This is a genomic window from Halorussus salinisoli (genome assembly GCA_005239435.1).
Lineage (GTDB): Archaea > Halobacteriota > Halobacteria > Halobacteriales > Haladaptataceae > Halorussus > Halorussus salinisoli.
Genome location: ML241305.1, coordinates 728214 through 839712 on the forward strand (window position 1 = coordinate 728214; position 111499 = coordinate 839712).

General features: G+C 64.7%; 115 protein-coding genes, 5 tRNA genes and 1 pseudogene (2 of these 121 only partly in view). 60 read left to right on the forward strand and 61 right to left on the reverse strand.

Annotation, left to right across the window (positions count from 1 at the left end):
* Together E2484_RS03685 and E2484_RS03690 are read left to right on the forward strand one after the other, a co-directional pair.
* Positions 1-230, forward strand: partial view of a ribosome biogenesis/translation initiation ATPase RLI gene (locus E2484_RS03685; RefSeq protein WP_137283862.1) — the 3' end only. Its footprint begins 1585 nt before the window's first position; only the last 230 of its 1815 coding nucleotides appear in the window; its start codon lies off the left edge, out of view; its stop codon occupies positions 228-230.
* Positions 231-340: 110 nt separating this feature from the next.
* Positions 341-1636 (forward strand): hypothetical protein, encoded by a 1296-nt coding sequence (locus E2484_RS03690; RefSeq protein ID WP_137283863.1) that lies wholly within the window; start codon positions 341-343, stop codon positions 1634-1636.
* Between the two features lie 117 nt (positions 1637-1753).
* Here E2484_RS03690 and E2484_RS03695 read toward each other — a convergent pair whose 3' ends face one another.
* Positions 1754-2275 carry an archaemetzincin family Zn-dependent metalloprotease gene (locus E2484_RS03695; RefSeq protein ID WP_137283864.1) on the reverse strand — a complete coding sequence of 174 codons (522 nt, stop codon included), beginning with the start codon at positions 2273-2275 and terminating at the stop codon, positions 1754-1756.
* A 39-nt stretch (positions 2276-2314) separates the two neighbouring features.
* Here E2484_RS03695 and E2484_RS03700 point away from each other — a divergent pair, with 39 nt between their 5' ends.
* The 10 genes from E2484_RS03700 to E2484_RS03735 all read left to right on the forward strand — a co-directional run bounded on the left by E2484_RS03700 (position 2315) and on the right by E2484_RS03735 (position 9360).
* Positions 2315-2704, forward strand: coding sequence for a UPF0146 family protein (locus tag E2484_RS03700; protein WP_137283865.1), 390 nt, complete (start codon positions 2315-2317; stop codon positions 2702-2704).
* 57 nt (positions 2705-2761) lie between these two features.
* Positions 2762-3550 (forward strand): formate/nitrite transporter family protein, encoded by a 789-nt coding sequence (locus E2484_RS03705; RefSeq protein WP_137283866.1) that lies wholly within the window; start codon positions 2762-2764, stop codon positions 3548-3550.
* A 74-nt stretch (positions 3551-3624) separates the two neighbouring features.
* Entirely contained in the window at positions 3625-3798 is a 174-nt protein-coding gene (locus E2484_RS03710; RefSeq protein WP_137283867.1) for an AN1-type zinc finger domain-containing protein, read from the forward strand.
* A gap of 452 nt (positions 3799-4250) precedes the next feature.
* A complete protein-coding gene (locus tag E2484_RS03715) occupies positions 4251-4580 on the forward strand; it encodes a winged helix-turn-helix transcriptional regulator (protein WP_137283868.1) in 330 nt (109 codons plus the stop codon).
* A 52-nt stretch (positions 4581-4632) separates the two neighbouring features.
* Positions 4633-5523, forward strand: coding sequence for a TIGR01548 family HAD-type hydrolase (locus tag E2484_RS03720; protein WP_137283869.1), 891 nt, complete (start codon positions 4633-4635; stop codon positions 5521-5523).
* 96 nt (positions 5524-5619) lie between these two features.
* Entirely contained in the window at positions 5620-6288 is a 669-nt protein-coding gene (gene npdG, locus E2484_RS03725) for an NADPH-dependent F420 reductase (protein ID WP_137283870.1), read from the forward strand.
* Positions 6289-6473: 185 nt separating this feature from the next.
* A complete protein-coding gene (locus tag E2484_RS25370; RefSeq protein ID WP_303646679.1) occupies positions 6474-6650 on the forward strand; it encodes an HVO_0416 family zinc finger protein in 177 nt (58 codons plus the stop codon).
* Between the two features lie 136 nt (positions 6651-6786).
* Positions 6787-6915, forward strand: a complete 129-nt coding sequence (locus E2484_RS03730) for a transporter (RefSeq protein ID WP_137283871.1) — start codon at positions 6787-6789, stop codon at positions 6913-6915.
* Between the two features lie 335 nt (positions 6916-7250).
* Positions 7251-7412 (forward strand): DUF7563 family protein, encoded by a 162-nt coding sequence (locus E2484_RS26255; protein WP_438267632.1) that lies wholly within the window; start codon positions 7251-7253, stop codon positions 7410-7412.
* 121 nt (positions 7413-7533) lie between these two features.
* Positions 7534-9360 (forward strand): UvrD-helicase domain-containing protein, encoded by a 1827-nt coding sequence (locus E2484_RS03735; RefSeq protein ID WP_137283872.1) that lies wholly within the window; start codon positions 7534-7536, stop codon positions 9358-9360.
* Between the two features lie 305 nt (positions 9361-9665).
* Here E2484_RS03735 and E2484_RS03740 read toward each other — a convergent pair whose 3' ends face one another.
* A complete protein-coding gene (locus E2484_RS03740; protein ID WP_137283873.1) occupies positions 9666-9911 on the reverse strand; it encodes a DUF7533 family protein in 246 nt (81 codons plus the stop codon).
* 249 nt (positions 9912-10160) lie between these two features.
* Here E2484_RS03740 and E2484_RS03745 point away from each other — a divergent pair, with 249 nt between their 5' ends.
* Complete coding sequence (locus E2484_RS03745) at positions 10161-10796, forward strand: riboflavin synthase (protein WP_137283874.1); 636 nt, start codon at positions 10161-10163, stop codon at positions 10794-10796.
* A 41-nt stretch (positions 10797-10837) separates the two neighbouring features.
* Here the strand turns inward: E2484_RS03745 and E2484_RS03750 are convergent, their stop codons facing one another.
* Positions 10838-11974, reverse strand: coding sequence for a PrsW family intramembrane metalloprotease (locus E2484_RS03750; RefSeq protein ID WP_137283875.1), 1137 nt, complete (start codon positions 11972-11974; stop codon positions 10838-10840).
* A gap of 132 nt (positions 11975-12106) precedes the next feature.
* On the opposite strand from E2484_RS03750, the gene E2484_RS03755 reads away from it, so the two are divergent.
* The 3 genes from E2484_RS03755 to E2484_RS03765 all read left to right on the forward strand — a co-directional run bounded on the left by E2484_RS03755 (position 12107) and on the right by E2484_RS03765 (position 14219).
* The gene (locus E2484_RS03755) at positions 12107-12295 is read left to right on the forward strand and encodes a hypothetical protein (protein WP_137283876.1); all 189 of its coding nucleotides are present in this window, start codon (positions 12107-12109) and stop codon (positions 12293-12295) included.
* Between the two features lie 107 nt (positions 12296-12402).
* On the forward strand, positions 12403-12777 hold the full coding sequence (locus tag E2484_RS03760; RefSeq protein WP_137283877.1) for a DUF7532 family protein: 375 nt from the start codon (positions 12403-12405) through the stop codon (positions 12775-12777).
* Complete coding sequence (locus E2484_RS03765; protein ID WP_137283878.1) at positions 12774-14219, forward strand: ribonuclease FAU-1 family protein; 1446 nt, start codon at positions 12774-12776, stop codon at positions 14217-14219. The genes E2484_RS03760 and E2484_RS03765 overlap by 4 nt, the downstream gene beginning before the upstream one ends.
* Before the next feature lie 70 nt (positions 14220-14289).
* On the opposite strand, the gene E2484_RS03770 is transcribed toward E2484_RS03765, so the two are convergent.
* Complete coding sequence (locus E2484_RS03770; RefSeq protein WP_137283879.1) at positions 14290-14646, reverse strand: cell division protein SepF; 357 nt, start codon at positions 14644-14646, stop codon at positions 14290-14292.
* Between the two features lie 150 nt (positions 14647-14796).
* Here E2484_RS03770 and E2484_RS03775 point away from each other — a divergent pair, with 150 nt between their 5' ends.
* The 4 genes from E2484_RS03775 (at position 14797) to E2484_RS03790 (ending at position 19914) form a co-directional block, all read left to right on the forward strand.
* Positions 14797-16515 (forward strand): S8 family serine peptidase, encoded by a 1719-nt coding sequence (locus E2484_RS03775; protein WP_137283880.1) that lies wholly within the window; start codon positions 14797-14799, stop codon positions 16513-16515.
* A 193-nt stretch (positions 16516-16708) separates the two neighbouring features.
* A complete protein-coding gene (locus E2484_RS03780) occupies positions 16709-18349 on the forward strand; it encodes a S8 family peptidase (protein ID WP_137283881.1) in 1641 nt (546 codons plus the stop codon).
* Positions 18350-18515: 166 nt separating this feature from the next.
* Positions 18516-19307: a DUF1028 domain-containing protein gene (locus E2484_RS03785; RefSeq protein WP_137283882.1), complete on the forward strand. Its 792-nt coding sequence runs from the start codon at positions 18516-18518 to the stop codon at positions 19305-19307.
* 4 nt (positions 19308-19311) lie between these two features.
* Complete coding sequence (locus E2484_RS03790) at positions 19312-19914, forward strand: hypothetical protein (protein WP_137283883.1); 603 nt, start codon at positions 19312-19314, stop codon at positions 19912-19914.
* Here E2484_RS03790 and E2484_RS03795 read toward each other — a convergent pair.
* A complete protein-coding gene (locus E2484_RS03795; protein ID WP_137283884.1) occupies positions 19904-20383 on the reverse strand; it encodes an RNA-binding protein in 480 nt (159 codons plus the stop codon). The genes E2484_RS03790 and E2484_RS03795 overlap by 11 nt on opposite strands.
* Before the next feature lie 100 nt (positions 20384-20483).
* On the opposite strand from E2484_RS03795, the gene E2484_RS03800 reads away from it, so the two are divergent.
* Both E2484_RS03800 and ygfZ read left to right on the forward strand, forming a co-directional pair.
* Positions 20484-20780 carry a DUF6432 family protein gene (locus E2484_RS03800; protein WP_137283885.1) on the forward strand — a complete coding sequence of 99 codons (297 nt, stop codon included), beginning with the start codon at positions 20484-20486 and terminating at the stop codon, positions 20778-20780.
* 245 nt (positions 20781-21025) lie between these two features.
* Positions 21026-22159, forward strand: a complete 1134-nt coding sequence (gene ygfZ / locus E2484_RS03805; protein ID WP_137283886.1) for a CAF17-like 4Fe-4S cluster assembly/insertion protein YgfZ — start codon at positions 21026-21028, stop codon at positions 22157-22159.
* Positions 22160-22177: 18 nt separating this feature from the next.
* On the opposite strand, the gene E2484_RS03810 is transcribed toward ygfZ, so the two are convergent.
* Positions 22178-22750, reverse strand: coding sequence for an LURP-one-related/scramblase family protein (locus E2484_RS03810; RefSeq protein ID WP_137283887.1), 573 nt, complete (start codon positions 22748-22750; stop codon positions 22178-22180).
* A gap of 475 nt (positions 22751-23225) precedes the next feature.
* Entirely contained in the window at positions 23226-24200 is a 975-nt protein-coding gene (locus E2484_RS03815) for an AI-2E family transporter (protein ID WP_137283888.1), read from the reverse strand.
* A 194-nt stretch (positions 24201-24394) separates the two neighbouring features.
* Here E2484_RS03815 and uvrA point away from each other — a divergent pair, with 194 nt between their 5' ends.
* The 3 genes from uvrA to E2484_RS03830 all read left to right on the forward strand — a co-directional run bounded on the left by uvrA (position 24395) and on the right by E2484_RS03830 (position 29287).
* Positions 24395-27346, forward strand: coding sequence for an excinuclease ABC subunit UvrA (uvrA, locus tag E2484_RS03820; RefSeq protein ID WP_137283889.1), 2952 nt, complete (start codon positions 24395-24397; stop codon positions 27344-27346).
* Positions 27347-27555: 209 nt separating this feature from the next.
* The gene (locus E2484_RS03825) at positions 27556-28110 is read left to right on the forward strand and encodes a DUF7344 domain-containing protein (protein WP_137283890.1); all 555 of its coding nucleotides are present in this window, start codon (positions 27556-27558) and stop codon (positions 28108-28110) included.
* Between the two features lie 85 nt (positions 28111-28195).
* Positions 28196-29287 (forward strand): geranylgeranyl reductase family protein, encoded by a 1092-nt coding sequence (locus E2484_RS03830; protein WP_137283891.1) that lies wholly within the window; start codon positions 28196-28198, stop codon positions 29285-29287.
* 8 nt (positions 29288-29295) lie between these two features.
* Here E2484_RS03830 and E2484_RS03835 read toward each other — a convergent pair whose 3' ends face one another.
* Positions 29296-30036 carry an SDR family NAD(P)-dependent oxidoreductase gene (locus E2484_RS03835; RefSeq protein ID WP_137283892.1) on the reverse strand — a complete coding sequence of 247 codons (741 nt, stop codon included), beginning with the start codon at positions 30034-30036 and terminating at the stop codon, positions 29296-29298.
* A 392-nt stretch (positions 30037-30428) separates the two neighbouring features.
* On the opposite strand from E2484_RS03835, the gene E2484_RS03840 reads away from it, so the two are divergent.
* Positions 30429-30878: a universal stress protein gene (locus E2484_RS03840; RefSeq protein ID WP_137283893.1), complete on the forward strand. Its 450-nt coding sequence runs from the start codon at positions 30429-30431 to the stop codon at positions 30876-30878.
* A 234-nt stretch (positions 30879-31112) separates the two neighbouring features.
* Here E2484_RS03840 and E2484_RS03845 read toward each other — a convergent pair whose 3' ends face one another.
* Positions 31113-31559, reverse strand: coding sequence for a hypothetical protein (locus E2484_RS03845; RefSeq protein ID WP_137283894.1), 447 nt, complete (start codon positions 31557-31559; stop codon positions 31113-31115).
* Between the two features lie 160 nt (positions 31560-31719).
* Between E2484_RS03845 and E2484_RS03850 the strand changes: the two genes are divergently transcribed.
* Genes E2484_RS03850 through E2484_RS03860 form a run of 3 tightly spaced genes read left to right on the forward strand, consistent with a single transcriptional unit; the run spans position 31720 to position 34598 of the window.
* Positions 31720-32697 carry an ROK family protein gene (locus E2484_RS03850; RefSeq protein WP_137283895.1) on the forward strand — a complete coding sequence of 326 codons (978 nt, stop codon included), beginning with the start codon at positions 31720-31722 and terminating at the stop codon, positions 32695-32697.
* 48 nt (positions 32698-32745) lie between these two features.
* Complete coding sequence (locus E2484_RS03855) at positions 32746-34194, forward strand: LVIVD repeat-containing protein (RefSeq protein WP_137283896.1); 1449 nt, start codon at positions 32746-32748, stop codon at positions 34192-34194.
* A gap of 41 nt (positions 34195-34235) precedes the next feature.
* On the forward strand, positions 34236-34598 hold the full coding sequence (locus E2484_RS03860; protein ID WP_137283897.1) for a NifU family protein: 363 nt from the start codon (positions 34236-34238) through the stop codon (positions 34596-34598).
* Positions 34599-34731: 133 nt separating this feature from the next.
* Here E2484_RS03860 and E2484_RS03865 read toward each other — a convergent pair whose 3' ends face one another.
* Together E2484_RS03865 and E2484_RS03870 are read right to left on the reverse strand one after the other, a co-directional pair.
* Positions 34732-35127, reverse strand: coding sequence for a DUF5611 family protein (locus tag E2484_RS03865; RefSeq protein ID WP_137283898.1), 396 nt, complete (start codon positions 35125-35127; stop codon positions 34732-34734).
* Between the two features lie 90 nt (positions 35128-35217).
* Positions 35218-36195, reverse strand: coding sequence for a DUF7093 family protein (locus tag E2484_RS03870; RefSeq protein WP_137283899.1), 978 nt, complete (start codon positions 36193-36195; stop codon positions 35218-35220).
* A 355-nt stretch (positions 36196-36550) separates the two neighbouring features.
* On the opposite strand from E2484_RS03870, the gene E2484_RS03875 reads away from it, so the two are divergent.
* From E2484_RS03875 to E2484_RS03910, 8 genes are all read left to right on the forward strand, one after another.
* Positions 36551-37576: a Cdc6/Cdc18 family protein gene (locus tag E2484_RS03875; protein ID WP_137283900.1), complete on the forward strand. Its 1026-nt coding sequence runs from the start codon at positions 36551-36553 to the stop codon at positions 37574-37576.
* Between the two features lie 84 nt (positions 37577-37660).
* Positions 37661-38242 (forward strand): hypothetical protein, encoded by a 582-nt coding sequence (locus tag E2484_RS03880; RefSeq protein ID WP_137283901.1) that lies wholly within the window; start codon positions 37661-37663, stop codon positions 38240-38242.
* Between the two features lie 261 nt (positions 38243-38503).
* Positions 38504-39205: a P-loop NTPase family protein gene (locus tag E2484_RS03885; protein ID WP_137283902.1), complete on the forward strand. Its 702-nt coding sequence runs from the start codon at positions 38504-38506 to the stop codon at positions 39203-39205.
* Positions 39192-39482 carry a hypothetical protein gene (locus tag E2484_RS03890; RefSeq protein ID WP_137283903.1) on the forward strand — a complete coding sequence of 97 codons (291 nt, stop codon included), beginning with the start codon at positions 39192-39194 and terminating at the stop codon, positions 39480-39482. The genes E2484_RS03885 and E2484_RS03890 overlap by 14 nt, the downstream gene beginning before the upstream one ends.
* Before the next feature lie 6 nt (positions 39483-39488).
* Positions 39489-41594, forward strand: a complete 2106-nt coding sequence (locus E2484_RS03895) for a type B DNA-directed DNA polymerase (protein WP_137283904.1) — start codon at positions 39489-39491, stop codon at positions 41592-41594.
* Between the two features lie 661 nt (positions 41595-42255).
* Positions 42256-43263: a tyrosine-type recombinase/integrase gene (locus tag E2484_RS03900; protein ID WP_137283905.1), complete on the forward strand. Its 1008-nt coding sequence runs from the start codon at positions 42256-42258 to the stop codon at positions 43261-43263.
* Positions 43264-43506: 243 nt separating this feature from the next.
* Positions 43507-43848, forward strand: coding sequence for a DUF7344 domain-containing protein (locus E2484_RS03905; protein ID WP_137283906.1), 342 nt, complete (start codon positions 43507-43509; stop codon positions 43846-43848).
* A 225-nt stretch (positions 43849-44073) separates the two neighbouring features.
* Positions 44074-44397, forward strand: coding sequence for a hypothetical protein (locus E2484_RS03910; RefSeq protein WP_137283907.1), 324 nt, complete (start codon positions 44074-44076; stop codon positions 44395-44397).
* A 1535-nt stretch (positions 44398-45932) separates the two neighbouring features.
* On the opposite strand, the gene E2484_RS03915 is transcribed toward E2484_RS03910, so the two are convergent.
* From E2484_RS03915 to E2484_RS03940, 6 genes are all read right to left on the reverse strand, one after another.
* Positions 45933-46004 (reverse strand) — tRNA-Ala (locus E2484_RS03915).
* A 180-nt stretch (positions 46005-46184) separates the two neighbouring features.
* Positions 46185-46796, reverse strand: coding sequence for a rhomboid family intramembrane serine protease (locus E2484_RS03920; RefSeq protein WP_137283908.1), 612 nt, complete (start codon positions 46794-46796; stop codon positions 46185-46187).
* Between the two features lie 191 nt (positions 46797-46987).
* Complete coding sequence (rpsJ, locus tag E2484_RS03925; protein WP_115864703.1) at positions 46988-47296, reverse strand: 30S ribosomal protein S10; 309 nt, start codon at positions 47294-47296, stop codon at positions 46988-46990.
* Positions 47297-47299: 3 nt separating this feature from the next.
* Positions 47300-48568: a translation elongation factor EF-1 subunit alpha gene (gene tuf, locus E2484_RS03930; RefSeq protein WP_137283909.1), complete on the reverse strand. Its 1269-nt coding sequence runs from the start codon at positions 48566-48568 to the stop codon at positions 47300-47302.
* A gap of 206 nt (positions 48569-48774) precedes the next feature.
* On the reverse strand, positions 48775-49719 hold the full coding sequence (locus tag E2484_RS03935; RefSeq protein ID WP_137283910.1) for a homoserine dehydrogenase: 945 nt from the start codon (positions 49717-49719) through the stop codon (positions 48775-48777).
* Complete coding sequence (locus E2484_RS03940; protein WP_137283911.1) at positions 49716-50258, reverse strand: amino acid-binding protein; 543 nt, start codon at positions 50256-50258, stop codon at positions 49716-49718. The genes E2484_RS03935 and E2484_RS03940 overlap by 4 nt, the downstream gene beginning before the upstream one ends.
* 185 nt (positions 50259-50443) lie before the next feature.
* Here E2484_RS03940 and E2484_RS24735 point away from each other — a divergent pair, with 185 nt between their 5' ends.
* Entirely contained in the window at positions 50444-50590 is a 147-nt protein-coding gene (locus tag E2484_RS24735) for a hypothetical protein (RefSeq protein WP_170977231.1), read from the forward strand.
* Positions 50591-50646: 56 nt separating this feature from the next.
* Here the strand turns inward: E2484_RS24735 and E2484_RS24740 are convergent, their stop codons facing one another.
* The gene (locus E2484_RS24740) at positions 50647-50784 is read right to left on the reverse strand and encodes a hypothetical protein (RefSeq protein ID WP_170977232.1); all 138 of its coding nucleotides are present in this window, start codon (positions 50782-50784) and stop codon (positions 50647-50649) included.
* 135 nt (positions 50785-50919) lie between these two features.
* Complete coding sequence (locus E2484_RS03945; protein ID WP_137283912.1) at positions 50920-53106, reverse strand: elongation factor EF-2; 2187 nt, start codon at positions 53104-53106, stop codon at positions 50920-50922.
* A 226-nt stretch (positions 53107-53332) separates the two neighbouring features.
* Here E2484_RS03945 and E2484_RS03950 point away from each other — a divergent pair, with 226 nt between their 5' ends.
* Positions 53333-54103: a DUF5781 family protein gene (locus tag E2484_RS03950; RefSeq protein WP_137283913.1), complete on the forward strand. Its 771-nt coding sequence runs from the start codon at positions 53333-53335 to the stop codon at positions 54101-54103.
* A gap of 3 nt (positions 54104-54106) precedes the next feature.
* Here E2484_RS03950 and E2484_RS03955 read toward each other — a convergent pair whose 3' ends face one another.
* Genes E2484_RS03955 through E2484_RS03965 form a run of 3 tightly spaced genes read right to left on the reverse strand, consistent with a single transcriptional unit; the run spans position 54107 to position 56925 of the window.
* Positions 54107-54898, reverse strand: coding sequence for a phosphatase PAP2 family protein (locus E2484_RS03955; RefSeq protein WP_137283914.1), 792 nt, complete (start codon positions 54896-54898; stop codon positions 54107-54109).
* Positions 54899-54902: 4 nt separating this feature from the next.
* On the reverse strand, positions 54903-56693 hold the full coding sequence (locus E2484_RS03960; protein ID WP_137283915.1) for an ABC transporter substrate-binding protein: 1791 nt from the start codon (positions 56691-56693) through the stop codon (positions 54903-54905).
* 28 nt (positions 56694-56721) lie between these two features.
* On the reverse strand, positions 56722-56925 hold the full coding sequence (locus E2484_RS03965) for a hypothetical protein (protein WP_321111738.1): 204 nt from the start codon (positions 56923-56925) through the stop codon (positions 56722-56724).
* 372 nt (positions 56926-57297) lie between these two features.
* Between E2484_RS03965 and E2484_RS03970 the strand changes: the two genes are divergently transcribed.
* Positions 57298-57627: a cupin domain-containing protein gene (locus E2484_RS03970; RefSeq protein WP_137283917.1), complete on the forward strand. Its 330-nt coding sequence runs from the start codon at positions 57298-57300 to the stop codon at positions 57625-57627.
* A gap of 96 nt (positions 57628-57723) precedes the next feature.
* Here E2484_RS03970 and E2484_RS03975 read toward each other — a convergent pair whose 3' ends face one another.
* From E2484_RS03975 to E2484_RS04025, 11 genes are all read right to left on the reverse strand, one after another.
* Positions 57724-59076 (reverse strand): PQQ-dependent sugar dehydrogenase, encoded by a 1353-nt coding sequence (locus E2484_RS03975; protein ID WP_137283918.1) that lies wholly within the window; start codon positions 59074-59076, stop codon positions 57724-57726.
* Between the two features lie 124 nt (positions 59077-59200).
* Positions 59201-59818 carry a 30S ribosomal protein S7 gene (locus tag E2484_RS03980; protein WP_137283919.1) on the reverse strand — a complete coding sequence of 206 codons (618 nt, stop codon included), beginning with the start codon at positions 59816-59818 and terminating at the stop codon, positions 59201-59203.
* A 2-nt stretch (positions 59819-59820) separates the two neighbouring features.
* The gene (locus E2484_RS03985) at positions 59821-60249 is read right to left on the reverse strand and encodes a 30S ribosomal protein S12 (RefSeq protein ID WP_137283920.1); all 429 of its coding nucleotides are present in this window, start codon (positions 60247-60249) and stop codon (positions 59821-59823) included.
* A gap of 186 nt (positions 60250-60435) precedes the next feature.
* Complete coding sequence (locus tag E2484_RS03990) at positions 60436-62142, reverse strand: pyrroloquinoline quinone-dependent dehydrogenase (RefSeq protein WP_137283921.1); 1707 nt, start codon at positions 62140-62142, stop codon at positions 60436-60438.
* Positions 62139-63068 carry a hypothetical protein gene (locus E2484_RS03995; protein WP_321111741.1) on the reverse strand — a complete coding sequence of 310 codons (930 nt, stop codon included), beginning with the start codon at positions 63066-63068 and terminating at the stop codon, positions 62139-62141. The genes E2484_RS03990 and E2484_RS03995 overlap by 4 nt, the downstream gene beginning before the upstream one ends.
* A gap of 335 nt (positions 63069-63403) precedes the next feature.
* Entirely contained in the window at positions 63404-63838 is a 435-nt protein-coding gene (locus E2484_RS04000; RefSeq protein ID WP_137283923.1) for a NusA-like transcription termination signal-binding factor, read from the reverse strand.
* A 3-nt stretch (positions 63839-63841) separates the two neighbouring features.
* Positions 63842-65032, reverse strand: coding sequence for a DNA-directed RNA polymerase subunit A'' (rpoA2, locus tag E2484_RS04005; protein ID WP_137283924.1), 1191 nt, complete (start codon positions 65030-65032; stop codon positions 63842-63844).
* Positions 65033-65080: 48 nt separating this feature from the next.
* Entirely contained in the window at positions 65081-67996 is a 2916-nt protein-coding gene (locus E2484_RS04010; protein WP_137283925.1) for a DNA-directed RNA polymerase subunit A', read from the reverse strand.
* A 3-nt stretch (positions 67997-67999) separates the two neighbouring features.
* Positions 68000-69826 carry a DNA-directed RNA polymerase subunit B gene (gene rpoB, locus E2484_RS04015; protein WP_137283926.1) on the reverse strand — a complete coding sequence of 609 codons (1827 nt, stop codon included), beginning with the start codon at positions 69824-69826 and terminating at the stop codon, positions 68000-68002.
* 1 nt (position 69827) lies between these two features.
* Entirely contained in the window at positions 69828-71393 is a 1566-nt protein-coding gene (locus E2484_RS04020) for a DNA-directed RNA polymerase subunit B'' (RefSeq protein ID WP_137283927.1), read from the reverse strand.
* 2 nt (positions 71394-71395) lie between these two features.
* A complete protein-coding gene (locus E2484_RS04025; protein ID WP_137283928.1) occupies positions 71396-71623 on the reverse strand; it encodes a DNA-directed RNA polymerase subunit H in 228 nt (75 codons plus the stop codon).
* A 298-nt stretch (positions 71624-71921) separates the two neighbouring features.
* On the opposite strand from E2484_RS04025, the gene E2484_RS04030 reads away from it, so the two are divergent.
* The 4 genes and pseudogenes from E2484_RS04030 (at position 71922) to E2484_RS24750 (ending at position 73107) form a co-directional block, all read left to right on the forward strand.
* Positions 71922-71994 (forward strand) — tRNA-Asp (locus E2484_RS04030).
* A 195-nt stretch (positions 71995-72189) separates the two neighbouring features.
* Positions 72190-72513 (forward strand): annotated as a pseudogene (locus E2484_RS25925) (group I intron-associated PD-(D/E)XK endonuclease); the annotation flags it as partial.
* Positions 72514-72620: 107 nt separating this feature from the next.
* Positions 72621-72693 (forward strand) — tRNA-Asp (locus tag E2484_RS04035).
* A 240-nt stretch (positions 72694-72933) separates the two neighbouring features.
* A complete protein-coding gene (locus tag E2484_RS24750; RefSeq protein ID WP_170977233.1) occupies positions 72934-73107 on the forward strand; it encodes a hypothetical protein in 174 nt (57 codons plus the stop codon).
* 11 nt (positions 73108-73118) lie between these two features.
* On the opposite strand, the gene E2484_RS04040 is transcribed toward E2484_RS24750, so the two are convergent.
* From E2484_RS04040 to E2484_RS04050, 3 genes are read right to left on the reverse strand one after another with little or no spacing between them, the layout of a single operon-like run.
* The gene (locus E2484_RS04040; RefSeq protein WP_137283929.1) at positions 73119-73469 is read right to left on the reverse strand and encodes a fluoride efflux transporter FluC; all 351 of its coding nucleotides are present in this window, start codon (positions 73467-73469) and stop codon (positions 73119-73121) included.
* Complete coding sequence (locus tag E2484_RS04045; protein ID WP_137283930.1) at positions 73466-73897, reverse strand: fluoride efflux transporter FluC; 432 nt, start codon at positions 73895-73897, stop codon at positions 73466-73468. Before E2484_RS04045 ends, E2484_RS04040 begins: the two co-directional genes overlap by 4 nt.
* Positions 73898-73953: 56 nt before the next feature.
* Positions 73954-75012 carry an ATP-binding protein gene (locus E2484_RS04050; RefSeq protein ID WP_137283931.1) on the reverse strand — a complete coding sequence of 353 codons (1059 nt, stop codon included), beginning with the start codon at positions 75010-75012 and terminating at the stop codon, positions 73954-73956.
* A gap of 428 nt (positions 75013-75440) precedes the next feature.
* Between E2484_RS04050 and E2484_RS04055 the strand changes: the two genes are divergently transcribed.
* On the forward strand, positions 75441-75902 hold the full coding sequence (locus E2484_RS04055; protein WP_137283932.1) for a DUF7382 domain-containing protein: 462 nt from the start codon (positions 75441-75443) through the stop codon (positions 75900-75902).
* A gap of 37 nt (positions 75903-75939) precedes the next feature.
* Here E2484_RS04055 and E2484_RS04060 read toward each other — a convergent pair whose 3' ends face one another.
* The 6 genes from E2484_RS04060 to E2484_RS04085 form a co-directional block, all read right to left on the reverse strand.
* The gene (locus E2484_RS04060; RefSeq protein WP_137283933.1) at positions 75940-76704 is read right to left on the reverse strand and encodes a protein-L-isoaspartate O-methyltransferase family protein; all 765 of its coding nucleotides are present in this window, start codon (positions 76702-76704) and stop codon (positions 75940-75942) included.
* Positions 76705-76730: 26 nt separating this feature from the next.
* Positions 76731-77687 (reverse strand): class I SAM-dependent methyltransferase, encoded by a 957-nt coding sequence (locus E2484_RS04065; protein ID WP_137283934.1) that lies wholly within the window; start codon positions 77685-77687, stop codon positions 76731-76733.
* A 25-nt stretch (positions 77688-77712) separates the two neighbouring features.
* On the reverse strand, positions 77713-78393 hold the full coding sequence (locus tag E2484_RS04070; protein WP_137283935.1) for a protein-L-isoaspartate(D-aspartate) O-methyltransferase: 681 nt from the start codon (positions 78391-78393) through the stop codon (positions 77713-77715).
* Between the two features lie 20 nt (positions 78394-78413).
* Entirely contained in the window at positions 78414-79067 is a 654-nt protein-coding gene (locus tag E2484_RS04075; RefSeq protein WP_137283936.1) for an HVO_0476 family zinc finger protein, read from the reverse strand.
* 304 nt (positions 79068-79371) lie between these two features.
* Positions 79372-79710 (reverse strand): CHY zinc finger protein, encoded by a 339-nt coding sequence (locus E2484_RS04080; RefSeq protein ID WP_137283937.1) that lies wholly within the window; start codon positions 79708-79710, stop codon positions 79372-79374.
* A 64-nt stretch (positions 79711-79774) separates the two neighbouring features.
* Positions 79775-80713 (reverse strand): aminopeptidase, encoded by a 939-nt coding sequence (locus E2484_RS04085; protein WP_137283938.1) that lies wholly within the window; start codon positions 80711-80713, stop codon positions 79775-79777.
* A gap of 154 nt (positions 80714-80867) precedes the next feature.
* Between E2484_RS04085 and E2484_RS04090 the strand changes: the two genes are divergently transcribed.
* Positions 80868-81881, forward strand: a complete 1014-nt coding sequence (locus E2484_RS04090) for a type II glyceraldehyde-3-phosphate dehydrogenase (protein ID WP_137283939.1) — start codon at positions 80868-80870, stop codon at positions 81879-81881.
* A 223-nt stretch (positions 81882-82104) separates the two neighbouring features.
* Entirely contained in the window at positions 82105-82506 is a 402-nt protein-coding gene (locus E2484_RS04095; RefSeq protein ID WP_137283940.1) for an Hsp20/alpha crystallin family protein, read from the forward strand.
* A gap of 135 nt (positions 82507-82641) precedes the next feature.
* Here E2484_RS04095 and E2484_RS04100 read toward each other — a convergent pair whose 3' ends face one another.
* From E2484_RS04100 to E2484_RS04115, 4 genes are all read right to left on the reverse strand, one after another.
* Positions 82642-83520 carry an ATP-grasp domain-containing protein gene (locus tag E2484_RS04100; protein WP_137283941.1) on the reverse strand — a complete coding sequence of 293 codons (879 nt, stop codon included), beginning with the start codon at positions 83518-83520 and terminating at the stop codon, positions 82642-82644.
* Between the two features lie 192 nt (positions 83521-83712).
* On the reverse strand, positions 83713-84243 hold the full coding sequence (locus tag E2484_RS04105; RefSeq protein WP_137283942.1) for a 50S ribosomal protein L16: 531 nt from the start codon (positions 84241-84243) through the stop codon (positions 83713-83715).
* Between the two features lie 120 nt (positions 84244-84363).
* On the reverse strand, positions 84364-84954 hold the full coding sequence (locus E2484_RS04110; RefSeq protein ID WP_137283943.1) for a metal-dependent hydrolase: 591 nt from the start codon (positions 84952-84954) through the stop codon (positions 84364-84366).
* Positions 84955-84978: 24 nt separating this feature from the next.
* Entirely contained in the window at positions 84979-85863 is an 885-nt protein-coding gene (locus E2484_RS04115) for a hypothetical protein (RefSeq protein ID WP_137283944.1), read from the reverse strand.
* A gap of 88 nt (positions 85864-85951) precedes the next feature.
* Between E2484_RS04115 and E2484_RS04120 the strand changes: the two genes are divergently transcribed.
* Positions 85952-86800, forward strand: coding sequence for an aldo/keto reductase (locus tag E2484_RS04120; RefSeq protein WP_137283945.1), 849 nt, complete (start codon positions 85952-85954; stop codon positions 86798-86800).
* 7 nt (positions 86801-86807) lie between these two features.
* On the opposite strand, the gene E2484_RS04125 is transcribed toward E2484_RS04120, so the two are convergent.
* From E2484_RS04125 to E2484_RS04135, 3 genes are all read right to left on the reverse strand, one after another.
* Entirely contained in the window at positions 86808-87476 is a 669-nt protein-coding gene (locus E2484_RS04125) for a TIGR00266 family protein (RefSeq protein ID WP_137283946.1), read from the reverse strand.
* 111 nt (positions 87477-87587) lie between these two features.
* Positions 87588-87782 (reverse strand): cold-shock protein, encoded by a 195-nt coding sequence (locus tag E2484_RS04130; RefSeq protein WP_137283947.1) that lies wholly within the window; start codon positions 87780-87782, stop codon positions 87588-87590.
* A gap of 101 nt (positions 87783-87883) precedes the next feature.
* Positions 87884-88579: a carbonic anhydrase gene (locus tag E2484_RS04135; RefSeq protein WP_137283948.1), complete on the reverse strand. Its 696-nt coding sequence runs from the start codon at positions 88577-88579 to the stop codon at positions 87884-87886.
* Positions 88580-88773: 194 nt separating this feature from the next.
* Between E2484_RS04135 and E2484_RS24755 the strand changes: the two genes are divergently transcribed.
* A complete protein-coding gene (locus tag E2484_RS24755; protein WP_170977234.1) occupies positions 88774-88944 on the forward strand; it encodes a hypothetical protein in 171 nt (56 codons plus the stop codon).
* Between the two features lie 39 nt (positions 88945-88983).
* Here E2484_RS24755 and E2484_RS04140 read toward each other — a convergent pair whose 3' ends face one another.
* Positions 88984-89652 (reverse strand): hypothetical protein, encoded by a 669-nt coding sequence (locus tag E2484_RS04140; RefSeq protein ID WP_137283949.1) that lies wholly within the window; start codon positions 89650-89652, stop codon positions 88984-88986.
* A gap of 77 nt (positions 89653-89729) precedes the next feature.
* A complete protein-coding gene (fer, locus tag E2484_RS04145) occupies positions 89730-90383 on the reverse strand; it encodes a ferredoxin Fer (protein WP_137283950.1) in 654 nt (217 codons plus the stop codon).
* A 225-nt stretch (positions 90384-90608) separates the two neighbouring features.
* Here fer and E2484_RS04150 point away from each other — a divergent pair, with 225 nt between their 5' ends.
* The gene (locus tag E2484_RS04150; protein ID WP_137283951.1) at positions 90609-90932 is read left to right on the forward strand and encodes a DUF2892 domain-containing protein; all 324 of its coding nucleotides are present in this window, start codon (positions 90609-90611) and stop codon (positions 90930-90932) included.
* Positions 90933-91367: 435 nt separating this feature from the next.
* Positions 91368-91862 carry a hypothetical protein gene (locus E2484_RS04155; RefSeq protein WP_137283952.1) on the forward strand — a complete coding sequence of 165 codons (495 nt, stop codon included), beginning with the start codon at positions 91368-91370 and terminating at the stop codon, positions 91860-91862.
* A gap of 127 nt (positions 91863-91989) precedes the next feature.
* On the opposite strand, the gene E2484_RS04160 is transcribed toward E2484_RS04155, so the two are convergent.
* The 4 genes from E2484_RS04160 to E2484_RS04175 all read right to left on the reverse strand — a co-directional run bounded on the left by E2484_RS04160 (position 91990) and on the right by E2484_RS04175 (position 93784).
* Positions 91990-92063 (reverse strand) — tRNA-Phe (locus tag E2484_RS04160).
* Between the two features lie 211 nt (positions 92064-92274).
* The gene (locus E2484_RS04165) at positions 92275-92829 is read right to left on the reverse strand and encodes a hypothetical protein (protein ID WP_137283953.1); all 555 of its coding nucleotides are present in this window, start codon (positions 92827-92829) and stop codon (positions 92275-92277) included.
* A 347-nt stretch (positions 92830-93176) separates the two neighbouring features.
* Entirely contained in the window at positions 93177-93359 is a 183-nt protein-coding gene (locus E2484_RS04170) for a hypothetical protein (protein ID WP_137283954.1), read from the reverse strand.
* A 351-nt stretch (positions 93360-93710) separates the two neighbouring features.
* Positions 93711-93784, reverse strand: a tRNA-Val gene (locus E2484_RS04175).
* A 91-nt stretch (positions 93785-93875) separates the two neighbouring features.
* Between E2484_RS04175 and E2484_RS04180 the strand changes: the two genes are divergently transcribed.
* Positions 93876-94145 carry a DUF7538 family protein gene (locus E2484_RS04180; RefSeq protein ID WP_137283955.1) on the forward strand — a complete coding sequence of 90 codons (270 nt, stop codon included), beginning with the start codon at positions 93876-93878 and terminating at the stop codon, positions 94143-94145.
* A gap of 179 nt (positions 94146-94324) precedes the next feature.
* The gene (locus E2484_RS04185; RefSeq protein WP_137283956.1) at positions 94325-96283 is read left to right on the forward strand and encodes an ABC transporter ATP-binding protein; all 1959 of its coding nucleotides are present in this window, start codon (positions 94325-94327) and stop codon (positions 96281-96283) included.
* 28 nt (positions 96284-96311) lie between these two features.
* Here E2484_RS04185 and E2484_RS24760 read toward each other — a convergent pair whose 3' ends face one another.
* The 4 genes from E2484_RS24760 to E2484_RS04205 form a co-directional block, all read right to left on the reverse strand.
* On the reverse strand, positions 96312-97256 hold the full coding sequence (locus E2484_RS24760; protein WP_170977235.1) for a hypothetical protein: 945 nt from the start codon (positions 97254-97256) through the stop codon (positions 96312-96314).
* 146 nt (positions 97257-97402) lie between these two features.
* Positions 97403-98248 (reverse strand): trehalose-phosphatase, encoded by an 846-nt coding sequence (otsB, locus tag E2484_RS04195; protein WP_137283958.1) that lies wholly within the window; start codon positions 98246-98248, stop codon positions 97403-97405.
* A 72-nt stretch (positions 98249-98320) separates the two neighbouring features.
* On the reverse strand, positions 98321-99916 hold the full coding sequence (locus E2484_RS04200; RefSeq protein WP_137283959.1) for an alpha,alpha-trehalose-phosphate synthase (UDP-forming): 1596 nt from the start codon (positions 99914-99916) through the stop codon (positions 98321-98323).
* Between the two features lie 548 nt (positions 99917-100464).
* A complete protein-coding gene (locus tag E2484_RS04205) occupies positions 100465-100764 on the reverse strand; it encodes a DUF5789 family protein (protein ID WP_137283960.1) in 300 nt (99 codons plus the stop codon).
* 526 nt (positions 100765-101290) lie between these two features.
* Between E2484_RS04205 and E2484_RS04210 the strand changes: the two genes are divergently transcribed.
* The 7 genes from E2484_RS04210 to E2484_RS04240 all read left to right on the forward strand — a co-directional run bounded on the left by E2484_RS04210 (position 101291) and on the right by E2484_RS04240 (position 108544).
* Positions 101291-102445 (forward strand): NAD(P)/FAD-dependent oxidoreductase, encoded by a 1155-nt coding sequence (locus E2484_RS04210; protein ID WP_137283961.1) that lies wholly within the window; start codon positions 101291-101293, stop codon positions 102443-102445.
* A gap of 115 nt (positions 102446-102560) precedes the next feature.
* On the forward strand, positions 102561-103847 hold the full coding sequence (locus tag E2484_RS04215) for an ABC transporter substrate-binding protein (protein WP_137283962.1): 1287 nt from the start codon (positions 102561-102563) through the stop codon (positions 103845-103847).
* Positions 103848-103898: 51 nt separating this feature from the next.
* Positions 103899-104774 (forward strand): branched-chain amino acid ABC transporter permease, encoded by an 876-nt coding sequence (locus E2484_RS04220; RefSeq protein ID WP_137283963.1) that lies wholly within the window; start codon positions 103899-103901, stop codon positions 104772-104774.
* Positions 104775-104809: 35 nt separating this feature from the next.
* Complete coding sequence (locus E2484_RS04225) at positions 104810-105868, forward strand: branched-chain amino acid ABC transporter permease (RefSeq protein ID WP_137283964.1); 1059 nt, start codon at positions 104810-104812, stop codon at positions 105866-105868.
* A 163-nt stretch (positions 105869-106031) separates the two neighbouring features.
* Positions 106032-106796: an ABC transporter ATP-binding protein gene (locus E2484_RS04230; protein ID WP_137283965.1), complete on the forward strand. Its 765-nt coding sequence runs from the start codon at positions 106032-106034 to the stop codon at positions 106794-106796.
* A 57-nt stretch (positions 106797-106853) separates the two neighbouring features.
* Positions 106854-108026 (forward strand): tryptophan synthase subunit beta, encoded by a 1173-nt coding sequence (gene trpB / locus E2484_RS04235; protein WP_137283966.1) that lies wholly within the window; start codon positions 106854-106856, stop codon positions 108024-108026.
* Positions 108027-108193: 167 nt separating this feature from the next.
* Entirely contained in the window at positions 108194-108544 is a 351-nt protein-coding gene (locus tag E2484_RS04240) for a hypothetical protein (RefSeq protein WP_137283967.1), read from the forward strand.
* 11 nt (positions 108545-108555) lie between these two features.
* On the opposite strand, the gene E2484_RS04245 is transcribed toward E2484_RS04240, so the two are convergent.
* Positions 108556-110127, reverse strand: coding sequence for an LVIVD repeat-containing protein (locus E2484_RS04245; RefSeq protein ID WP_137283968.1), 1572 nt, complete (start codon positions 110125-110127; stop codon positions 108556-108558).
* Positions 110128-110196: 69 nt separating this feature from the next.
* Positions 110197-111499 carry the 3' portion of a S8 family serine peptidase gene (locus E2484_RS24765; RefSeq protein ID WP_170977236.1) on the reverse strand. It continues 470 nt past the right edge of the window, so only the last 1303 of its 1773 coding nucleotides appear in the window; its start codon lies beyond the right edge, outside the window — the gene reads right to left on this strand; the stop codon is at positions 110197-110199.

Genomic DNA, 111499 nt, shown 5'->3' on the forward strand with positions numbered 1-111499 from the left:
ACATGATAGACCTGCTCGCCGACCGACTGATGGTGTTCGACGGCGAACCCGCGGTCCACGGTCGGGCGAGCAAGCCCAAGGGGATGCGCGAGGGGATGAACGACTTCCTCGCCAACCTCGACATCACCTTCCGGCGCGACGAGAACGTCGGTCGCCCGCGCATCAACAAGCCCGGAAGTCAACTCGACCGCGAGCAGAAGAAGGAAGGCGAGTACTACTACGCGCCCTGACGCCGGTCGATTCGCCCGGACTCGTCCCGAGTTGCCTGCGAAGAAGTGGCAAGATTCGGTTCGGACGTAGAACCGAACGATTTTCGTCAACGGACTCATAGCCCCTTCCAGTGACACGCCTCCCCGACTGGCTCGGAACGGGCCACGAGCGCCGAACGAAACTGTTCGCGTGTCTCGCCGTCGTCAGTCTCGCAGTCGCGACCGTCGGCGTGCTGGCGGCCCCGGACCAACCGCGTCGAACCGTCGCCGACGAGTCGCCCGAGAACAACACGCTCGTCGCGCTACAGGGGTACCAGAGCGAAGGGAAAGCAGTCGAACTCGCCCCCGACGGCGAGGTCGTCTGGGAGTACGACGACCCCGACGACGTCTTCGACGTGGAAGCGCTCGGTCCCGACCGCGTGCAGGTGTCGACCGCCGACGAGATTCCCGACGCCGAGTGTCCGGACCGCTACCGCAACGACGGGTACTCGAACTGCGTTCGGAACAGCCTCCGGATTCTGAACAAATCGAACAACGAGGTGGTCTGGGAGTACGCGTGGTACGACGCGGAACTCCACGAACACGAACTCCACGACGCCGACCACTACACGGTCGACGGCGAGGACCGCTGGGTCATGGTGGACATGGGCAACGACCGCGTGTTCGCGGTGAACCGCCAGAAGGAAATCGTCTGGCAGTGGAACGCCACCGACACCTACGACCGACCCGACCGGATGGGACCGGAGAGCGACTGGACCCACATGAACGACGTGGACCGACTCCGGCCGGGCGTGTTCCAGGTCAGTCTCCGGAACTTCGACACCGTAGTCGAACTCCACGTCGAGAACGGGTCGGGACCGAGCGACCGGGCCGTGGCTGTCGAACCGGTCGTCGGCCCGAACCAGTTCGAGGGGAAGGGCGACGTCCTCTACGAACAGCACAACCCCGACCGACTCGCCGACGGCCACCTGCTGGTCGCCGACAGCGAACACGACCGCGTGGTCGAACTGAATCGGTCGGGCGAGGTCGTCTGGACGTTCGGCGGGAGCGCCACCCTGAACTGGCCCCGCGACGCCGACCGCCTCCCGAACGGCCACACGCTCGTCACCGACTCGTACAACGACCGGGTCGTCGAGGTGAACGAGGACGGCGAGATAGTCTGGGCGGTCGAGACCGGCCGACTCCCCTACGAGGCCGACCGACTCCCCGGCGAGGGGAGTAGCGACCACCCGACGGCTACCGAGGCGGGACTGGCCGACGGCGGCCGGGAGTCCGTCGTCGAGCAGTATCTCGGCTACGTCGTCGCCATCTCGAAGTACGTCCTTCCGACCGGGATGGGCGGACAGGTGCTACCGCTGGCGGTGGCGCTCGTCTCGCTCCTCGCCGCGGCGATAGAGGGCGTCAGGTGGCGCGGGATTCGGGGGTAGGAACCGACGGTTCACCGAGACGGCTCTCGGTCACGACGCCAATCGCTGTCGAATTTATACGATTGTTTAAGAAATAAAAATGTTTCTCAAGCGAACGTATACTCCCCCGAGGCCCGTCTATAGCACGTTCCGCTGACAGGTGCCACAGAGGTTCTCTTCTTTCACGTCCACTTCGCGGACGGTCGGCGAGAAGTTCATGACGCATCGCTTGTTGTCGCAGTGTTCGAGACCGAGCGTGTGGCCGATTTCGTGGACGACTTCCTTGCGGACCCGGTCGGAGAAGATCTCGCTCGCGCTCTGGTTGGAGAACCCGCCGTCGCTCGACGTTTGGAGTCGATAGGTCGAGATGACGCTCCCGTTGCCGTCGAGGTAGGCGAGACCGAAGACGTAGTTCCGGCGGCGATAGAAGAGGTCCTTGGGCGTGATAGCGATGTTCTTCTCTCCGGACCCGACGCGGCCCGCGAGTTCGATGAACTCCTCGGCGCGGTACTGGTCGCGTTTCTCGTCGTGTGCCCCGGACGGGACCGATTGAGAGTCGTGAATCGTAACGTCGCAGTCGTAGACGGAACGCAGAGCCGTCGAGGCTTGCCGCTTGACCCGCGCGGACACGTCCCCGACCGGGACGACATCAACGAGCATGAGAAACACTATGCGGGAGCGGCCCATAAACTTCCCGCCATGAGACACCGGACCCGTCGGGCAATCGTCGGCCGACTGTCTGACTTCGGACGCCTCGTAGAGGTGGGCGTCGGCAACCGGACCGACGTGGCCGCCGCGCTGGCCGACGCCGGCGCGACCGTCACCGCGACCGACGTGCATCCCCGCGAGGTCCCGGACGCGGTCGGGTTCGTGGCAGACGACGTCTTCGACCCCGACCCGGCGGTCTACCGGGACGCCGACGCCGTCTACGCGCTGAACCTCCCGCCGGAGTTGCATCGTCCGGCGCTGGAGGCGGCCCGCGACCACGACGCCGCGTTCCTGTTCACGACCCTCGGCGGCGACCAACCGGCGATTCCGGTCGAGCGCGAGACGGTTCCGGGCGAGACTATCTTCGTGGCGCGGGAGTGAACGGTCGGGCGTTCTGCCGCCAAGACGCTTAACAACGCGCCGGACGACAAATCAGGCGTGTCCGTCGCTCCAGACCCTTCCGAGATTTTCGACCGGGCGGTCGAAGAAGGCGAACGTCGCCTCGACCAGTCGATGCTCGAACTCGTCTCGACGAGTTTCATCGCCGGGTTCACCATCGTCTTCGGCATCGTCGCGCTCGGTATCGCGGAAGCCGTGGTGAGGCCGCGCTACGGCGAAGTCGCGAAGATCGCAGGTTCGCTCGCGTTCGGCGTCGGCGTCGTGTTCCTGGTCGTCGGCCGGGCCGAACTGTTCAACGAGAACTTCTTCGACCCGACCGCGAAGGCGGTCGACGCCGACGACTCGTGGATGGTCGGCTCGCTCGCCCGGCTATGGGTCGTCACCTTCGCGCTCAATCTCGTCGGCGGCGGTCTCTTCGTCGCCGTCCTGACCGTCGAGGGTGCGCTTCCCGCGGGAACGCCGGAGGTGCTGTCCCACACCGCCGAGGAAATCGTGCATCGGCGTGCGGCCCCCGAGTTCGTGAAGGGCATCGTCGGCGGTGCGCTCGTGGCGTTGCTCTCGTTCCTCCTGGCGGCCGTCAACAGCGTCGGAAGTCGAATCACCTTGTCCTACGTCGTCGGGGTCCTGCTGACGCTCGGTCCCTTCGACCACGTCATCGTCACGATACTTCACGTCCTGTTCGGCGTCCTCTTCGAGGCGAATATCGGCCTGGGCGCGCTGGCCGAGACGACGGCGGTCGTCACGGCCGGGAACCTCGTCGGTGGTCTCGGACTGGTCACGCTCACGCACGTCGCGCAGGCGAAGGGAGCGCGCGAGTCCGACGAGTGACCCGGAAGACGCGGCCTAAAAGTGGTGTGTGAACACTACCCCAACGTTATAGCAGAGAATTGCGTAGTCGTCGCATGGGCACCTGCAAGCGATGCGGCGAGAAAATGACTGGGGAGCGAAACTGTTCGTACTGCGGCAATAGCTACTGCCCGGAACACCAACTCCCCGAGAAGCACGACTGCTCGGGCGTGAAGAACTGGGACACCGAGGGCGAACGTTTCGATAGCGGGTTCGACGGTTCGGAGTGAGAGGTTCCGGGCGAGACGTTGTGCCTGGCGCGAGACGTCGAAAGCCAGTTCTCGAAGTAACCGCGTCAGGTCGCCGGGACCCCGTGGTGGTAGAATCAGTCCGACCGATTCAACGACGCCTGTGCAGCGCGAACGAGTTCGTCCTGCGAGACGAGTACGGCCTCGCAGCGAGCACACTGGTAGTACGCGTTAATGCCATCGCTTCCGACGCGTTGCAGGTCCGGGTCGGGGTGATCACAGGATTCGTCTTCGGACGCGATGACCCATACTTTCGTTCGGCTCGATTTCGATCTCGGAACCGATCCGCCGTCCATCCGTCCAGAGTGAGTTTCGTCATGTGCCATGACCTACGTCGGTGCGGAGGCCACAAATAAATATAAGTATCCTATCACTTAGGAGGTATCAGTTCCGATACCACCCTACTCATGTCGTAGCATCCCGTATCACCGGACATGGAGACGGGTCCCGAAACGCCCGAGTGGCAGCGCACCTGGCACGGCCTCTGGGACATCCTCAGTTGCAAGTGGACTTTCCACATCATTCGGCTTCTCTCGACTGGTGAACACGGGTTCAACGAGATGGAGCGAAAGCTCGCGGGCATCACCTCGACGATGCTCTCTCGTCGACTCAAGCAGCTCGAATCGGAGGGAATCGTTTCGCGGGAGGTCGAGCACACCGCACCGCCTTCGACGTCGTACCGGCTGACCGAAACTGGAGCGGACCTGAGCCGAATTCTCCGGCAGATCGAGGAGCTGAACCCGACCGAAGGCGACGAGTCGTAATCGTGAATTGGACTGCGGAAGAGCCTTGAACCGCGATTGACTACACCCTCCCATGCAAGCCGACGCGGTCGTGCTGGACATCGACGGAGTACTCGTGGACGTGGCCGACTCCTACCGACGCGCAATCGTGGAGTCGATAGCTCGCGTCTACGGCGACACCATCGAGAAGGAGGCCATCCAGTCGTTCAAGGACGCTGGCGGGTTCAACAACGACTGGGAACTCACCTACGCCGCGGCCCTGTTCGTCCTCGCACGCCGGGAGGGACTGGAGATGGACCTCGGGACCTTCACCGACCGAATCGCGGAGCGCCGGGCCGAAGGCGACGACGCGGAGTCCGCAGACGGTCTCGACGCCGCCGAAGCGGTCGTGGACGACGCCCTGCCCCCGGAGGCACGCGAGCGCGCCCGAGCGGACTGGAACCCCGAGCGACTCCGCGAGGTGTTCCAGCAACTCTACCTCGGTGCGGACCTCTACGCCGACGTCGAGGGCGCAGAACCGGAACTCGACACCCCCGGCTACATCCACGACGAACCCGTCCTGCTCGACACCGAAACGCTCGACGCGCTGGCCGACCGCCCACTCGGCGTCGTCACCGGTCGCCCGTCCGACGAGGCCGACATCGCCCAGCGCCGGGCGGGTCTCGACGTGCCCGAGGACCGTCGGTTCACGATGGACGACTGGGAGGAGGGCAAACCCCACCCGCGCGCACTCGTGACGCTCGCCGAGCGGTTCGACGCCGAGTCGGTCGTCTTCGTCGGCGACACGCTGGACGACGTGAAGACGGCCCGAAACGCCGACGACGAGAACACGGCCCGCGACTACTTCGGCGTCGGCGTCCTGACCGGTGGATTGACCGGCGAGGAAGGTCGCCGGAAGTACGAGGAGGCCGGTGCGGACGCCGTCATCGACTCCGTGAACGACCTGCCGGACCTGCTGGCGTAGGGAACTTCTCGTTCCCGTCCTCGGGTCCGAAGCAGTCAGATTTCGTACTACGGCGGAGTGGGAATCTTTAATCCGGCCCCGGTCCGACTGTGAGGTATGCGAATCGCACTGCTCGGCGGGACCGGCGACATCGGACAGGCCCTCGCGCTCCGGTGGGCGCGAGACACCGACCACGAGATTCTGATCGGCTCCCGCGACCCCGAGAAGGCCCGACAGAAGGCCGACGAGTACGAGACCGAACTCGACAGCGTCGGTGTCGAGCGCGAGGTCAAGGGGTTCGCCAACGAGATGGCCGCCGACCGGTCGGACGTGGTAGTGTTGGCGGTGCCCGCGTTCCACGTCCAAGACACCGTCGAGGCGGTCGCCGACCGCATCGAGGACGCCGACGTGCTGGTCTCTCCGGCGGTCGGGATGGACCGGGACGAGGACGGGTTCCACTACAAGCCCCCGAAAGCGGGAAGCGTCACGGAACTGGTCGCCGACGCCGCGCCCGAGGACGTCCCCGTGGTCGGAGCGTTCCACAACCTCTCGGCCGACCGGCTCGCCAATCTGGACGTGGAACTCGGCCTCGACACGCTGGTCGTCGGCGACGACGGTGACGCGGTGGAGACGGTGGCCCAGTTGGCCGAGCAGATAGAGGGACTCCGCGCCTTGAAGGCCGGCCGCGTAGCCAACGCCGCAGAGGTCGAGAGTATGACGCCCCTACTCATCAACATCGCCATGGAGAACGAGGGGATGCACGACGTGGGCGTGACGTTCGAGTAGCGAATCCGGACGCCGACGATACCGACCCTGTTCTCCCGGAATCTCCTCGGTTCACCCGTCGGTTAGGCCTATCTTACTCCCTGAGATAGGAACTCACACGCGAGAAATCGAACGTTGCGACGTGTCGGTAATCTACCTGTTACACCGATACGGTTATAAGGATGGTGTGCATTAGCATACCATGTATGGCGACCGCACCGACCGGCGACGACGACGTTTTCGACGAATTCCTGTCCGAGCGTGGCCACGAAACGGAAACCGTCGGCTGGCAGGAGGACTATAACAAGAAACAGTGCCCGGAGTGCGGCGGACTCCACGATACGTCCGCGAGCGAATGTTCGGTATGCGGTTGGCGACCGTAGTTTCGGACGCCTCCGTCTCGGTGTCGCATCGCGCGTAACTACTACGACTCGAAGGCGGCCTGAGTCCACTTTTTTCGACGGTCGAAGCACCGTACACGGTGACAATCGGTTTCCGACCCCGGACCGTACCGAGCGTATGGTCCGATTCTCGACGCTCGTCATCCTCGCCGGAATCGTGCTGCTGTTCGTTCCGATTCCGCCGGTTGCGACCATCCTCGGCATCGTGACGATTGCCATCGGCGTCGTGATGAGACTGCTCGGCTGAGACCAGTCGAGTGAATCGCCCACGCGGGGCTACACTCCGGGTATCGGCCCTGCTCTCGCGACGAGCACCGCGGTGTCGGCGGCGGTCCACGACTCCGACCGCCCCGGCCGAACCACGTGAGCAGGTGCTATCGACGAAATCGGAGGACCTCCGGCCCTCGCGTATCGCGGCAGTGTCGAGTCTCGAAGCAGTCCGGAACTTTCTATTATAAATTTACTGTTCATACTATCCCGAACCGTCACCAAGCGGTCAACGTAGTGAATTCGGACGTTCGAGACGTTCGAGTCAGTGTCGATAGAAATATAGTGTAAGATTTCCGTAGTGGAACAAGAGAAATGCCAGAGTGTCAGAATTGCGGTTCGTTCGTGACGGACGCCTACGCACGAGTGTTCACACCGCGCGAGGTAGACGATCCGCGAGTGTGTCCCGAATGCGAAGACAAGATTCGAGACGGAAGCGAAGTCCGCGAAGCGCGGTCGCCGCGAAACACTTCGTAGTGCTGTAGACCGACCGTTTTCCCTCCGAACGGGCGACTCCCGTTTAGCCCCGAGACCGGCGGACAGGGCGGTCGCTTCGATTCACATCGTTTTATGAGTACGGGGGCCATGGAGTGGTGTAATGAGTCAAGACACGGACGAACGCGTGACCCGACTCTTCGGTGGACCCGGAAGCGGGAAGACCACCGAACTACTCGACCGGGTCGAAGATCTCCTCGACAAGGACGGCGTCAGCGTCAACGATATTCTGCTGGTCTCGTACACCCGAGCGGCCGCCAACGAGGTCCGGGAGCGCCTCGCCGAGCGCCGCGACCTCAACCCCCGTTCGCTACAGGGTTCGGTCTGCACGATGCACGCGAAGGCCTACGAACTGCTCGACCTCTCGCGGAACGACGTGGTCGGCGAGTCCGACAAGAAGGAGTTCTGCGAGGAGTTCGGCATCGAGTTTGAGGACGAGTACAGCGGTGCTGGTCGCCGGACCGCGCGCTCGACCACGCTCGGCAACAAGATAATCGCCACCAGCCAGTGGCTTCAGCGAACTCGCCGGGACGTGGCCGACTGGTACGACGTGCCCTTCCAGTGGAACGACGAGGAGGTTCGGCTTCCGCCCGAGATAGACGAGAAATCCCAGGAAGGAAACAAGTACACCCCGACGTGGCCCAGCGACGACGACCGCCTGGACGTGCCCGAGGCCATCCGAGGGTGGCGCAACTACAAGGGCGAAAACGACCTCGTCGGCTTCGCGGACATGCTCCAGCGCGTCCGCCAGCGGTCGCTCCTCCCGAACGTCGACTACCTCGTCATCGACGAGTTCCAGGACATCACGAGCCTCCAGTACGACGTGTACGAGGAGTGGAAGCCCCACATGGAGCAGGTCCTCATCGCGGGCGACGACGACCAGGTCGTCTACGCGTGGCAGGGCGCGGACCCCGGTCTCCTGCTCGACGAGGGCGGCAACGACGTTATTCTCGACACCTCCCACCGGCTTCCCTCCGAAATCCTGCAGGTCGTCCAGCAGGAGGTCCAGCACATCGACAAGCGCCAGGAGAAGAACCTCTCGCCGCGCAAGGAGGGTGGGTCGGTCGAACAGGTCGATAGCCCCTCGATGCTCGAACTCGTCCGGAACGTCCGGTACACCGTCCAAGAACACGACGGTACGCTGATGATTCTGTTCCGGGCGCGGTACCAGATGTTCCGGTTCATCGACGAGTTCATCGACGAGGGCATCCCGTTCAAGTGCCTGACCGACCAGCGGATGTGGACCGACCGCCTCCAGCAGTACGTCGACGCCGTGGAGAAAGTGGACGAAGACGAACCCATCACGGCACTCCAGGCGCGTCGATTCGCCGACATGCTTCAGGACTCGGCGTTCGGCACCAACGAGCGTGACGAACTGTTCGACGCCATCGACGAGCGCAAGGAGGAGGCGGACACCGACGACCTCGCCGAAATCGAAGTCGACCCCGACTTCGTGACCGACTTCGCGCCGTTCATGCCCGGCCCGGCGTCGGCGGCCGACATGGTTCGGAAGGTCACGAGTTTCCAGAAGAACTCGATGCGGGCCTACTTCCAGGGGGACTATCAGGACACGGCGGCCGACCGCGTGCGCCTCGGCACCATCCACTCCGCGAAGGGCCGCGAGGCCGACCACGTGTTCGTCGCAACCGACCTGACCGAGAAGGTGGTCGAGCAGATGGCCGCGACGATGGACGGGGAAGTGAACGGCGAGGAGTTCACGTCCACGACCGACCCGGTACCGGTCCTGACCGACAACGAGCGCCGGGTGTTCTACGTCGGAATGTCGCGTGCGCGCGAGCGCCTCGTCATCATGGAGAACCTCGTCAGCGGCGCACCGACGCTCCCCATCGACGTGTTGCTATACAACGAGCGCAACGAGAAGGACATCGAGGACGCGCTGGCGGAAGTCTCGGAAGCGACGCCGCAGTAGCGCGGTGAGATTCGGGGGTTTCCGACCGGGTCGACTCGCGGCGGACTTCTAGGTCAGCTCTCGGGACTATCCGGAACGTACTCGTGTAAACACTCACCCGAGCAGAAGGTGTGCTGTAAGATCGGTTCGGACTCCGGTTGGTAGTGGTGAAGTTCGTAATGTTCGGTCCGTCTGTCGATTTTGTCGTCACAATGGAAACAATTCACGTCACGTAATAGCGCATCGACCCGTATAAGCCTGTAGACCGATTTCGGTCCCCGGCGCGTCACTTCTCGCCGAACCACGCCGCCGTTCGCCCCACCGGGTCACTCCTCGTCGTCGGGCGTCTTCACGACTTTTCCGATGGTCTTCTCGGCCATAACGCCCGGAACGTCGGTCGGCGTGGTCAGGTACTCCTCCAGTGCGACCATCACGACCGCCACGGCGACGAATCCGCCGCCGAGGAGAGTCTCGCCGTCGAGGAGGAACTGGACGCCGAGGAGACCGACCGGAAGCGCGAAGACGAGCGTCGCCGCGAGTTGGAGCGTGCCCATGATACCCGGTTTCTTCATCACGTAGCGATTTTCGGCGGCCAGTGAAAAACCCCGCGGGCGCGAGACGAGCTCTGACAGCTGTTTGTATATTTCTCTCGAATATATGCAAGTTCGTTTAAGCTTTCTCTACCATGTCGAGTGTCACAGAGGATTTCGCCCGTCGCTCGCACGAACCGGGGCGAGGATCGGAGACTACGCGCACGGGAAACCCCGACTCGACTCTCGGACTCCGCAATCCTTTTCACCCGACCGCTCCACAAATCTGGTATGTTTACCGGAATTGTTGAGGAAGCCGGTACGGTCCGCGACGTGACCGCGACCGACGGGGGCCGTCGCCTCCGTATCGAGGGCGCGGAAGTCACAGAGGGCCTCGAACGCGGCCAGAGCATCAGCGTCAGCGGGGTCTGCCTGACGGTCGAGGAGTTCGCCGACGACTGGTTCGAGGTCTTTCTCGCCAGCGAGACGGTCGAGAAGACCTACCTCGGCGAGGTCGAGGCGGGCGACTCGGTGAACCTCGAACGAGCGATGGCCGCCGACGGGCGCTTCGACGGCCACGTCGTGCAGGGCCACGTCGATACCACCGCTGAGGTCGCGGACGTGCGCGAGGTCGGCGAGGACTGGGAGTACGAGTTCGCCATCCCCGAAGGGTTCGGCAAGTACGTCGTGGACAAGGGGTCGGTCACGGTGGACGGCATCAGTTTGACGGTGGCCGAGCGCGGCGACGACACCTTCTCGGTCGCCATCATCCCCGAGACCCACGCCGTGACCAACCTCTCCGAGAAGGAAGTCGGCGACCCGGTTCACCTCGAAGTGGACGTGATCGCGAAGTACGCCGAACGACTGCTGGACGACGCTGGATTCGAGGTCGGCCGGAAGGAGGTTCTCGGAGCGCCGGAGCAGTGACCGGGAGGGGCCGACCGGTTCCGAGAACCGACCTCGCGTGACTACTCGGAGTTACCCTCCGAGGACCGACTCTCCGCGTGCTGATTTTCGGGAGACTCGTTTTCGGTATCCCGACGTTCGGAACGGGCTTCGGACGACTCGTAGTCATCGAGTCCGTCGGCCGACTCCTCGAAGTCGGCGCGGTCGCGCTCGACGCCTTCGTCCTCGAAGGAGACGCTCGTGCCCATGTCGGTCTGGCGGTAGGCGTGGCGGTAGCGCGAGATTTTCCGATAGAGCAGGTAGCCGAAGACGCCGTCGTAGACGATGACGAACGCGAGGAACGCCACGCCCGGCGCGACTTCGATCCCGAGAAAGTCGAGGAGAGGACCGAGATACGTGACCAGCGAGTTGTACGTCGCGTGGATGAACGCCGCGATTAGCAGACCTTTGACCACGATAGGACCGTCGTTCTCGCGGTTGAACTTCGCGAGTCCGAGATAGTAGCCCGCGAACGCCGAGTAGATGACGTGGCCCGGACCGGCCAGCAGGCGGACCGCGGCGGTCTGGCCCGCCGACGCGATCTGCTGAGAGCCGATGGTTCCCACGTCGGCGATGCTCTGGGTGATGTAGATGGCGTTCTCGATCGTCGCGAAACCGAGTCCGGCCATCGCGCCGTACACCGCGCCGTCGATGACCGCGTCGAATTGGTCGCTCCGGAAGGCGTAGAGCCGAATCGCCAGCCACTTCACGACCTCCTCGACCGGCGCGACGACCAGATAGAAGAACAGCACCATGCCGACGACCGGGACGAGCGTAATCACGCCTGCGAGCGTGTTGATGATGGCCGCGAACCCAGCGAACAGCACGCCGAGCAGGAACGTGGCGACCAGCAACGAGAGCGGTTCGGAGGTCGTCACGTCGGCGTACCAGATGTAGGCCGCCAACCCGAACGCCGGGACGACCGACATGAGGACGAACGCGCCGATAATCGGGTCGCTGATGGCCGCCAGTCCGGTCAGTGCGAACTGAGCGACCAGGATGACGAGTGCGAGCAGGAGGACGATTGCGTGTCCCAACCGGTGTAAGCCGCGGTAGACGCCGCTGGACAACCTGTCGAGCCAACTCCGAGACTCCCACGTCGCGATGTCGTAGAGGTCCGCCGAGTCGGTCGCACCTTCTTCTATCGGGTCGCGTTCCATCGCCGAACGCTACGAATCCCAGGACCAATTATCTGGCTCCCGAACCCCTTTAACACCTTAATCGTGATAATATACCGTTAAGACTAGCAGGAGAATGTTTAACAACAGGAATCGGCCACAGAGTTCGACAAGATGACGTACCGAAGTGAGAGCCGAGGAATCCTGTACACAGCACCCCCGAGCGGCGACGAGAGCGACTCGACAGAGGAGACGACCGAAGCCGAGGAACCAGCCGCAGAAGAGCGCGAGATGCCGAATCTCGAAACGACGAGCGCGACGACAGACGCCAACTGGACCGGCACCGTCCCGGCCGACGACTGAGAGACCGACCCGCGCGCGTCCGAGGTGACGGGGAGACGACTCGACAGACCCCGACTCTTCTCGCCAGAATCGCTACACCGAAGGGACCGCCGCCCGAGACGTCTGGTATGAGCTTCGACCCCCGCACGCGCCGGGCGCTCCGCGAGGCGGGCGTCTCCGAAGAGACCTTACGAGAGGCGTCGGAGGCCGCGGCGACCGACGCGGAACGCACCGCCGAACAGTTGGAGTCGTTTTTCGAGGACCGCGAGGTCGTCTACTCCGACATGGACCGGACCCACAGTACCGCCCAGTTTCCCGAACACTCCGTGGAGTACGCCGACTGTTTCACGCACAGCGACGACGTGCGCGGCTGGCTCCGGTTCGACTCGTGGGGCGTCTACGTCGAGGGCGGCCGGGTGCTGAGCGACGAAGTGGTCGAGTTGACGCTCGGCCCGACGGTCCACGAGAGAGTACGGTTCGCCACCGCTCGCGAGGAGCTATGAGTAGGGTCCGAATTCGCGGTATCTACACCACCGCACTGACCGAGCGCCTCCGCGACGAGTTCGAGGTCGTGCAGGCCTCGCCACCGATTCGGCGGCGCTTCGACGCCGACTTCCCCAGCGAGGAGTACGACGTCAGCGTCGAGACCACCGACGACCGGCAGGGCGCGGGCGTCGTCGGCGACCCCGAGGCGGTCGCACCGATCGCCGACGACCTCGCCGAGGTGGGCGTGGACACCTTCCGGTGGTCGGACCCGGCCCCGCGCGGTGCCGTCTTCGACGCCGCCGTGACCGACACCCTCGGCGGCGGCGCGGTCGTGGACCTCGGCGAGCGCGAGGGCTACCTCTCGTTCGGGAAGACCGACCGGCGCGTCCACGAGGGCGACCGCGTCCGGGTACAGGTCCACGAGGCCGCGGCCCCGTGGGTCGACCACCGGCCGGTACTCGGCACCGAGGTGCAGGCGTTCGGCGGGGTCGCCAGCCTCTCGAAGGGCATCGACAAGGTGGTCGCCTCGGGCGACGACGCGACCCGGACCGAACTCGCCCGGACGACCCAGATGCTCCCGACCGAGGTACCCGACGACTGGGGCGTCCGGTGGGAGTACGCCGCCGAGGACGCGGGCATGGACGCGTTGGACGACGCGCTCGGAGGGGCGGTCGCGCAGGCGGAGACCATCGACGCCGGACTCGCCGACGCGCCCGACTCGCCGGAGAACGCGGCCAGCGCCGACTTGCCTCGGCGACTCGTCGCGCCCGAGGCGACGACGTGGCTCTGGTTCGGCCGGGCGTCGAGATTCGGCCTGGACGCCGACCGCCGGGCCGTCACGACCACCATGCCCGGCCACCACCGGGTGAAGGCCGCCCACGCGTCGGCCAGTTCCGCGGTCGATTTCGTGGAAGACCTCTGGGCCGAGACCGAGTGTCTCGGCGACGCGGACGACGACTTCCCCACGGGCGCGGCCCTCCGACAGTTCGGGCCGAGCGAAGACGACCGACTCGAAATCCATCACGGCAAGCCCGACGGCCGGTGTTTCTCGCTCGGCCGCGGCGAGGTCACGGCGTGCGACCCCGAGGAGGGGAAGGTCACGGTCCGCCGCGAGATGTCCGGGCGAGGCACCTACGACGCCCTCGGGACCGCCCGCGAGTCGGGCGACGTGGCAGTCACGAAGTTCCGCGAGGGTCGGTGGTGGTACCCCACGGTCTACCGGAGCGACGACGGCGAGCGGAAGGGTACCTACGTCAACATCTGCACGCCGGTCGAACTGTTCCCCGACGCCGCGCGCTACGTGGACCTCCACGTGGACGTCGTGAAGTTTCCCGACGGCGAGGTCGAACGCGTGGACGACGACGAACTAGACGAGGCCGTCGAAGACGGCGACGTCGCGCCGGACCTCGCCGAAAAAGCTCGGAGCGTGGCGAGTAGCGTAGAGCGCGCTCTGAAGTGAGTAGCGCGAAGCGCGCTTCGAGGTGAGTAACGCGGAGCGACCTCGAAGAAGAAGAAGAAGTCCGCGGCCCTCAGCGAGTGAGTTTCTCCCGACTGACGTTGACGCCGGTCGGGGTGACGAGAATCTGGTCGTCGCCCTTCTGGACGATGTCGCCGTCGACCTCGCGGGCGACCTGCTGGAGTTCGTTGGTGATTCGCTCGACCGTGGTGTCTTCGGTTCGGAGGCGTGTGATGTCGGCGACCACGAGGTCGCCGTCGTAGATCGCGTCTTTGATGGCGATGACGTCCTGCTGGCCCTGTATCTCGGCGATGTGGACCTGCATCGCGGCGTCACCCGACGCCGTATCGAAGTCGTCGAGGTTGAGTTCCACGTAGTCCTCGGCGGTGTGTGCGTCCCGGTCGCCGAGAATTTTGCTCATGAAGCCCATAGGGATATGGGCCGAGCGAAACGGTATAGTTCTTACGTCAGACGAAAGCTCACCACCGGCCACGACGGATGGATAAAGTTATCTACTATATTTGTAATATTATAGTTTTCATGGAAACACTTAACACGATTGCGGGTAGTTTGCCACCAGATGTCTGATAAGGAAAATACCTTTTCGAGGCGTAACGTATTGAAGGTCGCTGGCGGGTCCATCGCCGCGATGGGGACGGCGGGGCTCGGAAGTGCGAGCGGCGAAGTCGAGGTCAACGTCGGGTTCTCGTCCGAACGCGGCCGACAGGCCGCACTCGACGAAGCGAACGAGACGGTCCGTGAGTTCGACTCCATCGACGCGATGACGATTCGTCTGCCCCAGCAGGCGGCGTCGGCGCTCCGAACGAACCCCCACGTGCGCTACGTCGAGCAGAACGGCACGGTTCAGGCTCACGCCCAGACCCTTCCGTGGGGCGTCGACCGCGTGGACGCCGACGTGGCACACAGCAACGGCGAGACCGGCCACGGCGCGGACATCGCCGTTCTCGACACCGGCATCGACGACGACCACCCCGACCTCGAAGCCAATCTGGGCGAGGGAAAAGATTTCACCGGCAAGGGAACCTGGGACGACGGAAACGGCCACGGGACCCACTGTGCCGGGATTGCTGACGCCGTGAACAACGGCGAGGGCGTCGTCGGGGTCTCCACCGAAGCCACCCTCCACGCCGGCAAGGTGCTGGGCGACGACGGTAGCGGGTCGTTCTCTGACGTCGCGGCCGGTATCGAGTGGGCCGCCGACCAGGGTTACGACGTCGCCAGCCTGAGCCTCGGTGCGAGTTCCGGGTCCAGTACGCTCCAAGACGCGGTGCAGTACGCCTACGACAACGGCGTGCTCGTCGTCTCGTCCGCGGGGAACTCCGGCCCCTGTACAGACTGCGTGGGCTATCCGGCCGCCTACAGCGATGCCATGGCCGTCTCCTCGACCGACAGCGACGACTCGCTGTCGAGTTTCTCCTCGACCGGTTCGGAGGTCGAACTCGCCGCGCCGGGCGGAAGCATCTACTCGACGTACGCCGGCGGTGGCTACGACACGCTCTCGGGCACGTCGATGTCCTGCCCGCACGTCTCGGGCGCAGGTGCCCAACTCATGGCCAACGGTGCGTCGAACACCGAGGCGCGTAGCACGCTGAAGAACACGGCCGAGGACATCGGTCTCGCCAGCAACGAGCAGGGTGCCGGTCTGCTCGACGTGGAAGCGGCGCTCGGCGGCGACGGCGGTTCCAACAGTTCGCCCTCGTGCACCCTCGTCGAACCGAGCGACGGCGACGCGGTTAGCGGAACCGTCACGGTTCGGGCCGACGCCAGCGACAGCGAGGACGACGATACCAACCTCGACGTGGGCGTGTCTATCGACGGCAGAGCGTGGCAGAGCGCCACCTACGACTCCACCAGCGGCTACTACGAGTACGACTGGGATAGCACGGCCGTCAGCGATGGAGACCACACCGTTCAGGCGCGAGCGACCGACAGCGACGGCGCGACGACGGAGTCGAGTCGGATATCCGTTACCGTGGACAACACCGCCAGCGACAACGCTCCGAGTATCGATCAGTTCGTACCGACTGACGATAGCAATCCGGCGTGGACGCGCTACGACGTGGACTGGTCCGTCAGCGACGGCGACGGCGATCTCGCCGACGTGACCTCCGAGATGCTGGACTCGTCCGGGTCGGTCGTCGCTTCCGAGAGCAACGCGGTCGGCGGTGCCAGTGCGTCCGGCACCGACTATCTGAAGACCAAGGGGAGCGCCAGCGAGATTCGGCTGACAGTGACCGACGAGGCGGGAAACTCGTCCGCGAACACGAAGTCCATCTGAGACGCCGAACGTCCGACGTACTACTTTTGCCGCGCCGCCGAGACCGGTACCCACCGTACGGTGGGACGCGTGGAGTAATCGAGTGAAGCCACACTTCAGAACGTAGCCTTCGGCTGAACTTTCGTTCATGGTACCCAACCTAGAAAAAATATTAAGGTTGTTTGGTCCGAAAATAACGACGGGGTTCGTCCTCATGACAGAACACAACGTTTCCCGTCGCCGCGTCCTCAAGGGCGTCGCAGCTGGAGCCGCGGCAACGGGCATGACCGGAGAAGCGGCAGCAGAACGACAGCGTCACATCGTCGGCCTCCGACCGGGAATCGACACCGAGGTCGCCACGCAGAGAGCGCGGTCGGTTCACCGAGAGTTGGATTTCGGCGACATCGGCACCGCCGTCGCGGGGCGATTCTCGGCGGAAGCGCTCGACCGACTACGGAGCAAGCGCGACGTACGCTACGTCGAGAAGGACAGCACCTACCACGCGCTCGCCGAAACACTGCCGTGGGGCGTCGACCGCGTGGACGCCGAGGTGGCCCACTCCAACGGCGATACCGGCAACGGTGCGGACATCGCCATCATCGACACGGGTATCGACGACGACCACCCCGACCTGGAGGCCAACGTCGGCGCCGGCAAGGCGTACGTGGCCTGCTCGGGGTCGAACTGCAATTACGATTGGTCCGACGACAACGACCACGGCACCCACTGCGCGGGCACCGCCGACGGCGTCGACAACTCCGAGGGCGTCATCGGCGTCTCGACCGAGGCGACCCTCCACGCCGTGAAGGTGCTGGACGACCAGGGTAGCGGTTCGCTCTCGGACGTGGCTGCCGGTATCGAGTACGTCGCCGACCGGGGCTGGGACGTCGGCAGCCTCAGCCTCGGCGCGAGTTCCGGCGACCAGACCCTCAAGGACGCCTGTACGTACGCCTACGACAACGGCGTCCTGCTCGTGGCCGCGGCCGGTAACGACGGCCCCTGTTCGGACTGCGTCGGCTACCCCGCCGCCTACAGCGAGTGCATCGCGGTCAGCGCGACCACGAAGGACGACAACCTGTCGGGCTTCTCGTCGACCGGCCCGGAGGTCGAACTCGCCGCACCCGGCGGGGCGAGCGACGGCAACGACAGCACGTCCATCTACTCGACGGTCATCGGCGGCTACGACTACTTCAACGGCACGTCGATGGCGACGCCCCACGTCTCCGGTGCCGGCGGCCAACTGATGGCCAACGGCTACTCGAACACGGACGCTCGGAGTCAACTCCAGTCCACGGCCGAGGACATCGGTCTGGGCGACAACGAACAGGGCTACGGACTGCTCGACACCGCGGCCGCGCTGGGCTACGACTCCAGCGACGACCTCGGCGGCGACGATGGCGGTAGTTCGGACTGCGTCGACGCCAGCAACTGGCCCGACGGAACCGGCTACGCCGGCTACGAGCACATCACGGACACCGACATGGACGGGCAGGTCGTGGTCTCGACGTCCGACAACGCCTACTACGACCTCACCTGCGACGGCAAGGTCCAAGTCAGTCAGGGCGGTTCGTTCACCGTGTCGGTCGACTTCGAGGACAACGGCTACGACGACCACTACGGCAACGTCTTCGTCGACTGGGACCAGAACCAGGACTGGTCCACCGCGACCGAGACCCGCATCTTCGAGAGCGTGAACGACGACACCGTCACCTACGAGGCCACGGTCGACGTGCCGAGCGACGCTCCGACCGGTCAGACCCTCGCTCGCCTGCGACTCAGTTGGGGCTCGTTCTACGGTCCGACGGCCACCGACGAGTACGGCGAGGTGCAGGACTTCACCATCGAAGTCCAGTAAGCCGACGACTCCCCGGACGCTCGATTTCCGTCGAGCGTTCCAGACGAGCACACTTTTTTGACGGAGGTTCGACTGCCCGAGAGCCGCGGCCGTCTCCCCCGAGCGCGACCGCGCCAGACCTTCCGCAAAACCGAGCTTTTTGACCCGGCGCGTCTTCGGTCGGCGTATGACGTTCAGCATCTGCGTCCGCGAGGAGTACGAGGACGAGAACGAAGCCTCACAGACTCGATTCGGCGTCGCGGTGACGACTCGTCTGCCCGCGGTCGGGACGCTCTGCCCGTTCGCCAGCGAGAACGGTGCAGTGGCGACCCAGAGCCTCGTCAACGTCGAACTCGGCCGGAAGGGGGTCGAGTACCTCGACGACGGACTCGCCGTCGAAGACGCCCTCCAAGCCCTGCTCAACGCCGACGAGGGAGCGGCCCAGCGCCAACTCCACGGGGTGGATTCGGAGGGGACCTTCGTCTTCTCGGGCGAGGAGTGCAAGGACTGGTACGGCCACATCGAGGGCGACAACTACACCGTCGCCGGGAACCTGCTGACCGGCGAGTCGGTAATCGAGGCGACCGCTGACGCTTACGAGGCAAGCGCGCCGTCACGCGGCGCGGAAACGTCGGGCGCGGAGACGCGAGACGACCGCGAGAACGACGCTCCACTCGCCGAGCGACTGATAGACGCACTCGCGGCGGGCCACGCCGAGGGCGGCGACAAGCGCGAGGACCTCCACGTCCAGAGCGCGGCCCTGCTGGTGGAATCGACCGAGGACCGCGAGATGGAACCCTACTACGACGACCTCCGGGTGGACGCCACCGAGACGCCCGTCGAGGACCTGCGCGAGACTTACGAACTCGCCAGGGAGGGCTTCGAGATGGCGGTCGAACGATACGAGGAAGCCTACGAGGAGGACGAGTTAGACGGAGTCGAAGACGAGTCGGAGCGGGTCGAGGACGACGCCGAGTGAGGCCATGTCTCGGGTCGGGTCGGCCGTGGGCCTTCGCCTCGCCGGTGTCGCAGGAATCGCAGGCGGTCTCGGGTGGTCGGCGCGAGCGGTGCTGACGTTCGCGGCCGACCGCGGAGCGTCGGTACTCGGCTACGGGACGCTGGACCTGCTCGTCCCCGTCGCACTCGCGCTAGCTGTCGTGGGCGTAGTGGGCCACTACGCCCGGACGCAAGTAGCGTGGAGTGGGGTAACGACCGCGGGATTCGTCGCGTTCTTCGCGGGGCTTCTGGGCACGTTCGCGGGGTCGGCCGCCTACGCTGTCGGCGGACTCCTCACGGGGTGGACGCTCTCGGTGTGGTCGTACTTCCTCGCGCTGGTCGGCGCGGTCGGGTTCGGCGCGGGACTGCTCCGGGACGAGGTTCCGCCGCGCTCGGGGGCCGTACTGCTAACGGTCGCGCTTCCGGCCGGACTGACCGTCTCGCTGGCGCTCGCGGTCGGCGGCGTCGTCCCCGACGAGGCGGTCGTGCCGGTCGGACCCGGCGTCCTGCTCGGGGCGGGAATCGCGGCGCTCGGCTGGTGGGGGTGGAACGAGACGGAGAGACCGAAGAACAGCAGATTCAGACGGTGAACTCGTACAGTTCGTCGCCGACGTGGTGGACCGACTCCACGACCTTCCCCTCGTCGCCCACCATGTCGTCGCCGGAGGTCTTCGCCCGGCCGACGGCCAACACCTTACCGTGGGACTCCTCGGCGATGACCACGAGGTCGCCCGCCGAGATGTCGTCGTCGGCCTCGGTGATGCCCGGGCGCATCACGTCCGCGCCGTCGCTGACGAACGAGACCGCGCCGGCGTCCACGGTGACGACGCGATTCTGGGGCGGGTAGTCGTTCGCGCCGCGGACCGTCACGAACGGTTCGTCCTCGTAGTAGAGGACCGCGGGGTCGCCGTCTACGAGGACGAGGTCGAACTCCGAGTCCTCTAACTCCACGAGTTCGTACGCGTCGGCGTCCAACTCGACGCCTAACTGGTCGGCGAGTCGCTGCTCGATGTCGTCCACCTCGTCGCTCCGAAGGTGGTGACGAGACTTGACTTCCATACCCGGACATGTGTCGCTTCGGGGCTTAATACTCTCGCCTTTCGCGTGACGACTCCCGGTTTCAGATAAAGGTAAAAACCCACCGGTCATACTGCCACGTATGAAGGCAAAGCGGGAGTACCGGGACCGCGGGGAGGTCGAAGTCGCGGTCCTCGACGCCCTCGTCGACCGGAGTGAGGAGGGGATGACGGTGTTCGAGCTCCGCTCGCACGTCGAGGTCGGCATCGACGAACTGGAAACCGCGCTGGCCAACCTCAAGGAAGACGACCTCATCACCGCCACCGAGCGCGACCACCGGACGCTCATCAAACCCGACGACCGCGTGATTCCGGACCCCGACGAGGAGGTCGAAGAACCCTCGTTCGTGGACAAGATCATCGATCGACTGACGCTTTGAGCGGTGTTTTCCGGAGCACATTCGGGAACGCAGTGGGAACGTTCTTCTCGGAACGAAAGGGATGGTCGGCGAGTGCCCGGTTCAGTCGAACGGTCGGCGAGAAGCTAGCTACCCCTCGAGCAACGGAAGACCGTAACCGCCCCGCACGGCACCGCATCCGCGAGAGCCTCGAACTGCCCCCTCGTCGGCCGGGGCTTCCGGATTCCCACCCTTTAATCCCGTCCCGGCCCGAATCCGACGTAGAGATGACTGTCATCGAGGACGAGCAGGCCGATCTCGGGGCGGAGTGGACGGAGGTCGGCGACCGACGAATCCCGGCCGACTACGGCCGACCCGAGCGCGCTCACGGCGCGGTTCGGCAGGTCGTCGGCGTCACCGAGATGCCGTACGGCGTGGTGGTCGTTCGCGGCGACGACCGAGTGGAGTACGTGGACAACGTGGTGTCGAACGACGTGCCGGACGAGGACGGCGAGGGGTGTTACGCCCTCTTGCTCGACCCGCAGGGCGGCGTGGAGTTGGACCTGTACGTCTACAACGCCGGGGAGCAACTCCTGCTGTTCGTGCCGCCGGGCGAGGCCGCGGCGCTCGCCGACGAGTGGCGCGAGAAGGTGTTCATCCAGGACGTGGAGATAGAGACCGCGAGCGACGACTTCGCCGTGTTCGGCGTCCACGGTCCGAAGGCGACCGAGAAGATAGCCAGCGTCCTCAACGGCGCGAGCAGTCCAGAGGGCCACCTCTCGTTCGTCCGCGGGCGGATGGCCGAGGTGGGCGTCACGGTGATTCGGACCGACGCGCTGACCGGTGAGGAGGGGTTCGAGGTGGTCTGTGCCACCGGAACGACCGTCAACGAGACCGGCGACGAGCGCGCGAACGCCGAACTCGTCTTCGACACGCTCCTGACCCAGGGGTTGAACGCCGCGCCGTTCGGCAGACGGACGTGGGAGTCGCTGACGCTCGAAGCCGGGACGCCGCTGTTCGAGACCGAGTTGCGGGGCCGGATTCCGAACGTCGTCGGTCTCCGGAACGCCGTGGACTTCGACAAGGGGTGTTTCGTCGGCCAGGAGGTGGTCTCGCGCGTGGAGAACCGCGGACGACCGAGCCAGCGACTCGTGGGGCTTCGCCCCGAAGCAGTGCCCGACTTGGGCGCGGCCGTCTTCCGCGGCGACGAGGCGGTCGGCGAGGTGACGCGCGCAGTCGAGAGTCCGACCGACGAGGAGCCTATCGCGTTCGCCGTGGTGGAGTTCGACGTGGGCGCAGGGGAAGGCGGGGCGGCGTCCGACCTGACGGTCCGGGTCGGCGGCGAGGAGGTCCCGGCGGAGACTTCGAACCTGCCGTTCGTGGAGGGGAGCGACCGGTCGGCCCGAATTCCGGAGTACTGACTTCGACGGCCTCGGAACTCAGTTCTCCTCGATAGCGTCCACGACCATCGCGGCCGCGACGACCGCTTCCTTCGGGACGCCGGTCGCGTCGTCGATGGTCACGTCGTACGTGTCCTTGAGCGAGAACCGGCCGTCGATAGTGCCGACGTGGCGACCGTCGGCGTCGGTAATCTCGTACTCGTGGGGAATCAGGCTGAAGACGGCGTGGACGTGACGCAGGAGCGAGACAACCTTGCTCTTGGAGGCGATTTCCGCGATGGGATTCCCGGTGTCGGGGTCGCGCAGGGTCCACCTGTCCGCGAGGAGAGTGAAGTTGCGGTCCAGCACGACCACGGTTTCGCCGGTCCGGTCGTCCACCAGCGCGTAGTCGCCCGCGAAGTCGAGGACGCCGCTGGCCTCGACGGTGAATACCGGGTTCCCGTCGGCGTCCACGAAGGGGAACTCCTCCTTGAGTTTGAACATCTTCTGTTTGCCCCGGAGGACGACGTTTCCATCGCCATCGAAGGCCTCGTACTTGTTTCGAATCAGCGACTGGACGACTCGGTACTCGTCGTCGGTCAGGTCGAGGGCGGCGATAGCGTCGTCTGCCATACCACGGAATTCCCGACTCCGGGTTAAATACTTTCTCGGCGACGATTGATCGAAGCGCGAGAGCGGTCGAAGACGTCCACCGCCGGACGCGCCGAGTGACCCGAACCACGGGACGCGCCGCGCCTGCGCTCGGCCGCATCTGCGGTGCGGACGCGGCCGAGCGCGACCCGCGCGGGGAGGAACGGGGCGCGGTTGCGGTACGGTGCTGTGCGGCGCGGCGCGGTTGCGGTGCTGTGCGGCGCGGTGCAGTTGCAGTGGGATGCAGTCACGATGCAGATGCAGTGGGGTGCGGTCGCGGTGATTCCGTGGTTCGAGGAGTAGCTAGCTCACCTTCGACACCTCTGTTCGCGGTGCGGTTACGATGGAGTACGTCCGCAGCGGGATGTCGTCCTCGGCACGTTCGCCACCTACAAAGAGAAACGTAAGAGAAAGAATCACACACTGGAAGGAATCGTACTCATTGCTAAAAGAAATTTCAAGCATACTCCCGGGCGACTACGGCCACGATTGTCCTCGTGAAGCCGAGGAGGATGGGACCGACGAAGATACCCGTGAATCCGAAGGTGACGAGACCGCCGAAGATGCCGACGACGAGAACGGCGGGATTCAGGTTCGCGCTCCGACCGCCGATAATCGGCCGGAGGTAGTTGTCGGTGATGTTGACCACGCCGAATCCGTAGGCGAGGAGGGCCGCTCCGCCGAGGAGGTCCCCGGTGGCGAGCAGGAACACCGCCGCGGGAATCCAGATGAACATCGACCCGACGAACGGAAGTAGACCGAGGACGACCGCGAACACCGTCCAGAAGAGGACGTTCGAGAACCCGAGGGCGAACAGGGCGAGTCCGGTGAGAACGGCCTGTACGACCGCGATGACGCCCTGCGTGATGAGGACGGCGTAGGTGAGCCGGTCGAGGTCGGAGAGGAGTTCGTCCTGCACGCCGGTCGGAAGCGGCGTCACGTCGCGGACCCACGCCACCACCTCGTCGCCGCCGACGAGCAGGTAGTAGAGGACGAATCCGAGAATCGTCACGCCCACCGCGGCGGTCGAGGCGCCGCCGACGACGCCGACCGACTCCTCGACCACTCGCCCTGCGCCCGACCGGACCGCGCCCACGAGGTCCTGTCCGAGGTCGCTGGTGAGGAACTCCTGAAGGAATCCCACGTCGATTTCGCCGGACTGTACGCCCTCGACCAACGAGAGCGCCTGCTGGAGGACGACCTGAAGCATCAGGACGAACGGCAGGATGAACAGCAGAGTGGACCCGACCATGAGGACGACCGCCGACTTCCGCGGGCCGATGCGGGGTGCGAACCGGCGCTGGAGCGGATAGAGGGTGTACGCCAGGAAGACCGCGAGCGCGACGTAGGTGAAGAAGGGCCAGACGACGAGGAGCGAGGCGTAGAGTGCGAGCGCGAGCAGGAGGAGGGCGAACGCCTTCTCGGCATCCATACCGAACAGGAACGGCGACCCGTAAAAAAAGTTCTCCGGCGGAGCGACCGGTTACCGGGCGATCGATTGCGGACCGGTCTCACAGTGGTACTGCGTCGCATTACAGTTCCGTTAAGTGGCCTGAATCCCTGTTACCTGTTGATGAACGAGACGGCACAACGCGCGAAGCAGCCATTTATTTCCACACCGAAACGATGAGTAAGGATTACATCGACGTGAAGGGAGCGGAGGAACACAACCTCAAGGACCTCGACATCTCCATCCCGCGCGAGCAGTTCAACGTAGTGACGGGACTGTCGGGGTCCGGCAAATCGTCGCTCGCGTTCGAGACGGTCTACGCCGAGGGCCAGCGCCGGTACATCGAGAGCCTGTCGGCCTACGCCCGGAACTTCCTCGGACAGATGGACAAACCACAGGTCGAGAACGTCGAGGGCCTCTCGCCCGCCATCTCCATCGACCAGAAGAACGCCGCCAACAACCCCCGTTCGACGGTCGGCACCGTCACGGAGCTCCACGACTACTTCCGTTTGCTCTACGCCCGCATCGGGACGCCCCACTGCCCGGAGTGCGGCCGCGAAGTCGGCGAGCAGAGCGCCCAGAACATGGTCAGGCGCGTCCTCGAACTCCCCGAGGGCACCCGCGCGAAGGTCGCGGCCCCGGTGGTCCGCGACCAGAAGGGGGCCTTCGAGGACCTCTTCGACGACCTCGTCTCGGAAGGGTACAGTCGCGTCGAGGTGGACGACGAGGAGTTCGACCTCACGATGGACAGACCCGACCTCGACAAGAACTACGACCACGACGTGGACGTCATCGTGGACCGGGTGAAGGTCTCGCCCGAGGCCCGAAGTCGCATCACCGACAGCGTCGAGACCGCCTTGGAGGAAGCCGACGGCGCGCTGAAGGTCATCCTCCCCGACCCGCCCGAGGAGGCCCGAGACGAGATCGGCGGCGCGACTGCGCGCTCCACCGGGGACCTCGCAGGCGAGGCCGACGACCGACTCGTCGTGGAGTTCTCCGAAGACCTCGCCTGCACCCACTGCGGCATCGACTTCCGCGAGATAGAGACCCGTAGCTTCTCGTTCAACAGTCCCCACGGCGCGTGCCCGGAGTGTGAGGGCATCGGCGAGACCAAGGAGGTGGACGAGGACCTCGTGGTCGTAGACGAGAGCAAGCCGCTCAAGCACGTCTTCGAGCCGTGGAGCTACAACCGGACGTACTACCGCCGACAGTTGGACAACGTGGCCGACCACTTCGGCGTGAGCGTGAACACTCCCTTCGAGGACCTGCCCGAGGACGTGCGGGACGCGTTCGTCTGGGGGACCGACGAGCAGGTCCACTTCGAGTGGACGACCAAGAACGGCACCCGCGAGAAGGACGAACGCTTCGAGGGCGTCATCCCGAACCTCGAACGACGCTACGTCGAGACCGATTCGGACAGCACCCGCGACCACATCGAGGAGTACATGGCGGTCACGGAGTGTCCGGTCTGCGAGGGAACCCGACTCAACGACCAGAGTCGGTCGGTGTACGTCGACGGCACTTCCATCACGGAAGTCAACGAGATGTCCATCGGAGACGCCTTGGACCACTTCGAGGGCCTCGAAGCCAAACTCGACGAGCGCGAGACCAAGATCGCCGAGGAGATCCTGAAGGAGATTCGCGCCCGCCTCGGCTTCATGGAGGAAGTCGGACTGGAGTATCTGACGCTGGACCGCGAGGCCTCGACCCTCTCGGGCGGCGAGAGCCAGCGCATCCGACTCGCCACCCAGATCGGGTCGGGTCTCGTCGGCGTCCTCTACGTGCTGGACGAACCGTCCATCGGTCTCCACCAGCGAGACAACGACCGACTGCTGAACACGCTCGAAGAACTCCGCGACTTGGGCAACACCTTGCTGGTGGTCGAACACGACGAAGCGACGATGCGCCGGGCCGACAACGTCATCGACATGGGTCCCGGCCCGGGCAAGCGCGGCGGCGAAGTCGTCGTGCAGGGCGACGTGGACGAAGTCGTGGACTGCGAGGAGTCGCTCACGGGCGACTACCTCGCGGGACGCAGAGAGATTCCCGTGCCCGACGACCGCCGCGAGAGCGACGAGTCCCTTACAGTCGTCGGCGCGCGCCAGCACAACCTGAAGGACCTCGACGTGGACATTCCCGTCAGCCAGTTCACCGCCATCACGGGCGTCTCGGGGTCGGGCAAGTCCACCCTGATGCACGACATCCTCTACAAGGGACTCGCCCGCGAGATGAACGACAACACCTCGGTCGACCCCGGCGACCACGACGGCATCGAGGGCATCGACAACGTCGAGAAGGTCCGGCTTATCGACCAGTCGCCCATCGGCCGAACCCCGCGGTCGAACCCCGCGACCTACACCGGCGTCTTCGACTACATCCGGGAGTTGTTCGCGGCGACGAAACTCGCCAAACAGCGCGGCTACGAGCGCGGCCGGTTCTCCTTCAACGTCAAGGGCGGCCGGTGCGAGGAGTGTGGCGGTCAAGGGACGGTCAAAATCGAGATGAACTTCCTCTCGGACGTGTACGTCCCCTGCGAGGAGTGCGACGGGGCGCGCTACAACGACGAGACGCTCGACGTGACCTACAAGGGCGCGACCATCGCGGACGTGTTGGACATGTCGGTCGAGGAGGCCTACGACTTCTTCGAACACGACCAGCGAATCGCCCGCAGACTCGGTCTACTGAAGGACGTAGGGTTGGACTACATGAAACTCGGCCAGCCCTCCACCACCCTCTCGGGCGGCGAGGCCCAGCGCGTCAAACTCGCCGAGGAACTCGGCAAGAAGGACACCGGCGACACGCTCTACCTCCTCGACGAACCGACCACGGGTCTCCACAAGGAAGACGAGCGAAAACTCATCGAGGTCCTCCAGCGCCTGACCGACAAGGGCAACACCGTGGCCGTCATCGAACACGAACTCGACCTCGTGAAGAACGCCGACCACGTAATCGACCTCGGGCCGGAGGGCGGCGAGAACGGCGGCGAAGTCGTCGCGGCCGGGACGCCCGAAGCAGTAGCCCGAAACGAGGACTCCCACACCGGGCGATACCTCCGGGACATGCTTCCCGAGGTGGAGTTGGACGGACCGCGGACCGACCGCCGGGCCGCGCCCGCCACGGACGACTGAAGATACGTTCGTATTCCCCGGTTTCAGGAGTCGTATTGTCACGTTAACTCGGGGAATCCTCGTGTTACTGTCGAGAGGTGACGCATTTTTGATAATGGCGGCGGGCTAAGTACTGGATAACAAAGTGTGGCCCGGGTGAAACTGGCGTACCGTGATGGGATGGGTGGCGGTGGCACCGGCGCAACAAGCGATTGAGCGACTTCGGTAGTATGAGTTCGGCTGACAACTCACCGGGACAAGAAACACTGTCCGAGGACTTGATCTTCGACGTGTTGAAGAACCGGCGGCGGCGATACACGCTGCATTACCTCAAGCAGCAGGACCGTCCGGTCGAACTGAGCGAGCTCGCCGAACAGGTCGCGGCGTGGGAGAACGACACGACCGTCGAGGGGCTATCGGCCAACGAGCGCAAGTCGGTCTACACCTCTTTGTATCAGACGCATCTCCCGAAACTCGCGGACGCAGGTATTGTGGATTACAACCAGAATCGTGGGGTAGTAGAGCTGTCGGAGAACGCCGCGCAGTTGGAGGGGTATCTCCGGCCGCAGGACGAGTTCCCGTGGATTCGGTACTACCTCGGTCTCGCCGTCGTGAGTGCGATTCTCGTCCTCGGAGACCTGCTCGGCGTCCCACCGTTCGACGCGATTCCCGACGAAATCTGGGGCATTCTCATCGTCGCCGCGTTCGCAGTGTCGGCGGCAACTCACTATCTGCGACGGCGGCAACTCGCTCAGCAAGAGGCACCCCCGAACGTCGAGGGGTAGCAGTAGGTCGAGGAGCGGACAGTGCGTCGAGAGCAGGGAGTAGAGAGCGGAGAATACTTGGCGTAAAGGGTCGTACGCCCGAGCGATGTACGACTTCGTAGTCGTCGGAGCAGGCCCGGCCGGGTCGCGGTTCTCCCGACGGGCGGCCGAGCGGGGGTACGACGTGTTGACCGCCGAACGCGGGGAAGTCGGCAAGCCGCTGGCCTGTTCGGGCCACGTCAGCACCGACATCTGGGAGTTCGCACCCGAGGGCGCACGCGAGGACCTCCTCCAGAACGAGGTGTACGGCGCGCGCTTCCACGTCGGCGGGCCGGGAAGCGACGACTACCCCTTCTACAAGCGCGAGGTCGTCTCGAACGTCATCGACCGCGTAGGTCTCGACCGGCGACTGGCCGAGGCGGCCCGCGAGGCCGGTGCGGACCTCCGGGAGAACCACAGCGTCTCGGCGGTCGAAGAGAAACGCGACCACGTGGAAGTGACCGCCAACGCGCCCGACGGCACCGAGACGTTCGAGGCACGGATGGTCGCTGGCTGTGACGGTCCGGTCTCGCGGGTCCGGAGCGAACTCGGTCTCCCCGACCCCGGCGAGAAGCTACAGGGCGTGTTGGCCTTCTCGGAGGAGGACGACCCCGGCGACTACGTGGACGTTCACCTCACTGCACCCCGGTTCTTCGCGTGGCGCATCCCGCGCGGCGACTCCGGCGTCGAGTACGGCCTGGCGGCCCCGCCCGGTTCGGACCCCTCGGCCAAGGAACTGTTCTCGGAGTTCACCGCGGAGTACGACGTGGAAACGAGTCACTTCTGCGCCGGGATGATTCCCGTGGGTCCCGCCGAGTCGGTGACGAGTCGGCGCGGGTTCCTCGTCGGTGACGCCGCGGCCCAGACCAAGCCCTTCACCGGCGGGGGAATCCTCTACGGTATGACCGCCGCCGACCACGCCGCCCGCGAAATCGACCCCGAGAGGCCGGGGACTCTGCAGGACTACGAGGAGGCGTGGCGGGAAGACTTGAGTACGGAGATTCGGCTGGGTCACTGGATTCGGAAGGCCTACTCGCTTCCGGAGGGCGTCCAGAAGGTCGGACTGTCGGCGTTTTCGGGCGAGATTGGGGTTCACATGGACAAGCCGACCTCCTTCTTCTCCAAGGAGCATCTGAAGAAGCTACTGTCGGGGTCGTAATCGAAGAATCAGACCGTTTCGGGCAACCAACCCCCATCCACCTCGACGTTCTCTCCACTGATGTACTCGCTTTCCTCGTCCAAGAAGAAGAGTACCGCCTGCGCCACGTCCTCGAAGTCGGCCGGACGGCCGCGAGGAAGGTCCTCGGGGAACTCGTCGGAGTTCTCGACCACGTAGGGCGAGACCGCGTTCGCGGTGATACCGTCGTCCTGCGTGTCCGCGGCTAGCATCCGCGTGAACATCAGCACGCCCTGCTTGGCGATGAAGTACGGCGCGTTCTTGGGGTTGATCAGTCCCTTCTCGGAACTCGCGTAGCCGACGTTCACGATTCGGCCCCACGACTGCTCGCGCATCCCCGCCAGCGCGCGCTTACAGCAGAGGTAGGTCCCGTTGACGTTGGCCTGGAGGACGGTGTTCCACTGCTCGAAGGAGATGTCCTCCCAGTGGTCGGGCGCGAACGGGCCGACGTTGTTCACCAGCACGTCCACGGTTCCGAGGTCGGCCTCGGCGGCGTCGAACATCTCGTCCACGTCGTCGGGGTCGGCCACGTCGCCCTGCACGGTCGTCGCCGCGGGTGCGCCGCGCTCGCGGGCCGCCTCGGCGACTTCCGCGGCGGCGTCCCCGCTGGTACGGTAGTGGACCGCCACCGACGCGCCCTCCTCGGCGAGTGCGAGCAGTAACTCCCGGCCGACGCCCTTCGCGCTTCCGGTCACGAGCGCGGTTCGCCCGCTCAGGTCGGGTCGTATCATGGTCGCCGATTCGGGGGCGGCGTATTTCTACGTTGAGGCTTCGGCTCCGACGAGTCGAGTTCCGGACGTTTCCAATCCGTTCGCTTCGACGCGTCGGGGAATAGTTTCGGAGTTCGCGTTCACGGTCGTTCCCGGTCCGCACGCATGAGAGACAGAAATACGCTCGTTAGAGACGTGGATAAATTCACTTTGCAATTGTTTCTATTTCTTGTTCGATTGTACAGATACTCGAAGACCGGTCGGTTTCCCGAGAGGCGAACGAGTGTCCGACCCGAGAATCGGCCCGTTCGCTACGCAGTAGAACGGAGATCGGGCGACGTACGGGTCGGAGCAGTCCCGCGAAAATCGTCGCGGCCACATACCATTAATATCGAGACGGTAAAACATCCGGTATGGCACTAGAAACCATACTGCTCGCAGTCGGCCCGGGCGACGCCGACCGCACCGAGGAGTTGGCCCGGGCGGTCATCGACGTAGCGGGACCGACAGGCGCGAACGTCGTGCTGGCCCACGTCTTCACCGACGAGGAGTTCGACGGCGTGGTGAGTCAACTCGACTACGACCCGGCGGGCGAAATCGACCCCGACGAGGTGGCGTCCCGTCACGCTACGGTCCGGCATCTCACCGGCGACTTCGACGAGGCGGGCGTCGAGTACAGCGTGCGCGGGAGAGTCGGCGAACACGGCGAGACCATCGTGGAGTTGGCGAACGAGGTCGGCGCGGACCGGGTCGTCGTCGGCGGTCGCAAGCGGTCGCCCGCGGGAAAAGCCGTCTTCGGGAGTACGGCCCAGGAAGTAATGCTCAACGCACCCTGTCCCGTCACGTTCGTCCGCGGCGACTGACTTCGCGGATTCGTTCTTTCGGTATAGAACGTCCCTTTTCGGTCGCTATAGACTGCCCGAGTCGGAGAGATCGGAGACGTTGGTGTAGAAAGCCCGCGACCGGGCGGCCCTTTCGGTCCACCCGAACGTTGGTTTGCGACACCGAGCGTCTGCCGGTAGTCTGCGTCGCGGGCGCGCTACTGGCGGTTGGTCGGCCGAGCGCCGAAGGGTCGACGGCCGCTTTCTCGCGGAGGGTCACTTCCGGGACCGGCCCTTCCACTCGCGCTCCTGTCGGCGTTCGGCGACGTGACGGCGGCCGTCGGCGACCGACTCGCGGGCGTCGGTGCCGAACCGCTCGGCCTCGGCGAGCGGGCCGTCCTGGAACGCCTCCAGCACGCCGTACGACCACGTATCGCCGACGACGCCGTGGGGGAGCAGGTCGTCGCGCAGGCAGTCGGCGAGTTCGTCGTACCCGGCCTCGCGCAGGTGGTCTTCGGCCTCGGCGAGGTGGTCCATCGCGTGGCCCGTCGCGTGGTGGAACTGGACGAGGTGGCCGTGGGCCCGGTGGAACCACTCCACCCCCAGTTCGACTTCGTGGAGCGCCTCGACGTCCGCGTCCGAGAGGTCCGTATCTGAAGGGTCCGCATCCGAAGGGTCTACCTCCGAAGGGTCGGCGTCGAGCGCGTCGTCGTCTGAGCTCATGCCCATCGTTACCACCCGACATACAATAACGCTGTCGCGCCGGGCCGTTCCGTCGGACAGTTCGGCCGGACAGTTCGGCCGAAATACGGTACCCTGTGGCATACTCGTTGCCGAGTAAATGCTTGTAGTTAAGTGCGACCGGACCGTCCTACCCGGGTGAATGGCGTACTACGCGGGCGTTGACCTCGGCGCGACGAACGTCAGGGCAGCAGTCGCCGACGACGAGGGGGACGTGGTGAGCGTCCACCGTGCGAACACACCCAACGGTCCGACCGGCATCGCGGTCACGGAGGCCGTGCTGGAGTGCCTCCGCGAGGCCTGCGATGCCGCCGACCTCGACCCGACTCAGATTCGGGCGGCGGGTATCGGCTCCATCGGACCCCTGGACCTCGCGGAGGGCGCGGTCGACAATCCGGCGAACCTTCCGGACACTATCGACCGCATCCCGCTGACGGGTCCCGTCGGGCAACTAATCGACAGCGACAGCGTCTACCTCCACAACGACACCGTGGCTGGCGTCATCGGCGAACGATTCTACAGCGACCGCAACCCCGACGACATGGTGTATCTGACCATCTCGTCGGGTATCGGCGCGGGCGTCAGCGTCGACGGACAGGTCCTCTCGGGGTGGGACGGCAACGCGGGCGAGGTCGGCCACATGGTCGTGGACCCGCGAGGCCGACGCACCTGCGGGTGCGGCCGAGAGGGTCACTGGGAGGCGTACTGTTCGGGCGAGAACATCCCCGAGTACGCCAAGTTGCTCGCCGAGGACGCCGGGAGCCTCGACACCCAACTCCCCCTCGACGACCCCGACTTCTCCGCGGTGGACGTGTTCGAGGCGGCGGGCGAAGACGAGTTCGCCGACCACGTCGTGGACCAACTCGCCCACTGGAACGCGCTCGGCGTGACCAACATCGCGCAGGCGTACGCTCCGCTGGTCGTCTACGTCGGCGGTGCAGTGGCGCTCAAGAACGAACACCTCGTCGTGGACCCGATTCGGGAGCGTCTCGACGACCTCGTGTTCAACAACGTCCCCGACGTGCAGTTGACCACGCTCGGCGACGACGTGGTGTTGAAGGGAGCCATCGCCAGCGCCCTGACCGGCGGTACCGGCGACCGAACGAGTTCGATAGTCTAACTCGCTTTCCGCCCACCTTTTATCCTCCTCCGTCCCTTGGATACAGCCATGCATCGCCGCGAGTTTCTTCGGGGGGTCACGGGGTCAGTCACACTTTCGTCGGTCGGAGTCGTCTCCTCGACCGGGACCGCGGCGGCCCATCCCGGACCGTACCGACCGCTGGGGAACGTGTCGGTCACCAACGCCAAGGAGACCGTTCCGGACCCGAGCGGGAAGTTCGCTTACGTCGCCGCGACCGGTGGTTTCGCCACGGTGGACGTACAGATTCCGAGCGACCCGCAGGTCGTCTTCGAGGAGCGCGACCTGCTGGCCGACCGCGAAACCGGGCCGCTCCGGTTGATTCAGGACGTGAAAGTCGAAGGCGACCGACTGGTGGTCGCCGGCCCCGCGAACCCGCTCCGGGGAGACGTGCTACAGGGGTTCCTGCTATACGACGTGAGCAACCCCGCGAATCCACAGCAGGTCGCGTTCTACGAGACCGAGTTCCCGATTCACAACTGCTTCATCCGGGACGGAATCGTCTACCTCACCGCCAACGGCAGTCAAACCAACTCGCTCGTGATGGTGGACGTGAGCGACGGCGACCCCGAGGAGGTCGGGCGCTGGTCGCTCGCGGACCGTAACGAGGCGTGGTCCGAGGTGGCCTCGGGACTCTGGACCGTCCACGACGTGTGGGTGCAGGACGGTCGGGCGTACCTCGCGTACTGGGACGCCGGAACCTACATCGTGGACGTGAGCGACCCGTCCGATCCGTCGTTGGTCTCCCGAATCGGGGGCCAGTCGCTCGAAACGCTTCGCTCCGTCCAGGACGAGCAGGCACGCACCGAGAGCATCCGCCTGCCGGGGAACGCCCACTACGCGATGGCCAACGACGACGGCACCCTGCTCGGCGTCAACCAGGAGGCGTGGGAAGCCAGCGGGCAGGGCAGTCCCGGCGCGGTCGAACTCTGGGACATCTCGAACGCGGAGAACCCGACGCGACTCTCGACCGTCGAGGCTCCGCCCTCGCCCGACCCCACCATCGGCGGGACGTGGACCACCTCGCACAACTTCGACATCGTAGACGGGCGACTCTACTCCTCGTGGTATCAGGGCGGCGTGAAGATTCACGACATCTCCGACCCCGCGAACCCACGGGAGTTGGCGTGGTGGCGCAATCCGGACGAAACCTCCTTCTGGACCGCCAAGCGCGCACAGGGGGACTTCTTCGTCGCCAGCAGCATGGGTCGCCAGTCGAACGGGATGGGCGCGCTCTACACCTTCCCGAACCACGAGGGGCAGCAGAAGGACCCGCCGTCGCTGACGGCCGAAGCCACCGGGAACGCGACCGAGGGCGGGCAGACCGGGACGACGAGCGAGCAGGCGGCCTTGGCCGGCGAGACCACGACCAGCGAGTCCGACTCCGACGCGGCCACCGGAAGCACGCCTGGCTTCGGCGCTCCGGCCGCGTTCGCCGCACTCCTCGGCGCAGGCGCGTGGCGAACGCTCCGGAAATAAACCCAAAGTCCTACCACCCCGGAAGACCCTACCTACTCCTAATGACCGATGACGACGACTCCCTGCAGGCCCGCGTCGAGCGGTGGCTTACCGGGCAGATGCCCATCATCAGCATGCACGGCGGTGAGAGCGCCGTCCAGAAGGCCGACCCGAACAGCGGCGAGGTCGTCGTCGAACTCGGGGGTGCCTGCTCGGGGTGTGCCATCAGCCCCCGAACGGCCCAGAACATCAAACTCGACCTCGCCAAGGACTTCGAGGAAGTCGAGGACGTGACCGTCCGAGTCGCCGACGACGGAACCGGAGACTGGGACATCGACCAACCCGAGAGCGTCATGGGAATCGACCGAAACGAGGGCGGACGAGGGGGTCGCGGCGAGGGGTCGCCGAACAGCGACCGCTTCTGAGCAGGCAATCAGTTCTGACGAGTCGGAGTACCGCTGGGGAGACGAGTCGCTCCGATAGCAGTCGCCTCGGACGCCACCGTCGCTACGCTCGTTTCGGCGTCGAAGAAGAAAGAACTGCAGGTGGGCCGCGAAGTTACGAGACGCCGTCGGGCTTTTCGGCGTCGTCCTCGACCTGCCGCTTCATCGAATCTCGGCGGGCCTTGGCGTCACGGCCCGTGGCTTCGAGCAGGAAGTCGTTTTTCTTGTCCACGGCGTCGGCGGCGGCGTCGGCGTTACCCTCGGCGATGACGTCCTCGGCGTCGCGCTCCTCGAAGTGGACCGCGAGTTTGTCCTTCTTGCCGCTGTACTCGGCCGCACCGGCGAGGATGCGGTCGAAGACGGGGTTGTCGGGGTCCTCGACCACGTAGAGTTCGTGACCGTTGTGTTCCTCCGTCCCGGTGACTTCGCCGAAGTAGTCCTCGATTTTCGCCTTCATGTCCGGGATTCGGTCCTCCAGGTGTTCGCCGCGTCGCATCTTGTACTCCTTCATGGTAATCTCCCTTTGGACAGGGTGTGGTAAACCCTTTTCGCGTCGTTCCCCTTCTTGAATCCGACGTTTCTATCGCCTTAATCCGTCTCTCTACTCCTGGGCGAGATAGCCCCGAGCGCACTCGGGACAGATGTCGCCCGCGCGGAGCGACGATCCGGAGACGCTCACGCGGTACTCGCACTCGGGGCAGACGAACTCCGCGTCCACGTCCGGGTCGTCGGCCGGACCCGAGAGCGTCGGTGCCTCCGCGCCGGCCGAGATGCCCGACGAGAGTTCGGCGTCGTTCCCGCCGTCGTCGGGGGCCTGCAGGGTGTCGCCGTCGGCGTTGACGAACTCGACCTCGTCGCTTTCGTCGTCGGTCACGTCGGGCGAGGACTCCGGGGCGAGTCCGCCGCCGAACTCCACGTCGGTACTCGCACCGTCGCCCGGTTCGGCGTCGTAGCCCTCGTCCTCGCGGCCGACCTCGGGCCAGTCGGCGGGACCGCTCTCGTCGGCGTCCGCCGGGTGCGTGGTCTCGGCCTCGGGCCACTCGCCGGGAGTGCGTCCGTCGTCGCTCGAACTCGAATCCTCGTCGTCGTCCAGAATCACGCCGTCGTCGTCCGCGGCGGACGGGGGTTCCTCGAAGTCGTCGGCGGTGTCGCTCTCGGTTGCGTCGGCCGACGCCGACGACGTGTTCGGCGACGCGCCCGAGTTCGACGACGCGCTCGGATCCGAGGACCCGTCCGAACTCGGCGAGTCGGTCAGGATTTCGGCGTCGTCTCCGTCGGCGGGCGCACCCACCCCCGCGCTCGCGTCGGCCCCCGCGCTCGCGTCGGAAGTCGTACCCCCTCCTGCGCCAGACGAGGGTGCGTCCACCGCCGGGTCTTCCTCCGCAGTTTCGAGGTCCGGTGCGGGCGATTCGAGCGCAGTGACCTCCTTGTTCTCGGTGACTATCTTCCGGTCGCCACACCGCTCGCACTCCTCGAACTCCCGAACCGTGACCACGACTTCGCTCCCCTGCTCCTCGCGTTCCCGTTCGATTTCTGCCTCCCCGTAGCTGTGGCCGAGTAGCGAACACCTGAGACTCATTGTGCTTTTCCTTACGTTCATGAATGGTAAACCCTGTGTTTCTGCGTGTGACGGGCGTCAGACGGCAACCGTTTACGATGCCGTGCCCGAAATCGACGCGACGAGTCGAGGCCGTGAACGACTCCGATGGTTGTAGGGAGTTACGGTGGTGGTAGACGAACGGTTATATTGACCGGGTTTTAGACGTGCTCGATTTGCAATAATTCGACTATTCGCGTCGAACCCCAGGCGGTCGCGTACGAACAAGGCGAGGAGAAGCTCACCTCCCTCGTCACAGGAGGTGAGTGAGACCGTTTCTGGAAATTCCGGAAACGAGCCCGCCAAGTTAAGTACTACCGACCTGATACAGCTATCTGTGATAACCGATGCTCGCGTCCTCCGGACCGGCTTCGTCCCCCGAGAAGTCGAGCATCGCGACGCCGAAGTCACCCACCTCACCGAAATCCTCGCTCCACTCATCGACGGCGACCCCGCCGACACCACCCTCCTCCTCGGTCCCTCCGGCGTCGGCAAGACGTGTCTGGCGAAGTACACTGCCGAACAGCTCCGCCAGGAGGTCCTCGACGTCGAGTACCAGTACGTCAACTGCTGGCAGAACTTCTCCGAGTTCCGTACCCTCTACCGCGTCCTCGATGGCCTCGGAAAAACCGTCGACATCCACCGCCAGTCGACACCACGTGACGAACTCTACGAACGCCTCCGCCAGTACGACGGTCCGCCGTGCGTCGTGATCCTGGACGAGGCCGACCAGCTCGAGGACGAGAGCGTCCTCTACCATCTCCACGAGATGCCGCAGTTCTCGATGCTCCTCATCGCCAACCGCGAACGCGAACTGCTCGCGGGGGCCGACGAACGCCTCACCAGCCGCCTTCGGGGGAGCGAGCGCGTTCACTTCGACCGCTACAGCGCCGACCAACTGGTCTCGATCATGGACGCTCGGGTCAAGTGGGGCCTCGAGGAGGGCGTCGTCTCCGACGACCAGCTCGCGACCATCGCCGACGCCGCCGGGGGCGATGCGCGGGTCGCGCTCAGCATCCTCCGGACAGCAGCACGACAGGCACACCAGAACTACGAGTCGGAGATTACGGACGAGGTTCTGGAATCGGCAATGCCGCGAGCCCGCGCCGAGCGTCACGAGAAGGACGTCGACACGCTCACACCGCACCAGCGGACGCTCTACCAGATCATCGAGGAACACGACGAGATCTCGCCGAACGACCTCTACGAGGAGTACAAAGAGCGGACGGACGACCCGAAGACCGACCGGACGGTCCGGAACTACCTCTCGAAGATGGACCAGTACGACGTAATCGAGGCCGCGGGGACGAGCCGAGACCGGACGTACCGCTCGGTTTCGGAGACGTTCGACCGTATCGAGTAACTACGATACTTATCCTGCTCCCGCGCTCTTCTCTCTTAGATACGGAATGCCGAACGCGTTGTTCGATTAAACACCATCATATTTATGAAGTTAGAGTTTTACTTGTATTTTGAAATGTACAGGAGAGATATGGTTAAGGCGGTTGGTGCATCGATTACGTCGCTGTCAGTACTGCCTGCGGCAGGGTCGGGTGCCCAGCAAACGGACGAGGGGGTTCGTCCAGTCGGGGGAGACGTCCCTAACGAGAACGTGCCTCGGGCAACGATCACACCGTTCATGCCGGAAGGGGATACCCGAGAAGTCGGACAGTTCATCACACTTCACGGCGGATGGAAAGTCGGTGAAGAACAGACTTTCGAAGCGATGACAGAACTGGTGAACAAGACGCGCCAAACGTTCACCTACGGGGACCAATCGTTCGTTCTGGACAGCGAGGAGGACTGGGAAAGAGACGGCTACGGTGAGAATACCTACAAGTTCTCACACACTAAACCACCGTACCCGAAAGGGGACCTGATCGAAGTGACGTGGGATGCGATCTTCACCGACTCCTACTACGATTCGTGGAGAGAGATGCAGTACGAGCCGGGTGACCGGTACATGCCATGGGTGTTCCCTCTTTCGGAGACCTTCGAGATCGTCGGAAAGAACAGAGGGAAACGATAACAGGATCTCTGTAGCGGATAGTTGGCGGTAACTGGGATAGTCGAAAATGGCGCGGTTCAGCGATTCCACGGTTCGAGTCAGAGCCGGAAGTGAACAGACCGTACCACCAGAGACGAAGCACTAGTTTCGGAACCATCTGGAAACACCGATAGGTAGCAGTCTGATCTACTGTATCGACCGGTGGTAGACGATAGGCTTCGTTCTGGAAGTTCCGGAAGGCGCGCGCCGACGCTTATCCTGATACTCCACGTAGCAGTGTACATGCGAGCAACGAGACAGAACGGTGGGGTACCGGAACCGGAGCTACCCGAATTAGAGCCGGGTGTTCGACTCCTCGACGTGGAGGGCGACGACCGGGAGACCGGACCGCTTCACTCGCTCGTCCTCGATCATCTGCTGTTGAACGACGGGGGCGCCGTCTGGGTGGACGCGGACGGCCACGCCGTGACGCGTTCCCTCGCCGCGCTCACGCCCAGTATGCGGATCCTCGACCGGATTCACGTCGCCCGTGGATTCACCGCCAACCAGCACTACGAGCTCGTCCGAGCGCTTCCCGACCAGTTCGGCGAGGACACCTCGCTGGTCGTCTGTCCGGCGTTCGACCACCTCTACCGCGACGCTGAAGCGTACGCCGACGAAGGCGAAGACCTTCTGCTCCGGGCGCTTGCGACGGTTGCGAACCTCGCAAACCGACACGACGTCCCCGTCCTCGTGACGCGTTCCACGCGGGATTCGTTCTCGGACCCGCTCGACGCGGCCGCCCGAGAGACGATCCGATGTGAGCGGACCAAATTCGGACCGCGGTTCGTCGGTGACGAGTTCGAGACGCTCGTCTACCCGACGGAAAATGGCACGGTACAGACGACGCTCACGTTCTGGAAGCGCGTGCTCCAGGCTCGCGTGTCGGTCCAGAAGACCGCAAAAACGCCGACGCCGGAGGTGACCGTCGATGGGGCGTACTAATCCGACGTTCCGCGACGTGCTCCGGTCGCTCGAAGATAGCTGGCAGGACTACCGCCGAGCACTCCGGAGGCCCGACCAAGACCGCTTCGACCGCCTCTGGGAGGACGCCCGCCGGTACGCCGACGCAGGTGGTTACCTCAACCACCAGAGTCCGATGGTCGTCGTGCTGTTCTCGATGGTGCTCGCCCACGAGAAGCGTATCGAAGACCTCGAGGCGGAACTGGAGGCAGAACGGACCGAGGACCTCGGCGACGACACGGACGACTCGGCCGAGTAGGAGACGATGCCCTACAAGATCGATTTCTTCGACGGGGAGGTCGTCGAGTGGTCGCTTATCGATAACGGCGCGACGAGCGAGCGAGTGCTGGACTACACGCCCACCTTCTACGTGGGTGTCGGTGAGGGAGACGACGAGTCGCTTCCGGATGTCCAGCGGCTGCTGGAGCAGTTTCCGACGGTGGCCCGGACGAGCTTCGAGGAGTGGCGGCCGGGCTTCCGTCACGACGCCGAACAGACGCTTCGCGTCGACTGTACGGACATCGAGGAGGTCACTCGCCTCGCACGGTGGGTCCGCGAGTGGGGCGCTCCCGGCGAGTACCGCTGTTTCAACGTCGACTTCTCGCGGGAGTTCCGATACTGCGTCGAAGAGAACTGTTCACCGACACCAGCAAGAGAGCTCACGACGCTTTCCATCGAGGGCCGTCCCCACGAGTTCGACGACCGAGAGCTACCACCGCTAACGGTCGGTAGTAAGCAGGTCGGCCGGTCGCCAGATATCGCCTTGCCGCGCATCGAGGAGATCGTTGCTCGCGAAGACCCGGACGTTCTCGTCGTCGACTCCGCTCGACTCCTCGCCGAGTTGCACGACCTCGCGAACAGACTGAACTACGACCTCCAACTAGGGCGACGGCCGGGCTTCCAGCAGCTCGCCACCGCCTCGGCGTACGCGAGCTACGGACGAGTCGGTCACTCGCCAGCCCGATACAACGTCCCCGGACGTGTACTCCTCGACCGCTCGAACACGTTCTTCTACCGGGTCACGAACATGGCTGGCTGTGTCGACCTCGTGCGACGCTCCAGAAAGCCTCTACAGGAACTCTCGTGGGCGTCGATCGGAAACGTCCTGACGGCGATCCAAATCCGCGAAGCCTTGTCGCGGAACGTTCTCGTCCCGTGGCAGGCGTGGCGACCGGAGCAGTTCAAGACGATGCGCCAGCTACACGATGCAGACCGCGGCGGGTTCACGTTCGCCCCGAACGTCGGGGTCCACGAAGACGTCCACGAACTCGACTTCTCGTCGCTGTACCCCAATATCATCTGCGAGTACAACGTCTCGCCGGAGAAGATACGATGTGAGTGCCACGCCGACCGAGAAGACGTCCCTGGACTCGGCTATTGCATCTGCGACGACCGTGGGTATCTGCCGGACGTACTCCAACCGCTCGTCGACGACCGGGACGAGATCAAGGCCGGGATTCGGGAGACCGACGACCCCGAGCGACTGGCGGATCTAGAAGGCCGGTCGGAAGCGATCAAGTGGATTCTCGTCTCGTGCTTCGGGTATCAGGGCTTCTCGAACGCGAAGTTCGGCCGCATCGAGTGCCACGAAGCCATCAACGCGTTCGCTCGCGAAATCCTCCTCGACGCCAAAGAGGTCCTGGAGAACGGCGGCTGGGAGGTCGTCCACGGAATCGTCGACAGTATCTGGGTCACCGCCCGCCCCGAGACGGAACAGACCGCGCTGGACACGCTCGCGAGGCAGATTAGCGACGACGCTGGAATTCGCCTCGAGCGCGAAGCGACGTACGATTGGGTCGCGTTCGTCCCGCAACGGAACTCGGACGCAGGCGCGTTGACGAAATACTTCGGGTCGCTGGCCGGCGAGGAGTACAAGTATCGCGGAATCGAGTGCCGCCAACGGAGCACCCCGCCGTTCGTCGCCGACGTTCAAAAGGCGCTCGTCGAAACCTTCGACGAGTATCGGTCTCCGGAAGCCGTCTGCGACCGCTTACGACGGGCCTTGGACCGATTACAGACGGGTGACGTGGCTCTCGAGGAGTTGGTGATCGAACAGCGGACCTCGAAGAGCACCGAGGAGTACGCCCACTCGACGCGAACAGTCGCAGCTCTGGAGCGTGCCGGTGACAGCGGCCGGGAACTCTCCCCTGGACAGAAGATCGACTACGTGGTCGTCGACGACTCGAAGCGGTCTCGGGCACGTGTCCAGTTGGCGAGCGAAGCCTCTCGATACGACGCTGACTTCTATTCGAAGCAGTTGCTTCGGGCGGGGGAGAGCGTGGTCTCACCGCTCGGCTGGCGACAGAAGGACATCGAGAAGTATCTCGCCGAGCGGACCGACGCGAGTCTGGCGGCCTACTCGGATTCGTAAGCCTCAGTTCGCGAATCCGTCGAAGCCGACCTGCTCGCCGATGTCCATCTCTTCGACGACCTCCGCCGAGTCGTTCGCAGGACTGTTCACCTTCTTCGAGACGGGGAACACTCCAAGTCTGTCCGCTGGATACGGGTCGAGCGAACCGTGGAGGACCTCCTCCTCGTCCGATGCCGAGCGAGAGGGATGTCTCCTCGTCGCCCTGCTCTAACGTCACGGGCATCCGGTCGTGGACGTCGGCGACGACCCGTTGGCGTCGGTCGTGATGGTCGTCACGGTCACGCTGACGACCCGTATACTCGAAGGGGGTACTCTGGTGAAACGCCTCGGTTGTTTGGATAGCGAAGTAAAGGTAGTAAGCAAGGAGCCGGCTTCCTCCTCCCTGAGCGCCCGACTGCAGCGGGGTAGAAGAAAGCCAGTCCGTGATTCGCCAGAAGACGGAGTTCCTTCCTCTAGATACTGGCGAGTAGAACGCCGCAGTATGCCGTATCTGTCGCGTGGAACGAGGAGCTCCGAAAGTCGAGGAAGAGTAGTGGACTCGCTAGGATTTGAACCCAACGGGCCTCACCGCACCGCAAACTGAAGGCCGGGCGATACCATTGCCCGGAGCCACGCGCGGTAACCGTTCCGTCTGGTTGGTGGTCACCTACGACAGCCAACCATGACGAACCTCGAACCACTACGACCGGAGAAGGCCGTTGAGATGTACCTGACCAGCCGAGAGGACGAAGTGACGAAGAAGTCTTTGCAGAACATTAAGTCCGACCTCAAGGTGTTCAAGCAGTGGTGTGACGAGCGCGACGTTACCAACATGAACGACACGACCGGACGGGCGTTAGCCGACTTCCGCACGTGGCGGAGCAAGCAAGTGAAGCCCATCACCCTCAAGCACAACCTCTGGACCGTCAAGAAGTTCATCCGCTTCTGTGAGCAGGTGGACGCCGTAGTCGAGGGGACCAGCGAGAAGGTGGTCATCCCCGAGACGACCGATGCCGACGAAGTGAACGACTCATTCATCCGAGCGAGCGACGCCGAGGACATCCTCGATTACCTTGAGCAGTTCGAGTACGCTTCGCTCCGGCACGCTGTGTTCTTCACGCTGTGGCACACAGGGATGCGGAGCAGTTCACTTCTTGCGCTCGACCTCAAGGACTTCCATCCCGAGGAGAACAAACTGTGCATCCGCCACCGACCGAACACGGGAACCGCGCTCAAGAACAAGGAGAACGGCGAGCGTAACGTGTTCATCAAGGACGAACTGGTGACGGTCATAGAGGACTTCATCAACGAGAACCGCGCCGACGTGCTGGACGAACACGGACGTCGCCCGCTGTTCGCTACGAGGAACACACACATCTCTCGCACCACTGTTCAGCGAGTCATCTATACGGCTACCCGCCCGTGTCACATCGGGAAGGAGTGCCCGCACGACCGAGAACCGGATACCTGCGAGGCCAACTCCTACAACCTCGCTTGCAAGTGTCCTTCGTCGCTCTCACCACATCCCCTTCGAAAAGGAGCCATCACCTACTCGCTTAACGAGGAGACGCCAAAGGACGTAATCAGCGACCGGATGGACGTGAGCAGAGAGGTACTGGATAAGCACTACAATAAGCAGTCAAAAGACGAGCAGATGGAGACTCGACAGAAGTACCTTGACGGCCTGTAGGCAGGTAACCGGGCCGCATCTTTCTTTTCGGATAGCGTAACTCTAACACGGTCATTGCTCAATATAGAGCGTACATTTATCGAAATGGCTTTGTGCAGAATCATGATGTGGGACGATTGACCCAGATAATCAAAACGCAGCTGAGAATGAAAATCTCGGGGTTTGATACCGATAGCAATCAGATTCCCCACGTTGGCAAATGTGAGTCACAGCCTGAGCAGTCCGACCCACGAAATACACACCATGACACACCCCACTGATTCGGCGTCACTCGACGCCATGTTCGACGAGCTGTGGAACATCCACCGCCATCGCATCTTGGTGTCGGTCGCAGGCCAGAACCCACGCACCGAAGACGAGTTCACCCCTGAGAGTCTCGTGTCAGACGAGGCAGATGATGGCGACCGCAATGGAGTGAAAACGGAGTTACACAACGTTCATCTGCCGAACTTGGCCGAGCAAGGCTATATTGAGTGGGACGCGGAGACACAGACGATATGGCGTGGGCCAAACTTTGACGAAATTGCACCACTTCTCAGACTGGTGGATGACCACCGCGATGAGTTGCCAGAAGGGTGGCTATAATGGCATCCAAGCAGATGGAGTCAGATAACTCGCATCACGGAAAACGGGTACGTCAGCACCTGCATGAGGCGTTGGACGCGACTGACTCCGCCGAGAAACACTTCCATATTCGGGAAGCCTTACAACTTCTCAGCATTGAAAAACGATAGATTTGCACCACGGATTGAGCAATGTAGAGCGTGAATTGACCGATAGACCGATTTTCGTGGCGCTGATAGTGCGGATATGGTTGACAGGCAACTCGCCTTCAGCATCCTGCAGTTAGTGGCGCTCTCACTCCCTGCGTTCGCCATCCTCCTGCAAATGGTGGTCGAATCTGAGATGCCATATACGCACTGGACAGTCCCGATAACGACCGCCGGGATGGGGCTGTTTCTCATTGGCGGTGTTATCGTTGTCGGGAAACTCATGCTTGCCACGACGACAACCACCGCGACGGTGGCATTGGGGTTCATCCTCCTTGGGATACTCAGTATGCTCCTCGGAGCCAGTCTTATCGGTTTGCAAACCGGAGCGAAACAACGCCGTGTTCGAGACGATGAGGACTGACCGGAGGAGTTCACTGAGTAGTACGCACCACGCATTGAGCATCAGCCCACTCCTCAATAGTACGAACTTCTGATGAGTTGAAGCGGCTACAGGATGTGTATATACCACCATGGGAACAAGAGGAGTATTTGGATACCCAAAGGAACGTAGATGAACACCACAAGAAGCAATTCCACCACCCGATAACTATGAGTAATTCCCTCCATGCTATCTGGTCCTTTTTGGCACTTGACGTGAACGAAACTGAAGCCCTCCAGGCTCATTCGCGGTGATTCACGTTGGTAACCAACCTGGGTACTCATTGCGGGTACCATCAGGAACGACCGCCGCAAAACCCACTATGACGTCCCAGACCTCAGGTAACTACTCTGCTTACCAACGCGGTTACAAGCGGGAAGCCGACCACCCCCAGTACCTGGCTCAGTACTGACGTTCATCGCAATGAGTAACCGTAACGGTCACCGTCAAGAACATCACCGCTTGGTTTCCCGTTACTGGGAATTCCTGTCGGTGTCGCGCTTCCCGATTTTGACCGCAGCGAGTAACCGACGTTGGTAACCGTAGACAGGAACCGTTCTTGGCAACTTACAGTTGCACTCTCCCCCCACTCTTTGGGGGTCATGTCTCTCGGCCGCACTTGTGTTCGGGCTACGTCCTAAGGCCTTCCACCGCACGTCAACGGTGTCAACGGGTTGTGTTCCCCGTCTCTACCTCTGTATGGTTTTGGCCACCACCCAAGACAGCGGTGCGAGAACCGCACCCGTGGATACGGTCCTTGTCCTCAAGCAGACATACTGCTCAGCCGGACTTTCACCGACTACACCAGTTGGGGTTTCTGCAACGATATGAGTTTCAGACGGGAGTTCCTCACCGCCCTCTCACTATAAACAATAGACAACGGTTTATATAGGGTCCCCCCGTTGCCAAGAGATGGTCACCGTGGACACCACCTATGACACCTAACCGAAAACTTATACCGTATTGAAATATACCCCCACTTAATTGATGGAGAGTCGAATAATCTTACTGCTCGCGCTTTCAGCGGTCGGAACAGTAGTTTCCCTACTTCTGATTATCCTCGATGTAGTTGATACCGTAAAGCCAGCAGCATGGGCGGGAAACATTGGTGTGGTCGTACAAGGAATCATAGTGCTTGTGTTAGTAGCCGTAGTCGCTAAACTGATTGAAGCGGCAAGTCCATAGGCTCTAACGCACGTTGTGAAATCACCAAAATTCTCGCGTGAGGTAACGTTTGAGAGAGACTACCCCAAGTGATTGATGTTCTAACCGGGAACCCCCGGGCTTCCTGACGTTATCCGCACATGGTCTTGTACCGCTATCGCCGGAACATCTAAGTCACGACATTCCGACAGTAATTGTAGCCACCAACGGACGGTGCCGGTGCCGCTACCAAAACGGGTGCAATTGCAAACGGTAAGCCTTGCCGGTTCGTTCCTGATTGGACCCGTATAGGACTTAAACAAAAGCGTGGATGCCGACGCCGTGTGGTAATTGCGGATGCGGCGTCAGCCGCATGGACTCGCTGGGATTTGAACCCAGGGCCTCTTCCTTGCGAAGGAAGCGATCTACCGCTGATCTACGAGCCCTCGAACGCAATAGTTCGTAGCGCACCCACTTATTAGAACCTTATGTTTCGGGGCGGGCGCGTCGTGTCACCGAGCGCTCACAGGCCGGGTGAGACACATAACTAATTCCTAAACAAATAAATATCTACTCATTGACTACGAATACCGTGCTATAGAACGGACGTCCAGTCCTTCGCCGAGTCACACCCGGAGTAGTCGAACCCGCCCGGCGAGCAGGCCGAGCGCGAAGCCGGTGAAGTGAGCGACCAGCGCCACGCCCGGCGACGCCGTGAGCAGGGTCGCGCCCGCGGCCAGCGCGAACAGGAGCGCGACGCGCGCACGGCCGCCGAGCGGAAGCCATCCCACCACTGCGTCGGTCACGGGGTTACCGGCCAGCAGGTAGCCCAGCAGGCCGAAGACGGCACCGCTCGCGCCGAGGACCGGTGTTCCCCGACCGACGAGTCCGGTGATAGCTACCTGCGCGACGCCAGCGAGCATCCCGACGCCAGCGAAGAAGGCGTGGAACCGCCACGTAGTCGTCACGCGCTCGACGGCGAAGCCGACCACCAGGAGGACGACTGCGTTCGAGACGAGGTGCGCGACGCCAGCGTGGGCGTAGACGCTGGCGAGCAGGGTCCACGGCCGAACCGACACCGGCGGTGCGAGGACGAACAGTCCGAACGCGAGTTGCCGCGAGACGAGACTGACGACCTGCTGGACGACGAAGACGACGAGAAACACCGCGAGCGTCTGAATCGTCGGACTCCCGGCGAGGATACCGCCCGAATCGCGCTCGTTCGACTGGTAGCTCACGACTCACTCCCTCCGGTCCGTCGAACCGCTTGCGTCGGCCGTCGCACGCACGTCAGTTCGTCCGGAGCGGTCAAAAAGACCGGGGAGCGTCGCGCGTGCGCGGCTATCCGAAAGCGAAGAAATGGAAAAACGTCCGCCGGTCGAGCGGCGGTTCGATGCTCCTCGAACTGTCAGCCACCCGGGAGGGTAGCTCAGTCCTCGAGGACGATTTCGATGCTCACGTCGTTCGGCACCTGAATCCGCATCAGCTGGCGGAGCGCGCGTTCGTCGGCGTCGATGTCGATGAGACGCTTGTGGACGCGCATCTCCCAGTGTTCCCACGTCGCGGTCCCCTCACCGTCGGGGGACTTGCGGGTGGGCACTTCCAGCGTCTTGGTCGGCAGCGGGATGGGACCCGACAGCGAGACGCCCGTCTTGTTCGCGATCTCGCGAACGTCGTCGCAGATGTCGTCGAGGTCTTCGGGACTGGTTCCGGCCAGTCGAACGCGTGCTTGCTGCATGCGTTATGGCTCGTTGACGCTGAGGACCTGACCGGCCGCGATGGTCTGGCCCATGTCGCGGATTGCGAAGCTTCCGAGTTCCGGAATCTCCGAGGCCGGCTCGATGCTGAGCGGCTTTTGCGGTCGGACGGTCACCTTCGCGGCGTCACCCGACTGGATGAAGTCCGGGTTCTCCTCGGCGACTTCGCCGGACGAGGGGTCGATCTTCGCGTCGATGGACTCGATGGTACACGCGACCTGTGCCGTGTGGGCGTGGAAGACCGGCGTGTAGCCGTCCGTGATGACGCTCGGGTGCTGCATCACGACGATCTGGGCCGTGAACGTCTCGGCGACCGACGGCGGGTCGTCGGCCGGGCCACAGACGTCGCCACGGCGGATGTCGTCCTTGCCGATGCCGCGGACGTTGAATCCGACGTTGTCACCGGGTTCGGCCTTGGGCACCTCCTCGTGGTGCATCTCGATGGTCTTGACCTCGCCGCCGACGTCGCTGGGCTGGAACGACACGTTGTCGCCCGTGTTCAGCATACCCGTCTCGATACGTCCGACGGGGACGGTACCGATACCGGAGATCGTGTAGACGTCCTGAATCGGGAGGCGCAGGTCGGCCTCCGTCGGCGGTTCCGGAGCCTGGAGGTTGTTGAGAGCCTCGAGCAGAATCTCGCCGTCGTACCAGTCGGTGTTGTCCGAACGCTCGGCGATGTTGTCGCCCTCGAAGGCGGAAATCGGGATGAACTCCGCGTCGTCGGTGTTGAACTGAACCTGGTTGAGCAGGTCCTTGACTTCGGAGACGACCTCCTTGTAGGTGGACTCCTTGTAGTCGACGACGTCCATCTTGTTGACGCCGACGATGAGTTCGTTGATACCGAGGGTACGGGCCAGGAAGACGTGCTCCTGGGTCTGCGGCGCGACACCGTCGTCGGCGGCGACGACGAGGACCGCGTTGTCGGCCTGGGACGCGCCCGTGATCATGTTCTTCACGAAGTCGCGGTGGCCCGGACAGTCGACGATAGTGAAGTAGTACTCGTCGGTGTCGAACTCCTGGTGGGCGATGTCGATGGTGACACCACGCTCTCGCTCTTCGGCGAGGTTGTCCATGACGTAGGCGAACTCGAAGCCGCCCTTGCCCTTCTCTTCGGCTTCTTCTTTGTGCTGTTCGATGACGTGCTCGGGTACGCTCCCCGTTTCGTAGAGGAGTCGCCCGACCAGCGTACTCTTTCCGTGGTCAACGTGGCCGATGATGGCCAAGTTCTGGTGCGGTTTGTCTTCGCTCATTTGTATCTCACGCGCAGACGCGCTCTGTCGGAATCTTTTGGCAGAAGCGGTTAAAACCATTTCGATACGCTATGCTGTCCACCCCACCGCCGTATAGCGGTTATTGCTAGACCATCGCACGATTCCCCGCGAGCGACGAAAAATCAATCGGAAGCGAGTGGCCGGAACGAACTCCCTCTCTGTCAGTGGCCGGAACGGACCATCGCTCAGTGGTCGAGACGGTTCACGTCCGCGAGAACGGCGGTCGCCGTCTCGGGGCCGCCCGCACCCCGGCCACTCAGGTTGAGTCGGCCCGCGTGGTCGGTCTCCAGTTGGACGATGTTGCGCGTGCCCGAGACCGCCAAGGTCCCGTGCTCGGGGACGAGTCGCGGTCCGACCCGAACTCCCGCTGACGTCGCCTCGCCGATGAGTCGAATCGTCTGGCCGTCCTCGGCGGCGATCTCGAGCGCGTTGCCCGGTAGGTCCGCGATGCCCTCGACCTCGGCGTCACTCAGGGAGTACTCCCGGTCTCCGAGGACGTTCGCCAGAATCACGCACTTGAGGGCGGCGTCGGTCCCGTTCACGTCGAACGAGGGGTCGGCCTCCGCGACGCCGAGGTCCTGGGCCTCCGCGAGGACGTGTTCGTAGCCCAGTCCCTCGGCGGCCATCCGCGTGAGGACGAAGTTCGCTGTCCCGTTGAGGACGCCGCGCGCCGCCGAGATGGTGTCGGGGCCGTAGCTCTCGATGGTCGAGAGGACCGGAATCGCGCCGCCGACGGTCGCCTCGAATCGAACTCGCCCCTCACTGTCGCGCTCCAGTTCGCGGAGGTCGGCGTACCGCTCGGCGACCGGCCCCTTGTTCGCCAGCACCACGTGGCTGTCGCGTTCGAGCGCCGCGCGCGCGTGGTCGAATCCGGGTTGGGCGTCGCCGAGCGTCGTCGGCGTCGCCTCGACTAACGCGTCGTACTCGGCGTCGAGCGCCTCAGCGGGGTCGGCCGAACCGACCCGGCCCGCCTCGTCTTTCTCCGAGAGTGCGGCCGCCACGTCGATGCCCTCGTCGTTCACCGCGGCACTGGTCGAGTCCGCGAGCGCCGTGACCCGGTGGCCGTACTCGCCCGCGAGTTCCGCGACCGACCGACCGACCGCACCTGCGCCGAGGATGGCCAGGTTCACGCCGACCCCTCCAGTTCCGTCAGGGGTTCGACCACGCGGAGGTCCTTCCGTTCGGCCACCTCGCGGACCGCGGCGACCACCTCGCCGGTCTTCCCGGTCCCGGCCGCGAGTCGGAGGCGGGCGCTGGCCACTTCGCTGGTGCCGCCGGGCGCGGAGAGGGAGACGTCGGCGACCGAGGCGTCGGCGTTCGACTCGATAGAAGAGAGCGTCTCCGAGAAGTCGGTCTCGATGACGTTCCCGACCAGCAGGACCGACACCTCCTCGCCGTAGCGTTCCGCGCCCGCCTGAATCACGTTGACGCCCGCGTCCCGGAGGGCGGCGACGAGAGCGTCGAACCGGTCGGGCGGGCATTCGAGGTCCACCTCGACCGGGATACGGCCTCGCGGAGTGAGCGACCCGCGCTCGTGGAACACCGAGAGCAGGTTGCCGCCGTTGTCGGCGATGGGTTCGAGCGCACCCAACAGTTCCCCGGGTTCGTCTACCAGTTCGAGGCGGACGGTGTAGGCCCGCAAATCGGAGGCAGTAGCGTCGTCACTCATCTTGGTCTTCTTTCACGCGGCGGCGGGTATAAGGCTTCAGGCGGTTGCAATACTGGCCGACCGAGCGAAACCGAGTTCGGAAGTGTAGCGTGTCCAAGAGTAACCGCCCCATATCGTTCAAAGGTAACAATTGACACGCTCATAGACGGCGTATAACCATATCCACCAACAGCGATGGCCGATGCATGGGAGCGGGCGACCGATACACAGAACGAGGGCGAACCGAGAGGGCCAAACACGTCTGCGTGTTCTGCGGCGAGAAGTTCGACGTGAGCGAGCGAACCGCCTGTCCGTCGTGCGACGCGACCGTCGTTCTGCGCGGCGCGCGATAGCCGACGCCGGACGGGGTTCGATACGTCGTCCGGGTTCGACGAAGGACGGTAGTCGGCTACTCGTTGGCTGGGGTCTTCGAGACTTCGGGCGAGTACTCCCGACTCGCGGACACCAGTGCCCAGACTCCTGCGAGGACGCCGACCCACAGGAGGATGACGATACCGACCCAGAGGAGGACCACCAAGGAAATCATCGTTCTCGAAATCGGTATATGGTAACGAGTGACTTGATTATACACTGCCTACGAAGTCAGCAAGTGGTGAGAGACGGGACTCAGGGTCGGTCTGCATCCGGCAAAAAAACGAACCGCGCGAGAGACGGCGAGCGATTAGAAGTAGTCGATAGCCTCGGGCAGTTCGAGCTTCATGCCCTTGCGCTCTCGAATCTCCATGATGGTCTCGCGCTGGAGGTTGTCGGCCATGACCTCGAAGCCGGCGTTCTCGGTGTTCCACGAGGCGCGGCCCTCGGTGGCGCTACGGATGTCCGACGAGAAGCCGATCATCTCGTCGACCGGCGCGATGCCCTCGACGACCATGAGGTCGCCCTCCTGGTACATGTCGTCGACGCGGCCACGGCGACCCTGAATCTCGCCGGAGGCCGCACCCATGTGGTCGTTCGGCACGTCGATGCGGACGTTCTGCATCGGTTCCAGCAGCGCGACCTTGCCCTGAACCAGGGCGTTGTGGACCGCGTTCCGGACTGCAGGGATGACCTGCGCCGGACCGCGGTGGATGGTGTCCTCGTGAAGCTTGGCGTCCTCCAGTCGGAGGAGGGTGCCCTGCACGGGTTCGCCAGCCAGCGGACCGTCGTCGAGCGCCTCTTCGAGACCCTCGATGACGAGTTCCATCGTCTCGTTCAGGTGCTGGATACCCTTCGTGTCGTCGATGAGGATGTTGGTCCCGTGGATGTGTTCGACGTTCTGGGAGAGGTCCTTGTCCATGCCCGCCTCTTGGAGCGCCTCGCGGCGCTCCTGTTCGGGCATGTCCATCGACACGTCGCCGAGCTTGATGCTCTCGACGATCTCCTCCTCGAGCGGTCGGGCGTCGAGGTAGAACCGGTTGTGGCGGTTCGGCGAGATGCCCTCGATGACCTCGGTCGGCTCTCGGATGGCCTCGCGGAAGACGACGATGGGTTCGCCGGTGTTGACCGGGATGCCCTGATTGCGTTCGATGCGCTGGGTGATGACTTCGAGGTGAAGCTCACCCTGCCCGGAGATCAGGTGTTCGCCGGTGTCCTCGTTGATCTCGATCTGAATCGTCGGGTCCTCCTTGGAGACCTGTCGAAGCGTCTCGATGAGCTTCGGCAGGTCGTCCATGTTCTTCGCCTCGACGGACTTCGTGATGACCGGCTCCGAGATGTGCTCGATGGACTCGAACGGGGTCATCTCGGTGCTGGAGACGGTCGAACCCGCGATGGCGTCCTTCAGACCGGTTACTGCTGCGATGTTACCCGCAGGAACGCGGTCTACTTCCTCGCGCTCGCCGCCCATGTAGATGCCGACGCTCTGGACTCGGTTCTTCCCGGCGGTACCGGAGACGTAGAGTTCCTGGCCCTTCTCCAGCGTTCCGGAGAAGACACGTCCGGCGGCGATTTCGCCGGCGTGCGGGTCGATACCGATGTCGGTCACCATCAGGACGACCTCGCCGTCCTCGTCGACGAGACGCATCTGGTCGGCGAGTTCGGAGTCGGCGTCACCGCGCCAGATGCGCGGGATACGACGGGGCTGGGCGTCGATGGGGTCCGGGAAGTGCTCACAGACCATGTCGAGGACGACGTCCGAGAGCGGCGTGCGCTCGTGGAGTTCCTTGCGCTTGTCGGCGCGTTCGAGTTCCATGATGTCGCCGAAGTCCATCCCGGTGCGCTGCATCGACGGCATCGAGACGCCCCACTTGTAGAGGGCCGACCCGAAGCCGACCGTTCCGTCCTCGACGGAGACGGTCCAGTCGTCGATGTCGTCCATCTCCTCGGTCATGCCGCGAATCAGCTCGTTCACGTCGTCGATGACGTTGAGCAGGCGGCGCTGCATCTCCTCGGGGCCTTCCTGAAGCTCGGAGATGAGTCGGTCGACCTTGTTGATGAACAGCGTGGGCTTGACGCCCTCGCGGAGCGCCTGCCGGAGGACGGTCTCGGTCTGGGGCATCGCGCCCTCGACGGCGTCCACGACGACGAGCGCGCCGTCGACGGCGCGCATCGCTCGGGTCACGTCGCCACCGAAGTCGACGTGGCCCGGCGTGTCGATGAGGTTGATGAGGTGCTCCTGGTCCTCGTACTCGTGAGTCATGGACACGTTCGCGGCGTCGATGGTGATGCCGCGTTCCTGCTCGTCCTCTTCGGTGTCCATCATCAGCTGCGTGGCCTCGCCCTGGTCGGCGATCATGCCCGCACCGGCCAGAAGGTTGTCCGTCAGCGTAGTCTTACCGTGGTCGACGTGTGCGGCGATGGCGATGTTCCGGATTTGCTCCGGTTTGTCCATCAGTCGCTCGCACTGTTCGACGATCTTCTTTCGTCTTCCCATTATGGGTGTTCTACCTGTAGGAAGTTGAAAAGCGTAGTGTTTCGCCACGAGAGACCGTGTGAGCGAGTGACGAAGTAAATCACGGGCGAGGCGACGTGTCGAGCGAGCGAAGCGCGTCCGAGGGCGTTTCGCTCCGGCTAAACTGGCGTACGCTCCGCCAGAGCCCTGTCAATCGCTCCCAACCAGCGCAAGAGTCTTGTCCGACGAACCCTTGCCACAGATACGCATGGAGGTTCACGTACACGGTCCCGGTCCGGCCGCGCCGTTTCTCCGCGCCCGCGACCTCTTCGAGACCGAACACGACCTCGACTCGCCCGTCCACGTCCGTATCCGGGAGAACCCCGACGAACGGACGTGGACAGCCCATCCCGACGACCACGTTCTGAACATCTCCCGGCAGGCCGCGACCAGCGCGATGGCTCGCGAACTCGCGCTCCACGAGTTCGCCCACATGGCTCGCCACGAGCAGGACCACCCCTCGCACACCCAGTCCACGGAGGAGGTCCTGTTTCTCGCGCTCTCGGGAAAGTCGGTCGAGCGCACGCGCGTCGTCCACTGCTACCAGATAGCCAACCACATGAAGGACATCTACGCCGACGACATCACGTTGCGGGTCGGCCCGACCGACAAACTCGTCTCCTTTCTCGAATCCGAACTCGCGGCCGCCGTCGCCGACCGGCCCGCCCGCGAGCGGGACGGTCCCGCACGGACCCGCGACGGCCTGCGACTCACCGGCACCGCCGACCCCGAGATGACCGCGGTCAACGCCGCGTTCGCCCTCGCGCTGGTCGAGCGTCACGACCTCGTGAACTCGGACCATCGACTGTACGACCTCGCGCACGCGGCCGGAAACGACGCGACCGAGGTCAGCCTCGCCGAGTTCAAACACCGGTTCAAGTCGCTCGGTCCGGACCCCGGCGAGAGCGAGTATCGCCGGTCGCTGGTCGAAGCGACCCGAGAGTACGCAGTCGGCGGCGGGGAGCAGGCCGCCGACTGAGCCTCACTCGGAGACGTATCGGTCGGCGACCCAGACGCTCAGGACCGCGAGGACGGCTCCCGCAGCCACGTCCGTTCCCCAGTGGATTCCCAGATACATCGTCGCGACGACGACGCTACTCGCCACCAGCGTCGAGACGTAGAACCATCCGCGATAGACGTCTCTCGTCTGGGCGGCGAGCAGTGCTACCGTAACCGACAGCGAGGTGTGGAGCGACGGGAAGACGTTGGTGTTGCTGTTGACCTCGCTCGTCAGTAACTGGTACTTCGGATACGTCGTGAACAGCAGCGACTCGACCAGTTCGGGCATGAGGTTCCGCGGCCCGTAGGCGATGAACGCGAGGTAACAGACGACGCCGAGACCGTAGTTGACGCCGTAGGCCACGATGGTCCGGCGGAGCGGCCCGTCGTCGTCGTGCGCGAAGTACGCCAGCAGCGGGAAGACGAGCAGGAAGACGTAGCCGTAGACGTAGATCATCGAGAAGTACGCGGTCAGCGCCGGTCGGGCGAGTGCGGACTGGAGGTGCGCGACGAACGGCCCTTCTATCGCGTGAATGGTGCCGGTAACGTTCCAGCCGACTATCCACGAGAACTGCGGGCCAAGGTCTCGGACCACGCTGTTGAGAACGAGGAGGGCACCGAGCGCGGCGAGATGCGGGCCGACGGCTCGGATCCGCTCGGGTGCCGCCCGCGGGAGGCGACCCAGTCGCTCGCGCCCGACGAACGCGACGGTCGCGACGCCGAGCAGACCGGAGACGACCACCACCACTTGCGCGAGGACGCGAACCGGAATCACGCCATCACCTGTTCACCAGATCGCCGTCGTCGTAGCGGTATCCCGCCTCTCGGAACGCTTCGCGGGCCTGCTCTGCGTCGAGTTCCCCGTCCTCTCCGAAGAACGGCACCACCGGGTCCCCGTCGTCCCACGCGAGGTCCGGCGACGACCACTCGGTGACGGCGAGGGGAGTCGCCGCGGGGACGGCGTACTCGTCGAACACGTCGGCGACGAGGGCCTCCTTGTCGAGGAGGCGAGCGACGTTCCGACGGAATCGGGGGTTGCCCAGCGGAGACCGCTGGACGTTGAATCCGAGGTGGTAGAACGACCGCGACGTTTCGGCGACGAGGTCGAGTCCTTCGCGCCTGACGACGGACGGGGCCAGTCGCGGCGGAATAACCGAGGACGTCACGTCCGCGCGTCCCGTTTCGAGGAAGTTGACGGCGGCGTCGGCGGACGGTGCCACCTGAACGACGAGTTCCGCGAAGTCGGCACCGAATCGGGAGTGGTCCCCGTCGGCGTCGTGGAGGAAGTGGTCCTCGAACCGGGAGCAGACGAGTCGTTCGCCGACCGTCTTCTCCTCGAACCGAAGCGGCCCGCTCCCTATCGGGTCCGGGTTGTCCCAGACCAGCGCCTTCGTGGTCCGGTCGCCGACCGCGATTCCGGCCACGTCGGTCGAGGAGGACTTGTCCTTCCACTCGCGCTTCGGAAGCACGGGGACGGTGAACGCCCGTACCGAGACGGCGGGGTCGCTGGCCACGAAGTCGAACTCGACCGTGCGGTCGTCCAACTGCCGGACGCGCTCGACCAGCGAAATCCGGCCGCGGAACCGGGGAGCAGGGATGGGCGACTCCTCACGGCCGAGCGACGTGTCGGTGAGGAACTCGTACGTGAACGCCACGTCGGACGCGGTGACTCGTCGGCCGTCGTGCCAGCGCGCGCCCTCGCGGAGGCGTACGGTCGCGGTCGGGCCGTCGTCGCCCTCGTCTCGCCACTCCCAGTCGGCCGCGAGCCACGGTTCGACGCCGTCGCCCACATCCCGTCCGAGGGAGTCGTACAGCAGTCCCGTGAACGTTCCGCGACTCCGGAACTCGCTGGCTATCGGGTTCAGGTTCGCGGTCACCCTGTCGTCGGTGACGACGGTTTCGAGGCGTTCCGGCGGGTCGCCGTCGGCGTCGAGCGCGAGATAGCCGAGCGGCCGTCCGAGTCCGAACTCCTCCCACCCCGCGTAGCCGTCGGGACGAACCGCCCACAGGTCGTCCGGAAACGCGACGACCGAGAACGGTTGCTGGCGCGCGACGATTCGCTGGAGTTCGGCCAGTTGCTCGGACCGCTCTGCCCCGCGGGTGCGGCGCTGGGCCTCCAAACTTTCGTCGACCCCGAGGTCGGTGAACCCGAAGGGGTTCTGCCACCCCGGTTCCTCGACGAACCGCGAGTGGAGCAGCGACAGCAGGAAGTCCGGGTCGTCGTACGAGGGGTGGCGGGCCACGTACAGGTCGAACTCGTTGTTGATGAGGACGTCGCGGAGGAGTTCCTGTTCGTCCATCAGCGTGACCTGCGCGTCCACGCCGACCGCCTTCAGGTGGTTCGTGACGACGCGAGCGATTTTGACGGCCCGCGGGTCTTCGTCCGCGGGAACCGTCTTCACGTCGAGCGACACCTGCTCGGAGGGCGTGCGGTTGGCGATGCTCCGTACCTGTTGGACGCACCCGGCGGACGCCACCGACGCAGTTCCGGCGATACCTGCGAGAACCGACCGTCGGCGCCAGTCGAGTCCGCGACTCTCGGCCGCGGAGCGGCTATTCCGGGGACCCATCGATTACTCACATTCTTTATAAGGGCTATTATATAGATTTGACGATACGGAGAGAAACTAGTCGGCGTCGCACCAGTTCGGGCAGCGCGAGCAGGACGCTCGGCGCGACCAGCAGGGCGAGACCGACGAGTATCAGCACCGCCGGGACGACCAGACCCGTCTCGGTGAACAGCCACAGACCGACGCCAGCGAGGACTGCGACCGACCCGACGAGTCGGAACAGCCACGTCACGACGCCTTCGAGACCCGAATCCGCCAGCAGGTTTTCGCTCGGACGGATATTTCGCCCCGGCGCGTGCTGGCGCGAGGGGTGACCGAACGACTGCCGGAGGCGCGAGTGAGGGAATCGGTTGGGGAGGCGCGTGGCCCGCGGTCGCGGTGCAGGGCCGTACGGTAGACTCCTCGGTGTCGGCAGGAGCTAGTTCCGTGTCGTTTTCCTTGCGGTCGTAGTCGCTCTGACGGTGCTGTGCAGTTGGAGTAAACTCCGTGGCCCGAGCAGAAGCTAGCCCCCGGTTTTCCACTCCCACGCTCGCCGAACGCCAATCGCAACCTCGGGGGTTCGCCGTCACCAAGACTAAACATCCGTCCCGTCGTACTGTCGCCGATGTCCTACACGAAAGTCGATTCCCGCGACGTAGAGCCGATCGCCGACGGGATGCGCTTCCTCCGGGACCCCCTCGACTGCGAGAAGTTGGGCGTGACCGTCCTCGACGCCGACCCGGGATGGACCGGGAAGGAACACGACCACGCCGACGACGGGCAGGAGGAGGTGTACGTCCTGCTCGAAGGGTCGGCCACCGTCACGGTCGAGGGCGAGGACGTGGAACTGGAGGCGGGCGAGGCCCTCCGGATTCCCGCCGACGCGACCCGCCAGATTCACAACGGCGACACCGAGAGCCGGTTCGTTCTGGTCGGCGCGTCCCACGAGGAGTGAGACCGTAGAGCGACGACTCCGAGAGGTGTAGACACATTTTCCGTTCTTTAGCAAACGAACGATGGTCTAAAAGAATCAATTTCGTTTCCGAGCCCGCTACTCCGTCGGGGTTAGCCGAACCAGCACGTCGTCGCGATGGCGCGGGAACGACTCACCTTTCGGCCTGCCGTCGCGGTTCGAGGTAATCGCGTACAGGTGGCCGTCCGGTCCCTGTTCGACGTGGCGGACCCGACCCAGCACGTCGGTCAGCGTCCAGTGGGCGGTCGCGGCGTAGGCGTCGTCGTGCCACGCCGCGTCGAAGGCCATCCCGCGCTCCCCGTCGCCGACCGGCGGGAGGTCCGCGGCGTCGTCGGCGAGCGTGACGACGTTGACTCGCTGGGCGACGAGCGACCCGAAGACGAGTCGGTTCTGCCACTCCGGAATCGCGTCTCCGGTGTAGAAGACGCCGCCGCTCGGCGCCCACGGTTCTGGCGTGTTGGCGAGCGGTCGGTGGAACTCCGACGACGCCTCGTACTCCGCCCGCTCGCGCGCCTCGGGCCATCCGTAGTTCGCGCCGGGAACGAGGCGGTTCACCTCGTCGTGGCCGTCGGGACCGTGTTCGGCGACGACGGGCGTCGCGTCCGGAAGCCAGGCGACGCACTGGGGGTTCCGGTGGCCGTAGGTGTAGATTCGCGGGTCGGGGTCGTCGCCCGGCAGGTCCGGGTTCCCCGGCGCGGGGTCGCCCACGGCGTTCACGCGGAGGACGCTCCCGGCCAGCGACGAGGTGTCCTGCGCGAGCGGTCCCTCGCCGGCGTCTCCGGTCGTGATCCAGAGGTAGTTCTCGGGACCGAACGCGATTCGTCCGCCGTTGTGGACGCTGTTCGCGGGGATGTCGTCCACGATGGTCGCGCCCGTTTCGGCCGGGTCCTCGGCGTCCACGTCGTACCGCACGACGCGATTCACCGTGCCGTCGTCGGTGTCGGCCGTGAAGTAGACGAAGAGGTAGGGGGCCTCCGGATACTTCGGGTGGACCGCGACCCCGAGCATCCCGCCCTCGCCACCCTCCACGAACCACGTCTCCCAGTAGGGGTCGTCGTCGGGACCGGGGGCCATCGCTTCGGCGTCGATGACGGCGTCGGGTTCCGCGACCGGCAGGAGTTCGCCGTCCTCGAACCGATGGATGCGGCCGGTCCGCTCGGTCACGAACAGTTCGCCCGTGGGCGCGAACGCGAGGTCCCACGGAATCTCCAGATTCTCGACCAGCACCTCGGGTTCTATCGACACCGAGAGTGGCGAGTTCGACGGTGCGTCCCACTCCGGGTCGTACCGCGACCACTCCTCGGCGGTGTGGTCGAGTTCGTATTCGAGACTCGGCCCCCGCTCCGAAAACCGTCCGCAACCCGCGAGTCCGGCGACGCCGACGGCGGCGAGGAACTGCCGCCGCGTCCGTCCAGCCGTGCTTCCGTCCATACCGAGCGATTAAATTAGGCTACCCTAAAAATGTCGATTTCCGCGCAGACGGCGCTCGGACGAGCGTTTCTCCGACGAGGGCGTAGCGACTACCGACGACGAGAGAGCGGAGAGAAGAAACCGCTTAGCGGGCCGCGGCCGCGACGCGCTCTTTCTCTTCTTTCTGGTTGATGGCGTAGGTCTGGACGTCGTAGTTGGACGCGCCGATGAGTTGGTCGGCCAGCGCCTCGGCGGCGTCGGTCGTCGTCTTGAACGCCGAACTGTGGACGCCCTCGGCGATGAACTTCAGCGCCTGGTCGACGCGGCGCTGGGGAGCAACGTCGACCGCCTTCGGGACGGAGATGCCACCGTACTTCAGGCGGACGGTCTCCTCGCGCGGGGCGGCGTTCTCGACCGCGGTCACGAGAACCTGCACCGGGTTCTCGTCGGTGCGGTCGTGAATCGCCTCGAACGCGTCGCGGGTGATCTGCATCGTCTTCTGCTTCTTCCCGGTGTTCTCCTCGGTCTGCATCAGGCGGTTGATGAGACGCTCGACGATGGAGACCTCGCTCTTCTGGAACTGCTTGGAGGCGTGGCGACCCATCGTGTGCGCGACCGGCGTGATGGTGAGGTAACGCTCGGTCGAGGGGTCGTCGTACTCGATGTTGGTGATGTCCCACTCGCCGAACAGCTTCGCGACGGCGGTTCCCTCTTCGTCCGTGCCCGCAGGCTTGTCGGGTTCGGGTTGGTCTTCTGCTGCCATTGTTATCGCACCGGCTTCTCCGCGTTACCGCGAACCAGTTCTTCGAGGCTCACGCCGTTGACTTTCTCTACCTTGTAGTTGACGCCACCGAGGTCGCCCATCGCTCGACCCTTCGCGCCACCGATGCCCGCGATGGTGACCTCGTCGTGTTCGTCGATGAACGAGATGGCACCGTCGCCGGGACAGAAGGCGGTGACCTGCTTGCCGTTCTTGATAAGCTGGACTCGGACGCACTTCCGAATCGCGGAGTTGGGCTGTTTGGCCTCGACGCCCACTTTTTCGAGAACGATGCCACGGCCCTGCGGTGCGCCTTCGAGGGGGTCGGACTTCTCCTCGAGTCCGCGCTCGCGTCGGGCGTATTTCGAGTCGGACCACCGGTGGTTCTGGCGGTCCTTCTTCAGCTTCCGCGCTGCGTACTTGCCGTTTGCCATATGCCGTGTGCTATCCGTCCGAGCTACTTAAGCCTCCCTCTTTCGAGGCGGCCGAAACGGGCGCAGATCGCTCAAGAGGGGCCGATTACGGAATCTGAGCGCGTTTCAGCGAACAGTTCTGCGCGCCGCTTAGGTTCGGTTCGGTCCGGAGATTCGCTCGTGGACGAAAAATCGGCGTCGGAACTGCTACCCCTCCAGCGAGAACACGCCGATAGTGTTCCCGTCGCGCGCAGACCGAAGACCACCGCCGCCGGCCTGCACCGCGACGTACTGCTTGCCGACCACGGGGTCGTACCAACTCATCGGCGAGGCGTTGACCGACGCGTCGAACTGGTACTGCCAGAGTCGCTCGCCGGTCTCGGAGTCGTAGGCGATGAACTCGCCCGCTCCGTTCCCGGTGAAGGTGAGGCCGGTCGTCGTGCTCATCGACCCGCCCATCGAGAGGTCCTCCCACTCGTCCTGCCAGACGACCTCCCCGCTGACCGGGTCCACGGCCGAGAATATTGCGAGTTGGCCATTCCACTCGTCTGGTGCCGGACCGGGGTCGTCCATCGCCGGGTAGACGGTGAAGCTTCCGCCGAGGTACTGGGAGGGGAGGTCCCACTCGGGGTCCTCGTCCCACTGGAACTTGCTCGGGTAGTTCATCGCCTTGACGTGGACGTTCCCCGTCTCTCGGCTGTAGGAGGTCGGATTCCACTCCGACCCGCCGTCGGCCGATGGCATGATCCAGGGCGTGTCCTCCAGATTGTCCTGCGGGAGCGACCACATGTTGAGGTGCTGGCAGAACTCGTCGCTGCGCTCGTGGAGCCTCCCGTCTTCGGCACCGAGCAGGTAGTTCCACCCGGTCTTCCCGGCGTGGCTCACGACCTTCTGGCTCTCGCCGTCCATCTCGGTCTCGAACAGAATCGGCGGCGCGGAGGCGTCCCAGTCCCACCAGCCGTGAGGACTCTCCTGGAAGTACCACTCGACGCTGCCGGAGTTCGTGTCGAGCGCGAGCACCGAGACCGTGTAGACGTTCGGTCCCGGTCGGACGATACCGTTCACGTCCGGCCCGGCGTTGCCCATGCTCGCGTACAGCGTGTCGGCGTCCGAATCGACCGTGATGGTCATCCAGTTGGGGGCCGCGCCGTGTTCCCACGAGTCGCCGATCCACTGGTCTTTCGGGGTCGTCCACCTTCGCCACTCTCGCTCGCCGGTCTCGGCGTCTATCGACTCGATGAACCCGCGGATGCCGTACTCGCCGCCTCCGCTTCCGTTGAGGATGCTCCCGTCGTAGACGACCGGCGCCCACGTCGCGGAGTAGCCCTGATCGGTGGCCGCCGAATCGTACACCCACTGCTGTTCGCCGGTGTACCTGTCGATGGCGACGACGTTGGCGTCGAGCGTCGTCATGTAGAGCGTGTCGCCCAACACGGCGACCCCGCGGTTGTTCGACCCGCAACAGAGGAGCGCCGGTTGCCCGTCGTCGTCCTCCGGCGCGTACCGATACGTCCAGACGACCTCGCCCGACCGGGCGTTGACGGCCCGAAGCACGTCCGGACCGTTCGTCTGGTACATGATGGGCGGGTCCGACGGCACGACGACCGGCGTCCCCTCCAGTTTCCCACGCTCTACGTCGGATTCGGCCTCGATGGTGTACTCCAGCGAGAGTCGGTCGACGTTCTCGGGCGTTATCACGTCGGCGGTCGTGAACCGCTGTTGACTGTACCCGCCGCCGTACATGAGCCAGCTTTCCGGGTCGTCGCCCGACTCGGCGAGCATCTCCTGGGTGACGTTGAGGCGGGGAATCTGCTGGTCGCTCTGGCGGACCGTCGTCGGCCCGTCGGCGAGATACTCGATAGCTATCCCCTCGTCGGTCCGCTTGACTTCGGCGTGTTGTCGGTCGATGCTCATGCTCGGTCACCCCCTCGCGGGGCGCGTTCGGCGTCGGTTATCCTGAACAGGTCGTCGGCCACGTCCTCCTGCCCGCGAATCGCTATCGCCGACCCGCCCGCGAGCGCGGCGGTCAGTTGGCTGTCCGCCAGTTCCTCCGGCCCGGCGAGGTCCCGCGCCGCCGAGACGAACAGGTGGATTCCGCCGAGCATCGCCTTCACGTCCCAGATGCCTCGGTCGAGCATCGCCTCGGTCAGAATCGCCTCGCGCTGCCAGAGGTGCTGGTCGAGTTCGTCTATCCAGAGCAACGCCCCGCCGAGCGCGCGCTGGTGGAGCGGTGCCACGTCGGCCGGGTCGTAGCTCTCGGGGTCGGCCGGGAGTTTCGCGGTCGAGACCCACTGAGCGAGTCGTTCGTTCTCGTTCACGACGTCCACGACCAGCGCGGTCCGCTCGCGCCCGTCGAATCCCGCCTCGGCGAGCGCCGCGGTCAGCGGTTCGGCCCGAATCAGTTCGGCGGCGGTCGCTCGAACGTGGTCGGGCGAGAACTCCGGCAGGTGTCGCTCGGCCGCCGAGAAGAAGCCGACCTCCGCGAGGTGGTCGTAGGCCTCCCACGCGGGCGCGGCCACCTCGTGATACGCGGTCCCCCGCTCGGCCGGGAAGCCAGCGGCCCGGAGTTCGGGCAGTTCCGCGATGCTCGATTCGATGCCGACGACCGCTTCCGTGAGCAGTCCGGCGTCGAGTCCGCCCGCGAGGTCGGTCCGGATGCGCTCGCCGTACGTCGCCAGTTCGTCGGCCGACTCCTCGCCGACCGCCCCGCGCAGGTCCGACAGCGAGAGTTCCGAAGCCGCGCCGACGCTCCCCGTCACGCCGAGTATCTTGAGGAAGTTGCGCCGGTCGCGTTCGTCTACGTCCGGTACGCCGTCAGTTATCGTGTCATTCGTTCCCATTCCCATCCCCACGGGAACGTCACGACTATCGGAAAATTGCTTTTCGCTCGGTAACGCGTCACACGGAGCTAAAATTTCGTCGGAGAGTCGTCAGAGCGAGCGGGAGACGACGATGTCCAGTCGCTCGTCGGCCGGATTTTCCGGGATTCAGCCAACGACACTCCCTACCGGCTTCATGACTATCGTTGACACTAACTCGCACTGTTCGATTCGACTCGGGACGGTCACGTCTCCTCGGTTCGAGTACCGTCGGAAACAGTCCCGGAGTCGCGCAGGTGGACCCGCGTGAGGAACTCCCGCGCGGCGTCGGTGAGAACGAAAACTCGGAAACCTTCTCAGGTCAACTGGATGTCGTCGATGTCGTAGTGGCGTTTGGCCAGTTTCTCCGCGGCCGCGATGTTCCGACCGCCCTCGCCGATGGCGATACCGGTGTCCTCCGAGTCCACTTCGGCGTAGGCGACCGTCTCGTCGTCCTCGCTGACGGTGACGTTGTACACCGCCGCCGGAGCGAGGGCGTTGGCGACGAACGCTTCGGGCGTGTCGGCGTCTTCGACCAGCACTACGGATTTACCCAACTGCGTCTCGACGTTCCGGACCGTCTCGCCGCCCGAACCGATGGCTTTCGCCATGTCGCCGGACTTGACGAGGAAGACCACGCGCTCCTCGTCGTCGCCGTCCTCGAAGACGACGCAGTCGCGGGCGGTCGCCCCCGTCTCGTCCTCGAAGAGGGCGATGTACTGGCGGGCCGTGTCCGAGAGCGTGACGCGCATTCGTCAGTCCGAGGCTTCGGGTTCGGTGCTCGTCGACGACCCCATCCGGAGGTCCACGTCGCCCGTCCCGAGTTTGATGGGCTTGCCGACGATGACGTTCTCGGTGACGCCGTTGAGGTCGTCCACTTCGCCGTGGATGGCGGCGTCGAGCAGGTGGTTGACCGTGACCTCGAACGCCGCACGCGCCAGCACCGACTCCTTGCTACCCGAGATACCGTGGCGACCGATGGACTCGATTTCGCCGCGGTTGGTCATGATGTCGGCGACCAGCATCAGGTGGCGGATGTTCACGTCGTCCAGGCCCTGCTCTTCGAGGGTGTTCATCGTCTCCTCGATGATGGACTCCCGGGCCGCCTCGATGCCGAGGTTCTTGTGAATCTCGTGGATGTTGTTCGAGGTGGTCCGGGTCGCGTCGACGCCCTCGATTTCGATGACGTCGCCGAACGCCGACCCCTCGGTGTAGAGGATGAACTCCTCGCGGTCTTCGAGTTGCTCCTTTCGGATGACCACGCGGGAGATGTCCTCGATGCCCTTGAACACGATGTCCCGAAGCTGTTCGACCAGCTGGAGCAGGTCGCGGTAACTCGGCTCGTCGGGGCCGAACTCGATGATCGCTCCCTGCTGGGTGGTCTGGACGCCGAGTTCGTCTTCGATGATGTTGGCGATCTCGTCGGGCGTTATCATCCGCTCTTCGAGCGTGTCCTCGTTGAGGTCGATGGACACCACCATGTCGGCGACGTTGGTGGAGATGTCGCCCAGCGCGAGAATCTTCGTCGCCTCGATCTGCCAGACGACCTCGTGGGCCTTCTCGCGGTCGGTCGCGTACTCGTCTTCCAGATGGACCGTCATCATCGGCGTGTCGGGGGTCTTCCGGGCGTCCACGAGTTCGATGAGTCGCGGGAGACCCTGCGTCACGTCGATCTCCGCCACGCCCGCGTAGTGGAACGTGTTCATCGTCATCTGGGTTCCGGGTTCACCGATACTCTGGGCGGAGACCGTCCCCACGGGGTCGAGTGGGTCGACTCGCGTGTCGAGATATCGGTTTTCGGCCGCGCGGGCGATCTGGTCGGCCTGTTCGGTGGTGACGCCGTCGCGGGCCTCCACGGTGCTGTACACCTCGTCTTTCAGCCGTCGGGGGAGGTCGGTGTCCTCGACGACGGCCTCGATGTCCTCGGATACGTCGTAATCTGTCATGTTTGGCGTGGGTGTGGGTTGGGTGTGGGTCGGGGTGGATGCGGAGCGTCAGTCGTCGCTCTGGGCCTGTCGGGCGTCGACGTGTTCCGAGAGGTTCGTCGGCGGCTTTTTCTCGCCGAGGAACTCCCGTCTGCGCTCGTCGCTGCCGAACTCCTCTTCGAGGACGCGGTCGGCGATTTGCTCGACGTCGATGTCGCTCTCCTCGTTCGAGGAGACCTTCACGGGACTCGTGCCGTCCTCGCCGAACTCGAACTGGACGATGGTGTCGGAGGTGTCCCGAACCGTGCCGTCGTACTGGGTTTCGAGTTCGGAGAGCGCGTTGATGAGACGCCGCTGGAGGTAGCCGGACTTGGAGGTACGAACTGCGGTGTCCACCAGTCCTTCGCGGCCACCCATCGCGTGGAAGAAGAACTCCCGGGGGTCGAGACCGCCCGTGTAGGAGTGTTCCACGAAGCCGTGAGCCTCGGCCGAGAGGTCGTTGGGCTTGTAGTGACTGAGAGTGCGGTCCTCGTATCCGCGGTTGATTCGCTCACCGCGGACTGCCTGCTGGCCGACCGCACCGGCCATCTGGGTCAGGTTGAGCATCGACCCACGCGCGCCGGACTCGGCCATGACCACGGCCGGGTTGTCGTCGGCGAAGTGTTCCTCGGCGATGTCACCCGCGGAGTCGCGGGCCTTGCCGAGCGTCTGCATGATCTTCATCTCCAGGGTCTCGTCCACGGTCCGGCCGGGCAGGGATTCGAGGTCGCCGTTCTCGTATGTCTCGATGAGTTCCTCCACCCGGTCGTAGGCGTTGTCGATGGCCTCGTCGATGCGGTTCTGGGCTTCCGCCGGAATCGACTCGTCGTCGATACCGATGGAGAACCCGAAGTGCATGATGGAGCGCATCGCCAGCGCGGCCACCTCGTTGATGAAGATGCGCGAGCGAGTGTTGCCGTACACCTTCGTGATGGTGTCGACGATCTGGCCGCCGAACTCGCCGACCTCGTCCTCGGCGATAGTGCCTTCCACGAGTTGGCCGTCCTCGACGATTACGTCGTCGCCGACCGTGCCGGTGAACTCGAGGTTGAGGTCGCTCGGAAGCAGTTCCGAGAAGATGTCTCGGCCGGTCCAGTAGGGTTCGCCGTCGTCGTCGGTGCCCGACGGGTCGGGCAGTTCGTCGATGCGAGTCGCCCGCAGGAGGTCGAGCGCCTGCGTCTCGTTGAAGTGCGGGTTCTCGTTGGTCAGCAGGTACATCCCGGAGATGTGGTCCTGAATCGCACCGATGATGTTCTCACCGAAGCGCGGCGACAGGATTTGTTCCTGCACGCGCATGAGGACGCGCGCTTCCGCACGGGCCTCCTCGTTCTGGAGGGCGTGCATGTTCATCTCGTCGCCGTCGAAGTCGGCGTTGTACGGCGGACAGACCACGGTGTTCAGCCGGAACGTCTTGTACGGCATCACGACCACTTCGTGGGCCATGATGGACATCCGGTGGAGCGACGGCTGGCGGTTGAAGATGACGATGTCGCCGTCGACCATGTGGCGGTTGACCTCCCATCCGGCCTCGACCTTGGTCGAGAGTTCCTCGCAGTTCTTCTCGGTCACCTTGAGGCGGCGGCCGTCGGGACGCTTGACGTAGTTCGCGCCCGGATGACCTTCGGGACCGTTAGCGACGTAGCGTCGGGCCTCCTCTTTGTTCCGTTCGGTGACGTTCATCGTCTGGGTCATCTCGCGGGCCACGCGCTCGGGGACGCCGACCTCGTTGAGCGAGAGCGTCGGGTCGGGCGAGATGACGGTCCGCGCCGAGAAGTTGACGCGCTTGCCGGACAGCGAACCGCGGAAGCGACCTTCCTTGCCCTTCAGGCGCTGGCTGAGGGTCTTGAGCGGTCGCCCCGACCGGTGTCGGGCGGGCGGCGTGCCCGAGATTTCGTTGTCCATGAAGGTGGTGACGTGGTACTGGAGCAGTTCCCAGAGGTCCTCGATGATGAGTTGCGGGGCACCCGCCTCGCGGTTCTCCATGAACCGCTGGTTGATGCGGATGATGTCCACCAGTTTGTGAGTCAGGTCGTCCTCGGAGCGCTGGCCGTTGTCCAGCGTAATCGAGGGCCGGGCCGTCACCGGCGGTACCGGCAGGACCGTGAGAATCATCCACTCCGGTCGGGAGCGGTCGGCGTTGATGCCAAGCGTGGCCACGTCCTGGTCCGGGATGTCCTCGAACCAGTCGCGGATGTCGCTGGGCATCAGTTTGTTCATGTCCTCTTCGGTGAGGTCGATGTCGAGGGCCTTCTCGATGGCCTTCCGGTCGTCCTCTCGGGGCCGGAACTCGCCCGACATGATGTCGTTGATGCGTGAGAGGTCGATGTCGGTCATGTCCGAGAGTTCCTGGGGAGCGACCGGTTCGCGGTCCTCCTCCTCGTCGCCCTGCATCGCGGACGCGATCTGCTCGGAGTACTCGCTGGTGAGCACCTGCTGGACCTCGTAGTAGGTCGTGGGCTTCTCGTGGTTGATGTCGTACTGAATCTCGCCGCAGTAGGGACATCGGTCCTTCTTGCGGGCCTCCCGGATGGCGGCCTTGGTCACGTCGTTGACGTCGTTGCCAAGTTCCTTGGTCCGGGTCAGTTTGGACTCGTACTTCTCCTTCTCGTCGTCGGTCAGCAGGAGGCGCGAGCAGTTCCGGCAGGTCCCCCGAAGGAGTCGCCGGATGAGCTTCGTGAACCCGACGTGGATGACGGGCGCGGCGAGTTCGATGTGGCCGAAGTGGCCGTTACACGACCCGGAGTGCTTGCCGCAGGTCTTGCATTCGAGTCCGGGGTCGATGACGCCCAGTCGCGGGTCCATCAGCCCCATGTCGATGGGGAAGCCGTCGTCGTCGTAGGTGTCGGCGGTGATGATTTTCGTCGCCGACATCTCTCGGTACTCCTCGGGGTCCATCAGCCCGAAGCTGATTTCGCCGATTTCCTTGGGTGTTTGTCCTGTTGACATGGTTTAGACAGCGTCTTCGAGTTCGAGTCGCGGTGCGATGCCGAGCGCCTTCATCTCGTCGAGCAGGAGCTTGAACGCGTAGGACATCTCGATTTCGTGGATGTCGGTCTCCTCGTCGCAGTTCGGACAGTAGACGCGGTTCTGTTCGACGTTCTCGACCGCACTCATTCCACAGTTAGCACAGACGTAGATCCACTCGCGGTCGGATTCGTCCAGCAGTCGCTCCTTCAGGGTCAGGGCGGCACCGTGTCCGATGAGAACGTCGCGCTCCATCTCGCCGACGCGCAGACCTCCTTCGCGGGCGCGCCCTTCCGTTGGCTGGCGCGTGAGCACCTGCACCGGCCCGCGCGAGCGGGCGTGGAGCTTGTTCGACACCATGTGGTAGAGCTTCTGGTAGAAAATCGTGCCGATGAAAATCTCGGCCTCGATCTTCTCCCCGGTGATGCCGGAGTACATGATCTCCTTGCCGGAGGACTTGAAGCCCTGTTCTTCGAGTCCACCGCGGAGTTCCTCTTCGTCCTCGCCGGTGAACGGCGTCCCGTCCACGCGGCGACCTTCGAGCGCGCCGACCTTCCCGCCGATCATCTCCAGCACGTGGCCGACCGTCATCCGGGACGGCAGGGCGTGCGGGTTGATGATGAGGTCGGGCACGACGCCCTCCTCGGTGAACGGCATGTCCTCCTGGGGAGCGATGTGGCCGACGACGCCCTTCTGACCGTGCCGGGACGCGAACTTGTCGCCGAGTTCCGGGATGCGCTCGTCGCGCACCGAGACCTTCGAGAGCTTCGAGCCGTCCTCGCCCTCCATCAGGGTCACGGTGTCCACGACGCCGGACTCGCCCGAGCGCATGGTGACGGAGGTCTCCCGGCGCTTCTGCGGGGAGAGACCGCCCATGTCGTCCGGCTCTTCGAGGAACCGCGGCGGACTGGTCTTGCCGAGCAGGACGCTGTTCTCGTCCACCCGTGTCTCGGGGTTGACGAGGCCGTCCTCGTCGAGGTGGGTGTAGGCGTCTTCACCGCGTGCGCCGCGCACGTCGTCGCTCGGAATCTCGAATCGGTCCTCCTGTCCGCCGGGGTAGCGTCGCTCCTCGCCCTCGTAGGTCCGGAAGAAGTGCGAGCGAGCCAGCGCGCGGTCTACGGACCCGCCGTTCAGGACCAGCGCGTCCTCGATGTTGAACCCTTCGTAGGACATGACCGCGACCGTGAAGTTCTGGGCGGCAGGTCGCTCGTCGTAGCCGATCTGCTCGGTGGTCTGGGTCTTGACCATCGAGAGCTGTGGGTAGTGGAGGAGGTGCTGGCGCGTGTCGGGCCGGATGCGGTAGTTCGCCGCCGGGAGCCCGAGCGACTGCTTGATCATCCCCGACCCCATCGTAATCCGCGGTGAAGCGTTGTGTTCGGGGTACGGGACCATGCCCGCACCGATGCCGAAGATGAGTTGCGGGTCGACCTCGAGGTGGGTGTGGTCCTCGGTGAGGTGTTCCTCGTCCACCGCGACGTAGATGTCTTCTTCCTCCTCGGCGTCGATGAACTCGACCTTGCCGCGCTCGACGAGGTCCTCGAAGTCGAGGTCGCCGTTCTTGAGCGCCTCGACCTCCTCGTCGGTCGCGAGGGGTTCGCCGTCCTCGATGACCAGCAAGGGTCGGCGAGCGCGCCCCGCGTCGGCGTTGATGATGACTTCGCGGGTCCGCTCCTTGATGGAGACGTTGACCATCTCGCTCACGTCGCCGCGGCGGCGGGCGTGGCGGACCTGTTCTGCGAGCTGTTCCGGGTCGGGATGGGTCCCGACCAGACTACCGTTCACGTATACTTTCGCTTCTCGTCCCTGACTCATGTTAGTCGTCCGCGCTTGCAGTTGGTTCGACGCCTTCGATACCGGGGATGCCTTCGACACCCATCGACGCCAGTTCTCGTTTCAGACCCTGTTCGTCGTCGATGTTCTGGGAGAGCTCCATCGCCTGCGCGAAGTTCTTCACCAGCCCACAGTTCGGTCCCTCGGGCGTCTCCGAGGGACAGATGCGACCCCACTGGGTCGCGTGCAGGTCTCGTGCCTCGAAGTGAGGCTGGCTCCGCGAGAGCGGCGAGCGAAGCCGTCGGAGGTGCGAGAGGACACCCATGAAGTCCGTGCGGTCCACCAGTTGGGAGACGCCGGACCGACCGCCGACCCAGTTCCCGGTCGCAATCGGGTGTTCGAGTCGCTCGGTCAGCACGTCGGACCGAACCACGGTGTTGACCGAAAGCTGGCGGTTACGCATGTTGGCGCGTTCGAGCTGGTACTTCACGTCCCGGGCCAGCTTGTTCAGCGCGGTCCGGAACAGGTCCTTCATCAGGTCGCCCGAGACCTTGAGGCGCTTGTTGGCGTAGTGGTCCTTGTCGTCGGGTTCGCGCCGGTCGAGTGCGAGCTCGAAGCACGCCTCGGCCATCCGGCAGAGGTAGTACGCCTTGTTGATGCGCACGTCCTCCTCCTCGACGCCCTCCTCGTGGAGGTGCGGCAGGAGGTAGCGGTCGATGACGTAGTTGGCGCGCTTGAGCTGGTAGTTCTTGCCCTGTCCGGAGGCGACGCGCTTGCCGAGTTTCTCGATGGCTTCCTCCTCGGTCTGGACGTCGGCCTCCTCCAGATTTTCGAGCATGAACTTCACGATTTCCGGGTCGTCCGACACGCGGTGGACGATCTCCTCGTCGGATTCCAGCCCGAGCGCCCGGACCAGCGTGACGAAGTTGACGCTCCCCGAGACCGAGGGGAACGACACTTCGAGCAGGCCGTCGCGGGTCCGCTCGGCCAACACCAGCGCGCGGTAGCCCCGGCGCTGGCTGAACGTCTTGGCGACCTGAATCTCGTCGCCGTACTTGGTGTCGTACTCCGCGAGGATCTTGTTCGGAGCGAGGTCCTCGCTCGTCATCAGGACGCGCTCGGAGCCGTTGACGATGAAGTAGCCGCCGGGGTCGGCGGGGTCTTCGCCGATTTCGATGAGTTCCTCGTCGGAGAAGCCCGCGATGTTACACTTCTCGGAGCCGACCATGATGGGCATCCGGCCCACCTTGGTCTCGGTGGCGTCCACGACGCGTTCGTCCTCGCCCTCGCCCTTGACGATGGACATCTCCATGAACACGGGCGCGGCGTAGGTGATGTTTCGCAGGCGGGCCTCCTGTGGGTAGAGGAGTTCTTCGCTCCCGTCGGCTTCCCGCACGCGCGGGGTCACGATTCGGACGTCGCCCAGTTCGACGTGGACCGGTTCCTCGTCTTCCTTGTCACCGATGTCGGTGTCTATCGTTCCTTTTTCGTTTACGACCTCCTGCATGCCGCGGGTCAGGAAGCTGTTGAACGAGCGGTAGTGGTGTTCGGCGAGCCGTTCCTTCGAGAAGTACTCTCGGGAGATGGCTCGTCTGTCTTCTCGGTTCATTATTATTCAACGACGAGTCGGTATGTTGTCGCGGTGTCTGTCGTTCGGGAATCGCGCACGATCTTGATCACGTCACCGACCTCCGCGTCGTCGGGCAGTGCGGCGTCGGTGCGTTTGATCTTCGGCAAGTCGGTCGGTTTGATGTCGTACTCCTCCATCACACCGTCTAACTCCTCGTCGTCGACGATGCTGTGGTCCGGAACCATGTCGTGTTGGCTTACGTCTACCATGTGTGGTGGGTTGTCTGGCAAGAGGAAGAAATGGCTATCACGAGATACTACAGGGCAATACACAGGGAGATCATTTAAGACTTGCTAAGTAGCCCGCGCACGGCTAGCTGTTCGACCCACCCACGCCGGGACGCGCCGCGGGGGAATGCCCACGAGTGTCACCGACTTCGCGGAGGTATAAATCGTTTGGGGCAAGGGCACACGTCGCAGTGACGGAGACATCGGGACACCGTGACGCGGCGGCCCCGTTTGAGAAGCCTTAAGTCGAACCGGGGACAACGATGGAATGCACTCGGAAGCCCGGGTGGTGTAGTGGCCCATCATACGACCCTGTCACGGTCGTGACGCGGGTTCAAATCCCGCCTCGGGCGTTTTCTCCGAAGACTAAACCGACGAGCGAGGAGCGTAGCAACGAGCGAACCCTCGCGTCGGCGAGCTATCCTTTAGATACGATGACGGCACACCCCGTTACGCCATGAACACGTCGCGGAAGGGAGACGAGACCGAAGCAACGATTCTCAGTCGACTGATGGCGGTCGGCGTCTCGGTCTCGGTTCGGGGATGGCGACCGATACGACCTCGTCGCCGACGACGGAGATCGACGTTACCGCGTCCAGTGTAAAACCGGAAGTTGGGTCAACGGCACAGTCCGATTCAATCTCTACACGTCGACGGTGAGCTCGGACGGTCGCGTCGATTCGGACCACACGCCGGACGAAATCGATTCGTACGCGGTGTACTCGTCGGACACCGATTCGGTGTACTGGATACCCATCGAAGCGACCGGACACGGAGAAATGCGACTCCGAGTCGAGGTCCCACGTCCGAAAGCTCCAGAGTCGAAGATAAACTGGGCGAGCGGGTACGCGATAGCGGAACAGTTCGAGTAGCTCTGCGGGGTGTTTTTTACTACTCTCTGCACGGCATTTTCTACCAATGGGCGACCAAACCGACACCCATTAATAATCGCGGCGGGAACGATGGAATGCACTCGGAAGCCCGGGTGGTGTAGTGGCCCATCATACGACCCTGTCACGGTCGTGACGCGGGTTCAAATCCCGCCTCGGGCGTACTTTTACCGACGCCAACTCGTGAGCGAGGAGCGTAGCGACGAGCGAACACTGGCGTCGGCGAAACGACTTCGAACGGAGTTGAACCCTGTCAGTCGCACGCCCGGAACGGCCGAAGGCCGCACGCCCGGACCGTCTGACTCCGGTTCAAATCCCGCCTCGGGCGTTTTCTCCGAAGACTAAACCGACGAGCGAGTAGTCCCCCGAAAACGTAACTCCCAGTCGCTCGTTTGTCGTCGCATGACCAGTGAAGGCTCCGACGAGAGCGACAGTTTTCTGCACGAGGAGCTAATTCCGGTCCTTCTCATCGTCGGCATCCTACTGTTTCTCTTCCCCGAACCAGTCACCTCGACGCTCGGAGTCGTCCTCGTGAGCCTCGGCGTCGGACTGTGGGTGTGGGACCTCGTGCGGTGAACCGTCGCAAATCAGCGAAGCATCGTCGTCAGCCAACCACCGAATCCGACCGCGAGGAGCGCGCCGACCAGATTCAGCGCCGCGTTGCCGATTGCCTCCTGTCGTGCACCGCTCTCGTACAGTTCCACCGTCTCGACCGCGAAGCTGGAGAACGTCGTGAACGCGCCGCAGAAGCCAGTTCCGAACAGAGTCAGCAGAGCGGCATCCGCGGCGAGTCCGGCGGTTAGCGCGCCGAGCGCGAAACTTCCGAGGACGTTCACCGCGAGCGTGTCGCGCTGGCGGTCGGGTATCCACGACCCGACCGCGAACCGCGAGAGCGCGCCGAGGACGCCGCCCGAACCGACCAGCAGGAAGGGGTTCATCCGGCCGCCTCCTGACCCGCGAGCGAGCGAACCGCGAAGCGACCCGCCAGTACGGCCGCGAATCCGAGCGCGTAGTTCGCACCCACGTTGACGACCGCGAGCGTCGGCGAGAGCGCACTCGTCTGAAGCGCGAAGGTGCTGTAGGTCGTGAAAGACGAGAGGAAGCCGGTTCCGAGGACGAGTCGGGTCTCGGCACCGAGCCGACCCGCCAACTTCGCCTCGTAGAGCAAGACGCCGAGCGCGAAGCTTCCCCCGACGTTGACCGCGAGCGTGCCCCACGGGAAGCCGCCGGGGAGCGCCACGGCCACGACGTGCCGGAGGACGGCTCCGGCGAACCCGCCGACGGCGACGAGCAGAAGGGGTTCGAGCCGTTCGAGCCAGCGAGAGCCTGCTTCTTCGGTCGTCGAGCGAGCGTCGGTCTCCGACATTCGTTACTCGTCGGAGACCAGCGCGGCGACGGCCAAACGGGTTTCGGAGTGAGTCTTCAGCGGTCGGTCGCGCTCGGACTCCCGCCGCCGTGGGGCGTCTCGCGCTCTCGGACTCGGACCGCGTGGACGCTCTCGGTCGCGTCGTCTACGAGCAGGACTTCGCCCGGCGCGTCGGGCAGGCGGTCCTCGAACGACGCGAGGTAGGTCGGCCGCGCGTCCCCGAGCGCGTCGAGGTCGGCGCGGGAGGTGAGTCGGTGGGCCAACAGGAGGTCGGCCTGGGAGATGGCGACCGCCGGGAGCGCGCTCGGGCGCTGGGTCGCCGCGACGAGACTCAGGCCGGGTTGGCGACCGCGCGTGACGACGGTCCGGAGCGCGGGGGCCGCGACTCCACCGAAGAAAGCGTGAGCCTCGTCCACCAGCAGCCACGGGAGTCGGGTCGGACGTCCGGCGACGCAGTGGTCGTACAAGTCGCCGGCGACCGCGCGCAGAACCGCGTTCGCGGCGGCGGAATCGAGTCCAGAGAGGTCCAGCACGGACCCTGCGCTCGTCCCGGTCTCGGCCGGCGACGCGAGCAACGTTTCGGCGGTCAGTCCGTCCGGGTCGAAGACGTCCCACGACTCGGCGAGCGCGAGGTGGTTGTCCGCCGACCGGCGGGTCGCGCGGTCGGCCTTGGTGTCGGCGTCGGCGACGAACTCGCGCATCCCGGCGAGCGTCGAGCGGGCCGCCGCGGCCTGCCAGACCAGCGCGCCCGCCGAGGAGTCGGGAGCGAGTCCGAGCAGGTCGCACCACGCCCGCGGCGCGAGCGCGTCGGCGGTGACTCGGGGGTGTGCGACGACCTCCGCACCACACTCCGCGAGCGACGGGAAGACGCCCATCGGGTCGGCGACGACCGGGACGACTCCCTCGGCGCGGGCGAGTTCCTCGGCTACGACGCCGAGCGTGTAGGACTTGCCGTAGCCGCGCTTGCCGACGACGAGTCCGGCGTGCGGACCGTCGAGGTCGATTCGGACCTGCGCGCCGGGGCTTCCGTCACGGGCGCGGTAGGCCCCGAGGCGACCCGACGGAGCGGTTTCGTAGCCGCCGTCAGATTCGCGGCGACCGAGGACGTGAGTCACGGGGATGGTTGGTTCCGTTCTCGCATTTGAACCTTCGGGAGGGGTCCACGGGAATCTCGTGACCGTCGTGGCCGGAGGGGACGGTACGGCAGAGTTTATTTGTACGGGTTATAAACACCTATAGTCATCTCAAACCTGTATTTTTGATTGGTAAACCTTCTTCTCTCTGTCCTCTGATAGCGCGAAGCTAGCTACTACTCGAGCCACGGAGTATCGCACGGCCCCGCACCGCTACAGCCTCACGCCTCCCCAACCGCTTGCGGTCCTCGGCCGATGGCCTGCGGTACTCAGCCCTCGCGCGACGATGGCGCGACCTGGCGGTGTGAGGTCGCGCCAGCACACGCCGAGATGGAAGAATCGTCGCCTCCGGACCGGAAGGGTCCACTGACTCCGAGGGTTTAAATCCGAGGACGGGACGAACCCGGGCCATGCCTACGCTACTCGGCTACGTCGAGACGTTCCGGAGCGACGAGCGCGCAATCGAGGGTCTCCCCATCCGCCTCGTCATCGCCCTCGTCGTCGGCGTCGCCAGCCTCGGCGTGATGATGAACATGCTCTCGGGACTCGGCGGTCTCACCGTGACGGAACTCGACGCCAAGCCCGCGCCCGACGTTATCGGTCCCTCGGAGGAGGAAATCGACGTCGTAGTGGTCGACCCGGACGGCGAACCCGTCAGCGACGCGACGGTCGTCGTCACGGGTGACACGGCGACTCTCGACGGCGTGAAGACCGGGACTACCGGCGAGGACGGCGAAGTCAGCGTCACGGTCGATCCCGAACTCGGCCCGAACCAGCAGGAGGGCACGCTGGAGATGCGTATCAAACCACCCGCCGGGAGCGACTACGCCGACGAGCGCGAGAACACCGCGATACTGGTCATTCGGAACTGACGCGCCGCGGATACCGCGAAAGGGGTGGCCGAGGGAGTCAGTCCGACAGACTCCCGTCGCCGTCCCAATCTATCCAGTCCCGTTCCCAGCCGGGCCGGCGCTCGCGGGCGCGCTCGGCGCGCTCGCGGTCCTCGCGGACGGTCCGGTTGCGCTCGATGGAGTCGGCGTCCTCGCCCTCCACGAGGAGCGGCGCGAACGCCACGGTGCCGAGCTGACGGCCGTTTTGGTCGTCCGTCTCGTCGCCGTCTACGACCGTCAGCGACTGCTCGCCGACCCCGACCGGGATGACCAGTTTGCCGTCCGAGGCGAGTTGCTCCACGAGCGGTCGCGGCGGGTCGGCCGCGGCGGCCTCTACGAGGATTCGGTCGAAGGGCGCGTACTCGGGCAGACCGTCCGCGCCGTCGCGGCAGTCCACGAAGACGCCCTCGTAGCCCGCCGACGCGAGGTTGCTCCGGGCGTCCAGCACCACGCTCCGAGTGATGTCCACCGCGTGGACGTTTCGCTCGCCGACGATTTCCGCGAGAACTGCGGCGGTGTAACCCACGCCAGCGCCGACGACGAGTACCGAATCGCCCTCCTCGGCGTCGAGGGCTTCCAGCAGGCGGGCCGCGGTACTCGGGCCGAGAACGCGGGTGCCCCGGTGCTCGAACGACCGGTCGGCGTAAGCCAGTCGGTCGTCCTCGACGAACTCGTGGCGCGGGACCGTCCGCATCGCGGTGCTGACGCTCTCGCTGGAGACGACACCCTTCGAGGGGTGTTCGAGGCTATCGACCATATCGTCGCGCAGCACCGCGAGGTCCATACGCACCCCGTAGTGACGAGAGAACTTCAATCGCCCGGCCGCCGTCCGGCGATGACCTGCTGGTCGAGACCGGGCACGTCCCGGACTTCCGCGTCGGTAAATCCGGCGTCACGAAGCCACTCCGTGAACGCCGACTCGGTGTAGGTGTCGCCGCCGTCGGTCTGGGCGAGCACGTGCGCGCCGAACAGGGCGGCGTCCTCGGCCCGACCGCGTACCTTGTCGGTCAGAACGACCGCACCGCCGGGTTCGAGGGCGTCGAAGGCGTTGGCGAGAAACGCCCGGTTCGCCTCGGGACTCAGGCCGTGGGCCACCCGCGAGCAGAACACGAGGTCGAATCCACCGTCGGGGAGACTCTCGGTGATATCGCCCTCGACCAGTTCGATTGGCTCGTGTTCGAGGAATCGTCGGTCGATGTCGATTACTTCGGGTCGGTCCACGAGCGTCACGTCGAACCCCCGGCGGACGAACTCCTTGGCGAAGACCCCCGGCCCACAGCCAGCGTCCAGCACGCGCTCGGCGTCGGGGTTTCGATGGACTGCGGCAGTGACGCTGGCCCGGACCGCGGCGTCGTCCACGCTGGCCATCGCGCCCATAAAGTTGGTCGTCCAGTCTTCGGACGTCGATTCCGGGTCCGGCGGGTCGCCGGTCCGCATGGTCGCTGGGAGTTCGAGCCATCGGTCCACGCAGTCGAGCGCGTGAGGAACCGACCCGATGGAGCGTACGTCGGCCTTGGCGACGAAGCCGAGCGCGCGATTCGTGATTTCGTACTGGGCGTCGGTCCGGTCGCCTCCTCCCACGTCCTCGTCACCGACCACTTCCAGATACCCTAACTCGGCCATCGCGTCGAGCGTAATCCGGGCGGCCCGCTCGGTGACGCCGGTTTCGTCGGCGACTTCCGCGGGCGTCTCCGCGTCGGTCGTGACCGCTTCGAGGACTCCCGTCTCGCGGGCGGCCCAGAGAAGCAAGGCTTCGCGGTAGTCCATGTCCGCAACGTGAGTCGGCGTCGGCTTAGTTTTCCTGCATCGGGACGAACCGCACCCGACCGTGGGTCTCGCGGTGGAGCGATCCGTCCGGCCGTCGGCGAGCGAAGACGAGTCGCTGGCCGCCAAAGCGACCGGTCGCGGAGCCTATCGGCCCGAGGAGTCTCCCCTCCGGCCGGACCTGTTCGACCACCGCGCTCGGGAACTCGGTCGCGGCGCAGGTCAGATACGCGGCGTCGTAAGGTGCGAACTCGGGCCATCCCTCGTGGCCGTCGCCGACGCGGACGGAGACGTCACCGTAGCCGAGTCGGTCGAGTCGATCGCGGGTCTCCCGAGCGAGCGACTCGTGATACTCGACGCTGTAGACGTTCTCCGGGCCGACGACCTCGGCCGTGACCGCGGCGTGATACCCGCATCCGGTTCCGATTTCGAGGACCTCCTCGCCCGCCCGGAGGTCGAGCAGATCGACCATCATCGCCACCATGTGGGGTGCGCTGATGGTCTGGTCGCTCCCGATGGGAAGCGGTCGGTCCTCGTAGGCGCGGTCCCGATTTGACGGTGGGACGAACTCGTGGCGCGGGACCGCCCGCATCGCCGCGAGGGTCGATTCGTCGAGGTTCTCGCGTTGCGAGAGTCGCTCGACCATCTTCTCGCGGGCGTGGTCGTAGTCGGCGTCTCGTTCGCGGTCGTCTTTCCCTCCCCCAAACATGGTATTCCGCTATTCGGATCTCACCACGCCGACCACGCCGACGAGGTCTCGTCGTCGCCGTAGAGTCGTTTCACGTCCTTCGCCACCGCGGTGTCGCCCTCCTCGCCGAGGGGGTTGAAGTCGTAGCCCACGGCGTCGTCCCGGAGGGCGATGGACTTGACCGTGAACTCCTCGTCGCCGAACTCGTAGGTCTCGCCGACTTCGAACTCGTCGTCGCCCGGCACGTCGATTTTGACGCTTCGGGAGTCGTCGCGTCTACCGTCGGTCGGATTGATGGTGACGTTGACCCGGACGTTGTCCACGGCGCGGGTCCAGAACGTCTCGACCTCCTCGACTTTGGCTTCGTCGGTCCGGGCCTCGTCGCCCAACTGGAGGTCGGTGATTCGCACGACCATGATGGCTTCGGGCGTTTCGAGGACGAACTCCTCGCCGACCGCGACCGTCTCCTGGGGCGGGGCGTCCGCGGTGGCGGTGAAGGAGTCGCCGTCTTGAGAGACCACTACGTCGCGCTCGACCTCTTCTTCCTGCTCGATTTTCGTCTTGTGGACGTGACTGCACTCCGTACAGCGCACGGTGACCTGTCCGCTCCCGTCCTTTAGCACCTCGTGGACCGTCTCCACGTCGGGCGAGCAGGACGGGCACGTCACCGCAACGCGCTCCGCAGTTTCGCTCATACTATGGTCGGCTACGTGGTCCGCGCGTAAAAACGCGTGGAGTTTGGCGTTCGTGGAGACCACGGTCGGAGTGCAGGGGAGATTTCACCACTCCGGCGCGCGCTGGCGCGACCTTGCGGTTTGAGGTCGCGCCCATGCGCGCGAGGGACGGCGGCCGCCGAGGTTGGGGAGGTGTGAGGTCCGTAGTCGCGGTGCGGTTGCGGTCTTCCTTGGCTCAAGGAGAGTAGCTAGCTTTCTCGAAGTAGTTAGCGTCCACAGACGACCCTCTAGCGTCCACAGACCGCCCTCGAAAAACAGCCGACAACTACTCTCCGAAGTCGAAGTACAGTTCGTAGTGGTCGGCACAGCCCGGATTGAACTCCACTCCACACTCGGGGCATCGATGCTCGCCCTCCACGAACTCCCGCGGCGTCAGTTCCGCACCGCAGACGCCACAGAGAACCGCCGACTCGTCGCTCTCGACCGGCAGTCGCGCCGTGTCGTGGTCCGCCGCGGCTTCGTGACACCGGAAACAGGGATAGTACGCCTCACAGCAGGCGAACCGCAGGGCCACTACGTCGCGGTCGGTGTCGTAGTGGGCACATCGCGTCTCCGGGCCGACTTCGACGCCGCGGACGAGTCGTCCGTGAATCTCGCGCTCCATCGGTGTGGAGTTCAGGGTTCCGGAAGCGTGACTTCCTCGCCGTCTCGCGGTTCCGCCGCTCGAATCACGGGAGGTCTACGACCTCCCCGTCGGCGTAGACCGTCGGTTCGCGGAGGATGCCGTCGAAGTGGATGGGAGCCTCGGTGTCGCCGCCGATGCCCGCGTCGTCGCCGATGGCGATGTGGACCGTGCCGCCAGCCTTCTCGTCCAGCAGGACCGAACCGACCAGTTCCGTGACCGCGACGTTGGTTCCGATTCCCAACTCGGCGAGGTTGTAGGCCGCGTCGCCGACCTCTTCGGCCGCGTCTTCGACGCTCTGGCGAATCTCGTCGTCGGAGATGCGAGTGACCTGCCCGCCTTCCACGTCGAACTCGAGGGTCTGGCCCTCCTCCAGCAGGCCGTGGGGCATCATCGTCCCGTCCACGACGTAGGTGCCGTTCGCGTCCTCGGGGCTGACGAACACCTCGCCCGCCGGGAGGTTCGAGAAGTCGCCCGCATCGTGGACGATTCCGGTGTCGTCGTGCCACTCGCGGTCTCCGGGTTCGAACGTGATGTCAGTGCCCTGCGGCGAGGTCACGCGAACCTCGTCGGCGTCCTCGACCTGCGCCAGTACGTCGTCGCAGTGGTCGGCGATGGTCTCGTAGTCCGCGTCGAGTCCGGTCGTGAACACCTCCTCGGTGATGCCGGGGAGCGTCGCTCCGCGCGCTCCGGCCTCGTTGGCGTCGCCGCGGGCGCGGGTGTGGCTCAAACTCTTGGTCGTCGGCGCGAGGAACACGTCGCTGGCGGCCATCGCGGCCGAGACGGGTTCGGGCGGTTCCGCGCCGTGGCTCGCACCCGGCGGAAATCGGACGATGGTCGCGTCGTTCGTGACTTGGCTGGCGACTTCGTAGAGGGCCTCGCCGATGGGTTGGCGCTTGTCGTCGGTGACGATGCAACAGGACTCCGTCTCTTCGAGAGCGAGACACTGCGTTATGGCGGTCTCGGCCGCGTCTCGGAGGCTCATGTTCGGCAGGTGGGCCGGGGAGCGGTTAGGTTTTCCCTTCCCGGAATCGGTCGGACGTGACTGGAGGAAATCGAATGCTTACTCGGTCGAGAGTTACATTCTCGGCACCCTACCTCGAAACCATTATGCGCGTCGGTGTCGGAAATCCACGTACATGCTACGGGTCGGAATCAACGGCTACGGGACTATCGGCAAGCGCGTCGCGGACGCGGTACGCGCACAACCAGACATGGAAGTCGTCGGCGTCGCCAAGACGCGACCGAACTTCGAGGCAGAGCAGGCCGTCGAGAAGGGGTTCCCCCTCTACGCCGCCGTCGAGGACCGCGTAGAGTTGTTCGACGAGGCGGGCATCGAACTCGCCGGGATGGTCGAGGAGTTGGTCGAAGAGAGCGACGTGGTGGTGGACGCCTGCCCCTCCGGAATCGGCGAGCAGAACGCCGAGATGTACGACGAGTACGACACGCCCGCGCTGTATCAGGGCGGCGAGTCTGCCGACTTCGTGGACACCAGTTTCAACGCCCGGTCGAACTTCTCGGACGCCAACGGTGCCGACCACGTTCGCGTCGTCTCGTGTAACACGACCGGTCTCTCCCGACTCGTCGCGCCGCTCCGCGAGGAGTACGGCGTCGAGAAGGTCCGGACGACGCTGGTCCGGCGCGGCGGCGACCCCGCACAGACCGGCCGAGGTCCCATCAACGACATCGTGCCGAACCCGGTCACGCTTCCCTCCCACCATGGGCCGGACGTGAACACCATCTTCCCGGACCTCGACATCGATACCCTCGGCCTGAAGGTGCCCGCGACGCTGATGCACATGCACAGCGTCAACGTCACGCTCGAATCCGAACCCGACGCCGCAGACGTGCGCGAACTGCTCGAAGGCGAGTCCCGACTGTTCGTCATCCCCGAACACTTCGACATCGACGGAGCGGGCAAACTCAAGGAGTACGCGCAGGACGTGGGTCGCCCGCGGGCCGACATCTGGGAGAACTGCGTCTGGGGCGAGTCGATTACGACCGAAGGCGACGACCTCTATCTGTTCCAGGCCATCCACCAGGAGAGCGACGTGGTGCCCGAGAACGTGGACGCGATTCGCGCGGTCACGAACGCCGCCGACGCCGAGGAGAGCATCGAGACGACCAACGAGTCGCTCGGCATGGGAATCTGAGGTAGCGTTCCGAGCGCTTCTCGAAAAAATGACTTCGGGATCGGTTAGCGGGGACGATTCTTCGGACGGGTTCGCTTAGTAGGTTATCGGACTCATAGTTCTCCGGCCGGAATTATCACTCGAAATGACTTATATTTTTGCACTGTTCGGTTGCCGAAACCGAAGTCCAGCGGCGAAGTCCGAGTGCCAAAGGCTTTTGCTTGCATGCGCCTTACCCTCGTACATGCGAAGAGACGACCGCGACGACCCCTTCGACGACCTTTTCCGCGAGATAGAGCGCATGATGAACGAGATGATGGGCGACGACTTCGACATGCACGTAGAGCGCGGCGAGACCGGCGGTCAGACCGGATTCGGAACCGAGACGCACGTCGACATTCACGAGGCCGACGACGTGGTCCGAGTCATCGCCGACCTCCCCGGCGTCGAGAAAGACGACATCGACCTCAAGTGCGACGGCGAGATGCTGACCATCAGCGCGGCCAGCGACCACCGCGAGTACGACGAACAAGTCCGCCTGCCCGCGCAGGTAGACGAACACTCCGCGACGGCGACCTACAACAACGGCGTCCTCGAAGTCACGTTCGAGAAGTCCGAGGACTCCGCCGACATCGACGTGCAGTAGTTCGGTACCCGAAGACCGGTTCTACGTGCGGCGAGGTCGCTTCGACCCGGCCGCTCGAAGGGGGTTCCGCCGACCGTCCCACCGTGAGGCTGTTTTCGCCGATTCGTCGTACATCGTGGAGCCACTGCCGGTCGCTCACTGCGTCGCCGTCGTCCGAATCAGTCCGGCCAGCCGGTCGTAGAATCCCGCGTCGTACTTGGTCTCGGCGTCGATGGTCGGTCGAGCGTTGGTCTCGTTGACCACCGCGCGGTCCCCGGAGACGAGGATGTCCACGCCGAGGAAGTCGATGCCGAGCGCGTCGGCCGTGCGCTCGGCGAGGTCTCGGAGATGGTCGGGGAGGTCGACTCCGGTCGCCTCCGCCCCGCGGTGGACGTTGTGCTTCCAGCGGTCCGGTCGCACTCCGTCGTCGGTCGCGTCCGGCAGTCGGCGCTCGACGCCGCCGACGCACTCGCCGTCCACGACCATCGCGCGGTAGTCGGTAGCGTCGGGGACGTACTCCTGGACGAGAAACGACTTGTCGCCCGTGGCGCGGTAGTCGTGGACCAAATCGAGGTAGTCGGTCACGCCGAGGAACGAATCGGCGTCGCCGACCCTGGCCACGCCGACGCCGCGCGTCGTGGAGTTGGGCTTGAGTACGACCGGCGGGTCGAATCGGTCGAAGGCCGAGAGCAGGTCAGATTCGTCGGCGGGGTTCGAGACGAGGACGCTCTCGGGAACCGGAATCCCGGCGCGCTCCAGTCGGGCGAGAACTCCGGCCTTGTTCCGCGACGTGAGGACGGCCTCGCGGTCGTTGACCCACGGGACCGAGATCAGGGCGTCCAGCACGCCGCCTTCCATCGCTCGCGAGGGGTAGACGAATCCCGCGTCGAACTCGTCGCCGCCCCAGGGCGGGTCCGACAGCGAGATGGCACGCTGCTCGCTCGGGACGTGGTGGACCGCGATACCGCGCTCGGCGAGTGGGTCGCGCATGCGCTCGAACGTCTCCTCTCGGTAGGCGACCGCGAGGTCCAACATACGCGCTTGGTGGGAGCGTGTGGGTAAAAAGGTGCGTTTCGTGAATCGCCTCGGGGTCAAGCCCCGAGGCACTCGGCCTGCTCCGCCTGTAGAGACGAGAGCGGTTTCCTTCGACGTGCCGAGACGCCCTCACTCCGGTCTCACGACTCACGACCGACGAGAACGACGAAAGAAAGACGCCGGAAAACCGTCTCAGGCGACGAGAAGCTTCTCGCCCTTCTCGACCTTGATGCGGCACGGCGGCGAGATCTTGTTGTAGGCGCGACGGAGCGCGTCCTTCACGACGGGGGCGTCCTCGGGCCGGCACCACGCGGTGAAGATGCGGTCGTTGCGCGGGATGCGGGCGGCCGTCCCGACGACCTTCCCGAACGCCTGTCGCATCCCGTCGGAAACACGGTCCGCACCCGCACCGGTCGCCTGCTTGTTCTCCCGGATGACGTGATGGGGGAACTTGCGGAGGATCATCTTGTAGTTCTCCTGACCGAGTTCCTTCAGGAGGTGGCGGTTGGCCGACAGGCGCGAGGCCTCCAGCGCACCGTGGCGGAGTTGACACTCCTCCTCGGTGATGAGACTGATCTGGACGGGGTATTCGTCCTGGTCGCGTTCGAGGTTGCCCATCGCGTGCTGTGCGATCTTCGAACCGGGAATGCCAGTGATGTACTCGCGTCGGGTGTACGGTGGCTTGTTGATTTCCCGGTACATCGAGGCGGGTTTGTCCGACATGGTTATTACTGGAGTCTGAGGGTCACGCGGCGGATAAACCCTTCGATGCGCGGTAGTGCGATTCGGCGTCGCTCGGGGCCGAAACCCTCGGGAACGCCTCCCACGGTGTCGGCCGGAGCGTCACTCGACCGGCACGTAGGCGGCGAGTCCGGCCGGAAGTCGGTCGGCCAGCGATTCGCCGAAGTCCACGAGTCGCTTCCGGAGGAGGGCGTAGACGGTCGACGCCCCGAGGAGCGCGAGGACGACCACCTGCAACCGCTCGGCGTAGAGCACGCCGGGGACGGCGAACGCCGCGGCCACGAGCAGGTCCTCGGGCGCCCCGTCGTAGCGAATCCAGCGCCGCGGGGCGACCCATCGAGCGTTGAAGTGGTCGTACACCGCCCGGTCCGAAGTGGCCTCCCACGGCCGGAGCCCCAGACCGCCGCCGAGCGCGTCGCTCGCGGAGTGGAGCGCCGCAGACGCGAGGAAGACCGCCGCGGCGACCGTGACCGAAGAGGGTGCGTGGACCGCCAGCGCGAACGCGGGAGTCGCCACGAGCGAGTAGTACACCGGGAAGTGGAGGTCCTTCCGGTGGTCGCCCGCGAGGTCGAGGTCGGGAAAGAGACCGCCCACCCCGCCCGCCGCGATTGCGACGGTGGCGTACTCGGGCGCGACGAACAGCGCCACCGCTCCGAGCGCCATCCCGAACAGGGCGTGAGTCGTCGCCATCATCGTACTCGGGAGTACGCACCGCGGCTATTCAAACCTGTTGCCGGCTCGAGGACGGAATGCGACGAACGCGAACGCCGCCAGCAGGCCGCCCTCCACGAACCCCGCGCCGTGAGCGAAGACGTTCGTGAACCGGCCGTGGTCCACGGGGTCGGCCGGGAAGAGACCGTAAATCAGCCAGACGAGGAGCGCGAGGACGAGTCCGACGTACAGCAGGTCCAGACCGACCTGCCGGTAGTGGTCGTCGCCGAACGTCCGGCCGCGCGCCCGCGAGACGATACCTGATACCGCCAGCGCGAGTCCCCCGGTCACGGCCGCACCTTCGAGTAGAGTGACTCGCGCGGCGTAAATCCAGAGGAGTTCCCCGAGCAGGAGCAGGACCGCGAACTGGACGACGAAGAAGACGGTCTCGCGCGAGTACGAGCGCCGGAGGTGGACCGCCACCGCGACCAGCAGGAAACCGCCGAAGCCCGCGACCACGCCCGAGAACCCCCGCGAGACCGGCGAGGCACCGGGAAACCGGGTTTCGAGGATAACGTAACTCGTGAGGTTGACCGCCACGGGAAGCACCACGAGGAGCGCGGGGAACGTTCGGTGGAACCACGCACGGCGGTCGGCGTGGAGGCAGACGAGGTACGTGACCAGCGACAGCGAGACGTAGCCCCCGAGGTTGCTCAGCAGGTGGTCGGTTCCGGCGTGGACGTAGGCCGCCGTGAACAGGGTCTCGGGCGCGAACGCGGCGTGGTCGAACGCGAGGCGGTCGTGGGTCGCCGCGGGGAGCAGAACCTGTACCGCGACGAGGACGACGCCGACGACGGCGATGGCCGCGAGGTCGGCCGCGACTGCCGACCGAGGGTAGCCGAACGCTTCGGACTCGGCGGACGGGTCGAATCTCGCGGAGGCGTCGCTCATTCGAAGTCGAATTCGTGGGCGACGACCAAAAGCGTCGGCCTCGTCTGCCGGGCAACTATTGAACCCACGAACCCAAGGTGAGAACGATATGGTCGAAGTCAGTGAGAACCAGAGCGACACGTTCGACATCGGCGGCGAGTTGACGGTCCATCGCCTCGCGTACGGCGCGATGCGGTTGACCGGCGAGGACATCATCGGCAGGCCCGACGACGAGGAGGAGGCCCGCGAGGTCCTCCAGCGCGCGGTCGAGATGGACGTCGACTTCGTGGACACGGCCGACTCCTACGGGCCGGGCGTCAGCGAGCGCATCATCCGCGAAGCCATCGACCCCGACGACGCGGTGGTGGGGACCAAAGCCGGACTGTTGCGGAACCGGTCGGGCGACTGGATTCCCCACGGCGGTCCCGACTACTTTCGGAATCAGGTCCTCTGTAGCCTCGACCGACTCGGCGTCGAGAGCATCGACCTCTACCAGTTGCACACCCCCGACGTGGACTGCTCGTTCGAAGACGCCGTACAGACGTTCGCGGAACTGAAGGACGACGGACTGGTCGACCACGTCGGCCTGAGCAACGTCAGCGTCGAGCAGTTGGACGAGGCCCGCGACATCGTGGACGTGGCGACGGTCCAGAACGAGTACAACGTCGGGAACCGCGACCACGAGGACGTGCTGGAAGCCTGCGAAGAGGCGGGCATCGGCTTCATCACCTACTTCCCCATCGGCGGCGGCGAGTTAGGCGAGAAGAGGTCGGTCCTGGAGGACGTGGCCGGGAACCACGACGCGACGCCTCGGCAGGTCGCGCTGGCGTGGCTCCTCCAGCACTCGCCCGTGACCATCCCGATTCCCGGCACCTCCAGCGTCGAGCATCTGGAGCAGAACGTCGCGGCCTCCGCGCTCGAACTCTCCGACGAGGAGATGGCGCGACTGAGCGAGTGAGCGGCGGTTAGTCCCCACCGGCCGATTGCCGGAACACGAGCGGGTCACGTGTCTGAAGCCAGACGGTCCCGTCGCCCGTGAACCGGGTCACGAAGCCCTCGCCGCCGAGGAGCGTGGACTTGACCGACCCGTCGCTCTCGCGCGAGAGGTCGAGTCCGTCGGTCCACCCGACGAGGTGGTCCTCGTCCACCACGAGAGGGTCGCCGTCGGCCACCTCGCGAGAGACGACCGCGCCGTAGGCCGAGAGGAACGCGGTGCCGTCGCCTTCCATCGCGAGGACGGTCAGTTCGCCCGACGAGAAGAGGTTTCCGACCTCGTTGGCCGCCGTGGACTTCTCGACGCCGGTCGTCCACGCGAGCGCCGACCCCGACTGAACCTTGATGCGACCGGTCTCGGCGAGGTCGATGGGCGTGACGTCGCCCGGTGCGTCGGGTGCCAGCACGACCTGCTCGCCGTCGGCCGTCGCGGTGAACGCGTTGGCAGTCATCTCGCGCTCGTCGGAGATGGCCCGCGAGAGCATCCCGGTCACGCCCTCGCCGCCCGCGATTTCGGTGTCCGTCTCGACCCCGCCGGTCCGACTCACCATCGCACCGGTTTCGGCGTCGATTCGCTCGCCGTCGTCCAGCGTGATTTCGAGGATCGCGTTGCTCGGACGCTTGCGGATGTCGAACTCCATGCGAGAACGTCGTTCGCCGTCGCTTATAAAATATCAGTCACTACGGAAGCGAACGCTGTCGCTCACCACTCGAAAAATGAAGTAATTGGTTATTGCAAAAGTTCGACCGAATTACAGTCGCTGGACGTTGGTCGCTCGCGGACCCTTGTCAGCCTGCTCGATGTCGAACTCGATTTCAGTTCCCTCTTCGAGGTCCGGGCCGCCAACGTCCTCCATGTGGAAGAAAACGTCCTCGTCCGCGTCCTCAGTGTCAATAAAGCCGTAACCGCCTGTGTCGTTGAAGAAGTCGACCGTACCTTTCGCCATTGCAACTACAGAAAGGACCGGGTCACGGATAAGACTTCCGAGAGAACGGCTATCACGGAGACGGCTACCACGCACGGCTCGGTAGAGCAGACCCACCGCGCTCAGTAGAGCAGACTCCTCGCGAAGTCGGCGTACGCCGGAGGCAGTCGGTCGGCGATGGCGTCCGGGTCGGTCTCGCCGTCGTCGTTCACGAGGTAGGTCCGGCCGTAGTCGTCGCCGTAGACGCGCTGGAAGTCGTAGACGAACCCGTAGACCGACGTCGAGTTCGGAATCGCGTCGGCCTCGCGGAGGAACGCGACCTGCCGGTGGACGTTGTACTCTACGAGTTGGTTCACGACCGACTCGTCGGCGGCGTCGGCGTCTACCACCTCGCTTTCGAGGCCCGCTTCGACCACTGAAACGAGGCTTCGGACCCACTTCTCGATACCGCGATGGTCCGGGTCTTCGCCGTCGGTGACGGCCCGGTAGGCCGCCGTGACCGCCCCGCAACCGGTGTGGCCGACGACCGCGACCGTCTCGGTTCCGGTGTGTGCCACGGGGTAGAGCAGATTCCCGTTGACGACGCGCTCGCCCTCGTACACGTCCCAGACCTGATTTCCGATGTTGCTCGGAGTGAACAACTGACCCGGTTTCGTGACGTTCCACATCCCCTCCTGGGAGACCCGCGAGTCCGAACAGCAGATAGAGACGACGCCGGGATGCTGTTCGTCCTGCACGTCGGCGAAGTGGTCTTCCGGGAGCGATTCGACGTGTTCGCGGTTCCCGTCCAAGAGGTCGAGAAGCACCTGGTCGGACATACGTGACGGGTCGGGCGGTACGGTCTTAATTTCGTCGTAACTGTGTTCGTCGGGTGGCCTCGGAGGCTTCACCGCCCACACTAGAGAAATAATTTTGTTTATTATATAATTGTATTTCCGTCTCTCTGGTGGTCGCGTCCGCGACAGCGGACGCGAGGACGAAACACAAGTCCGCCCGAGCCGTAGCCTCTACCGTGACTACCACCGACGACTCCTTCGAGTGCGACACCTGCGGGACCGTCGTCCCGTTCGAGGAGGCCCGCCGGAGCGAGACGATGGGGAACCTCGACCCGAAGAAGTGGCAGACGCTCTGCTGTCCGGAGTGCGGGAATCGCCTGAAGACGGTGTTCGTCGGCGGCGAGTAGCAGCGCGCGTGAACGACTCGGCATCGTACGACTCTCACGTCACTCGGCGTGCGGAACGACCTCTTCGAGGAGGTACTGGAGGAAGTCGGCCGTGTCGAACTCGGCCGGTCGGTACACTTCGACGTAACCGCTCTCGGAGGCGGTCATCTTCAGCGACCGACCGTCGTACGAGCAGTCGAGACCGAGTTGATTGAACGCCGCGTCGTCGAGTAGCCCGGCGAATCGGTCGTCGTCGAGGAGGTCGCTTCCGTGGAGCACGCCGTTCTCGCAGTTCCCGTCGTTGTCGTAGAATCCGGCCCGCCACGGTTCGGCGTCGGCCTGCGCGTCGAGGAACGCGCTCAGGTCGAGGGTCGCCCGCTCGATGTCGGCGTCAGTGTCACGGCCCACGAGGTCGAAGGCGAAGGTGCCCTTCCCGCTCCCGGCGACCACGAACTCGCCGGGTACGCCGACGAGGTCGGTCACGAGCGTCTCGGTCTGCGGAGTCTCTTCGACGCGCACCTCGCCGAAGTCGAGTTCGGTCGTGGTTCGGTTCACGACGCGCTCGACCGCCGCCCGGCCCTCGAACGCGACTTCGCCGCCGGGGAGCGAGAAGACGCGCCGTACGTCGAGTACGCGCTCTAGCTCCCGTTCGCCGTTTCGAATCGTGTCGGAGAACGAGTCCACGACCTCGAAGTCGTCTCGGACGATGCCGAGTACCCCTGCTCTCATGTGCGAGCGATTCACAGACCCGGTTGTTAATTCGTTCGACTTCGGGGAGAACACCAACTCGCCTATCGAGAAACGGCTCACCTGTTGGGATACGTCCGTTCGAACGGCTGGGGAGGCAACAGCAGGTCGTCGAGTTCGGGCATGTGCTTGACGTTGTAGACGACCTGCAACTCGTCCGTGATGGGCATCGCGTTACAGGACAACCGGAACCCCTGCTCCATCAGCTCTGCCGGGAGAACGTGGCTGACCGGCATCGATAGCTCGCCCCCGAGGAGCAGGATTGCGCAGTTTGCACAGGCCCCGCCTCGGCAGGCGAACGGCCACGCGAAGCCGCGGTCCTCGGCGGCTTCGAGCAGGAACTCGTCGGGCTGAACCCGAAACTGCCCGTAATCGACCTCGGCGAGGTCTGCCGCGGCCGCCTTCTCGAAGAGGTCCTCGTCGTCGGTTTCCCACCCGAAGTCGGAGAGAACGTCGTAATTGAGGTACGTGACCTCCGAAGAGATGGTGTGCTGTTCCGGCTCCGGGTCGTCCTCGAAATCGGCCTCGCTCACCTCCGCTGACCCCTGATAGCCCGCTTTGACTCTCTCGTAGGCCGCTCGAACCGTTTTGAACTCCTCGACCGAACCGCCTTGGTCGGGATGCGCTTCCTTCACCCGCCTCCGGTACGCCTGCTCTATCTCCTCTTCGTCGGCGTCGTCGTCGATGAGCAACACGTCGAACGGGGACTCCATCACCATCTGCTAGCGAAATCCGAAGTATAAGTCTTGGCTCGAAACGAGTGACAGCGCCCGCTGCCGACAGAACGGGTCGACGCGAGGCCTCAACCCGAGAACGGCGTCGAGTCACCGATATCGCGACGTACGGGCTCCGAGGGCAGTTCCCTCGGCCACTCACACCATCAACGCTTCCGGGTCGTCGGCGATGAACTACAAGGGCTCGGAGACCGATTCCCCTGTATGGACTTGAGTAAGTACGTCGGTGGTCGTAGTCGACTCGCCCGCAGAATCCTCGCTATCGCTCTGACGGTCGTAGCGATCAGTTCGTTGCGGAAGGGAAAGCGACTGAGCGGGATACTGGCAGGTGTCGGCGCACTCGCGCTCGGATACGACGCCACTAGCGAGTCCAGCGAACTGACGGAGACGCTCGGTATCGACACGACCAGCGAAGAGGCGGACCTGCACTGCGCAGAGTGTGGCCAACCCATACGCCCGGGACAGCGCCGCGGTCCGAACGCGAACGACGAGATCGTTCACGACGACTGCGCGGAGTTGGCCAGTTAAGCACAGGAGTGCGATTTCTGTTTAGCGGACTGCCGGTTTAGAGTTCGGTCGTGAGTGTTTTCCTGCGAACAAGGTAAGAAATGAGAGTGTTGATTCCCGAATTTGAATTTCGCCGAGACGGTCCAAGCGTGCGACTTGTCTCTGCTTCTACGGAACGGAATGCGGAAAAGGGACGCGACCCGGAGAAGTGTGAGTCTAACACCTACCTGAACTACCGCAAGTGCCCGGTCAACGTCTCTCCTCACGATATTCGTCAAGGCTCAATCGCTCACTCCTAACCGAGTTTGTCCCCGAGAACGTCGTCACTGACAGTTCGTGGTCCGAACGTATCAGGGGTTCACGGTGTGAACGGCTGGATGTGGTGGTCACGGAATTAACAATGTTCAGTCCGAGACGCTAAGATGTGAGTCACGGAATAGGTAGAGGTGGTAACACATGACCGATACCAACTCGATCTGGACTCGGCGTGACGTTCTCCGAAGAGGGGGACTCACGGCGGGCGGCGTCGTACTAGGGGGGACTGCGCTCATCGGGAGTGCAGTGGCAGAGAACGCAGAAACGCAGAAATTTACTGACGAGTTTACGCTTGGCACAGGAGGGACGTGCCTCGGAGAGGACGTGGAAGTGTCGGTAACTATCCACATAGCAGTGCAGGGTGACCACGACGAGGGACACTTCCATTTTACGGGGGTTATCCATGGAGAGGGCGTCGGTGTTGCGACGGGGACCGAGTATCGGTTTTCCAGCACGTTCAACGATACTCACCCAAGAGGGCCTGCGACATTCACCACAAGAGTGACGGAGCGTCTCGTAAGTAAGGGACCTGGTGAGAACCTCGCAATCGAGTTCCATTTCCACAGAACGGTGAACGCAAACGGCGAGGTCACAGCAGTCAAGATGGAGCCCATCTCGTTCGAGTGTCGAGGGTGAGACTTCTAGTGGACACCAGACGGGGGCGACCACCGCTAAATCCCGGTTCAAATCTAATCGCGGATTACGCGGCCAAACCGTACGGCAGCTACGCTGTCCGGTGAATGGGAATCGCGTAGAAACGGTATGCCGCCTCCCGGATTTGAACCGGGGACAGCTCGATCTTCAGTCGAGTGCTCTCCCAGTCTGAGCTAAGGCGGCGCACTCGGTACGAGGCACATGAGAGAGAAAAGCGTTTCGAAACACCACCACGGGAGCGGGACAAACTCTTTGACCACCGGTACCGAACCACGGACGTATGGGCGACCCGGCCTGCTACCTCGAGTTCTGTTCCGAGTGCGACGCACAGGTGACTATCGCCGACGACGAGTGTCCGGACTGCGGAGCGACGCTCAACTGAACGAGGCGCGAATCAGGCGACTTTCCGGCGCTCCGAGAATCGCTCCGTCCCGCTGTCGGACTCGACGACCGTGACGATGGTTGCGTAGCCGTCGTTGGCGTTGATAGCCAAGCCGCCGGAGAAGCCCACGTCCACGCGCTTGGTGGACGTGTGGTTCTCCCCGGCGGCGAGCGTGCCGACCGTCTCGTTACCCGACCACAGCAGTTCGTCGTCGGCGTACATCTTCGTCGTGACGTCGACGTTCTCGCGGGCCGTCGCTTCCGTGTTCGTCAGTCGTGCCGTCACGTCCCGACAGGTATCCCCGCACTTCTCGACCGACAGGATGCTGAAGGCGTAGTTCGAGTCACTGGTCGTCGTGGTACTCTCCATCGTCGTCTCCCCGGCGTCACCGCCAGTCGATTCCGTCTGGGTTGCCGAACTCGTCGGTTCGGTGTCGGTCGTCTCCGTGGTCGTCGCATCGCCCACGGGAGCGTCGAGCGTCTCACCGGGGTCCGGGCCGTTGACCAACAGGGCGCCGCCGAGGAGACCGAGCAGGACGACGACCGCGACCAGCACGCGTCGATTCACCACACCACCCCAAAGCTGCCGTGCCAGCGCATGGCCGTGGCGTTTCTCGCAGGTCAGTATAGGTTTGATGGCTCGGAGACGACGGACAGGTCGGCCGAATTCGACGGCCATAACTACGCCTCGAACGTAGTCTTGCACGATGCGCGAAAAACTTTCGTCGGCAGTGAAATTCGGAGTCGCACTGTTCGTCCTCGTGGAACTCGTTGCTCTCGCGGAGTGGGCGTCGAACGAAGGAGCGATTTGAAGCGACGACAACGGTGAAGCAGAGAGAATAGACCCCCTCAGACTCTGTTGAAACCCTGTTAGATACTATCTGTATCGGAACAATCGATAGGTAGGCGTACGTATCACTCGGACGTGACGAACAAGACGATAAGTGCGGTTCCCATACTTGCCACTGACAACGATTCCCAGTTTCCAGTTTGCCCTGTGTAGTAGGCGGCTACGATGACAGCTACAGCCCCGATCAGGTGTAGACCTGCATCGATTTTCCTACCGACCTCTATCTGTAGCGGGGACGTTTCGGACATCAGTCACACTTTATCCGAGACTAATGATGAATTTTTTTACAATCATGTGTGATTCGCCACTCACCGGTTCGTAAGGCTCCTTCGACTGAATCTGAAGGGACGAGGTTTTGGACAAATACCTGAAGTACTTTGATTGGGGCCACTCGTCCCATTTTTCCTCCTTCTGGGGACGAGACCAACGTTCGGTCACTCTTCTGTATCTACCGATTAATTTCTGTAATAATCGATGTCGGGGTGAGTGGCAGAGTCGAAACGTCGCCGGAGAGCACGATCCGAGTCGAAAAGATGGAACGTACACAGACTTCGGGTCGAACTGGTTTCGCGTTAGAGACCAGATGCGAGAATTTCGTATGGGTCCGGGCGGGTTCGAACCGCCGACCTCAGCCTTGTAAAGGCCGCGTCATAACCAACTAGACCACAGACCCGCTACTGGGACAAAATCGCTCGCCGAAAATAACTGTTACCTTCTCGGTCGCGTTTCGTAACCACTACCACGGCCGCCGACCACCTCCGATCATGGACGAACGCGTCGAAGCCCTCACCGAACAGGAGGGCTGGCAGGCCGAGGGGTTCGCCGCCCGCGTTCACTATCAGGGCGGCGCCGACTACTACAGCATCGAGTACTACGCGCCGAGCGAGTGCGTCGTCTACTGGAAAGTGAAGGGCGACGGCGAGACCGCGGTGCCGGTGGGCCGGGACACAGTGCCGGACCCGCTCCGCAAGCGCATCCGGCAGGACCTGGCCGAGGCGAGTATCGACCCCGAGGTCGAGTCACGGTCACTGTAGCACTGTCGCGCTCCTCGACGGTCGGTTTTCGTCACCCCGTCATCGAGTAACACACTATCGATACCCATAAGTTCAGTCTCTGCATCATTTCGAAGTCCGATGAGGATACTCGACGGCCCGACACCGGTGTTTCGATTCGAAGGAAAGCTTTTCAACATCCGAACCTTTTCACAGTGATAATGAGTTTCACAGACGAAGAAGACGACCCGTTCGAGGAACAACGGGAGCAGGCCGAGAATCCGATGAAACGGCTGTTCCTCGAATACGGGTCCGAAAACGCGTTCGCGTTCGTCACCGGCGTCGTGGCGAGCATCTTCGCGCGGGTGCTCAACCTGCTCCCGCCGATTATCCTCGGGGTCGCCATCGACGCGCTCTTCTCCGAAGACGCGGCCAAAGTCCCGTATCCGGAGGCGTTCGCGGGCCAAGTCCCGTTCGTCTCGGAAAATCTCGCAACGGTAATCTCGCCCGCGGCGACAACCGACCAGTTCTGGTTCTCGGTCGCGATCGTCGCGGCCGCGTTCGCCTTCGGTGCGGCGTTCCACTGGGCGCGCAACTGGGGGTGGAACTCCTTCGCCCAGAACATCCAGCACTCCATCCGGACCGACACGTACGACAAGATGCAGCGACTGAACATGGACTTCTTCGCCGACAAGCAGACCGGCGAGATGATGTCCATCCTGTCGAACGACGTGAACCGACTGGAGCGATTCCTCAACGACGGGATGAACTCGGCGTTCCGACTCTCGGTGATGGTCGTCGCCATCGCGGTCATCCTGTTCGGCATCAACTGGCAACTCGCGCTGGTCGCGATGGTGCCGGTGCCGCTCATCGCGCTGTTCACCTACAAGTTCGTGGAGATAATCCAGCCGAAGTACGCCGACGTGCGCTCTGCGGTCGGCAAGGTCAACTCCCGACTCGAGAACAACCTCGGCGGAATCCAGGTCATCAAGACGAGCAACACCGAGGGCTACGAGTCCGACCGGGTCGAAGACGTGTCCAACGACTACTTCGACTCGAACTGGGGCGCTATCGTCACCCGCATCAAGTTCTTCCCGTCACTCCAGGTTCTCTCGGGTCTCGGCTTCGCGCTGACGTTCATCGTCGGCGGTCTGTGGGTTCTCAACGGCGAAGGGCCGTGGTTCTTCACGGGGGATCTCAGTCGCGGTGAGTTCGTCGTGTTCATCCTGTTGACCCAGCGGTTCATCTGGCCGATGGCTCAGTTCGGTTCTATCATCAACATGTATCAACGCGCGTACGCGTCGAGCGCCCGAATCTTCGGGCTGATGGACGAACCGAGCCGAATCCGAGAGGAACCCGACGCCGACGACCTCGTGGTCGAGGACGGCGAGGTCGTCTACGACGACGTGACCTTCGGCTACGACGACGAGGAGACTATCGTGGACGACGTCTCCTTCGAGGTCGAGGGCGGCGACACCCTCGCGCTGGTCGGGCCCACCGGAGCGGGCAAGTCCACGGTTCTCAAACTCCTGCTCCGGATGTACGACGTGGACGACGGCGCGATTCGCATCGACGGCACCGACCTCCGGGACGTGAGCCTGCCGAGCCTCCGACAGGCCATCGGCTACGTGAGTCAGGACACGTTCATGTTCTACGGGACGGTCAAGGAGAACATCGCCTACGGCACCTTCGACGTGAGCGACGAGGAAATCGTGGAGGCCGCGAAGGCCGCCGAAGCCCACGAGTTCATCGAGAACCTCCCGGAGGGCTACGACACCGAAGTCGGCGAGCGCGGCGTCAAACTCTCGGGCGGCCAGCGCCAGCGAATCTCCATCGCTCGCGCGGTCCTGAAGGACCCCGAAATCCTCGTGCTGGACGAGGCGACCAGCGACGTGGACACCGAGACCGAGATGCTCATCCAGCGGAGTCTGGACGACCTCACGGAAGACCGGACCACGTTCGCCATCGCCCACCGTCTCTCGACCATCAAGGACGCCGAGAAGATCGTCGTCCTCGAAGGCGGCGAAATCGTGGAGCGAGGGACCCACGGCGAACTCCTCGACGGGGACGGTCTCTACGCACACCTCTGGGGCGTGCAGGCCGGTGAGATAGACGAACTTCCGCAGGAGTTCATCGAGCGCGCGGCCCGCCGGACCGCGAGGACCGACGCCGACGATTAGAACCGACGCCACCGACCGATTCGAGGCCCTACTTCCGCCGATATTTTCCGCCGCTCTTGTCCCGCTGGAAGTCGCGCTGTCGGCTCCGTTGGCGGTCGAATCGACGCTCGTACTCGCGCAGTGACTCCTCGCGCTCGGGCGGTCGGGCGGGGTCGGGGGAGCGACCCGTTCGGGCTCCGGTGCGACCGCCCTGCGCTCCGGTACGACCGGCCGCCTCGCCGCGAGTGAGCTCCCAGTCGGGGTCGCGCGGCCCGCCGTACTTCGGGACGTCGGCCGCCTCGTCGGTCTCCCCTTCGCGGTCGTCTTCTCCGCGGACGCCGGTCTCGGAAGGCCGACCGCCGCGCTCGGAACGACCGCCTTCCTGCGCGCTCTGCTCGGGTCGGTCGCGCCTTTCCGACGGTTCTCGCGGGGGTTGCGTTCGCTTCGGCGTCGCTTCGGCAGGGGGGCGTCGGCCTTCGGTCTCCTCGGTACTCGGGTCGCGTCGCTCCGGAGCCTCTCGGTCTCCGACTCGTTCGCCCCGTGGGCGTTCGCTCTGAGGTCGCTCGCTTCGCGGTCGTTCGCCCCGGCCTCGTTCGCTTCGGGGCGGTCCTCGGGAGACCTCGGGTCGGCCGCCTCCTCGCGGCGAGGACTGGCCGCTTTCCCCCGGCGGCCGGGAGCCGTATCGTCGCGTCCGCTGGTCCGTTCGCCCTGCTCGGGCATCGGAGTGTTGCTCGGGCGTGTCAGTCGGCCGTCCGGGCTCGTCGCGGCGGGCGTTCCACCCTCGTCGGTTCGGTTGGGCGCTCTCCCGGCCAGCGTTGCTGTAGGTTCCGCCGCTCCCCTCGGCGGAGCGGTCGGGTCGGTCCACGCGTCGAGAGTCGGTCTCGGAGTCGAAGCGAGCCTCGGATTCGGAGGAGCCTTCGGACTCGTAGCGGTCGTCCGACTCGGCGCGCTCCTCGCCGTACTCGTCGTCGGTGTCGTGGTCGTCGGTTGCCATAGTTCCGTGCGTGGGTTGACCGATTCGGCGAATAAACCGGCGCGACCGTTCACATCGTTCGCACCGCCGCTGGGCGATTCAACGCGGCGTTACGGGACCGGCGGAACGAAAACGAAGCGACGGAATGGACGCGGAAATCGAGAGGTTCAGGCGGTTCCGACCGGGACGGCGTAGTGGTCGCTCCGCAGGAACTCGACGCCGTACTCGCTCAGCCACGAGAGTATCGCCCGGACCGCGACCGGGTCGGCGACGCGATAGGGCGCTTCGGTGCCGGGGTCGTCGCCGACCTTGACGCCGAGACCGCGGTCGCCCAGCAAACTGAAGGCCGCCTCGTCGGTCGTGTCGTCGCCGACGTAGATGGGAAGCCACTCCTCGTCGTCGGGCACGAGTTCGTCGTAGAGTTCCCGGACCGCCTCGCCCTTGTCCCACTCGACCGCGGGCCGGAGTTCGAGCACGTCCTTGCCGGTGGTCAGGCGCACGTCGTCGCGGGTGGCCACGAGCGTTTCGACCGCCTTCACGACCGTGGGTACCTCGTCGTCGGCCACGAGTCGGTGGTGAATCGTCGCGGTCACGCCCTTGTTCTCCACGATGACGCCGTCTATCTCGGCGAGTTCCTCGGCCAGCAGGTCACAGAGCTCGGCGATGTCCTGCTCGGCCTCGCTCGCGGTCGGGTGGACGGTGTACTCGTCGGCGTGGATTTCGAGGCCGTGGTTTCCGGCGTAGGAGATGCCCGGAATGCCGACGCGCTCGCGCACGTCGGCGAGTTCCCGGCCGCTGACGACCGCGACCTCGACGTTGGGTTCGGCGGCCAGCGCCGAGACGGCCTCGCGGGTCGGGTCGGGAATCGTGGCGTCTTCGGGCCGGTTCTCGATGGCGGCCAGGGTACCGTCGAAGTCGAGCGCGACCAACATTCCGTCGTGTTCGACGAGTTCTTCCACTACGACGTAGAGGTTCTCCCGAAGCGAGTCTGGTATGTCTGAGGTGTCTGTCATCGTTTGGGTCTGTCGTCCTCGTTCTACAGGTTTCGTCTTCGTTCGGCAGGTCTCGTCCCCGTGCGTCACGTCTCAGTCGTCAGGCGTGGGCCGGGGTCGGTGAACCGACTGCCGACCGCGTTGGATAGCGGCGGCGGTCTCGAAGGTGGATTCGAGCCACTCGTACACGTCCTCGGCGTGGACCTCGCGCTGGAGGTCGGCGACGCGCTTGCGGCGCTCGACCAGCGAGAGCGAGGCCGCCTCGCCGATGGCGTCGGCGAAACCAGCGGTGTCGTAGGGGTGGACGACGACCGCCTCGTCGCCCAACTGGTCGGTCGCGCCCGCGAGTTCGCTCAGGACGAGGACGCCGGGGTCGCGGGTCTGGGCCGCGACGAACTCCTTGGCGACGAGGTTCATCCCGTCCCGAACCGGCGTCACGAGTCCCAGGTCGGCCTCGCGGTAGAGCGCGGCGATGGCCTCCTCGGGCAGGTGGTCGGTCGTGTAGACCACCGGCGTCCAGTCGTCGGTTCCGAATCGGTCGTTGACGCGGTCGATTTCGGCGGCCACGCGGTCCTGAAGGTCGGCGTAGGCCGGGATACCGGACCTGCTCTCGGTCCCCTTCTGGACGTAAGTAAACTCGCCGCGCCACTCAGGGTTGTCGGCCCAGAAGCGTTCGAGCGCGGCGAGACGCTGTTCGATACCCTTGGTGTAGTCGAGGCGCTCGACGCCCACCGCGAGGGTGTCGTCCGGGTCGATGTCGTGGGTCTCGCGGAACTCGGCCCACCACCGGTCGGCGGTGTCGGACTCGGCGAGTTCGGCCTGCCTGCTGGCGTCGATGCCGAGCGGGAACGACCGCACGAACGCCCGGTGGTCGCGGTACGAGACGCTCCCGCTGGTTCGGTCCACGCGGGCGTCGGTCGCGGCCTCCACGCAGTCGAAGAAGTTCTGACAGTAGTCGTCGGTGTGAAAGCCCACGAGGTCGTTGGCGAGCAAGCCGTCGAGCAGTTGCTCGTACTGCGGGCACGCCTGGAACACGTCGCGCGAGGGCCACGGGATGTGCCAGAAGTGCGCGAGGAAGGCGTCCGGGCGCGAGTCGCGGACTATTCGGGGTGCCAGCGCGAGGTGGTAGTCCTGGAACCAGACTACGGGGTCGCGGCCGGTCGCCGCCAGAATCGCGTCGGCGAAGTCGGCGTTGGTCTCGCGGTAGGCCTGCCAGAACTCCTCGCGGGAGTTCATCTTCGCGGTGTCGAGGTGACAGAGCGGCCAGAGGACCTGGTTGCTGTACCCTCGATAGTAGCCCTCGACCTGCTCGTCGGTCAACCAGACGCGCCGGAGGTCGTAGGCAGGGTCCTCCGGCGGGACGGCCACGGTGTCGTCCGGGCCGACGACGTCCCGGTCGGCGTCGCCGTCGCCCCACGCGACCCACGTCCCCGCGGCGGCCTGCATCACGGGGTCGAGCGCCGCAGTGAGACCCCCGGCCGGGCGGTCGACGGTGATAGAGTCGGTGGTGCGGTCGCTCGGGTCGTCCGTTCGTTCGCTCGCATCGTCCCCGGTGGTACGCGCGCCGTCCTCGTAGCCGTGACTGTACGGTTGGCGGTTCGATACGACGACGAGTTCGCGGTCGTTACAAAGTTCTGCGACTGTCTCTGCGGCCGATTCGGCTGTCGCCCCTGTCGTGTTCGTGGTCATCCTGAAGGTATGTCTCCCGTCTCCCTCGGCGGACCGGACGTCCGCCGTCGGCGAATTCTGCTATCGGAGGATTGCAGATACGCACTGTTAATGTAGTCGTCCGTTCAGGTCCGTTTACGAACGTTCGACCCACGGAACGACCCCCTACTTTCATGGGGCCGGTTATCGACCGGATTTAGGCCGCGTTTGCGACCGGGTAAGCCCTCGTTACCACCGAATCGCGACCATTCGGGCGCATTTCGCGGGTTCGGTGACACGGACTTCCTCAGCGCGCACTCGATAATGATGCCTTTTCGGTCCGCACTCGATGACGTCGCTCGACGGCGCCCTCCTCTCTGGCGCGCTGACGCCGTCGTCGGGAACGGACGTGACCGGTTGCTCGTCGGACCCGTATCGTCTGCCGGTGTCTCGTGGTTCGAGACCGCGCCCGTCGCGTGAGACCCCCGGTCGCGGTGCTGTGCGGGTACGATTGGCACGAGTAGAAACTAGCTTCCCCGAGACCGCACCCGAAACGAAACGGTAGTCGCTCGGAACCAAATCGCTGACGCTCAAAACGAAACGTCGTTCGGCGTGGACGCGAACGAACCGCGGTCGGTGTACCCCTTCCGCCCGACGGCCCCGCTTCCGACGGCGTTCAGGACGGCCTGACGGACCTCGGCCGCCGAGTTGTAGGTGTCGTCTATCGGAGCCAGCAGCGCCGCCAGCGTCTCGGACCCGTCGGAGTACGTGATTTCGAGGTCGCCAAAGGCGTCGGCGATCTCTCGTGTGGTCGCGGGGTACTCGTGGCTATCGAGGTTCCCGGCCAGTTCGCCGAACTCGACTCCCATCTCGCGGTGCGAATCTGTCATGGTCGTTGATTAGTGACTCTCGCGGATAACCTCAGTGGCCGTTCGCAGACATATTTTTGTTTCCTTCGTGTTTGTTTATATTTCTCTTATTATTTTTTAGTTGGTCGAAGATGTCGAGCGAGGTCGGGAATCGACGGGGTCGGGAATCGACGGCGCGGAGGACCGGCCTCGCTTCTGCCTCTCGGAAGTGGCAGGGTGCAGAGGGTGCTTCTGCTCGACCTGCGGAGGTTCCGTACTACGAGGACGTCCGAACTACGAGAATGGACTGAAACGGTGAGAGAAGCTAGCTACCCCTCGAACCAATCAGACCGCCCAGCACGGCCCCGCACCGCGACCGCGGGCCACACGTCTCCCCAGCCGATTCCTTCGCTCCCGTCGGTCGCTCAGTCATCCCTCGCGCGCATGGACGTGACCCGCGGTGCGGGTCACGCCAGCGCGCGCCGGAATCGGTCGGCTCCGTCACGTTCCGACCGGAGTCGCTGTGAGATAGGGTAACGATTAACCTCCGTGCGGCCCACCCGAAGGTATGAACGTCGCTATCGTCGGCGGGGGAATCGTCGGACTCGCCAGCGCCTACTACCTCGCCGAGCGCGGGGCCGACGTGACCGTCTACGAGAAGGGGTCGCTCGGGAGCGGAAGCACCGAGCGGTCGGTCGGCGGCATCCGCGCCCAGTTCTCCACCCCTGTCAACGTCGAGTTGTCGCTGGAGAGCATGGCGGTCTGGGACGACTTCGAGGCGGAGTTCGGCGTAGACATCGCCTACCGGCGGCCGGGCTACCTCTTCGCCGCGCGCGAGGAGGCGACGGCCCGCGCCTTCGAGGAACAGGTCGCCATGCAGAACGACCTCGGCGTCCCGAGCGTCCTCCTCGACCCCGAGGAGGCGACCGAACACTGCCCCGGACTCCGGGCCGAGGAGTTCGTCGCCGCGACCTACTCGCCGACCGACGGCTTCGCCGACCCGCACCTCGCGCTACAGGGGTTCGCGCAGGCCGCCCGCGAGGCCGGGGCCGAGATTCGCACGAAGACCGGCGTGACCGAAATCCATCGGGACGGCGGCCCGGTCACCGGCCTGACCGCCGAGGGCCGACGCCACGACGCCGACTTCGTGGTCAACGCCGCCGGACCGTGGGCGCGCCGGGTCGCCGCGATGGCCGACGTGGAGATTCCGGTCGCGCCCAAGCGCCGCCAGATGCTCGTCGTGGAACCCGAGACGCCGGTTCCCGAGGACGTGCCGCTGACCATCGACCTCGACACCGGGTCGCACTTTCGACCCGAACGCGAGGGCGCGGCGCTCGTGGGTGGGTACTTCGGGAGCGAGAGTGGAGAGTCAGACGCAGACCCCGACGGGTTCGACCGGAAGATCGACCTCGACTGGGCGGCCGAAGCGATCGAGCGCGCTGGCGACTGCGCGACCTACTTCGGCCCGGAGTCAGAGATTCGCCGCGGGTGGGCCGGACTCTACGCGGTCACGCCCGACCACCACCCCATCGTGGAAGAAACCGCGCCTGGATTCGTCAACGCGGTCGGGTTCTCTGGCCACGGCTTCCAGCACGCGCCCGCCACTGGCCAACTCGTCGCCGAGTTGGTGCTGGACGGTGCGGCCTCGCTGGTGGACGTCTCTGCGCTCGGGAGCGAGCGATTCGAGCGCGGGGAGTTGCTCGAAGAGCGCAACGTGGCGTGACGCTCTCCGCGTCCCCGGAGCTAAACTAACGACCGCGGCTCATTATCCAACGACGACCTGTTCCAGAAGTCACATACCACCCTTATGCCGTCCCGCGGGGACTTTTCAGTGTGCCATGAGAACAAATGACACATCAGCCGACCGCCGAACGTTCCTGAAGGCGGTCGGAGGAGTGGGGGTAGTGTCGGCCGGGGGAACGCTATCGCTGGTCGGCCGTGCGAGCGCCCAGGACGCCATCACGTTCGGCCAACCGGCCTCGCTGACCGGGAAGTGGGACTTCCTGCAACCCGCGGTTTCCCAATCGACCGACCTCGCGCTGTCGGAGATCAACGAGGCGGGCGGGCCGCTCGACCGGCAGGTGAACCTCCAGCGCCGGGACACCGCCGTGGACCCACAGCAGGCCCGGCAGGTCGTCCAGCAGTTGAAAAACAACGACGACGCGATGGCGATTCTGGGGCTCTTCTCCAGCGAAATCACGCCGCTGTTCGACTTCCTGAAGAGCCAACGGGTTCCCATCGTCACCCCGTGGCCGGGAAGCACCGCGCTCGACGGCCGCGGTGGCGACAAGGGGACCCCACAGGACCTCTCGGACGACGACTGGGTGTGGCGGACCATCATCGGCGACACGGTTCACACCATCGGCGCGGCCCGGAAACTCTTAGACGAGGACATGGGCCGGGTCGGAATCATAAACGGGACGAGTCAGGGCGAGCGCTCGTGGGCCGACGCCTTCCAGCGGGCCTACGAGAACGGCGACGGGACGGTCGCGGCCCGCGTCGAAGTAGAGGAGGGCAAGTCCACCTACCAGTCGGAGTTGAATCGCCTGTTCGGCAACGACTTCGACGCGTGGGCGCTCGCCGTCGCGCTCGACGACGCCGTGACCATCGTCCGCGAGTGGTCCACCGCGGGGTACGGGAGGCAACTCCTGCTCGAAGACGGCCTTCGGAGTGCCGACCTCATCGAAAACGCCGGAGAGGCGGCCGACGGCGCGTGGATCGCTCTCGCGGCCGGAGAGGGACCGGGTTACGACGGTTTCCTCTCGAAGTACCAGCAGGCGGGTGACGCCGACCTCCACGCGTGGGGCGTGGCGGCCTACGACGCGACCAACGTCACCGCGCTGGCCATCGAACGAGCCGGAGACGCCAGTCGAGAGGCCATCGAGCGAAATCTCGGTCCCGTCTCCCGCGAGGGCGGCACGACGGTCCAGACGTTCGCCGAGGGCAAGCAGGCGCTGGCCGACGGGAACGAAATCAACTACCAAGGCGCGGCCACGCCGACCGACTTCACCGACTTCGGCAACGTCTTCGGTGACGTGGGCGTCGAGCGAGTCACGCCCGACGGCTTCGAGCAGGTAGACCGGATTCCGACCGACGACCTGAAACCGCTGGTCGAAACCTACTGATGGTCGGGCAGGGCGTGGTCTTCCGATGGTTCCGGGAAAGGTGAGCCGCTGATGGTCGTGCAGGACGTGGTGTTCGGACTCGTCCTCGGCTCCTACGTCGCGGTCGCGGCGGTCGGGTTCACGCTCGTCTACGGGCTGGTGAACATGATAAACTTCGCGCACGGCGAGTACGTGACCGTCGGCGCGTTCGTCGGGTTCGGATTCGCGGAGACGCTGGGACTACCGACGGTCGCGGCGGTTCCGGCGACCGTGGTCGTGTCGGCCGTGGCCGGGTGGGCGATAGCCATGGCGGTTTTCCGGCCGATAGGCGACACCGGGCCGATTCCGTTACTGCTCACGTCTATCGGACTGGGGCTGGTGATGCGCAACGGGATTCGGCTGATTACCGGGCCGAAACCCCGGCGGTTCGCGCTGGGGTCGACCTCGGTGTATCGGTTCGAGTCGCTCGACGTGTTCGTGACCAGCCAGCACGTCTTCGTGATCGGAGTCGCGGTCGCGTCGTTCCTGACGATGCACGTCCTGCTCCAGTACACCAAACTCGGCACCGCGCTCCGCGCGATGAGCGACAACGAGGACCTCGCACTGGTGACGGGCATCGACACCGCCCGGATGCGGACGGTCGTCTGGCTCCTGTCGTCGGGGCTGGCCGGACTGGCGGGCTACCTGCTGGCGGTCCAGCGCGCCGCCACGCCGACCGTGGGGTTCGACCAACTCCTGTTGGTCATCACGGCCGCGATTCTGGGCGGTGCGGGAAGCGTCTACGGAGCCATCATGGGGTCGTATCTCCTCGGGGTCACCATCTCGCTGACCGTCGGCCTGCTCCCGAGTTGGGCGACCCAGCTCGGCACGACGATGGCGTTCGTCGTCCTCGTCGCGGTCCTGCTCGTCCGGCCGGGCGGCATCGCGGGAGCGGAGGTGCGGGCCTGATGGCGATTCGTGCCGGAACGGAGGTGCGCGTCTGAATGGGCGTCACCGACCGACTGGAGCGCCTCGGGGCCGACGACCTGCCGGTCTCGCCGGAGGCCGCGGGCGTCCTGCTGATACTACTGACGCTCCTGTTGCTCGTCGCGCCCTTCGGGGTCCCGCTTCCGGGGTGGGCCATCGTCTTTCTGGAGGTCGGCGTCACCTTCCTCCTCTACGGACTGCTCGTCCTCGGACTGAACCTCCAGTTCGGCTTCACGGGGCTGGTCAACTTCGGGCACGTCGCGTTCTTCGCGGTCGGAGCCTACGCCGCCGCGATGCTGACCGCGAGCGACCCGTTCGTGGGAATCGGACTGGGCTACCCGTGGCCGGTCGGTCTCGCGGCCGGAATCGTCGCGGCTTCGCTCCTCGGGGCGTTCATCGGGGTGGCGACCCTGCGTCTCCGCGACGACTTCCTCGCCATCGCCACGCTCGCCGTCGCCGAAATCCTCCACGACCTGCTCGGAAGCTTCGAGGGGATTACCGGCGCTGACATCGGTATCCTCGGCGTCCCGCAACCGGTGGCGGCGCTGGCGAGCGACTCGGACACGAACCTGGTCGCGACCGTGTTCCTGTTCGCGGGCACGCTCTTGCTCACCTACGCGGCCGTCGCGCGACTCACCGGAGCCCCCTACGGCCGGGTTCTGCGGGCGATTCGGGCCGACGACCGCGTGACCGCGGCGCTCGGCAAGCACGTCTTCGGCTACGAGTTGCAGGCGTTCGTCTTCGGCGCGGCGCTCGCGGGACTGGCGGGTGTGCTCTTCGGGTTCTACAACGGAGCGGTCGCGCCGGGCTTTTTCGGCCTGAACGTCACGGTGCTGGTCTGGATCGGGATGTTGGTCGGCGGTGCCGGTAACAACCGGGCCGTCCTCGCGGGACTGGCGATAATTCTGGGCCTGCGACTCGCTACCCGGTTCCTCAACCAACAGCTCCCGTTCGTCTCGCAGGACCAGTTCGCGTCGGTCCGATTGGTGCTGGTCGGTCTCGTGCTGATTCTGGTGATTCGATACCGGCCCGCCGGTATCTGGGGTGACGCGGAAAAACTGGGGTTCGAGCGATGACCGGAAGACTCCGACGCTCCGTCACGACTCGGCGGTCCATCCCGGCGCGCGCGAGCGAAGCGAGCGCACAGAGAGAAATACGAAAGTTGCTGAAAGAAATACGAACAAATTGCAAAGAAATACAGGTATTGCCGAAGCCACGATATATCGAAACTCCACTCAGATGACCCTCCTCGAAGCCGAGAACGTCCACAAGTCCTTCGACGGCGTACAGGCACTCGACGGAGCCGAAATCACCGTCGAAGCGGGCGAACTCGTCGGTCTCATCGGGCCGAACGGTGCCGGAAAGACCACCCTCTTCGACTGCCTCTCGGGAGTCACCGACCTCGACGCCGGGACGGTCCACTTCGACGGCGAGGACGTGACCGACCTGCCGACCTACCGGCGAGCGCGCCGGGGGATGGTCCGGACGTTCCAGCACACCCGTGAACTGGAGACGTTGACCGTCACCGAGAACGTTCGCCTGCCCGCGGGCGACCACCCGGGCGAGAGCGCGCTCGACGCGCTCGTGCGGACCGACCGCGCCCACGAGCGCGAGACGGAAGTCGCGGCGCGGGCCACGGAACTCGTGGACTTTTTCGACCTCGGCGAACTGGCCGACGAGTACGCTGGTCACCTTTCGGGCGGCCAGCGCAAACTGCTGGAGTTCGCCCGGGCGCTGATGCTCGACCCCGACCTGCTCCTGCTGGACGAACCCCTCGCGGGCGTGAACCCGACGCTGGCCCGGAAGATTTCGGGGCACGTCGAGCGGCTCAACGACGAGGGGACGACGTTCCTGATCGTCGAACACGAGATCGAATCGTTGGCGGCACTGGTCGATAGACTGGTCGTGCTGAACGAGGGCCGAGTCCTGGCCGAGGGGGAACCGAGGGCCGTCTTGGACGACGAGCGCGTGATAGAGGCGTACCTCGGCGAACCGATTCGGTGACGCGATCGTCCTGTGCGGAATCGTATATTTATATGCAGTGACGGCCAACGGTGGCGTATGGCAGACGAAGACACACAGTTCGGCGACTTCGAAGGATTCGGCGGCCGCCACGTCCCCGAACCGCTGGAAGAACCGCTCGACCAGTTAGCGGAGACGTTCGACGAGATTCACGACACCGACGAGTTTCGCCAGCGTTTCCGAAGCTACCTCCGGGACTTCGCGGGGCGACCCACGCCCGTCTTCCACGCCGAGCGCCTCTCCGAGGAGTACGGCGCACAGATTTACCTCAAGCGCGAGGACCTGCTCCACGGTGGCGCGCACAAGGTAAACAACTGCCTCGGGCAGGCACTCCTCGCGGAGGAGGCCGGGAAGACCCGACTCGTCGCCGAAACCGGCGCGGGTCAACACGGGGTCGCCACCGCGATGGTCGGCGCGCTTCTCGGACTCGACACCGAGATTTACATGGGTGAGAAAGACGCCAACCGCCAGCGGATGAACGTCTTCCGTATGCGCCTGCTGGGCGCGGAGGTCAACGAAGTCACCCGCGGCGGGGCAGGTCTCGCCGACGCGGTGGACGTGGCACTGGAGGACTTCGCGGCGAACGTGGACGACACCCACTACCTCGTCGGTTCGGTCGTGGGTCCCGACCCCTTCCCGCGGATGGTCCGGGAGTTCCAGTCGGTCATCGGCCGGGAGGCCCGCGACCAGGTTCGAGAGGAGACGGGGCAACTCCCCGACGCGGCCGTCGCCTGCGTCGGCGGCGGATCGAACGCCATCGGCCTGTTCGACGCCTTCCGGGACGACGACGTGGATTTCTACGGCGCGGAGGGCGGCGGGGAGGGCGAAGGGTCGGGCAAGCACGCCGCGCCGCTCTCGGAGGGCGAGGAGGGCGTGATGCACGGGATGAAGACCCGTACGCTCGAAGACGACACGGAAGTCCACTCGGTCTCGGCGGGACTGGACTACCCGGCGGTCGGCCCCGAACACGCGATGTTCCGGGCGGTCGGCCGGTGCGACTACCGGGCGGTCGAGGACGACGACGCCCTCGACGCCTTCCGGACGCTCTCGGAGTTGGAGGGTATCATCCCCGCGCTCGAATCCAGCCACGCGATTGCGCTGGCGAGAGACCTCGCCGGGGAGATGGACGACGAGGACGTGATTCTGGTCAACCTGAGCGGCCGCGGCGACAAGGACGTGGAGCAGGCCGCCGAGATGTTCGACCTCGGGTAGTCGGCTCACCTCGTCGTCGTTTCTCCGCCGTTACTAAATTCGGCGCAATCGTTCGGCGACTGTTCGGATGCGGAAAAACGCGAAGTAGTTCCATACGCGGACGGCCGGTCCGCCGGAATTCGGCCCGACGCGTTATGACGCTGGCTATCCTTCTTCGAGTCGGTACGATGGGAACCGAACGAAGACGCGAAACCGAGCCGACTCGGTCCCGGACCGGTGGGAGCGTCCTGAGCGCGATTCTGTGGATGACGGGCCTCTCGATACTGCTGTCGTGGCTCCCCGCGCTCGGGCCGTTCGTCGCGGGCTTCGTCGGCGGCCAGAAGGCTGGCAGTGTGGGAAAGGCCCTGCTGGCGGCGATTCTCCCCGCAATCGTACTCGGCCTGCTCGTGTTCGCCGTCGTCGCGTGGCTCAACATGCCCTTTATCGGGGCGCTCCTCGGAGGTGCCACGACGCTGGTGATAGTCGTCCACGCGGGGATTCTGCTGGTCGGGGCGCTCGTCGGCGGTGCGCTGAGCTGAGCGGGCCCGACTTACCCGGACCCACCCAGCAACTCGCGTGCCCGGTCGCCGTATCGGTTGGCGAGTCCGGCAAGTGCGAGGCCGCCCGCCGCCCAACCGAGACTCGACGCGGAGCTATCGCTGTCGGGCTTGTACCGCAGGGCGTAGATACCCGTGTTGATGTCCGCGGCGTAGACGACTCCCTCTTGCGAGACGGCCGCCCAAGTAAACGGCGAAGCGTGGTTCAGCCCCTCCATCTTCGAGTCCTCGGGCACGTCCTTGGCGGCCTGGAAGTAGCCTTTCTCTTCGAGCGTCCAGTCATCGGTGTGGATTCGGAGGAACCGCGTCCCGCCGTGGTAGTGGCCCGCGTGGACCCACCCGTCGCCGGTCACGTCGAAGTTGTGCGGACTCAGCAGGAAGTCGTCGAAGGTGGCGTTCGACTGCCACTCCCACGAGTCGAGTTCCGCGACGTTGTCCTCGCCGCTCCAGTCGGTGCCGAGACCGTCGGCATCGAGCAGTTTTAGCTTCCCCGTCGAGCCGTCTGTCTGGCTCGGGGTCTCCTGTCCCGCGACCACCACGCGCTTGCCGTCCACGAGCTCGGGTGCTGGCTCGGCGTAGTGGGCGCGAGCCATGTCGAAGTGCCCCAACACCGAGATGTCGGTCGGGTCCGAGAGGTCGAGGGCGTACAGACCGGCGTCCCAGTAGGAGAGGTAGCCGACCGGTCTATCGAGTTCGGGGTCGTCCCGAATCGTCACGTCGTGGATGTAGGTCAGGCCGCCGCCGACCACGTTGCCGTCGGCGATGTCGCCGTCCTTCGTCCACTTGTTGACCAGCACGAGCACCCCGGTCGCTCGCTCGAACTCGAAGACGTACAGCGCCGCCGTACCGTCGTCGTTGTCCTTGATGGCGAACACGTAGTCGGTGTCGTCGATGCGGTGGTAGAAGGCGTTGTGCGGCCCCGTGTCCCACACGTCGTAGGTGCCGACGATTTCGGGACTCGCCGGGTCCGACACGTCCACCGCCTGCAAGGCGCTGGCGCTCGCGCTGATGGAGTCGCCGTCGTCGTCGGGCTTGGGGTCGGTCTCCTCGAACAGCGCGGTGTAGGGTTGCTTGCTGATGAAGGCGTACTCGCCGTCGTCGCTGACCTTCACGTCCATTACGGCCGCGGCCGCGTTGTCGTTACGGAGGAACGACACCACGTCGAGTTCGGCGTCCCGGAGTTCGTCGGTGCTGTCGGCGGCGTTGAACTCGCTCACGTCGAGGACCGCCATCCCGCGGTCGCCGGTCGGGTTGTCCGACGAGAAGAAGCCCGCGTAGGCGTAGTCGTCCCGGACCCGAATCTCGGTGATGCCGCCGTAGTGGGGGCTGTCGGGCGACCCGCTCTCGCTCGACGGCCCCACGTCGCCGAGGCTGTGGTAGTCCAGCAGTTCCACGTCGCTGGTCGCGCCGTGGAGGCTGGCGTCAGTGTGGTCGTGCGCCGAGTCGTCCGTGCTGTCGTTCGTGTCGCTACTCAGGTCGTGGGCGCTGGCCGTCCCGGTCGCGGCTCCGAGCGCGGCGGCGAGGCCCGTGGCTTTGAGGAACTGTCGTCTGTTATCGTCTGTCATAGCTGTTGGTTCGAATCTCGATTGGTTTCGCGTCGGTTCCAGATACGTCCGAGTGAGGAGTCGGCGAAGCTACTCGTCCACCAGCTTCACTTCGCCGAAGCTGGCCCAGTCGCCCTCCTGGGCGCGCCGGACCGCGTCGTAGGCGTCCACGAATCCGGTGCCAGTCTTCTCGATGGTGTAGCTGTCGTGAACGTCCTCGGCCTCCGCCTCGACGGTGTTCAGCACGTCGATGGGGTCGGGGAAGCTTCCGTTGTGCTGGTAGTGGGCGTCGAACAGCAGCGACGCCACGCCCGCGGCGACCGGACAGGCCATGCTCGTGCCGCTGATGCGGCCGTACCACTCCTCGGTGTCCTCGTAGTAGCCCTGTAAGGGGTCCTCGGGCGCGAGGGTACTCATCACGAGCTTGCCCGGCGTGCCCACGCCGGGACGATAGACGCCCATCGGGGTCACGTCGCGGGTGATGCCCTCGTAGGCGGTGAAATCGACGTTGTAGTCGGCGGCCACGTCGATGAACGGTCGGACCTCGAAGTAGTAGGTCTGGCCGCCCTCTATCTGTCCGACGAGTTCCTCGGGTTCGTCGAGCGAGGCGCTGGAGGCGACGACGTCGCCGTCCTTGCTACCCTCGCGGAGGTAGAAGTCGATGTCTTCCGCGCTCGGACTCCACGACAACGTGGCCTCGACGTAGCCCGCCTTGCTCGGGGCGTCCCAGCGGTGGAACTCGCTGCTGGTCAGGCCCACGGTGCCGGAGTACGACCCCGAATCGACTTCGGTCTCGGTCTTGTCGGCCGCGTGGTACTCGTAGAGGTTGTCGAGCGCCTTCTTGCGGTCGTAGTTGGTCGGCCCGTCGTAACTGGGCGAGCGACCCCGCGAAGAGAAGTCGGTGATCTTCTCGTCGTCGTCGGTCGCCGCGACGCCCAGCACGTGAGGCGCGAGCGCGTAGGGGTTGAGCGTGTTGGTGTCCGGCCCGGAGTTACCCGCGGCGAACACCGGCAGGATTCCCTCCCGGAAGGCGTGCCACGTGGCGACGTTGACAGCGTCGTCGGGGTTGAAGTCGGGGCCGCCCGACGCGCCCCACGAATTGCTGACGACCTGCACGTCCACCTCGCCGTCGCGCACCCGCTTGAGCAGGTGGTCGTAGGCGGCGACCGGCTTGACGATGAGCAGGGTCAGCCCGGCCGAGTAGACCGTGAGGTCGGCGTCCGGGGCCATCCCCTCGTACTGGCCGTCGCTCTTCTTGCCGGACCCGGTGATGGACCCCGAGCAGTGAGTCCCGTGGCCGTTGTCGTCGCTGTCCACCTCGCCGACCTCCTCCCACGTCGTGTCGTCGCTGCTGGAGAGAGGGTTGACGTACCGCCAGTTTGCCTGCAGGTCG

Coding starts and splice junctions, on each gene's coding strand:
- E2484_RS03695 (WP_137283864.1), bottom strand. CDS start 2,275: ATGCTCGTTGATGTCGTCCCGGTCGGGGACGTGTCCGCGCGGGTCAAG.
- E2484_RS03700 (WP_137283865.1), top strand. CDS start 2,315: ATGAGACACCGGACCCGTCGGGCAATCGTCGGCCGACTGTCTGACTTC.
- E2484_RS03710 (WP_137283867.1), top strand. CDS start 3,625: ATGGGCACCTGCAAGCGATGCGGCGAGAAAATGACTGGGGAGCGAAAC.
- E2484_RS03715 (WP_137283868.1), top strand. CDS start 4,251: ATGGAGACGGGTCCCGAAACGCCCGAGTGGCAGCGCACCTGGCACGGC.
- E2484_RS03720 (WP_137283869.1), top strand. CDS start 4,633: ATGCAAGCCGACGCGGTCGTGCTGGACATCGACGGAGTACTCGTGGAC.
- npdG (WP_137283870.1), top strand. CDS start 5,620: ATGCGAATCGCACTGCTCGGCGGGACCGGCGACATCGGACAGGCCCTC.
- E2484_RS25370 (WP_303646679.1), top strand. CDS start 6,474: ATGGCGACCGCACCGACCGGCGACGACGACGTTTTCGACGAATTCCTG.
- E2484_RS03730 (WP_137283871.1), top strand. CDS start 6,787: ATGGTCCGATTCTCGACGCTCGTCATCCTCGCCGGAATCGTGCTGCTG.
- E2484_RS26255 (WP_438267632.1), top strand. CDS start 7,251: ATGCCAGAGTGTCAGAATTGCGGTTCGTTCGTGACGGACGCCTACGCA.
- E2484_RS03735 (WP_137283872.1), top strand. CDS start 7,534: ATGAGTCAAGACACGGACGAACGCGTGACCCGACTCTTCGGTGGACCC.
- E2484_RS03740 (WP_137283873.1), bottom strand. CDS start 9,911: ATGAAGAAACCGGGTATCATGGGCACGCTCCAACTCGCGGCGACGCTC.
- E2484_RS03745 (WP_137283874.1), top strand. CDS start 10,161: ATGTTTACCGGAATTGTTGAGGAAGCCGGTACGGTCCGCGACGTGACC.
- E2484_RS03750 (WP_137283875.1), bottom strand. CDS start 11,974: ATGGAACGCGACCCGATAGAAGAAGGTGCGACCGACTCGGCGGACCTC.
- E2484_RS03755 (WP_137283876.1), top strand. CDS start 12,107: ATGACGTACCGAAGTGAGAGCCGAGGAATCCTGTACACAGCACCCCCG.
- E2484_RS03760 (WP_137283877.1), top strand. CDS start 12,403: ATGAGCTTCGACCCCCGCACGCGCCGGGCGCTCCGCGAGGCGGGCGTC.
- E2484_RS03765 (WP_137283878.1), top strand. CDS start 12,774: ATGAGTAGGGTCCGAATTCGCGGTATCTACACCACCGCACTGACCGAG.
- E2484_RS03770 (WP_137283879.1), bottom strand. CDS start 14,646: ATGGGCTTCATGAGCAAAATTCTCGGCGACCGGGACGCACACACCGCC.
- E2484_RS03775 (WP_137283880.1), top strand. CDS start 14,797: ATGTCTGATAAGGAAAATACCTTTTCGAGGCGTAACGTATTGAAGGTC.
- E2484_RS03780 (WP_137283881.1), top strand. CDS start 16,709: ATGACAGAACACAACGTTTCCCGTCGCCGCGTCCTCAAGGGCGTCGCA.
- E2484_RS03785 (WP_137283882.1), top strand. CDS start 18,516: ATGACGTTCAGCATCTGCGTCCGCGAGGAGTACGAGGACGAGAACGAA.
- E2484_RS03790 (WP_137283883.1), top strand. CDS start 19,312: ATGTCTCGGGTCGGGTCGGCCGTGGGCCTTCGCCTCGCCGGTGTCGCA.
- E2484_RS03795 (WP_137283884.1), bottom strand. CDS start 20,383: ATGGAAGTCAAGTCTCGTCACCACCTTCGGAGCGACGAGGTGGACGAC.
- E2484_RS03800 (WP_137283885.1), top strand. CDS start 20,484: ATGAAGGCAAAGCGGGAGTACCGGGACCGCGGGGAGGTCGAAGTCGCG.
- ygfZ (WP_137283886.1), top strand. CDS start 21,026: ATGACTGTCATCGAGGACGAGCAGGCCGATCTCGGGGCGGAGTGGACG.
- E2484_RS03810 (WP_137283887.1), bottom strand. CDS start 22,750: ATGGCAGACGACGCTATCGCCGCCCTCGACCTGACCGACGACGAGTAC.
- E2484_RS03815 (WP_137283888.1), bottom strand. CDS start 24,200: ATGGATGCCGAGAAGGCGTTCGCCCTCCTCCTGCTCGCGCTCGCACTC.
- uvrA (WP_137283889.1), top strand. CDS start 24,395: ATGAGTAAGGATTACATCGACGTGAAGGGAGCGGAGGAACACAACCTC.
- E2484_RS03825 (WP_137283890.1), top strand. CDS start 27,556: ATGAGTTCGGCTGACAACTCACCGGGACAAGAAACACTGTCCGAGGAC.
- E2484_RS03830 (WP_137283891.1), top strand. CDS start 28,196: ATGTACGACTTCGTAGTCGTCGGAGCAGGCCCGGCCGGGTCGCGGTTC.
- E2484_RS03835 (WP_137283892.1), bottom strand. CDS start 30,036: ATGATACGACCCGACCTGAGCGGGCGAACCGCGCTCGTGACCGGAAGC.
- E2484_RS03840 (WP_137283893.1), top strand. CDS start 30,429: ATGGCACTAGAAACCATACTGCTCGCAGTCGGCCCGGGCGACGCCGAC.
- E2484_RS03845 (WP_137283894.1), bottom strand. CDS start 31,559: ATGAGCTCAGACGACGACGCGCTCGACGCCGACCCTTCGGAGGTAGAC.
- E2484_RS03850 (WP_137283895.1), top strand. CDS start 31,720: ATGGCGTACTACGCGGGCGTTGACCTCGGCGCGACGAACGTCAGGGCA.
- E2484_RS03855 (WP_137283896.1), top strand. CDS start 32,746: ATGCATCGCCGCGAGTTTCTTCGGGGGGTCACGGGGTCAGTCACACTT.
- E2484_RS03860 (WP_137283897.1), top strand. CDS start 34,236: ATGACCGATGACGACGACTCCCTGCAGGCCCGCGTCGAGCGGTGGCTT.
- E2484_RS03865 (WP_137283898.1), bottom strand. CDS start 35,127: ATGAAGGAGTACAAGATGCGACGCGGCGAACACCTGGAGGACCGAATC.
- E2484_RS03870 (WP_137283899.1), bottom strand. CDS start 36,195: ATGAGTCTCAGGTGTTCGCTACTCGGCCACAGCTACGGGGAGGCAGAA.
- E2484_RS03880 (WP_137283901.1), top strand. CDS start 37,661: ATGAAGTTAGAGTTTTACTTGTATTTTGAAATGTACAGGAGAGATATG.
- E2484_RS03885 (WP_137283902.1), top strand. CDS start 38,504: ATGCGAGCAACGAGACAGAACGGTGGGGTACCGGAACCGGAGCTACCC.
- E2484_RS03890 (WP_137283903.1), top strand. CDS start 39,192: ATGGGGCGTACTAATCCGACGTTCCGCGACGTGCTCCGGTCGCTCGAA.
- E2484_RS03895 (WP_137283904.1), top strand. CDS start 39,489: ATGCCCTACAAGATCGATTTCTTCGACGGGGAGGTCGTCGAGTGGTCG.
- E2484_RS03900 (WP_137283905.1), top strand. CDS start 42,256: ATGACGAACCTCGAACCACTACGACCGGAGAAGGCCGTTGAGATGTAC.
- E2484_RS03905 (WP_137283906.1), top strand. CDS start 43,507: ATGACACACCCCACTGATTCGGCGTCACTCGACGCCATGTTCGACGAG.
- E2484_RS03910 (WP_137283907.1), top strand. CDS start 44,074: ATGGTTGACAGGCAACTCGCCTTCAGCATCCTGCAGTTAGTGGCGCTC.
- rpsJ (WP_115864703.1), bottom strand. CDS start 47,296: ATGCAGCAAGCACGCGTTCGACTGGCCGGAACCAGTCCCGAAGACCTC.
- tuf (WP_137283909.1), bottom strand. CDS start 48,568: ATGAGCGAAGACAAACCGCACCAGAACTTGGCCATCATCGGCCACGTT.
- E2484_RS03940 (WP_137283911.1), bottom strand. CDS start 50,258: ATGAGTGACGACGCTACTGCCTCCGATTTGCGGGCCTACACCGTCCGC.
- E2484_RS24735 (WP_170977231.1), top strand. CDS start 50,444: ATGGGAGCGGGCGACCGATACACAGAACGAGGGCGAACCGAGAGGGCC.
- E2484_RS24740 (WP_170977232.1), bottom strand. CDS start 50,784: ATGATTTCCTTGGTGGTCCTCCTCTGGGTCGGTATCGTCATCCTCCTG.
- E2484_RS03945 (WP_137283912.1), bottom strand. CDS start 53,106: ATGGGAAGACGAAAGAAGATCGTCGAACAGTGCGAGCGACTGATGGAC.
- E2484_RS03950 (WP_137283913.1), top strand. CDS start 53,333: ATGGAGGTTCACGTACACGGTCCCGGTCCGGCCGCGCCGTTTCTCCGC.
- E2484_RS03960 (WP_137283915.1), bottom strand. CDS start 56,693: ATGGGTCCCCGGAATAGCCGCTCCGCGGCCGAGAGTCGCGGACTCGAC.
- E2484_RS03970 (WP_137283917.1), top strand. CDS start 57,298: ATGTCCTACACGAAAGTCGATTCCCGCGACGTAGAGCCGATCGCCGAC.
- E2484_RS03975 (WP_137283918.1), bottom strand. CDS start 59,076: ATGGACGGAAGCACGGCTGGACGGACGCGGCGGCAGTTCCTCGCCGCC.
- E2484_RS03980 (WP_137283919.1), bottom strand. CDS start 59,818: ATGGCAGCAGAAGACCAACCCGAACCCGACAAGCCTGCGGGCACGGAC.
- E2484_RS03985 (WP_137283920.1), bottom strand. CDS start 60,249: ATGGCAAACGGCAAGTACGCAGCGCGGAAGCTGAAGAAGGACCGCCAG.
- E2484_RS03990 (WP_137283921.1), bottom strand. CDS start 62,142: ATGAGCATCGACCGACAACACGCCGAAGTCAAGCGGACCGACGAGGGG.
- E2484_RS03995 (WP_321111741.1), bottom strand. CDS start 63,068: ATGGGAACGAATGACACGATAACTGACGGCGTACCGGACGTAGACGAA.
- E2484_RS04000 (WP_137283923.1), bottom strand. CDS start 63,838: ATGCGCGTCACGCTCTCGGACACGGCCCGCCAGTACATCGCCCTCTTC.
- rpoA2 (WP_137283924.1), bottom strand. CDS start 65,032: ATGACAGATTACGACGTATCCGAGGACATCGAGGCCGTCGTCGAGGAC.
- E2484_RS04010 (WP_137283925.1), bottom strand. CDS start 67,996: ATGTCAACAGGACAAACACCCAAGGAAATCGGCGAAATCAGCTTCGGG.
- rpoB (WP_137283926.1), bottom strand. CDS start 69,826: ATGAGTCAGGGACGAGAAGCGAAAGTATACGTGAACGGTAGTCTGGTC.
- E2484_RS04020 (WP_137283927.1), bottom strand. CDS start 71,393: ATGAACCGAGAAGACAGACGAGCCATCTCCCGAGAGTACTTCTCGAAG.
- E2484_RS04025 (WP_137283928.1), bottom strand. CDS start 71,623: ATGGTAGACGTAAGCCAACACGACATGGTTCCGGACCACAGCATCGTC.
- E2484_RS24750 (WP_170977233.1), top strand. CDS start 72,934: ATGACCAGTGAAGGCTCCGACGAGAGCGACAGTTTTCTGCACGAGGAG.
- E2484_RS04040 (WP_137283929.1), bottom strand. CDS start 73,469: ATGAACCCCTTCCTGCTGGTCGGTTCGGGCGGCGTCCTCGGCGCGCTC.
- E2484_RS04045 (WP_137283930.1), bottom strand. CDS start 73,897: ATGTCGGAGACCGACGCTCGCTCGACGACCGAAGAAGCAGGCTCTCGC.
- E2484_RS04055 (WP_137283932.1), top strand. CDS start 75,441: ATGCCTACGCTACTCGGCTACGTCGAGACGTTCCGGAGCGACGAGCGC.
- E2484_RS04060 (WP_137283933.1), bottom strand. CDS start 76,704: ATGGACCTCGCGGTGCTGCGCGACGATATGGTCGATAGCCTCGAACAC.
- E2484_RS04065 (WP_137283934.1), bottom strand. CDS start 77,687: ATGGACTACCGCGAAGCCTTGCTTCTCTGGGCCGCCCGCGAGACGGGA.
- E2484_RS04070 (WP_137283935.1), bottom strand. CDS start 78,393: ATGTTTGGGGGAGGGAAAGACGACCGCGAACGAGACGCCGACTACGAC.
- E2484_RS04075 (WP_137283936.1), bottom strand. CDS start 79,067: ATGAGCGAAACTGCGGAGCGCGTTGCGGTGACGTGCCCGTCCTGCTCG.
- E2484_RS04080 (WP_137283937.1), bottom strand. CDS start 79,710: ATGGAGCGCGAGATTCACGGACGACTCGTCCGCGGCGTCGAAGTCGGC.
- E2484_RS04085 (WP_137283938.1), bottom strand. CDS start 80,713: ATGAGCCTCCGAGACGCGGCCGAGACCGCCATAACGCAGTGTCTCGCT.
- E2484_RS04090 (WP_137283939.1), top strand. CDS start 80,868: ATGCTACGGGTCGGAATCAACGGCTACGGGACTATCGGCAAGCGCGTC.
- E2484_RS04095 (WP_137283940.1), top strand. CDS start 82,105: ATGCGAAGAGACGACCGCGACGACCCCTTCGACGACCTTTTCCGCGAG.
- E2484_RS04100 (WP_137283941.1), bottom strand. CDS start 83,520: ATGTTGGACCTCGCGGTCGCCTACCGAGAGGAGACGTTCGAGCGCATG.
- E2484_RS04105 (WP_137283942.1), bottom strand. CDS start 84,243: ATGTCGGACAAACCCGCCTCGATGTACCGGGAAATCAACAAGCCACCG.
- E2484_RS04110 (WP_137283943.1), bottom strand. CDS start 84,954: ATGATGGCGACGACTCACGCCCTGTTCGGGATGGCGCTCGGAGCGGTG.
- E2484_RS04115 (WP_137283944.1), bottom strand. CDS start 85,863: ATGAGCGACGCCTCCGCGAGATTCGACCCGTCCGCCGAGTCCGAAGCG.
- E2484_RS04120 (WP_137283945.1), top strand. CDS start 85,952: ATGGTCGAAGTCAGTGAGAACCAGAGCGACACGTTCGACATCGGCGGC.
- E2484_RS04125 (WP_137283946.1), bottom strand. CDS start 87,476: ATGGAGTTCGACATCCGCAAGCGTCCGAGCAACGCGATCCTCGAAATC.
- E2484_RS04130 (WP_137283947.1), bottom strand. CDS start 87,782: ATGGCGAAAGGTACGGTCGACTTCTTCAACGACACAGGCGGTTACGGC.
- E2484_RS04135 (WP_137283948.1), bottom strand. CDS start 88,579: ATGTCCGACCAGGTGCTTCTCGACCTCTTGGACGGGAACCGCGAACAC.
- E2484_RS04140 (WP_137283949.1), bottom strand. CDS start 89,652: ATGAGAGCAGGGGTACTCGGCATCGTCCGAGACGACTTCGAGGTCGTG.
- fer (WP_137283950.1), bottom strand. CDS start 90,383: ATGGAGTCCCCGTTCGACGTGTTGCTCATCGACGACGACGCCGACGAA.
- E2484_RS04150 (WP_137283951.1), top strand. CDS start 90,609: ATGGACTTGAGTAAGTACGTCGGTGGTCGTAGTCGACTCGCCCGCAGA.
- E2484_RS04155 (WP_137283952.1), top strand. CDS start 91,368: ATGACCGATACCAACTCGATCTGGACTCGGCGTGACGTTCTCCGAAGA.
- E2484_RS04170 (WP_137283954.1), bottom strand. CDS start 93,359: ATGTCCGAAACGTCCCCGCTACAGATAGAGGTCGGTAGGAAAATCGAT.
- E2484_RS04180 (WP_137283955.1), top strand. CDS start 93,876: ATGGACGAACGCGTCGAAGCCCTCACCGAACAGGAGGGCTGGCAGGCC.
- E2484_RS04185 (WP_137283956.1), top strand. CDS start 94,325: ATGAGTTTCACAGACGAAGAAGACGACCCGTTCGAGGAACAACGGGAG.
- E2484_RS24760 (WP_170977235.1), bottom strand. CDS start 97,256: ATGGCAACCGACGACCACGACACCGACGACGAGTACGGCGAGGAGCGC.
- otsB (WP_137283958.1), bottom strand. CDS start 98,248: ATGACAGACACCTCAGACATACCAGACTCGCTTCGGGAGAACCTCTAC.
- E2484_RS04200 (WP_137283959.1), bottom strand. CDS start 99,916: ATGACCACGAACACGACAGGGGCGACAGCCGAATCGGCCGCAGAGACA.
- E2484_RS04205 (WP_137283960.1), bottom strand. CDS start 100,764: ATGACAGATTCGCACCGCGAGATGGGAGTCGAGTTCGGCGAACTGGCC.
- E2484_RS04210 (WP_137283961.1), top strand. CDS start 101,291: ATGAACGTCGCTATCGTCGGCGGGGGAATCGTCGGACTCGCCAGCGCC.
- E2484_RS04215 (WP_137283962.1), top strand. CDS start 102,561: ATGAGAACAAATGACACATCAGCCGACCGCCGAACGTTCCTGAAGGCG.
- E2484_RS04220 (WP_137283963.1), top strand. CDS start 103,899: ATGGTCGTGCAGGACGTGGTGTTCGGACTCGTCCTCGGCTCCTACGTC.
- E2484_RS04225 (WP_137283964.1), top strand. CDS start 104,810: ATGGGCGTCACCGACCGACTGGAGCGCCTCGGGGCCGACGACCTGCCG.
- E2484_RS04230 (WP_137283965.1), top strand. CDS start 106,032: ATGACCCTCCTCGAAGCCGAGAACGTCCACAAGTCCTTCGACGGCGTA.
- trpB (WP_137283966.1), top strand. CDS start 106,854: ATGGCAGACGAAGACACACAGTTCGGCGACTTCGAAGGATTCGGCGGC.
- E2484_RS04240 (WP_137283967.1), top strand. CDS start 108,194: ATGGGAACCGAACGAAGACGCGAAACCGAGCCGACTCGGTCCCGGACC.
- E2484_RS04245 (WP_137283968.1), bottom strand. CDS start 110,127: ATGACAGACGATAACAGACGACAGTTCCTCAAAGCCACGGGCCTCGCC.